The organism is Microbacterium sp. SY138 (genome assembly GCF_039729145.1).
GTDB classification, from domain to species: Bacteria; Actinomycetota; Actinomycetes; order Actinomycetales; family Microbacteriaceae; genus Microbacterium; species Microbacterium maritypicum_A.
The window spans coordinates 1-114272 of sequence record NZ_CP155793.1 but is presented as its reverse complement, the minus strand read 5'-3'; the positions used below and the strand labels follow the sequence as shown (position 1 = coordinate 114272).

At 67.4% G+C, this 114272-nt stretch carries 109 protein-coding genes and 3 tRNA genes (1 of these 112 running past the window's edge); 61 read left to right on the top strand and 51 right to left on the bottom strand.

Features of this window, described 5'->3' with window-relative positions:
* The 3 genes from ABDC25_RS00560 to ABDC25_RS00550 all read right to left on the bottom strand — a co-directional run.
* Positions 1-943 carry the 5' portion of an FG-GAP-like repeat-containing protein gene (locus tag ABDC25_RS00560; RefSeq protein ID WP_347124268.1) on the bottom strand. Its footprint begins 1508 nt before the window's first position, so the window shows 943 of its 2451 coding nt (coding positions 1-943); it begins with the start codon at positions 941-943; the stop codon falls past the left edge of the window.
* Between the two features lie 114 nt (positions 944-1057).
* Complete coding sequence (locus ABDC25_RS00555) at positions 1058-2179, bottom strand: hypothetical protein (RefSeq protein WP_021200109.1); 1122 nt, start codon at positions 2177-2179, stop codon at positions 1058-1060.
* Positions 2180-2218: 39 nt separating this feature from the next.
* Positions 2219-6070, bottom strand: a complete 3852-nt coding sequence (locus ABDC25_RS00550; RefSeq protein WP_152525897.1) for a putative toxin — start codon at positions 6068-6070, stop codon at positions 2219-2221.
* A 470-nt stretch (positions 6071-6540) separates the two neighbouring features.
* On the opposite strand from ABDC25_RS00550, the gene ABDC25_RS00545 reads away from it, so the two are divergent.
* Positions 6541-7491 carry a DMT family transporter gene (locus tag ABDC25_RS00545; protein ID WP_021200107.1) on the top strand — a complete coding sequence of 317 codons (951 nt, stop codon included), beginning with the start codon at positions 6541-6543 and terminating at the stop codon, positions 7489-7491.
* Between the two features lie 6 nt (positions 7492-7497).
* Here the strand turns inward: ABDC25_RS00545 and ABDC25_RS00540 are convergent, their stop codons facing one another.
* Together ABDC25_RS00540 and ABDC25_RS00535 are read right to left on the bottom strand one after the other, a co-directional pair.
* A complete protein-coding gene (locus ABDC25_RS00540) occupies positions 7498-8922 on the bottom strand; it encodes a mechanosensitive ion channel family protein (protein ID WP_167254885.1) in 1425 nt (474 codons plus the stop codon).
* 2 nt (positions 8923-8924) lie between these two features.
* Positions 8925-11099, bottom strand: coding sequence for an adenylate/guanylate cyclase domain-containing protein (locus ABDC25_RS00535; protein WP_347124264.1), 2175 nt, complete (start codon positions 11097-11099; stop codon positions 8925-8927).
* 105 nt (positions 11100-11204) lie between these two features.
* On the opposite strand from ABDC25_RS00535, the gene ABDC25_RS00530 reads away from it, so the two are divergent.
* Positions 11205-11924: a Pr6Pr family membrane protein gene (locus tag ABDC25_RS00530; RefSeq protein WP_021200106.1), complete on the top strand. Its 720-nt coding sequence runs from the start codon at positions 11205-11207 to the stop codon at positions 11922-11924.
* Between the two features lie 195 nt (positions 11925-12119).
* Here the strand turns inward: ABDC25_RS00530 and ABDC25_RS00525 are convergent, their stop codons facing one another.
* The gene (locus ABDC25_RS00525; RefSeq protein WP_136024318.1) at positions 12120-12668 is read right to left on the bottom strand and encodes a YbhB/YbcL family Raf kinase inhibitor-like protein; all 549 of its coding nucleotides are present in this window, start codon (positions 12666-12668) and stop codon (positions 12120-12122) included.
* An 80-nt stretch (positions 12669-12748) separates the two neighbouring features.
* A complete protein-coding gene (locus ABDC25_RS00520; protein ID WP_021200104.1) occupies positions 12749-13111 on the bottom strand; it encodes a helix-turn-helix domain-containing protein in 363 nt (120 codons plus the stop codon).
* Between the two features lie 115 nt (positions 13112-13226).
* Between ABDC25_RS00520 and ABDC25_RS00515 the strand changes: the two genes are divergently transcribed.
* The 10 genes from ABDC25_RS00515 (at position 13227) to ABDC25_RS00470 (ending at position 24300) form a co-directional block, all read left to right on the top strand.
* Positions 13227-13538 (top strand): putative quinol monooxygenase, encoded by a 312-nt coding sequence (locus ABDC25_RS00515; protein WP_021200103.1) that lies wholly within the window; start codon positions 13227-13229, stop codon positions 13536-13538.
* A 126-nt stretch (positions 13539-13664) separates the two neighbouring features.
* Positions 13665-13973: a DUF4190 domain-containing protein gene (locus ABDC25_RS00510; protein ID WP_036272007.1), complete on the top strand. Its 309-nt coding sequence runs from the start codon at positions 13665-13667 to the stop codon at positions 13971-13973.
* 202 nt (positions 13974-14175) lie between these two features.
* The gene (locus ABDC25_RS00505; RefSeq protein ID WP_046398963.1) at positions 14176-15141 is read left to right on the top strand and encodes a MoxR family ATPase; all 966 of its coding nucleotides are present in this window, start codon (positions 14176-14178) and stop codon (positions 15139-15141) included.
* 7 nt (positions 15142-15148) lie between these two features.
* Entirely contained in the window at positions 15149-16036 is an 888-nt protein-coding gene (locus ABDC25_RS00500) for a DUF58 domain-containing protein (RefSeq protein ID WP_021200100.1), read from the top strand.
* Positions 16023-16514, top strand: a complete 492-nt coding sequence (locus ABDC25_RS00495; protein ID WP_347124260.1) for a hypothetical protein — start codon at positions 16023-16025, stop codon at positions 16512-16514. The genes ABDC25_RS00500 and ABDC25_RS00495 overlap by 14 nt, the downstream gene beginning before the upstream one ends.
* The gene (locus tag ABDC25_RS00490; RefSeq protein ID WP_347124258.1) at positions 16505-17491 is read left to right on the top strand and encodes a VWA domain-containing protein; all 987 of its coding nucleotides are present in this window, start codon (positions 16505-16507) and stop codon (positions 17489-17491) included. Before ABDC25_RS00495 ends, ABDC25_RS00490 begins: the two co-directional genes overlap by 10 nt.
* Positions 17488-18537 (top strand): VWA domain-containing protein, encoded by a 1050-nt coding sequence (locus ABDC25_RS00485; RefSeq protein WP_347124256.1) that lies wholly within the window; start codon positions 17488-17490, stop codon positions 18535-18537. Before ABDC25_RS00490 ends, ABDC25_RS00485 begins: the two co-directional genes overlap by 4 nt.
* Positions 18538-18721: 184 nt before the next feature.
* Positions 18722-22237 carry a PKD domain-containing protein gene (locus tag ABDC25_RS00480; RefSeq protein ID WP_347124254.1) on the top strand — a complete coding sequence of 1172 codons (3516 nt, stop codon included), beginning with the start codon at positions 18722-18724 and terminating at the stop codon, positions 22235-22237.
* Between the two features lie 171 nt (positions 22238-22408).
* Complete coding sequence (locus ABDC25_RS00475; protein ID WP_167254903.1) at positions 22409-23200, top strand: hypothetical protein; 792 nt, start codon at positions 22409-22411, stop codon at positions 23198-23200.
* Positions 23197-24300 carry a hypothetical protein gene (locus ABDC25_RS00470; protein WP_240750535.1) on the top strand — a complete coding sequence of 368 codons (1104 nt, stop codon included), beginning with the start codon at positions 23197-23199 and terminating at the stop codon, positions 24298-24300. The genes ABDC25_RS00475 and ABDC25_RS00470 overlap by 4 nt, the downstream gene beginning before the upstream one ends.
* 41 nt (positions 24301-24341) lie before the next feature.
* Here the strand turns inward: ABDC25_RS00470 and ABDC25_RS00465 are convergent, their stop codons facing one another.
* On the bottom strand, positions 24342-25337 hold the full coding sequence (locus ABDC25_RS00465) for a hypothetical protein (RefSeq protein WP_347124252.1): 996 nt from the start codon (positions 25335-25337) through the stop codon (positions 24342-24344).
* A gap of 69 nt (positions 25338-25406) precedes the next feature.
* Positions 25407-26378 (bottom strand): alpha/beta hydrolase, encoded by a 972-nt coding sequence (locus tag ABDC25_RS00460; protein ID WP_021200092.1) that lies wholly within the window; start codon positions 26376-26378, stop codon positions 25407-25409.
* Between the two features lie 204 nt (positions 26379-26582).
* Here ABDC25_RS00460 and ABDC25_RS00455 point away from each other — a divergent pair, with 204 nt between their 5' ends.
* Positions 26583-26990, top strand: coding sequence for a pyridoxamine 5'-phosphate oxidase family protein (locus ABDC25_RS00455; protein WP_021200091.1), 408 nt, complete (start codon positions 26583-26585; stop codon positions 26988-26990).
* A gap of 30 nt (positions 26991-27020) precedes the next feature.
* Here the strand turns inward: ABDC25_RS00455 and ABDC25_RS00450 are convergent, their stop codons facing one another.
* Together ABDC25_RS00450 and ABDC25_RS00445 are read right to left on the bottom strand one after the other, a co-directional pair.
* A complete protein-coding gene (locus tag ABDC25_RS00450; protein WP_021200090.1) occupies positions 27021-27728 on the bottom strand; it encodes a hypothetical protein in 708 nt (235 codons plus the stop codon).
* A 40-nt stretch (positions 27729-27768) separates the two neighbouring features.
* Positions 27769-28452 carry a hypothetical protein gene (locus ABDC25_RS00445; protein ID WP_347124249.1) on the bottom strand — a complete coding sequence of 228 codons (684 nt, stop codon included), beginning with the start codon at positions 28450-28452 and terminating at the stop codon, positions 27769-27771.
* Between the two features lie 84 nt (positions 28453-28536).
* Between ABDC25_RS00445 and ABDC25_RS00440 the strand changes: the two genes are divergently transcribed.
* The 3 genes from ABDC25_RS00440 to argG are packed head-to-tail and all read left to right on the top strand — an operon-like array spanning position 28537 to position 30667.
* Complete coding sequence (locus ABDC25_RS00440) at positions 28537-28767, top strand: AbrB/MazE/SpoVT family DNA-binding domain-containing protein (protein WP_347124247.1); 231 nt, start codon at positions 28537-28539, stop codon at positions 28765-28767.
* Positions 28751-29167, top strand: coding sequence for a PIN domain-containing protein (locus ABDC25_RS00435; protein ID WP_347124245.1), 417 nt, complete (start codon positions 28751-28753; stop codon positions 29165-29167). Before ABDC25_RS00440 ends, ABDC25_RS00435 begins: the two co-directional genes overlap by 17 nt.
* A gap of 54 nt (positions 29168-29221) precedes the next feature.
* Positions 29222-30667, top strand: coding sequence for an argininosuccinate synthase (gene argG / locus ABDC25_RS00430; protein ID WP_021200085.1), 1446 nt, complete (start codon positions 29222-29224; stop codon positions 30665-30667).
* 71 nt (positions 30668-30738) lie between these two features.
* Here the strand turns inward: argG and ABDC25_RS00425 are convergent, their stop codons facing one another.
* Positions 30739-31407 carry a GntR family transcriptional regulator gene (locus ABDC25_RS00425; RefSeq protein ID WP_347124242.1) on the bottom strand — a complete coding sequence of 223 codons (669 nt, stop codon included), beginning with the start codon at positions 31405-31407 and terminating at the stop codon, positions 30739-30741.
* A gap of 231 nt (positions 31408-31638) precedes the next feature.
* On the opposite strand from ABDC25_RS00425, the gene ABDC25_RS00420 reads away from it, so the two are divergent.
* From ABDC25_RS00420 to ABDC25_RS00400, 5 genes are all read left to right on the top strand, one after another.
* Positions 31639-32292 carry a helix-turn-helix domain-containing protein gene (locus tag ABDC25_RS00420; protein WP_347124240.1) on the top strand — a complete coding sequence of 218 codons (654 nt, stop codon included), beginning with the start codon at positions 31639-31641 and terminating at the stop codon, positions 32290-32292.
* The gene (locus ABDC25_RS00415; protein WP_347124238.1) at positions 32289-32993 is read left to right on the top strand and encodes a hypothetical protein; all 705 of its coding nucleotides are present in this window, start codon (positions 32289-32291) and stop codon (positions 32991-32993) included. The genes ABDC25_RS00420 and ABDC25_RS00415 overlap by 4 nt, the downstream gene beginning before the upstream one ends.
* Positions 32990-34825 carry a YhgE/Pip family protein gene (locus tag ABDC25_RS00410; RefSeq protein WP_347124236.1) on the top strand — a complete coding sequence of 612 codons (1836 nt, stop codon included), beginning with the start codon at positions 32990-32992 and terminating at the stop codon, positions 34823-34825. The genes ABDC25_RS00415 and ABDC25_RS00410 overlap by 4 nt, the downstream gene beginning before the upstream one ends.
* Positions 34826-34962: 137 nt before the next feature.
* Complete coding sequence (locus tag ABDC25_RS00405) at positions 34963-37620, top strand: penicillin acylase family protein (protein WP_084487365.1); 2658 nt, start codon at positions 34963-34965, stop codon at positions 37618-37620.
* Positions 37621-37678: 58 nt separating this feature from the next.
* Positions 37679-38440, top strand: a complete 762-nt coding sequence (locus tag ABDC25_RS00400) for an alpha/beta hydrolase (protein ID WP_021200079.1) — start codon at positions 37679-37681, stop codon at positions 38438-38440.
* 88 nt (positions 38441-38528) lie between these two features.
* Here the strand turns inward: ABDC25_RS00400 and mnhG are convergent, their stop codons facing one another.
* From mnhG to ABDC25_RS00370, 6 genes are read right to left on the bottom strand one after another with little or no spacing between them, the layout of a single operon-like run.
* Positions 38529-38918, bottom strand: a complete 390-nt coding sequence (gene mnhG, locus ABDC25_RS00395) for a monovalent cation/H(+) antiporter subunit G (RefSeq protein ID WP_021200078.1) — start codon at positions 38916-38918, stop codon at positions 38529-38531.
* Entirely contained in the window at positions 38915-39184 is a 270-nt protein-coding gene (locus ABDC25_RS00390; RefSeq protein ID WP_021200077.1) for a monovalent cation/H+ antiporter complex subunit F, read from the bottom strand. The genes mnhG and ABDC25_RS00390 overlap by 4 nt, the downstream gene beginning before the upstream one ends.
* Positions 39181-39771 (bottom strand): Na+/H+ antiporter subunit E, encoded by a 591-nt coding sequence (locus tag ABDC25_RS00385; protein ID WP_347124233.1) that lies wholly within the window; start codon positions 39769-39771, stop codon positions 39181-39183. Before ABDC25_RS00385 ends, ABDC25_RS00390 begins: the two co-directional genes overlap by 4 nt.
* Positions 39771-41321 carry a Na+/H+ antiporter subunit D gene (locus ABDC25_RS00380; RefSeq protein WP_021200075.1) on the bottom strand — a complete coding sequence of 517 codons (1551 nt, stop codon included), beginning with the start codon at positions 41319-41321 and terminating at the stop codon, positions 39771-39773. Before ABDC25_RS00380 ends, ABDC25_RS00385 begins: the two co-directional genes overlap by 1 nt.
* Positions 41318-41926 carry a Na(+)/H(+) antiporter subunit C gene (locus ABDC25_RS00375; protein WP_021200074.1) on the bottom strand — a complete coding sequence of 203 codons (609 nt, stop codon included), beginning with the start codon at positions 41924-41926 and terminating at the stop codon, positions 41318-41320. The genes ABDC25_RS00380 and ABDC25_RS00375 overlap by 4 nt, the downstream gene beginning before the upstream one ends.
* The gene (locus ABDC25_RS00370) at positions 41926-44895 is read right to left on the bottom strand and encodes a Na+/H+ antiporter subunit A (protein ID WP_347124231.1); all 2970 of its coding nucleotides are present in this window, start codon (positions 44893-44895) and stop codon (positions 41926-41928) included. The genes ABDC25_RS00375 and ABDC25_RS00370 overlap by 1 nt, the downstream gene beginning before the upstream one ends.
* Before the next feature lie 120 nt (positions 44896-45015).
* Between ABDC25_RS00370 and ABDC25_RS00365 the strand changes: the two genes are divergently transcribed.
* Positions 45016-46515, top strand: a complete 1500-nt coding sequence (locus ABDC25_RS00365; protein WP_347124229.1) for a hypothetical protein — start codon at positions 45016-45018, stop codon at positions 46513-46515.
* An 11-nt stretch (positions 46516-46526) separates the two neighbouring features.
* On the opposite strand, the gene ABDC25_RS00360 is transcribed toward ABDC25_RS00365, so the two are convergent.
* On the bottom strand, positions 46527-47588 hold the full coding sequence (locus ABDC25_RS00360) for a LacI family DNA-binding transcriptional regulator (protein WP_347124227.1): 1062 nt from the start codon (positions 47586-47588) through the stop codon (positions 46527-46529).
* Positions 47589-47648: 60 nt separating this feature from the next.
* Here ABDC25_RS00360 and ABDC25_RS00355 point away from each other — a divergent pair, with 60 nt between their 5' ends.
* Positions 47649-48887 carry an MFS transporter gene (locus ABDC25_RS00355; protein ID WP_347124225.1) on the top strand — a complete coding sequence of 413 codons (1239 nt, stop codon included), beginning with the start codon at positions 47649-47651 and terminating at the stop codon, positions 48885-48887.
* 54 nt (positions 48888-48941) lie between these two features.
* On the opposite strand, the gene ABDC25_RS00350 is transcribed toward ABDC25_RS00355, so the two are convergent.
* Both ABDC25_RS00350 and ABDC25_RS00345 read right to left on the bottom strand, forming a co-directional pair.
* Positions 48942-49589: a response regulator transcription factor gene (locus tag ABDC25_RS00350; protein WP_029260814.1), complete on the bottom strand. Its 648-nt coding sequence runs from the start codon at positions 49587-49589 to the stop codon at positions 48942-48944.
* Positions 49586-50782: a histidine kinase gene (locus ABDC25_RS00345; protein WP_029260813.1), complete on the bottom strand. Its 1197-nt coding sequence runs from the start codon at positions 50780-50782 to the stop codon at positions 49586-49588. The genes ABDC25_RS00350 and ABDC25_RS00345 overlap by 4 nt, the downstream gene beginning before the upstream one ends.
* A 116-nt stretch (positions 50783-50898) precedes the next feature.
* Here ABDC25_RS00345 and ABDC25_RS00340 point away from each other — a divergent pair, with 116 nt between their 5' ends.
* Both ABDC25_RS00340 and nucS read left to right on the top strand, forming a co-directional pair.
* Positions 50899-51780, top strand: coding sequence for a GAP family protein (locus ABDC25_RS00340; RefSeq protein WP_021200067.1), 882 nt, complete (start codon positions 50899-50901; stop codon positions 51778-51780).
* 56 nt (positions 51781-51836) lie between these two features.
* A complete protein-coding gene (gene nucS / locus ABDC25_RS00335) occupies positions 51837-52532 on the top strand; it encodes an endonuclease NucS (RefSeq protein WP_021200066.1) in 696 nt (231 codons plus the stop codon).
* 11 nt (positions 52533-52543) lie between these two features.
* Here the strand turns inward: nucS and ABDC25_RS00330 are convergent, their stop codons facing one another.
* Positions 52544-53068, bottom strand: a complete 525-nt coding sequence (locus tag ABDC25_RS00330) for a response regulator (RefSeq protein ID WP_347124222.1) — start codon at positions 53066-53068, stop codon at positions 52544-52546.
* A 144-nt stretch (positions 53069-53212) separates the two neighbouring features.
* On the opposite strand from ABDC25_RS00330, the gene ABDC25_RS00325 reads away from it, so the two are divergent.
* The gene (locus ABDC25_RS00325) at positions 53213-53878 is read left to right on the top strand and encodes an HAD hydrolase-like protein (RefSeq protein ID WP_029259501.1); all 666 of its coding nucleotides are present in this window, start codon (positions 53213-53215) and stop codon (positions 53876-53878) included.
* Between the two features lie 92 nt (positions 53879-53970).
* Here ABDC25_RS00325 and ABDC25_RS00320 read toward each other — a convergent pair whose 3' ends face one another.
* Positions 53971-54177, bottom strand: a complete 207-nt coding sequence (locus ABDC25_RS00320) for a cold-shock protein (protein WP_017203899.1) — start codon at positions 54175-54177, stop codon at positions 53971-53973.
* Between the two features lie 520 nt (positions 54178-54697).
* Here ABDC25_RS00320 and ABDC25_RS00315 point away from each other — a divergent pair.
* Positions 54698-55522 (top strand): shikimate 5-dehydrogenase, encoded by an 825-nt coding sequence (locus ABDC25_RS00315; RefSeq protein ID WP_021201327.1) that lies wholly within the window; start codon positions 54698-54700, stop codon positions 55520-55522.
* A 235-nt stretch (positions 55523-55757) separates the two neighbouring features.
* On the opposite strand, the gene ABDC25_RS00310 is transcribed toward ABDC25_RS00315, so the two are convergent.
* Complete coding sequence (locus ABDC25_RS00310) at positions 55758-55892, bottom strand: hypothetical protein (RefSeq protein ID WP_017829963.1); 135 nt, start codon at positions 55890-55892, stop codon at positions 55758-55760.
* Positions 55893-56209: 317 nt separating this feature from the next.
* Here ABDC25_RS00310 and ABDC25_RS00305 point away from each other — a divergent pair, with 317 nt between their 5' ends.
* From ABDC25_RS00305 to ABDC25_RS00285, 5 genes are all read left to right on the top strand, one after another.
* The gene (locus ABDC25_RS00305; RefSeq protein ID WP_021201328.1) at positions 56210-56494 is read left to right on the top strand and encodes a hypothetical protein; all 285 of its coding nucleotides are present in this window, start codon (positions 56210-56212) and stop codon (positions 56492-56494) included.
* Between the two features lie 139 nt (positions 56495-56633).
* Positions 56634-57785 carry a calcium:proton antiporter gene (locus ABDC25_RS00300; protein ID WP_347124218.1) on the top strand — a complete coding sequence of 384 codons (1152 nt, stop codon included), beginning with the start codon at positions 56634-56636 and terminating at the stop codon, positions 57783-57785.
* A gap of 114 nt (positions 57786-57899) precedes the next feature.
* Positions 57900-58931 carry a type I glyceraldehyde-3-phosphate dehydrogenase gene (gene gap, locus ABDC25_RS00295; protein ID WP_347124216.1) on the top strand — a complete coding sequence of 344 codons (1032 nt, stop codon included), beginning with the start codon at positions 57900-57902 and terminating at the stop codon, positions 58929-58931.
* A complete protein-coding gene (locus ABDC25_RS00290; protein WP_347124214.1) occupies positions 58924-59478 on the top strand; it encodes a TlpA disulfide reductase family protein in 555 nt (184 codons plus the stop codon). Before gap ends, ABDC25_RS00290 begins: the two co-directional genes overlap by 8 nt.
* Before the next feature lie 178 nt (positions 59479-59656).
* Positions 59657-61084 carry an MFS transporter gene (locus tag ABDC25_RS00285; RefSeq protein WP_347124212.1) on the top strand — a complete coding sequence of 476 codons (1428 nt, stop codon included), beginning with the start codon at positions 59657-59659 and terminating at the stop codon, positions 61082-61084.
* A gap of 84 nt (positions 61085-61168) precedes the next feature.
* Here ABDC25_RS00285 and ABDC25_RS00280 read toward each other — a convergent pair whose 3' ends face one another.
* Complete coding sequence (locus tag ABDC25_RS00280; protein ID WP_167254931.1) at positions 61169-62122, bottom strand: helix-turn-helix domain-containing protein; 954 nt, start codon at positions 62120-62122, stop codon at positions 61169-61171.
* Positions 62123-62236: 114 nt separating this feature from the next.
* On the opposite strand from ABDC25_RS00280, the gene ABDC25_RS00275 reads away from it, so the two are divergent.
* The 5 genes from ABDC25_RS00275 to ABDC25_RS00255 all read left to right on the top strand — a co-directional run bounded on the left by ABDC25_RS00275 (position 62237) and on the right by ABDC25_RS00255 (position 65054).
* The gene (locus ABDC25_RS00275; RefSeq protein ID WP_029259495.1) at positions 62237-62830 is read left to right on the top strand and encodes an isochorismatase family protein; all 594 of its coding nucleotides are present in this window, start codon (positions 62237-62239) and stop codon (positions 62828-62830) included.
* 55 nt (positions 62831-62885) lie between these two features.
* Positions 62886-63386 (top strand): MarR family winged helix-turn-helix transcriptional regulator, encoded by a 501-nt coding sequence (locus ABDC25_RS00270; protein ID WP_021201335.1) that lies wholly within the window; start codon positions 62886-62888, stop codon positions 63384-63386.
* The gene (locus tag ABDC25_RS00265) at positions 63383-64186 is read left to right on the top strand and encodes an SDR family oxidoreductase (protein WP_021201336.1); all 804 of its coding nucleotides are present in this window, start codon (positions 63383-63385) and stop codon (positions 64184-64186) included. Before ABDC25_RS00270 ends, ABDC25_RS00265 begins: the two co-directional genes overlap by 4 nt.
* Before the next feature lie 302 nt (positions 64187-64488).
* Positions 64489-64755, top strand: a complete 267-nt coding sequence (locus ABDC25_RS00260; protein ID WP_347124209.1) for a hypothetical protein — start codon at positions 64489-64491, stop codon at positions 64753-64755.
* Positions 64752-65054, top strand: a complete 303-nt coding sequence (locus ABDC25_RS00255; RefSeq protein ID WP_021201338.1) for a hypothetical protein — start codon at positions 64752-64754, stop codon at positions 65052-65054. Before ABDC25_RS00260 ends, ABDC25_RS00255 begins: the two co-directional genes overlap by 4 nt.
* A gap of 55 nt (positions 65055-65109) precedes the next feature.
* Here the strand turns inward: ABDC25_RS00255 and ABDC25_RS00250 are convergent, their stop codons facing one another.
* Positions 65110-65748, bottom strand: coding sequence for a hypothetical protein (locus tag ABDC25_RS00250; RefSeq protein WP_347124207.1), 639 nt, complete (start codon positions 65746-65748; stop codon positions 65110-65112).
* Positions 65749-65898: 150 nt separating this feature from the next.
* On the opposite strand from ABDC25_RS00250, the gene ABDC25_RS00245 reads away from it, so the two are divergent.
* The gene (locus ABDC25_RS00245) at positions 65899-66867 is read left to right on the top strand and encodes a GNAT family N-acetyltransferase (protein WP_347124205.1); all 969 of its coding nucleotides are present in this window, start codon (positions 65899-65901) and stop codon (positions 66865-66867) included.
* Between the two features lie 257 nt (positions 66868-67124).
* On the opposite strand, the gene ABDC25_RS00240 is transcribed toward ABDC25_RS00245, so the two are convergent.
* From ABDC25_RS00240 to ABDC25_RS00230, 3 genes are all read right to left on the bottom strand, one after another.
* Positions 67125-67856 (bottom strand): GntR family transcriptional regulator, encoded by a 732-nt coding sequence (locus ABDC25_RS00240; RefSeq protein WP_152525978.1) that lies wholly within the window; start codon positions 67854-67856, stop codon positions 67125-67127.
* Positions 67849-68553: a GntR family transcriptional regulator gene (locus tag ABDC25_RS00235; RefSeq protein WP_021201342.1), complete on the bottom strand. Its 705-nt coding sequence runs from the start codon at positions 68551-68553 to the stop codon at positions 67849-67851. The genes ABDC25_RS00240 and ABDC25_RS00235 overlap by 8 nt, the downstream gene beginning before the upstream one ends.
* Before the next feature lie 360 nt (positions 68554-68913).
* Positions 68914-70332 carry an MFS transporter gene (locus ABDC25_RS00230; RefSeq protein ID WP_031208155.1) on the bottom strand — a complete coding sequence of 473 codons (1419 nt, stop codon included), beginning with the start codon at positions 70330-70332 and terminating at the stop codon, positions 68914-68916.
* Positions 70333-70441: 109 nt separating this feature from the next.
* On the opposite strand from ABDC25_RS00230, the gene ABDC25_RS00225 reads away from it, so the two are divergent.
* Positions 70442-71461, top strand: coding sequence for a LacI family DNA-binding transcriptional regulator (locus tag ABDC25_RS00225; RefSeq protein WP_021201344.1), 1020 nt, complete (start codon positions 70442-70444; stop codon positions 71459-71461).
* Positions 71462-71464: 3 nt separating this feature from the next.
* Here ABDC25_RS00225 and ABDC25_RS00220 read toward each other — a convergent pair whose 3' ends face one another.
* Positions 71465-72397, bottom strand: a complete 933-nt coding sequence (locus ABDC25_RS00220) for a nucleoside hydrolase (RefSeq protein ID WP_347124201.1) — start codon at positions 72395-72397, stop codon at positions 71465-71467.
* Between the two features lie 113 nt (positions 72398-72510).
* On the opposite strand from ABDC25_RS00220, the gene ABDC25_RS00215 reads away from it, so the two are divergent.
* Both ABDC25_RS00215 and ABDC25_RS00210 read left to right on the top strand, forming a co-directional pair.
* A complete protein-coding gene (locus ABDC25_RS00215; protein ID WP_021201346.1) occupies positions 72511-73359 on the top strand; it encodes a ribokinase in 849 nt (282 codons plus the stop codon).
* A 602-nt stretch (positions 73360-73961) separates the two neighbouring features.
* Positions 73962-74411, top strand: a complete 450-nt coding sequence (locus ABDC25_RS00210) for a hypothetical protein (protein ID WP_031208159.1) — start codon at positions 73962-73964, stop codon at positions 74409-74411.
* 189 nt (positions 74412-74600) lie between these two features.
* On the opposite strand, the gene ABDC25_RS00205 is transcribed toward ABDC25_RS00210, so the two are convergent.
* Positions 74601-76241 (bottom strand): SIR2 family protein, encoded by a 1641-nt coding sequence (locus ABDC25_RS00205; RefSeq protein ID WP_347124198.1) that lies wholly within the window; start codon positions 76239-76241, stop codon positions 74601-74603.
* 284 nt (positions 76242-76525) lie between these two features.
* On the opposite strand from ABDC25_RS00205, the gene ABDC25_RS00200 reads away from it, so the two are divergent.
* The 5 genes from ABDC25_RS00200 (at position 76526) to ABDC25_RS00180 (ending at position 81307) form a co-directional block, all read left to right on the top strand.
* Positions 76526-77233 (top strand): hypothetical protein, encoded by a 708-nt coding sequence (locus ABDC25_RS00200; RefSeq protein ID WP_292777211.1) that lies wholly within the window; start codon positions 76526-76528, stop codon positions 77231-77233.
* Positions 77234-77713: 480 nt separating this feature from the next.
* Positions 77714-78085 (top strand): hypothetical protein, encoded by a 372-nt coding sequence (locus ABDC25_RS00195; RefSeq protein ID WP_152525979.1) that lies wholly within the window; start codon positions 77714-77716, stop codon positions 78083-78085.
* A 573-nt stretch (positions 78086-78658) separates the two neighbouring features.
* Positions 78659-78895, top strand: a complete 237-nt coding sequence (locus ABDC25_RS00190) for a hypothetical protein (protein ID WP_152525980.1) — start codon at positions 78659-78661, stop codon at positions 78893-78895.
* A 172-nt stretch (positions 78896-79067) separates the two neighbouring features.
* Entirely contained in the window at positions 79068-79634 is a 567-nt protein-coding gene (locus tag ABDC25_RS00185; RefSeq protein WP_347124195.1) for a DUF1772 domain-containing protein, read from the top strand.
* Between the two features lie 248 nt (positions 79635-79882).
* A complete protein-coding gene (locus ABDC25_RS00180) occupies positions 79883-81307 on the top strand; it encodes a hypothetical protein (protein WP_347124193.1) in 1425 nt (474 codons plus the stop codon).
* Positions 81308-81516: 209 nt separating this feature from the next.
* On the opposite strand, the gene ABDC25_RS00175 is transcribed toward ABDC25_RS00180, so the two are convergent.
* A tRNA-Leu gene (locus ABDC25_RS00175) sits at positions 81517-81599 on the bottom strand.
* A 144-nt stretch (positions 81600-81743) separates the two neighbouring features.
* On the opposite strand from ABDC25_RS00175, the gene ABDC25_RS00170 reads away from it, so the two are divergent.
* Genes ABDC25_RS00170 through pknB form a run of 7 tightly spaced genes read left to right on the top strand, consistent with a single transcriptional unit; the run spans position 81744 to position 90601 of the window.
* Positions 81744-82469, top strand: a complete 726-nt coding sequence (locus ABDC25_RS00170; protein WP_347124191.1) for a DUF3662 and FHA domain-containing protein — start codon at positions 81744-81746, stop codon at positions 82467-82469.
* On the top strand, positions 82466-82987 hold the full coding sequence (locus tag ABDC25_RS00165) for an FHA domain-containing protein (protein ID WP_021201356.1): 522 nt from the start codon (positions 82466-82468) through the stop codon (positions 82985-82987). Before ABDC25_RS00170 ends, ABDC25_RS00165 begins: the two co-directional genes overlap by 4 nt.
* A gap of 7 nt (positions 82988-82994) precedes the next feature.
* On the top strand, positions 82995-84296 hold the full coding sequence (locus tag ABDC25_RS00160) for a PP2C family serine/threonine-protein phosphatase (RefSeq protein ID WP_021201357.1): 1302 nt from the start codon (positions 82995-82997) through the stop codon (positions 84294-84296).
* A complete protein-coding gene (locus tag ABDC25_RS00155) occupies positions 84293-85678 on the top strand; it encodes an FtsW/RodA/SpoVE family cell cycle protein (RefSeq protein WP_021201358.1) in 1386 nt (461 codons plus the stop codon). The genes ABDC25_RS00160 and ABDC25_RS00155 overlap by 4 nt, the downstream gene beginning before the upstream one ends.
* Position 85679: 1 nt before the next feature.
* Positions 85680-87134: a penicillin-binding transpeptidase domain-containing protein gene (locus ABDC25_RS00150; RefSeq protein WP_029268158.1), complete on the top strand. Its 1455-nt coding sequence runs from the start codon at positions 85680-85682 to the stop codon at positions 87132-87134.
* Positions 87131-88867: a protein kinase gene (locus tag ABDC25_RS00145; protein ID WP_031208170.1), complete on the top strand. Its 1737-nt coding sequence runs from the start codon at positions 87131-87133 to the stop codon at positions 88865-88867. The genes ABDC25_RS00150 and ABDC25_RS00145 overlap by 4 nt, the downstream gene beginning before the upstream one ends.
* Positions 88868-88912: 45 nt before the next feature.
* Positions 88913-90601, top strand: coding sequence for a Stk1 family PASTA domain-containing Ser/Thr kinase (gene pknB, locus ABDC25_RS00140; RefSeq protein WP_031208171.1), 1689 nt, complete (start codon positions 88913-88915; stop codon positions 90599-90601).
* Between the two features lie 33 nt (positions 90602-90634).
* Here pknB and ABDC25_RS00135 read toward each other — a convergent pair whose 3' ends face one another.
* From ABDC25_RS00135 to ABDC25_RS00125, 3 genes are read right to left on the bottom strand one after another with little or no spacing between them, the layout of a single operon-like run.
* Positions 90635-91267: an aminodeoxychorismate/anthranilate synthase component II gene (locus tag ABDC25_RS00135; RefSeq protein ID WP_347124187.1), complete on the bottom strand. Its 633-nt coding sequence runs from the start codon at positions 91265-91267 to the stop codon at positions 90635-90637.
* Complete coding sequence (locus tag ABDC25_RS00130; protein WP_021201363.1) at positions 91264-91419, bottom strand: hypothetical protein; 156 nt, start codon at positions 91417-91419, stop codon at positions 91264-91266. The genes ABDC25_RS00135 and ABDC25_RS00130 overlap by 4 nt, the downstream gene beginning before the upstream one ends.
* Positions 91420-91447: 28 nt before the next feature.
* Positions 91448-92242: a class E sortase gene (locus ABDC25_RS00125; RefSeq protein ID WP_029259477.1), complete on the bottom strand. Its 795-nt coding sequence runs from the start codon at positions 92240-92242 to the stop codon at positions 91448-91450.
* Positions 92243-92355: 113 nt separating this feature from the next.
* Here ABDC25_RS00125 and ABDC25_RS00120 point away from each other — a divergent pair, with 113 nt between their 5' ends.
* Positions 92356-92595: a cell division protein CrgA gene (locus ABDC25_RS00120; protein ID WP_021201365.1), complete on the top strand. Its 240-nt coding sequence runs from the start codon at positions 92356-92358 to the stop codon at positions 92593-92595.
* Positions 92596-92805: 210 nt separating this feature from the next.
* Here the strand turns inward: ABDC25_RS00120 and ABDC25_RS00115 are convergent, their stop codons facing one another.
* Both ABDC25_RS00115 and ABDC25_RS00110 read right to left on the bottom strand, forming a co-directional pair.
* Positions 92806-93705: a rhomboid family intramembrane serine protease gene (locus tag ABDC25_RS00115; protein ID WP_021201366.1), complete on the bottom strand. Its 900-nt coding sequence runs from the start codon at positions 93703-93705 to the stop codon at positions 92806-92808.
* 21 nt (positions 93706-93726) lie between these two features.
* Positions 93727-94284: a peptidylprolyl isomerase gene (locus ABDC25_RS00110; RefSeq protein ID WP_021201367.1), complete on the bottom strand. Its 558-nt coding sequence runs from the start codon at positions 94282-94284 to the stop codon at positions 93727-93729.
* A gap of 147 nt (positions 94285-94431) precedes the next feature.
* On the opposite strand from ABDC25_RS00110, the gene ABDC25_RS00105 reads away from it, so the two are divergent.
* Entirely contained in the window at positions 94432-94932 is a 501-nt protein-coding gene (locus ABDC25_RS00105) for a hypothetical protein (RefSeq protein WP_029259475.1), read from the top strand.
* 56 nt (positions 94933-94988) lie between these two features.
* Positions 94989-95444, top strand: a complete 456-nt coding sequence (locus ABDC25_RS00100) for a YbaK/EbsC family protein (RefSeq protein WP_315069047.1) — start codon at positions 94989-94991, stop codon at positions 95442-95444.
* 24 nt (positions 95445-95468) lie between these two features.
* Here the strand turns inward: ABDC25_RS00100 and ABDC25_RS00095 are convergent, their stop codons facing one another.
* Positions 95469-95891 (bottom strand): NUDIX hydrolase, encoded by a 423-nt coding sequence (locus tag ABDC25_RS00095; RefSeq protein WP_021201370.1) that lies wholly within the window; start codon positions 95889-95891, stop codon positions 95469-95471.
* 137 nt (positions 95892-96028) lie between these two features.
* Here ABDC25_RS00095 and ABDC25_RS00090 point away from each other — a divergent pair, with 137 nt between their 5' ends.
* The 4 genes from ABDC25_RS00090 (at position 96029) to ABDC25_RS00075 (ending at position 98667) form a co-directional block, all read left to right on the top strand.
* A complete protein-coding gene (locus ABDC25_RS00090; protein ID WP_021201371.1) occupies positions 96029-96475 on the top strand; it encodes a hypothetical protein in 447 nt (148 codons plus the stop codon).
* Positions 96476-96640: 165 nt separating this feature from the next.
* Positions 96641-97765, top strand: a complete 1125-nt coding sequence (locus ABDC25_RS00085; protein WP_347124183.1) for a Xaa-Pro peptidase family protein — start codon at positions 96641-96643, stop codon at positions 97763-97765.
* Between the two features lie 35 nt (positions 97766-97800).
* Positions 97801-98175 (top strand): HNH endonuclease signature motif containing protein, encoded by a 375-nt coding sequence (locus tag ABDC25_RS00080; protein WP_021201373.1) that lies wholly within the window; start codon positions 97801-97803, stop codon positions 98173-98175.
* A gap of 30 nt (positions 98176-98205) precedes the next feature.
* Positions 98206-98667 (top strand): GNAT family N-acetyltransferase, encoded by a 462-nt coding sequence (locus ABDC25_RS00075; protein ID WP_167254961.1) that lies wholly within the window; start codon positions 98206-98208, stop codon positions 98665-98667.
* Between the two features lie 6 nt (positions 98668-98673).
* Here ABDC25_RS00075 and ABDC25_RS00070 read toward each other — a convergent pair whose 3' ends face one another.
* The 6 genes from ABDC25_RS00070 to ABDC25_RS00045 form a co-directional block, all read right to left on the bottom strand.
* Positions 98674-99927: a CDP-alcohol phosphatidyltransferase family protein gene (locus ABDC25_RS00070; RefSeq protein ID WP_347124180.1), complete on the bottom strand. Its 1254-nt coding sequence runs from the start codon at positions 99925-99927 to the stop codon at positions 98674-98676.
* 252 nt (positions 99928-100179) lie between these two features.
* Positions 100180-100252 (bottom strand) — tRNA-Ala (locus ABDC25_RS00065).
* Between the two features lie 26 nt (positions 100253-100278).
* Positions 100279-100352: transfer RNA gene (locus ABDC25_RS00060), tRNA-Ile, on the bottom strand.
* Between the two features lie 85 nt (positions 100353-100437).
* A complete protein-coding gene (locus ABDC25_RS00055) occupies positions 100438-101394 on the bottom strand; it encodes a hypothetical protein (protein ID WP_347124178.1) in 957 nt (318 codons plus the stop codon).
* Complete coding sequence (locus tag ABDC25_RS00050; RefSeq protein ID WP_029259469.1) at positions 101391-102080, bottom strand: response regulator transcription factor; 690 nt, start codon at positions 102078-102080, stop codon at positions 101391-101393. Before ABDC25_RS00050 ends, ABDC25_RS00055 begins: the two co-directional genes overlap by 4 nt.
* The gene (locus tag ABDC25_RS00045) at positions 102068-103336 is read right to left on the bottom strand and encodes a histidine kinase (protein ID WP_347124176.1); all 1269 of its coding nucleotides are present in this window, start codon (positions 103334-103336) and stop codon (positions 102068-102070) included. The genes ABDC25_RS00050 and ABDC25_RS00045 overlap by 13 nt, the downstream gene beginning before the upstream one ends.
* Positions 103337-103461: 125 nt before the next feature.
* Here ABDC25_RS00045 and ABDC25_RS00040 point away from each other — a divergent pair, with 125 nt between their 5' ends.
* A complete protein-coding gene (locus tag ABDC25_RS00040; protein WP_136024359.1) occupies positions 103462-104172 on the top strand; it encodes a VIT family protein in 711 nt (236 codons plus the stop codon).
* 69 nt (positions 104173-104241) lie between these two features.
* Here the strand turns inward: ABDC25_RS00040 and ABDC25_RS00035 are convergent, their stop codons facing one another.
* The 7 genes from ABDC25_RS00035 to dnaA all read right to left on the bottom strand — a co-directional run bounded on the left by ABDC25_RS00035 (position 104242) and on the right by dnaA (position 114272).
* Complete coding sequence (locus ABDC25_RS00035) at positions 104242-104646, bottom strand: DUF3566 domain-containing protein (RefSeq protein ID WP_017829919.1); 405 nt, start codon at positions 104644-104646, stop codon at positions 104242-104244.
* The gene (gyrA, locus tag ABDC25_RS00030; protein WP_347124173.1) at positions 104643-107198 is read right to left on the bottom strand and encodes a DNA gyrase subunit A; all 2556 of its coding nucleotides are present in this window, start codon (positions 107196-107198) and stop codon (positions 104643-104645) included. Before gyrA ends, ABDC25_RS00035 begins: the two co-directional genes overlap by 4 nt.
* A gap of 43 nt (positions 107199-107241) precedes the next feature.
* Positions 107242-109311 carry a DNA topoisomerase (ATP-hydrolyzing) subunit B gene (gene gyrB / locus ABDC25_RS00025; protein WP_021201381.1) on the bottom strand — a complete coding sequence of 690 codons (2070 nt, stop codon included), beginning with the start codon at positions 109309-109311 and terminating at the stop codon, positions 107242-107244.
* A 118-nt stretch (positions 109312-109429) separates the two neighbouring features.
* Complete coding sequence (locus tag ABDC25_RS00020; protein WP_200861077.1) at positions 109430-109978, bottom strand: DciA family protein; 549 nt, start codon at positions 109976-109978, stop codon at positions 109430-109432.
* Positions 109971-111164 (bottom strand): DNA replication/repair protein RecF, encoded by a 1194-nt coding sequence (recF, locus tag ABDC25_RS00015; RefSeq protein WP_031208177.1) that lies wholly within the window; start codon positions 111162-111164, stop codon positions 109971-109973. Before recF ends, ABDC25_RS00020 begins: the two co-directional genes overlap by 8 nt.
* A 76-nt stretch (positions 111165-111240) precedes the next feature.
* Entirely contained in the window at positions 111241-112383 is a 1143-nt protein-coding gene (dnaN, locus tag ABDC25_RS00010; RefSeq protein ID WP_347124170.1) for a DNA polymerase III subunit beta, read from the bottom strand.
* Between the two features lie 497 nt (positions 112384-112880).
* Positions 112881-114272: a chromosomal replication initiator protein DnaA gene (gene dnaA / locus ABDC25_RS00005; RefSeq protein ID WP_017829913.1), complete on the bottom strand. Its 1392-nt coding sequence runs from the start codon at positions 114270-114272 to the stop codon at positions 112881-112883.

Genomic DNA, 114272 nt, shown 5'->3' with positions numbered 1-114272 from the left:
GGTAGGTGTTCGTGCGGCTGGCGAGGGGAACCCAGACGTTGTTCGTGCGGCCGAAGCCTGTGAACGCCACGTCTTGACCCGCAGCAGGTGCCGATGTCGCGATCGGCATCGGCACGATGTCGTCGACGAGGGTCTCGAGCTTCGCCAGGACCGCGTCCTGACCGTTGCCCGCCGGCTCCACGTGCGTGACCTTCACACCCAGATCTCCGGTACCACTCACGACCTTGTCATTCGCGACATCCGGACCGAACAGCACCCGCGCCGGAGCGGCCGGAACACCCGCGACCAACGTCGCCGGATCGGCCGCGAAACAGCTCGCCGCCGTCAGCACCCACGACCGGTCCACCAACGTGCCCGTGCACGAGCCCAGACCCGTGCGGATCTTCGTGACAGCCGTCCGCGGATGCGTGGCCGTCGTCGCCGGCACATCCGTCGACACCGCATCAACCTCGATCGCCACGACCGTCGACTGCCCCGTCTGATTCTGGTCGACCGTGCGACGCCCACCCGCCGGAACCGGGATCGCCGTCTCCGGACCACCCGCGACCGAATACGTGACATCCATCGGCTGCTTACCGGCCTTCACACCGAACGACGCCGCGATCTCCAGATTCAACACCGCCGGACGGAACACCGTCTCGAAACACACCTTCGCCTTCTTGCCCGCGTTCTCGAACTCCACCTCGATCAGCCCGGCCGCGACCGGAACCGGGACCGGACACGTCACCACCCGCAACCCGCCGTTGCCGTCCTTCAGAACGATCCCATTCGCCGCCCCCACCGACGCCCCATCCGGATACGCCCCCGACTCCACCAGGAACCCCGGAGCATCATCCGCCACCGCCGACGACACAGGAACCGACACGAGCAACGCCGACACCAACACGGCGGAAATGCCGACCGCGCCGATGCGCGCGCGACGGCGAGACTTCAACGAGAACATGCAATACCTTTCAAGAGACCTGGGAGCCGGCTCTGCGAGCCGGTACGACGTTCGGGCGAAGATGGTGCGACCTTGTCGCTCGGGAACGAGGCGAGAGCCTCGGTGACTCGCTGGTCATAGCGCATTCAATTGCGTGGGCATGGTGGCGGCAGGGCCGAGCACTTTGCGATGGTTCTGCGGATCAGCGGGAGCAAGCAGGTCGCTAGGCAGCCATGTGTCGCGCCCGACGATGACGTCTAGCTCTTCACCGGAGCTTGGTTCGTCCGTCCATCGATGCGATATTCCGCGCGCATGCCTCGTCGTGACACCCGCCGTGAGGTGTGGGAGAACCATGTCTTCGTATCCGCCGGAGTACCAGGTCAGCCATTGAGGACGTTCGGGGAGACCACTCCATGCGCCTACGTGGTGCGGTGAGCTGGCGGTCTTGAGTGGAGTTGCATTGACCTCTGCAAATGCGAAGTAGCTACCTGTCCTTTCTGCGACCGCGACGAGGAATCGCTCGACGTCATCAGTCCTTCCCATGCGTTGGAGCGCGGCAAGATCGAAAGTGACCCACAGCTGTTGGTACCTCAGGTAGAAACTTTGAGACCACGCCGTGATCCTCCCCCAGCGCAAGCTCTTTCCCTTGAAAAGGAGCTCTTTCGCCAGGCACTTGTCTCTGTACATCTGGCCGAACTCGGCATCGTTCACTCCGTTGTCGGCAAGGCTGCCCTGCAGGGGCTCGTGCGTCCCGAACCGCGTCGGCACGGCGGGAGGAAACTCCTCTCTCGCCGTGGCGAGGTAGTCGGATGCCAACTCCTTTCCACCGTCATTGGGGCGGAACCAACTCAGGTGAAGATGCAGCTTCTGCGTCGACCGTGCGGCGCGTCGCTGGGGCTGGGACTGGGGCTCCTCATTCTGTGGATCGATCGCCTGCCCATCAGATCGTCTTGCGAGTTCCTGAGCGAACGTCACGGCATACGAAACGCTCTCCGGTCGGCTTCCCTCCACGGAGATCCGATAGAGGGTGTCGGGCAGCGGCGCGACGAATCGAACGTCGGGAAGGTCTGACTCGTCAACCCTCAGTGGGCCCTCGAAAGTGAAGCAATACTCACCCGAGCTCTGATACTCGGCCGACAGCAACCCACCGGTTATCGGGTCGAGACGAGGGCTCAGCCCGTCGACGGAAGCAACGATTAGCGCAGCATCTTCGCTCGATACAGCGGTTCGACCGTAAACCTCGAGATCGTAAGACATTCTTTCCCCTTGGGCGCCGAGAGTGGTGATGGACGAGTATCAAGGACAGATGCCAGGCACCTTGTTCTCGCTGAGCTCACCCAGGACCTCGTTCGGCAGATACTTGACAACAAAACTGAACTTGGGGACGTCCTTACAGAGAGCATCGACAAGGGGAGCGGACAGGTGCGTGTTCGGGCGGACAACGAGGACGAACTCTGATCTCCCCGTGTATTGCGCCAGTTCGATCATGTCCTGGATCTGGCTGCTGTAGTACAGCTTGTTCACGTTCTTCACTTCCATGATGTAGGTGGAAGTCGCCTTATCAGCGATGCGAGTCCGTTTGATCTCAAGACCGTACTCGCCGAACATGCTCTCGTACTCCTTCTTGTCGAAGATCTCCTTGGAACTCCCCGGCTTGATCCCGGCTGCATATTCCGCTCGACTGCCCTTCACTTGAACAGTCGCCCCCGGAGGGTTGGTCAGACCTGGCAGTTCGCACACGTTGCTGCCCGCCGGACGAATCCCCGACTGCGCAGAGACAGACGACCTTCCGAAGGTGTTCCCCCCACAGGCCTGAGCGGCGAGGTCGTCGGTCTTGGTCTTGTTCTTCTTGAGAAGGCTGAACGCGTCGCCGACCTTGTTGACGAAGCCCACAACCTTGTCGGCGAGCTTCATGATCAGCGGGATCGACTCGACGAGCTTGGCAAGCTTGCCCCAGGGCGCGAACCCGATAAGCGTCATGAAGCACGCACCGATGTCGCCCTTGGTGACGCAGTCCATGATGTCCGTCACACCGATGAGGTCGAGGAGAACCTTGCCGCCCTCCTGGATGATGAAGTTCAGCAGGGCATCAGGCTGTGTCAACGCGTGGGCGTCCTTCAGCCGCTGTACCTCTGCGTCTCCACCGAGCGCGTACGCGGCATCGATCTGCGCCTGGGTGAGCTCCCCTTCTTTGCCGGCAGGCGGCGGGTAGTTGTCGGCCCCATCTTCCGCGCGTTGCTTCGATGCCGCGATCTCGCGAGCCTCCGTCGCCGCCTTCACCGCGGCTTCCGCGTCCAGTCCGGCGTTCGTCGCCGAGGTGGCCGCACGGCTCGCGGCATCGTTGGCCCGCGACGCCGCCGCGCTGGCAGACTGCGCCGACGACGTCGCCTGCGCCGCGAACCCGTTGGCCTTCTTCGCATCGGCGGTCGCGGCCGTCAGCGCCTGATGCGCTCGCTGCGACGACTGGCGCGCTTCGTTCTCCGAAGCAGTCGCCTGGTTGGCCGACGTGGCCGCCTGCGCAGCCCATCCCTGCGCCTCCTGCGCATACTTCCGGGCCAGGTCGGCGCTGGCCTGGGCCTCGGCCGCCGCCTGCCGCGCGGTCGCCGCCGCCTTCTCCGCGAGCGCAGCCGCCTCCCGCGCGGCCGCGGCCTGCTGGTCGGCCAGGTGCAACATGCTCTGCATCTGCGCCACGTGAGCCGCGGTGTCGTTGTCGCGCTTGGCAGCTTCGTACTGGCCCTGCTCGAGGAACCTCTTCAGCGCCGTCTGGGAACCTTCGAGCGCGATGTTCGCGGCCGCCTGCACCTCGGGGCCGCCCGACGTGCTGAGCGCGAAGGCTGCCGCCCGCTGGTCGACCTCGAGCGCGTCGTACTGTCCTTCCGCGATGAACTTGGCGAGGACCGCGGGGTCGTCGGCATCGAGCGCGAGGTTCGCCGCGCGCTGCATGGCCGGTCCCCCCTCGGTGGCGAGCACGAATGCGATCTGGCGGTTCTCGAGGTCGCGGATCTCAGGAAGCCGCTCGTTGAGGAACGCCGCGACGTACTCCTCGCCGTTCTCGAGGACGTCATAGGCCTCGTCCTGCAGCATCGTGTTGTCACCGTCATACAGCAGGGCCTTCGCCTCGTCCCACTGATCCTGCTCGAGCGCGACGCCGTACCCGTTCTTGAAGAACTCGACGACGGCCTCGTCATTGCCGACGACAGCCTGCTCGGCCGCAGCGGCAATCCACGGGGTTCCCGACGTGATCAGGGCGAGCATGGCCGAGCGCGCTTCTGGCAGCAGCTCCTGCAGGTTCGCATCCGGAGCGGTGATCTTCTTCAGGAACGCGCTGCTCTCCGCAACGGCGGCTGCGCCCTCCTTCTTGGCCTCGTCCTTGAGCTCCTTCTCCTCGGCTTCCTCTGCTGCGGCGATCTCCGCCTGCGCCAGCCCGAATTCCTCTTCTGCGGCCAGACGCTCCGCATCGGCCTTCCGCGCCAGGTCGAAGATGGTCTTCGCCAGCTCGACGTCCTTCGTCGCGGCCTCAGCAGCGGCCGCCGCCTTCGCCGAAGAAGCGGTCGCCCGAGCAGCAGCCCCCTGCGCAACACCGGCCTGGGCCGCGGCCGTGTCTGCCTCGATCGCCGCGGCGTTGGCGTTGTCGGCCGCACGCCCGGCCGCATCACGGGCCTGCTGAGCGACAGCCGAGGTCTCGGCGGCAAGGCGGTCCGTCCGCGCCGTGGCGGATGCCGCGCGGTTCTTGGCCGCGTTCGCCTTGGCCGCAGCAGCCCGCGCCTGCGCGGCAGCGGCCGATGACACTCCCGACGCCTGAGAGGCTTCCATCGCATATCCGGCCGCCTCGCCCGAGTAGCCGGCCGCGGCGCCCGCAGCCTGCGCAGCGCGGTTCGCCGCATTCGTCGCCGTCTCCGCCTCGGCCGCTGCACGCTTGGCCTTCGCCGCCTTGTCTGCGGCGTCGCGCGCCTTCTCCGCCTCTGCCCGTGCCGCAGCCGCCATGCCCTCCTGGCCCGCCGCATTCGCCGCCGCACCATCAGCGTTCGCCGCCGCCCGGTTGGCGCGCGCAGCCGCGGATGCGGCTGTTCCCGCCGCGCTCATCGACGCGTTCATCGCCTGGTGCGCTGCCGCAGCCGCCTGCACGGCGAGATCTGCCGCGTCGGCGGCTTGACGGGCGAGACCGGCTGCCCTGCTCGCGGCGGCGCTGGCCTGTTCGGCGTTGCCCTGCGCGGCGGCGGCCTGCTGGGCGGCGCGCTGCGTGGCCTCCTTCGCGAGCTTGGCCGCGAGGACCGCCTGCGCGGAGGCGTTGTCGGCGTTGCGACGCTCTTCCTGAGCGACCATGTTCGCCGCGATCACCTGGTTCGTCAGCTGGGCGATGGTCGCCGCCTCGGCGTCGCGCGCCCCGGCGACGAACTGCCCGTAACGCAGGAAATCCGCCACGGCCTGTGCGTCTTCGGACCCGTCCGGGAGCGTCGCATCGAGTGCGGCCTCCGCGGCGGCGATCACACTCGGCGATCCCGTGGAGGCGAGCACGTAGGCCGCCGCGCGGTCGTCGATGATCTTCGCGTCGTACTGACCGATCAGCAGGAACTGCGACACGGCGCTCGAGTCATCCGAGTCCAGAGCCTTGTTCGCCTCGCGCTGCACCGTCGGCGTTCCGGTGTCTGCGAGCACGAACGCCGCCGAGCGGTCGTCGACCTCCCAGGCGTCCTTCCACCCTTCTGTGACGAAGGCACGAAGCTGGTCCGGATTGTTCGCCGTCAGTACGGCCTCCGCCTGCTGCCGGACGGCGCGCCCGCCCGCGAGGCTCAGTCGCAGCGCGATGAGGCGGTAGTCCTGTGCGATCGCCTCGTGCTGCCCCGTGGTGATGAAGCTCTCGATGCTCTGCCCGCCCTTGAGCAGCGCCTGCCTCGCCGCCTCCTGGACAGCCGGACCCCCATCGGTGAACTGCGTGACCACACCGGCGGCATCCGTCGACGGGGTGAAGAGACCCGCCGGCGCGGACACCTGCGTCCGCGCGGCCGATGCGGCGGTCGCCGCTGACGCTTCGAGCGGCTGGAAGAGACCGACCGCGACGACGGTCGTCATCAGCATGGCGGCGAACGCGAACGGGAGCCGCCGCGCCGGTGCGAAACGCAGGCGCCGACGGTGAGATCTGGTCTTCATCGCAGGACTCTTCTCCAGGGGGACACGATTGGGATCGGACCGCGTGAAGATCACGACTGCGATGGAGCCCCAGAACGAGTCACGGCGCGTGCGCGCACACGCACGTCGGAATGCACGCAGACCACGACCTCGAAACAGGACCGTCACGCTTCGACCGTGGGCTTGCGGCGGTACTCGCTCGGGACTCTATCCGTCAGCTGTGAGTCTTGTCTGTCCCCCGAATGGCCTACTTGACGCTGGACTTTTCCTGTGAAGTGCGGATTTCCGTGTTCATATGACGCCACAATCTCCACGGATAAGGAACGTAATCGAACGGAACTTTTTCTCCACTCGGGAGAGAAAGGTGAACCTGTCGGGAAGGTCTCGTGAATCACCCCTCATGGGCCACCGTCTCGGATCGTCCGAAATGCAACGGCGGATGTCGCTTCGACGGCTCGCCCGATGTCGGACGCCCCTGCCAGGATCGAAAGATGGCAGAAGCCGCATCCGGGGACCCCGGAATCCACACGCGCACCAGCGCGACCACCAGCACCGATGCGCCGAAGAAACAGGGCGCGCTCGTGCTCGTCGCAGCGCTCGTCACCGTCGTGCTGTGGGCTTCGGCCTTCATCGGCATCCGCGGTGCGGGCCCGCACTACGACCCCGGCGCACTGGCCCTGCTGCGGATGGCCGTCGGCACCGTCGTGCTGACGATCATCGCCGTGCGGCACGGCGTCCGCATCCCGGAACGCCGCCACTGGCTGCTGATCGCGGTGTGGGGCGTCGGCTGGTTCTGCGTCTACAACCTCGCCCTCAACAGTGCCGAGCTCACGCTCGACGCCGGCACCGCGGCGATGGTCGTGAACCTCGCGCCCCTCATGGTCGTCGTCTTCAGCGGACTCTTCCTGCGCGAGGGGTTCCCGAAGCCGCTCGTGATCGGCGCACCCATCGCGTTCCTCGGCGTCGTGCTCATCGGCATGAACTCGTCCACCAGCGCCGGCCCCGACATCACGGGTCTGCTCCTCGCCCTCCTCGCCGCGGTCATGTACGCCGGGTGCACGCTCGTGCAGAAGCGCCTGCTCACCTCGGGCGTCGACCCGACCACCCTCACCTGGCTCGGAGCGGGTGTCGGCACCATCGCGCTGCTGCCCTGGATCGGCAACCTCATCGGCTCGCTCGAAACGGCACCTCTGGATGCGACACTGTGGGTCGTCTACCTCGGCATCTTCCCCACCGCGATCGCCTTCACCACCTGGGCCTACGTGCTGCAGCGCAGCACCGCGGGTCAGACCTCGGCGACCACCTACGTGGTGCCGGCGATCGCGATCCTGATGTCGTGGGCGATCCTCGGCGAGGTGCCGACGCCGCTGATGTTCCTCGGCGGGGCGCTGTGCCTGCTCGGCGTGCTCATCACGCGTCTGCGGTGGCGTCGACGCACCTGACGCCGTTCAGCGCCCGGTGATCACCCCGCGCGCGATCCCCAGCTCAGCGAGCCGGGAGGCGGCGAGCGTGCGCTTGAGTTCGAGCGACTCGCCGATCTCGGCCGCCAGGCGGGGTCGTGTGCGGATGAGGGCGTCGATCGTGTCGAGAGGCAGCACCACCACGGTGAGGATCTCGCCCGCGACGGTCACGGCCTGCGTCCGCTCGCGGGTGAGAGCGGTCTGCCCGATGAGATCGCCCTTCTCGGCGGCGGCGAACTCGACCCGCCCGCCTTCCACCTCGAGGGCGAGCGCCGCACGGCCCGACAAGACGACGCGCACTTCGTCGGGCACGACGCCGCTGGGCAGCACGATCTCGCCGACGCCGTAGCGCTCCAGCCGGGCCTGCGTGAGCACGGCCTCGATGTCATCGTCGCGCAGATGCAAGGTCGGTGCGATCTGGTGCATCGCCTCGACCAGGCGCTGCGGCTCGGCGAGCGGATCGGTGGAGTCGCCGTCGAGCGCGAATCCGCGACGCCGTGCCGCGTACCAGAGCCAGGAGAGGTACATCGAAAGGGCCCGGGACGCATCGGCCGGACCCGCCACCGGGATCGACACGGAGTACGCGCCCGCACCCGAGTAGTCGACGGTCGCTCGCTCGCGCTGCAGTCGCATCGGAAGCGAGTCGGCCACCTCGACGAGGAGCGCGATCACCTCGTGCGGAGGATCGTCGGTCGAGAACTTCACGTCCGTCGCGGCGTAGTACGGCCCCTCGGGCTCGCTCATGTTCGTGAACGAGGCGCCGGAGAGCGACGAGTTCGGCACGATCTGGATGCCGGAGCCGGTGTCGATGTGCACCGCGCGCCAATTCACCTCGACGACCCGGCCCTTCACGCCGGCGGCATCGAGCCAGTCGCCGATCTTGAACGGCTGCTCGAACAGTAGCAGCAGACCGGAGATCACCCCGCCCACCGCGTTCTGCAGGGCGAGACCGATCACGATCGATCCGACACCGAGCGCAGTGAACAGTCCACCGACGTCGGCATCCCACACCCACGAGAACAGCAGCGCGAGCCCGACGCCCACCAGGACCAGCCGCCCGATCTCCACGAAGATCGACGGGATGCGCTCCCGCCACGACCCGGGCTTCGCATTGGCGAACAGCGCGACGTTGAACGCCGACAGCACGAGCAGGATGATGAGGAACCCGAACACGGTCGCCACAACGCGGGTCCACACCTGGTCGGCGGGGGACTGGATCGCGAACACCAGCAGCGCGAACAAGGCTCCGACCGGGATGACCCAGTTCCGCAGCATGCGCAACGGCTTCGCGACGGGGTTGTTCCGCCGGGTCAGCGTGCCGATGAGCTCGGTGAGCACGACGAGGACGACGGGCACGCCGACCGCGAGGCCGATGATCCACCAGCCCCAGCCACCCGTGAACACGTCGCCCATGCTCAGACCACCTTCCACACGGTCTCGGTCCGGCCCTGGGTCTCCACCGTGCCCGCCTCGACGTAGCTCACGATCTCCTGCGTGCGGTCGCGCACGGTCTGGCTCACGTAGATACCGGGCTCACCCGTGACCGAACGCACCCGGTAGGCGAGACTCACGGCATCGCCCCAGAGGTCGTACGCCAGGCTCGTCCGGGCCACCAGACCACTCGTGACGGTGCCGGTGTCGACGCCCGCCCGCAGCGAGATCTGGGTGCCGTTCTGCGCGTTGAACCGTTCCAGCACGCCCAGCAGACTCCGCGCGAATTCGACGGTGCGGCGGATGTTGTCGACCCGCGGGACGATCAGACCCGACGAGGCCAGGTAACCGCCGCGCAGGGTGCGCACCTTCTCGACGCCCGCCTTCTCGGCTGCCTCGTCGAACCCGCGCATCAGCGTGTTCAGCAGGCCGATCTCCTCCTCCGCACTCATGCCGCGGGCGAGGTCGTCGAATCCGACGAGTTCGGCGAACACGACCGAGACGTTCTCATGGGCCTCGGTGATCGCCTCCTCACCCTGCTTGTACTTCGTCGCGACGCTCTCGGGCATGAGGGTGTGCAGCAGCTTCTCGTTCTCCTTCTGCTGCTCCTCGATCAGGTCCTGCTTGATCCGCAGACTCGAGGCCATGTCGTTGAAGGCACTGCCGAGGTCGCCGAACTCGTCGCGTGAGCCCTGCGGCACCTGCACGTCGAGATCGCCCTCCGCCACCCGGTGCACAGCTCCGACGAGACGGTGGATAGGACGGGTGAACACCTGCGCGAGCAGAAGCGAGAGCAACGAGACACCGAGCAGGATGCCGAGCAGCGACAGCAGCACGTTGCGGGTGAAAACGTTGACCGGCTCGAATGCCTCTGCAGTGTCGATGCGGGCGATCACGACCCAGTCGAGGCCTTCGATGTCGAGCGGCGCGTAGGCGGTGACGCTCTCGCCGCCGATGAAGTCGCGTCCGACGACCGTTCCACTCCTGCCGGCCTGCGCTTCCTGCACCGCCTTGGTGTCGACCGGCTGCAGCAGCACGGTGCCCTTGATCGCGGCGATGCGGTCGATGATCGTCGGCGCCATGCCCCCGCTGATGAGGCGCTCCACGTAGTCGTCCGGATCTTCCACGAGTCGGCGCGCGGTGCTGCGCATGAGGTCGTCGCGTCCGACGAGATAGACCTCACCGGTGTCGCCGAGCCCCTGCGCCTTCCACCCCTCGTGCCCCGTCATCACGTCGTTGATCGTGTCGATCGAGATCTGGAACGCCATCGCGCCGGTGACTCCTCGGTCGTTGCCCACGGGTGAGACGACCCACATCGAGGGAACGTTCAACGATGGGATCCATCGGTCGAAGTCGGTGAGCACGACGGTGTTGACGGAGTTGGTCGCGATCGCCTCCGCGTACGCCTTCGACAATGCCGAGTCGCGATAGGGGCCGGTCAGAAGGTTCGTGCCGAGCTCGACCCCCTTGTACGCGGAGTAGGTGACATCACCGTCGAGGTTGAGCAGAAGCGCGTCTTCGTAGCCCGCCTCTTGGACGAGTCGGGTGAAGTAGTCGCCGTAACGTTCGGTCGCAGCCGAATAGCTCGTGCCGTCACCGCTGTCGTTGAGCTCCAGCTGCGCGTCGTAATCGGCGTCGAAGTCCTTGTTGCCGAGGGCGTACTGCAGCTGCACATACTGCCCGGCCGCGGAGTCGGGGATGAAGGCGGTGTCGCCGTACTCCTCACCCGAGCGCGCCTCGAGCTCGGGGATGAAGACATCCTTGTAGTACGCCTCGACCTCGCCGCGCTGGCTCTCGTCGAGCTCCACATCGACGAGGTCGGCGAATCCCGCATTCACCGCCGTCGACATCGACTGCGCACTGAGGTTGCGGCTGTTGAGCGAGGCGTCGCGCCGCACGCTCTCCATGTAGGTCGTGATCTCGGCCGCTCGCATCGACCGGATGGTGATGAGCTGATCGACCGCCGAGTCGTGCAGGGACTGCCGCCCGTTCACGAAGCCGATCGCGCCGACGATCACCGACGAGACCAGGCTCACCCCGAGCAGCATGATGAGGAGTTTGGATTGGATGCTGAGACCCGCACGCGAGAATCGCCGCTTCTTGGTTCCGCCCGTGCCACCCGCTCCGACCGTGTTACCGCCGTCTCCGCTGTCGCTCATCTGCCCCTCCGCCATGCGCGTGCTGCGTGAACGGTCCGACGATATCGATATATCGGTGCCGCGGTCTACGGAAATCTGCCACTACAGTTGCGACCGGAGGCGAACATGACGACCTGGTGGCCCTACGTGCGCATCGCCGCAGCCGTGCTCTCCGCGGCAGCGATCATCGCGCAGCTCATCCGCACCCTCGAGATCGCCGCTGCGGCCACGACCGAGTGGGGCGCACATCTGCCGACCGTTATCTCGAACTTCTTCAGCTTCTTCACGATCGAGTCGAACGTCCTCGCCGTGGTCGCGTTGGCGTGTGGCGGGTTCTGGGCGCTCGCCCACCGCGGCACGACGGCGGAACCTCGGTGGCTCGCGATCCTGCTGATGTGCGCCAGCACCTACATGATCGTCACCGGCGTGGTCTACAACCTGCTGCTTCGCGGCATCGAGCTGCCCCAGGGCTCGACGGTCGGCTGGTCGAACGAGGTGCTCCACGTGGTGGTGCCGATCATCATGCTGGCCGATGTGCTGTTCGCCCCGAGACGGCGGGCTCTCGGCTGGAGCGCCGTGGGCATCGCCGCCATCTTCCCGATCGTCTGGGTGATCTACACGCTGATCCGAGCGAACCTCGTGATCGCGCCGGCATCGGGTGAGCCGTCATGGTATCCGTACCCGTTCCTCAACCCTGCCCAGCCCGGCGGGTATGGAGGCGTCGCCCTCTACGTGCTGCTGATCGCCGCGATCATCATCGGCGCCGCCGCCCTCGTCGTGTGGGTGGGCCGTCGCCGGGCGGTCGTCTCGGATTCGACCGCCGACGCCACCATCGCCGCAGCCTGACGCGCAGCCTGACCCCGCAGCTGCTTCCGCCCACTCCTGCTCACGCATGGACGCCCCGCGACGGGCGGAGTTCTCGCCGTCGGGCGGAGATCTCGAGACGAAAGCTCCGCCCGACAGGGAGAATCCCGCCCGGGACGGGGGTGCTCCGCCCGACAGGGAGAATCCCGCCCGGGACGGGGGTGGTCAGCCCGAGGTCTACTCCCCGGCGTACGCGACGAGCGTGGCTCGCGCGATCGTGTGCGGGCCCGCCGTGAAGCCGAGGAGCGCCGGGGATGCACCGGAGTCCAGATCGAGCCGCGCCACATCCAGCGCGGTCACGGTGATGTGGTACCGGTGCACGCCCGATCCGGCAGGCGGAGCGGCGCCGATGTAGCGCGCGAGCCCGGCGTCGTTCGGGAAAGCCACGGCACCGGCGGGAAGCAGCTCCCGGCTCTCGGAGCCAGCGTCCTCGACGAGGTGGGTCGTGGTCGCGGGGATATTGCCGACGGCCCAATGCCAGAATCCCGATCCGGTGGGAGCGTCCGGATCGAAGACCGTGACGATGAAGCTCCGGGTGTCGTCGGGAAACCCCGACCAGGTGAGTTCGGGAGAGATGTCGCGTCCGCCCGGGACGCCGAAGACTCCGGAGTACTGCGCCTCGGCGAAGGGCGTTCCGTCAGCGACGGTGGAGCTGCGGAGCTCGAAGCTCGGCACCTCGGGAAGCGCGTAGTACGGGTCGTTCGTTGCCTGTGTCTGATCTGTCATGCGAGGACGGTATCGACGAGCACCTGGTTTCCCGCAAGGGGTGCAAGTCACCTCCGGGTAACCACCCCACTCTCGGAATCTCAGAGATCGGGGAAGCGCTGGATGTTCGACTCGACCCAATCACGGAGGCTCTGCAGGGGCTTCGCCGCGTCGGCGCCGAGGGCGGTGAGCGAGTACTCGACGCGAGCCGGCACCTCGGCGAAGATCTCGCGCGCGACGAGGTCGCGGTCTTCGAGTCGCCGAAGGCACGACGTGAGCACCTTCGGGCTGATGCCCTCGAGCTTGCGCTTGAGCTCACCGAACCGCATCGGGCCGCCCTCGAGTGCGCCGAGGATGAGCGCGCTCCATTTGTCGGCGAGCAGATCGAGGATGCCCCGGCACGGGCACTGGGCGTCGTAGACATCATGGGGCCTGCCGGCGGCGCAGGTGCTGAGAGAAGTCACCCGTTCATGGTATCCGAAAGTTACCAGCAGTCCTTGCGGGTAACTGCTTCCCTTCGAGTAGTAATGATCTCGCGGCAGCCTGCCGTGCTCGATCCCACGAGAGAAGGACCACATCATGTCTTCACCCCTGCCCGACCCGCTGTACAGCCTCGCCATCCTGCGCGCCCTCCCCGGTCGCCGCGACGCACTGCTCGCAGCCCTGCAGCGCCTGATCGAGCCGACTCGCGCGGAGCCCGGCAACCAGGATTACGTGCTGTTCGAATCGCGCAGCGAGCCAGGAACTTTCTACATGCGCGAGGCGTTCGACGACCAGGCCGCGCTCGACACCCACTTCGCCACACCTCACTTCCAGGCATTCGCGCAGGGAGTGGATGCGCTGCTGGCCTCACCGCTCGAGTTGCTGTTCCTCGACCGGCGGTCGGCGTAGCGGCCCACGCTGCCGGAACACGCTCCGCCGCCCGTACCTGAGAACCGGCGCAATCATCCGCTGGACGTACGACGTGGGTACTCCAGTCCGATGACCGCCGACAGACCCCGTCATAGCGTGGATGTCATGTCAACAACTGCTTCTGCACCCGCCCCTTCCACCACCGCGCCGTCCGTCGCTGCGACGTCGACCGCCAAAGGCACCGCCAGTCTCGTTCTCGGGATCTGCTCCGTGTTCGCCGGCTGGACGTTCTTCGCGCCCGCCATCGGACTCATCCTCGGGATCGTCTCGCTGCGAGGCGAGCCGCGCGCACGCACGCAGGCGGGATGGGGGATCGCCCTCAACGCGATCGCCATGAGCATCTGGATCATCGTGACGATCCTCGCCCTCACGTTCGGATGGATCGCGGCGACCTCGTCCATGTTCGGCCAGTGACGGCGCTCAGCTCTCCTCCTCGGTGCGGCGGCTACCCTGGCTGAGGGGAGAAGCGCCGCGCTCCCCAGGAGGAGAGAGCATGCACGACCTGAACGCCGCATCCCCGCAGCCGGTGGCACCTCCGCCTCCGCCCGCTCCCGCGCAGGCCCCTGCCCCCACAGCCTCACCCGCCACGGCGAACGGCGCACCCATCGACGCCGAGATGGCCAGAGCGTCCGAGGTGCTGCGGGTCATCTCCGCCTCCTACTCCGCCAAGATGGTCGGTCAGGACCGGCTGCGCACGAGCCTGCTCATCTCGCTCATCGCCGGCGGCCACATTCTGCTCGAGAGCGTGCCGGGACTGGCGAAGACCACTGCGGCCAGCACCCTCGCCGACACCGTGAAGGCGCAGTTCAAGCGCATCCAGTGCACGCCCGACCTGCTGCCGAGCGACATCACGGGCAACCAGATCTACGACGCGGCGACGGGATCGTTCCGGACAGTGCTCGGCCCGGTGCACGCGAACTTCGTGCTGCTCGACGAGATCAACCGCTCCAGCGCCAAGACACAGAGCGCCATGCTCGAGGCCATGCAGGAGCATCAGACCACGATCGGCGGCGAGATCCACCACCTGCCGAAGCCGTTCCTCGTGATCGCGACGCAGAACCCCATCGAGCAGGAGGGCACGTACGAGCTGCCCGAGGCGCAGATGGACCGCTTCCTGCTCAAAGAGATCGTCGAATACCCGAGCCCGGCCGAAGAGCTCGAGGTGCTCAGCCGCATCGATTCGGGTGTGCTCGACCCCGACCGGCACGTCGCCAGCGCCGTCAGCCTCGACGACGTGCATCTGCTGCAGGACGTCGCGAGCCGCATCTACGTCGACCCCGCGATCCGCAACTACATCGTGTCGATCGCCTACGTCACCCGCAACCCGGCGCCGTACATCGGCGAAGAACGCGCCCGCTTCATCAAGTACGGCGCGAGTCCGCGTGCGAGCATCGCGTTCCTCCAGGCTTCTAGAGCGCTGGCTCTGCTCAAGGGACGCACGCATGTGCTGCCCGAAGACATCCGCGAGCTCCGGCACCTCGTGCTGCGCCACCGGGTGCTGCTGACGTTCGAGGCCGACGCCGAAGGAATCCGCAGCGAGGAGATCATCGACCAGATCTTCGCGTCGGTCCCCACACCCTGACATCTCCATGGCCAGCCTGATCACGCAGGTGAAGAGCAAGCTCTTCATCCACTCGACGCGCAAGTCGCTGCACGCGCTCGACGGCGCCTACGCGTCGCTGCTGCGCGGGCGGAGCCTCGACTTCGAAGACCTGCGCAAGTACGAGTACGGCGATCAGGTGCGCGACATCGACTGGCGGGCGACCGCCCGGCTGGGAACGCCCCTGGTGAAGCGCTCGCGCGCGACCCGCATGCACACCGTGCTGTTCGTGGTCGACACCGGGCGCTCGATGTCAGCACTCGCCGCAGACGAGCAGTCGAAGAAGCACCTGGCGATCCTGGCGACCGGAGTGCTCGGTGTGCTGACGCTGCGCCACGGCGACGACTTCACCACGGTGTACGGCGATGCCGCCAAGGTGCGCCGCCTCGCGCCGGGCCGCAGCGAAGGGGCGCTCGAGCACGCGCTGCGCACGATCGATCGGGCCGTCGACCAGAGCGACGCACCGAGCGACCGTGATGGCCTGCTGTCGTTCGTCACCCGCACGATCGCGCGTCGCATGATCGTGGTCGTGATCACCGACGAGGCCCCCGTCACCGGCGAGACCGAACGGATGCTGCGGCGACTGCGCGTGCAGCACGACGTGCTCTGGCTCACGCTGCGCGACGCCGAGCCCGTGCTGGACCACGCCACCGGACACATCCGCAGTGACGTCGACAGTCGCTGGCAGGTGCCGGGATTCGTGCAGGGCGACCGCGAGATCGTGCAGGAGCTGACCGCGCAACGCGAGGCCGACGCCGCACACCTCGCCGAGCTCCTCACCCGGATGGAGATCAGCCACTCCACGCTGGACGGGCAGGACGATGCCGTCGCTCAGCTGCTGACGCTGCTGAATCGGAGGTCGAATGCCCGGCTCTGACGACCTCTATCCGCCGGCGCAGTACGGCTGGGGATGGATGCTGCTCGCAATCGGCATCCTGGCTCTGCTGGTGCTGGGGGCGTGGTTGCTGATCGTCCTCACCCGACCGCGGCGCACCCTGGCGGTCGCCGACCCGAACGCCGGGCAGGCACCGCTGGTCATCGACGTGCTCTCGCAGCTGCGCACCGAGTACCTGGCGCGCATCCAGCAGATCGAGACCGAGTACGTCGAACGCCGCATCTCCGCCCGGCAGGCGAATCTCGAGCTGAGCCGCACCGTGCGCACCTTCGTGAACGAGTACAGCGGCCTGGAGGCGCCGGTGCTCGCACTCGACGATCTCGTGGCCCGCGGTGTGCATCCCGCCCTCATCGATGCGCTCGGCAGGCACTACTACCCGAGCATCTTCCGCCAGGGACCGGTGATCGATCCTGTGGCCGGCGCCGAAGCCGCCAGGACGGTGGTGCGCACGTGGCACTAGCGAACGTCTGGATGCTCGCGGCCGCGGTCGCGGTCGTGGTGCTCGCGATCACGATCGGTCTCGTCGTCGGCCTCCGGCGGGGCGGCCCGAGCCGAGGCATCGACGCCGCGCGCGTCGCCCGTGCCGAGCGCGTGCGCGCGCTGCCCTCCTTCCGCCGCGCACTGACGCGGAGAGCACTCGCGCTGTCCGGCATCCTCGCCCTCGGCGCGACCGCCGCCATCGTCGCGGGCGTGGTGGCTGCGCGGCCGATGTCGGCGCAGACGATCCAGCCCGTCAACACCAGCCGAGACATCATGCTGTGCCTCGACGTCTCCGGTTCCATGACCGAGGTCGACGTGGAGGTGCTGAACGTCTTCGACGAGCTTCTGGACAGCTTCGAGGGCGAACGCATCGGGCTGACGATCTTCAACAGCTCGCCCGTGCAGATCTTCCCCCTGACCGACGACTACGACTTCGTGCGCGAGCACATCGAGAGCATGACGCAGAGCTTCGACTATGTCGATCAGGTCCCGGAGCACTGGGTCGGCACCCTCAATGGAGACGGCGCCTCCCTGATCGGCGACGGTCTCGCCGCCTGCACGATGGGTTTCGACAACCCGGACGCCGAGCGCTCACGCTCTGTGATCTTCGCCACCGACAACGAGGTCAACGGCGCCTCGATCGTCACGCTCGACGAGGCCGCCGCCTACGCCGCCTCGAAGGACGTGCGCGTCTTCGCACTGAACCCGGTCCAGGGCAAGGATGCCGACGTCAGCGCCGAGCTGAGCGCTGCGGCCGAGGCGACGGGCGGCGCCGCATTCGGCCTGCGCGACACGACCACCGTCTCCGACATCGTCACCCAGGTTCAGAAACAGGAGGCGACCGAGTTGCGCGGGGAGGCGCAGGTGGTCTGGACCGACACCCCGAACCTGTGGATCGTGCTGCTCTCGATCTGCCTGCTCGGCTTCGTCGTGGTGCTGTGGAGGGTGCGACTGTGATCCTCCAACCCGTGCTCAACCCGCTGCTCGTCGCTCTGCTGTGCGCCCCCGTCGCCGTCGCCGCCGTCTGGGTGCTGGTGCGTCCGCCGAAGTCCGCCGGGGTGCCGGTCACCGATCGTCGCGTGCTGGCCGGGCATCGCGCCCTGTGGGCCATGCGGCTGCTTCTGGTGCTCGCCTGCTTCGCGATGCTCATGCGTCCGGGCATCCCCGGGGGAGCGAACCAGACCCTCGCGACGGATACCGACATCGTGCTCGTGGTCGACACGACGGCGAGCATCGTGGCTGAGGACTGGGACGACGGCGACCCGCGGCTCGACGGCATCCGTGCAGACGTGCGCGCTCTGGTGGAGGAGTATCCGGGAGCGCGCTTCGCCCTCATCACCTCGGATGCCGCGGCCGAGCTGAGGATGCCGCTGACCACGGACACCACGGCACTCCTGGGTTCACTCGGGGTGCTGCGCCCCGAGGTCACCAGCCAGTCACGCGGCAGCTCGATCGGCATCGCCGCCCCCCTGCTGTCGGAAACCCTCGCCTCGGCAGCCGAATCGTCTCCCGACCGCTCGCGCATGGTGTTCTATTTCGGCGACGGGGAGCAGACGGTCGACACCGCGGCGGAGTCGTTCAGCGCGAGCGAGAAGTACACCGATTCGGGAGCCGTGTTCGGCTACGGCACCGCCGAGGGCGGGCCGATGCGCATCACCACGGGCGGCGTCTCGGATCAGGGCGGCGGCTACATCCAGTACCAGGGCGCCGACGCTCTCTCGGTGATCGACGAGTCGAACCTCGAGACGATCGCCGACCAGCTCGGGGTCACGTACGCGACTCGGACGGCGGATGCCGCCCCCTCCCTTCCCGAGGCCCCGTCGACCACCACCGACTACGCCGATTCGGGCGAGGTCGGCAACGTCATCGAGCTCTACTGGATCGCAGCGCTCGTCGCCCTGGCCATCCTCGGCGTCGAGCTCACACGTGCCGCCCTGCTGATCGCGCGACTTCGGCAGCTGCGCGCGCCACGACAGCGCGTCCGCTCACGCACCCAGATCTAACACTCAGGCTTCGTCGATATCAGCTGCTAATGTTTTACCGGTCGAGGACTGTCTTGGTCCCGGCAGGGGTTCGCAGATGCATGACGATCGCGGAACACATGGCTTGGGGAAGCCTCCGCGGCGCGTGACTGCGATGTCGTATCGGCGCTCGCGTCGGCATCAGATCACTGGGGAAAACAAAATCATGGGGAACAATCACGTTCTTGAACGCGCCCGCTCCGCGGCCGCTGGTGTCGTCGTCGGCATCTTGGTCGTGGCGGGGCTGGTGTCGTTCGGGGGTGGAGCCGCCGTGGCGACCGACGCCGCGCCGACGTTGCCACCACTGCTGCAACGCGACGGTGACGTCGTCACATCCGACCCGATTCCAACGGTGCAGATCGATAACGGCTACGTCTGGGCACAGACCACCATCGGCTCCACCGTCTACGCCGTGGGCAAGTTCGACAACGCCCGCGAGCCCAAAGCCGCTCCGGGCACTGCCCTCACCGCGCGGTCGAACGTTCTCGCCTACGACATCAACACCGGGGCACTGCTGCCGTTCGCACCGAAGGTCAACGGCGTCATCAAGGCCGTCGCCGCATCTCCCGACGGCAGCCGCATCTACATCGGCGGTTCGTTCAACAGTGTCAACGGGAAGGACCGTTGGAACATCGCCGCGATCGACGCGAAGACCGGCGAGCTGGTCGCCGGGTTCGTCCCGTCGATCGGCGGATCGGGCGTCTACGCTCTCACGACATCCGGAACCGCGGTCTACGCTGGCGGCCTGTTCGGCCAGGCCAACGGCACCGCACGGAAGAACCTCGCCGCGTTCAACACCGCGAACGGCGCGCTCCTGCCCTGGGCCCCGCAGACCGACCTGCAGGTGGATGCGATGGTGATGGACCCCGCCGGCAAGGACACCATCATCGGCGGACGGTTCTCGCAGATCAACGGCAACACCGAGATGCGTGGCAGCGGAGCCGTCGACAAGACCACCGGCACGCTGAACACCGCGTGGGAGCTGGCCAAGACGGTGAAGAACGGCGCCGGTAGCGGCATCTACGCCGGTAAAGCCGGAACCTTCAGCCTCACCACCGATGCCACCGGCGTATACGGCACCGGGTGGGGCTATGCCGACGCTGCCACCGGCAACCTCGAAGGCACCTTCGCGGCCGAGGCCGGCACCGGCAAGGTCCGCTGGATCGCGGACTGCATCGGCGACCACTACGGCGTCTACTCGACCGGCAAGGTCGTCTACACCACGAGCCACACCCATACCTGCGAGACGTTGGGTCTCCACCCGGAACAGGCCCCGCGCGTGCACCGTTATTCCGAGGCATACACGGCCGATGCCCGGGGGACCCTCGCACCTCAGCCGGCGGCACCGGGCCGAAAGGACTGGGGCGGAACTCCCGCGCCTTCGCCGTATGCGTGGTCTCCCGACTGGGCGGTCGGTGTCACCACCGGACTCGGTCAGGCCGGGTTGTCGATCACCGGCACGGGCAACATGATCTCCATCGGAGGCGAGTTCCGCTCCGTCAACAACGGCCAGTTCGAGGGACTCGTGCGATTCTCGACCGCTCCTCCCGCCGGCCCCAAAGACGGCCCCCGCCTCTCCGGAGACAAGTGGCAGCCGACCGCGACGTCTCTCACCCCCGGTCGGGTGAAGGTGTCGATCCCGGCCAACTGGGACCGTGACGACCTCACGCTCACCTATGAGCTGCGCCGCGCCGGTTCGACCGCTCCTCTGCTCACCACGAAGGTGGACTCCACCTGGTGGAACCTGCCCGCCGTCAGCTTCGAGGACACGACGGCTCCGGCCGGCTCGCAGCAGCAGTACACCTTCACCGCCACAGACGGCAACGGCAACACCGTCTCGAGCAAGACGGCGACCGTGACGGTGGCCGTGACGGTGGCCGACCCGACGCCACCGTATTCCAACGCGGTGCTCGCCGATGAACCCCAGCTCTACTACCCGCTGGGAACCATCGGCCAGGACGTTGCCGGCGCGAACAGCCCGATCTTCCGCGCAGGGGCGAAGCTCTTGTCGTCGGGAACGTCGAAGGGCACGGGCGCGACGGCCCTCGACGGCACCGAGACCGGACGCGTCGACACCACCACGAAGATGCCCGCACCTTCCGCGTACTCCGCCGAGATGTGGTTCCAGACGTCGACGACAAGCGGCGGAGTGCTGTTCGATTTCGAGAGCTCAGCAGCGGGCTTCTCGAAGAACTACGACCGCAACGTCTATATGTCGAACGACGGACGCCTGAACTTCGGGGTGTACAGCGACGGCACGAGAGTCATCACGACCAAGGCTGCGTACAACGACAACCAGTGGCACCAGGTCGTGGCGTCCGTCAGCCCCGAGGGGATGAAGCTCTTCGTCGACGGCCAACTCAACGATCAGATCACCGGTGTGACCAAGGGTCAGGCCTACGAGGGCTTCTGGAAGATCGGCAGCGGCAAGCTGGTCAACTGGCCGAACATCCCGACGTCGGTGTCCCTCACCGGCAACGTCAACCAGTTCGCCATCTACCCGTACGGGCTGAGCGCCGGGCAGGTGAAGACGCACTTCTGGGTCGCCAAGGGCTCAACGGCGCCCGTCGCGGCGTACACGGCGACCCCGGTCGGGCTCGCTGTGGCATTCGACGCGAGCACGTCGGTCCCGCCGGGATCCGCTACTGTCGCGGCGTACCGCTGGGACTTCGGCGACGGGACGACGGGTACGGGCAAGACGCCCTCGCACACGTATGCGGCGCCCGGCACGTACCAGGTCAAGCTCACGATCACCGACAGCCAAGGGCTCGTGGGGTCGGTCAAGAAGCCGGTGGTCGTGCAGGGAGCCAATGCGCTGCCCACCGCGTCTTTCACCCTCTCCTCATCGGGTCTCACCTCCTCGGCTGACGCAGCGGCATCGACCGACACCGACGGCACCATCAGCAGCTACAGCTGGAACTGGGGCGATGGCACGACCAGTGCGGGTGCGGTCGCCAGCCACGCCTACTCGACGGCGGGGACACGTACGGTCACCCTCACCGTGACCGACGACGTGGGCGGCTCGGCGACCACGACCCGCGAATCCGTCGTGGCGGAACCCGCGCCGCTCGCGGGTGACGACTTCGAGCAGGCATCCAGCCGCGGCTGGGGGAACGCGGTCGCGGGCGGCGCCTGGACGATCGCGGGCGGTTCGCAGGCGGCGGCCACGGTCGCCGACGGCTTCGGACGGTTGAACCTGGCCGCGGGCGACACCCGACACGCCACGCTGAACGCGACGTCGGTCCCGAGCCCGACTCTGGAGACGACCTTCCGCGTCGATCAGGGGGCCACCACCGGTGGTGCGTACATCGGAGTCATCGCACGCGACTCCGCCGCCGGACGCTATCTCGTCCGCGCATGGCTCCGTCCCGACGGAACCATCTGGCTCGTCGCCCACCGTGACGGAACCGTCCTGGCCACCCGAGCCGTCTCGGGTCTCGCCTTCGCGGCGAACACCTCGTACACCCTCAAGGTCACGGTGACGGGCACCGCGCAGGCGTCCATCAACGCGAAGATCTGGGCGACCGGGGCGACGGAACCGGCCGATTGGCAGCTCAAGGCGTCGGATGCGACGCCCCTGCAGCCCGCGGGCGGGGTGGGCCTGAGCGGCAACCGCTCCGGCAGCTCGACCGCGGCACTCGGCGTGGCCTTCGACACGTTCCGCGTCACCGCAGCCGAGTAGCGCCCGGGGACGGGCATCGTCCCTCACCATGATTCAGCCGACCTCGGCACTCGAGGTCGGCTGAATCGTATCCGGAGGATCCCCGGATAGGATGTTCAGCGCTTCGTCCTGCCGCTTCGGGGACCAGAATTCCCCGCGCTGAGCAGTGGTCGATCGGTAAGGGGGTTGGACGTGACACATCCGTCGGCACCCGCGGCGACCGAGCTCGGGTCCTCGACCACCACCGCCAGCACGGCCGACAGCGCCGCCGCCCTCCTCCGGTCCAACCGCCGTCGTCGCAGCGTCCGCCGCTGGGTCGCGATCGGGACGATTCCGCTCACCCTCGCCGCGCTCCTGTTCGTGGGCAAGCTGCTGAGCATGTACGCCTTCGCACATCAGGCCATCACCGCCTACGTGGTGGACGACTTCGCCGGGTCGGAGGCATCCGCACGCGGACAAGACCTCCTGAACTGGTTCGAGCCGTACAAGGCGCCGTTCAACATCGGCACCGCGCTCGGTGCGGCGGAGCAGCTGCCGGAGGCGCGGGCCGAGCTCGAAAGGGCACTCGACCTCGCCACCGGACTGGAGGTGTGCGGGGTACGGATCAATCTCGCCCTGGTGGTCGAGCGCATGGGTGACGCCGCACGCGCGGACGGCGACGGCGCGGGCGCTGCTGCGCTCTACGGCGAGGCGCTCACGATCACGGTCGAGACGCCGGAGGAGTGCCGCAGCGAAGAGGCCCGGCAGCAGTCGTCCGACCCGCAGCGCGACATGGCCGATTCTCTCGACGGCACCGCCGATCGTCTCAAGCAGAAGCAGCAGGAGGAGCAGCAGCCGTCACCCCAGCCGCAACCGGGGGAGAAGGAACAGCCGTCGGAGGACAAGCTGAAGGGCCTGCAGGACAAGCTCGAGCAGGGGACGCAGGAACGCGATCAGCAACAGGGCGACGACCAGGGCGGTTCGGAGACGGACAAGCCGTGGTGAGCGATCACGAGAGGCAGCGCGCGCGCTACATCGCGGGCACCGAGGGCGCTCCACCCGTGCCCCCACCCGGCGGCTACCGAGGAGCGCGGCGCGATGCGTTCGGATCCGCACCGCGCCCGAACGTGGCGACGATCGCCCCGGCGGAAGAGCCGAGGAAGCCGTCGAACGCCCTCGGTTGGATCGCCCTCACCACTTCCATCCTCTTCGCGCTGATCCTGCTCGGGACGCTGATCGCCGGCGGCACCGACCTGCTCTACGGCGTCACGATGCTCGCCCTGCAGCTCGTCGTGGTCGCGGTCATCGCGGCCGCCCTGTTCTCGGCACGCGGACGGAAGCTGGGGGCGATCGCGCTCGTCGTGGCGATCCTGTTCAACGTCGCCACCGTGGGCGGCATGAGTGCCCTGCAGACCTCAGCCTCCGGCAACTACGAGGGTACGAAGACGGCCGCGCAGAAGCACGCGGAGGCCTATCCCGCGATCAAGGGCACCGACCCCCAGCAGACCCTCTCGCAGCAGTCGCTCGAAGAGGTGCGTGCGCAGGCCGAGACCATGTTCGCCGACATCCGCACGCGACTCACCGACGAGTTCGGCTACACCTGGGTGCAGGTGGGCGATGACGACCTGCGTCCGGAGCGCAACGGCTACGGCGGCGAGTCGATGCTCGTCGAATTCACCTCCGCGGCGTGGGCGACGAACGAACCGATCCAGGATGACGAGCGCAAGCTCGACGTGATGCGTGTCATCAACGAGGTCGTCGTCGAGCACGGACTGTGGGACCTCTACTCCTTCAACGATCCCTCGGTCTCGGGAATCGACCCCGCGATGATCGCGAAGCTCTATGGCAGCGACGACCCGCGCACGCAGACGACGTGGGAGTACTACACCGAGAACTTCCCCGATCCGCTGCGCTTCTACGCCACCATCAACGACCTCTCGAACGATCGGGACGGCGGATTCCTGGCCGCCCGCGAGGCGCAGAACGCCCGCACCGGCGAACCCCTCGAAGGCCTGCAGCTGACCGTGATCGCCAGCGGAGTGCTGAGCGAAGCCGATCGCGAGGAGTTCCAGACGAAGCTGCAGGAGTACCCCGGCTTCGAGTGAGACGGTGCCGGAGCCCTGCCGGGGCCGTGGGCCGACGCGCGTCAGGGGCCGAGCGTCAGCAGCATCCGGGCCAGCACGTAGCGGGCGTGGCCGCGGGAGGTGCGCGGGTCGTAGCCCAGAGTCTCCACCAGCACCGTCAGACGCTCCTGCACGCTGGAATGATGGCGGCCGAGACGCGTGGCGGCGGCGCGCACGCTCTGCTCTTCGGCGACCGCGTCGAGAAGCTCCCGACTACGGGCGTCGAGGACCGCGAGCGCGGCGGCATCCGGGTGCAACGGGCTCGACTCGGCGGCGTCGGCGACGAGGAGCAGCGCTCCGAGGTCGGCCGCATCGACCACCGGCTCGCCCGGACTCGTCAGACGCACGGCGACGAGAGCCGATGCCCACGACTGGGGAAGCTGGTCTCCCGGTCCGGCGAGACCGACGCCCAACCGCAGAGCAGCGGTCTCGGGCCAGACTTCCCGCACGTCCGTCTGCGCGTCGATGATCGTCGCGCGCGTGAGTCCGTGCCGGGTGGCGACCACAGCCGAGGGGTGCGTCGGCAACGGTGCGGGCTCCGGGGGTGACGCGACCAGTCGCAGCATGCTCGCGGAGAGCCGGAGCCGCGGCAGCGCAGCCGCCCGCTCCTCGGCACCGGCGTAGGAACTGATGGCGAGTTCGACCGCGCTCTCGGGGCCGACCGCGCGTCGCGCCCGGATGATGCCGAGGCCGAGGCTGAGCCGCTCCAGGATCATCGCGTCGTTCGAATGCGCATCGCCCTCCCGCTCGATCCAGGCGACGGCACCCGGCCCACTCTCCCGGACGGGCCAGGAGGGGGACGGCTCGACGGGATCGACGCGCACCCCATCTGCCCGGACGCGCACGATGTGTCGGCCGTCGCGCTGGCCGACGGTCGCACCGCTCAGCACCGCCGCACCCCGCAGCATGCTCTCCACACCCACGGAGCGGGCGACGAGGGCATCGAAGTAGCTGACGACTTTGAGCGTCTCGCTGGCATCCGGGTCGAGGGCGGTGAGACGCCCCAGCAGATCTTGCATGTCGGCTCCATCGCGCGGGGATTCCACCCTACGGGGTCGGTGCGCGGCCCCGGAGGGTGGAATCCGGACTCAGGAGAGCAGGCGGTTCACCCAGTTGTCCCGCGCGGCGAGCATGGCCTGAGCGACGGCGGCGTGCGGGGCGAACATGTCGAAGCCGTGGAAGCCGCCGGCCCACACGTGCAGCTCGGCCTGGACCCCGGCTTCCCAGAGCTTCGTGGCATAGGCGACATCCTCGTCGCGGAACACCTCTGCGCTGCCGCAATCGATGAACGCCGGGGGCAGTCCGCTCAGATCGGTCGCCCGTGCGGGGGCGGCATAGATCGAGACGTCGTCTGTACCCTTGCGGTCGCCGAGCAGCGCCGTCCATCCGGTCACGTTCGACCCGCGATCCCAGACCCCGATCCCGTCGATCTGCCGGGTGGACACCGACTCGTCTCGGTCGTCGAGCATCGGGTAGATGAGCAGCTGGCCGATCAGCTCGGGGCCCTTCCGGTCACGGGCGAGCAGCGCGGTGCCCGCAGCCAGGCCTCCCCCGGCGCTGCCGCCGCCGATCAGCAGGCGCGACAGGTCGATCCCGAGCTCCTCGGCATGCTCGGCGGTCCACAGCAGACCCGCGTAGCAATCCTCCACCGGATAAGGGTCGGGGAACTCGGGGGCGAGCCGATACTCGACCGTGACGATCACGCCGTCGTAGCGCTCCGCCCAGTCGAGGAAGCCGACCACACCGAGCCAGCGGTTGCCGATGATCATGCCGCCACCGTGGGTGTGGAAGAAGCCCGGACCGGTGCCGGTCCGGCCCTCCTTCTCGATCACGGACAGGACGATCTCGCCTCCGTCGTATCCGGCGATCGTGACGTCACGGCGTGTGAAGCCGCGGTCGTCGAGCACGGTGAAGATCTCCTGGTCGCCGCTCACCGGCGACTGGCGCATCAGCGGGATCATCTCGGGCGTCAGGGTCGACGGCAGCTGGTCGCCGACGAGAGCGAGAGCAGCCTCGAGCTCGGGATCGAACGGCGGTCGCGCCAGGGTCGTGTCAGTCATCGGAACTCCTTTGTCCTCGGCCACCATCGCGGCGGTGTTCCGCCAGCCTCCCGCACGCCGCTCCCGAGAGTAACCCGCCAGCGCGGGCGGATCCGACGCCTCCGATCCGCCGGATGGCGGGCTGTTCCGCTCCGGCGTCGCACGACTCCCTTGATGGCGCGTGTCGCGCTGGATAGCCTGGCGCCAAAAGGAAGGGATGCGCGCATGATTCGAGCACTCGACGAGCAGCAGTCCTACGAACTGCTGTCCACCACCACGATCGGCCGGATCGGCTTCGTCCATGAGGACCGGGTGCAGATCCTTCCCGTGAACTTCGCGGTCTCCGGTCACGACCTGCTTCTTCGCACCGCGCCGGACGGCGTGTTGGCCGCCCTGACCTCTGAGCCGCTCCCGGTCGCGTTCGAGGTGGACTACCACGACCCCCTCGGCAACACGGCATGGAGCGTGCTGCTGCATGGTCCCCTCTCGCGGGTCCCCGACGACGAAGCGGCCGGTGATGCCGCGCGCGTGCATCCGTGGGCGGGGGAGGATCGGAGCCTTCCGCTGTCGTTCCGCATCGAGAGCATCACCGGCCGTACCGTGCGACGGGACCAGTTCCGCGGCGCGGACTGAGCGCCGTCTCCGGGTGATCTCCGTCGTCGCTCAGGATGCGAGGGCCAGGCCGGCGGCGAGCGCGAAGCCCAGCACGGTCGCGAGTCCCGTCGATTCCTTGGCTTTGGACTGCGCCTCGGGGATCATCGAATCGACCAGCATCACGAGCAGGGCGCCGGCGGCGAAACCACTCGCCGCCGAACGGAACTCATCGCCGGTGATGCTCGCGAGACCGAAGCCCGCGACAGTCGCGGCCGCGCAGAGCACCGCGACACCCGCCCAGAGCAGCAGCACCCGCGATTTCGCCATGCCGCCTTCGAGCAGGTCGGCAGCCGAGCCGATCGATTCGGGCAGGTTCGAGACCAGGATGGCGACCACGAGCGCGATGCTGACCGGTTCCCCGGAGGCGAGACCGATGCCGAGCACCAGCTGCTCCGGGATGCCGTCGAGCAGAGCGCCGACGGCGAGCTGCCCCCCGCCCGCCTGCTCCTTGGTCTTCGCGGCCCTGGCGTCGAGGATGCGGTCGGCGATGTAGTAGCTGATCGCTCCCGCCGCGACACCGACCACGAGGGGGACAGGACCGGCGAGATCGAGCCCCTCCTCCCACAGCTCGAAGGCGATCGACGCCATGAGCGCGCCGGCGCCGAAGCCCAGCACGATGCCGAGCCAGCGCGGCGGCCACGTGCGCAGCAGTGCGAGCACCGCACCGATGAACAGCGGCGCCGCCGCGACCACACCCCACAGGACTGCTTCGCCCATGTCCGACCTCCGTGCGCCTACTCTCCCACTTCATCGCGCCTCACCCGGCACGGCCCCGGCCAAAACGGAGACGTGTCGCGCCCCCATCGGCGCGCCGCCTCACGACGCTCCGAGTCGCGGTCGATGCTCCTCCGTTTTCGCACGGCACCCGTACCGCGGACGCATAGGATGACGAGAACGGGAGCGAGGCGGCGATGCACGACAGACCGATGGAGGTGCTGCGCGTCCCGGCATTCGCTCTCTTCTGGTCGTCGTCGACTCTCGGCGCGTTCACGGGCTCCGTGACCGCCGTCGCCTTCCAGGTCCTGATCGTCTCGACGCTGGGGGCCTCTCCGTTCAGCGGATCGTCCTGGCTGAAGCGCGTCAGCCGTTCGCCAGCCTCGATGACGACCCCGCCTGCATCGTCCGTCCGCCAGCTCGCCTTCCCCGTAACCGGGATCACGTCGCCGTCGAGACACACGCGTCCGTCATCGAGCTTCCGCTCCCCGGACCCGAGCATCAACGCCGACACCTCGGCGGTGCCGTCTTCGTTGAGAATGAACGCGGCGGTTTCCGAGGCCTCCTGGAAGCCTTGATACGTCGCGGGGAACGTCAGATGTGCGGCCATGTCCTGCCGCGCGAGTGTCGATCCGCGGAAGGCCTGGAACGCCACGACGAGAAGCACAGCGAGAATCACGCCTCCCGCGATGAACCACCACATTCTGCGCGAGGCTGATCTCTGCATCAGAGCAATGTATCGGCCGGCCCCGCGCACGCACCGCCGATACGACGCGTTCCGTTCGTGCCATTCAAATGGTATCGTCATGGCATGAGAGCGACCATGGACAAGGCAGGGCGGATCGTCATCCCGGCCGCGCTGCGCGAGCGCGTCGGACTGATCCCGGGTCCGGTCGATCTCATCCTCGACGGCAACGGCATCCGGATCGAGATCGATGCCCCGGACAACCTCACCGAGAAGGATGGACGTCTCATCATCACGGGCGGCCCCACCCTCACCGCGGATCACATCCGGGAGCTGCGACTTGCCGATCAGCGCTGACCTCCTCCTCGACACCAGCGCCGCGATCGCACTGGTCCACGACAGGAATCCCGCGCACGAACGCGTCCTCGAACTCACGCACGACCGTGTCATCGGGCTCGCCGGTCACGCGGCGATCGAGACCTACTCGGTACTGACGCGTATGCCGGGTGCGGCGCGCGTCAGCCCCGGCCGTGCGCGCGAGATCATCGAGCGATCCTTTCCCGCCTTCGCACCGCTCTCGCCTGCATCAGCGAAGGCTGCGCTCACGACCTTCGCCAACGCCGGTATAGCCGGAGGATCCGTCTACGACGGGCTCGTCGGCCTGGCCGCACGCGATGCGGCCGTCCCGCTCCTCACGTGCGACCGCCGCGCCCTGGGCACGTATGCCGCGTTGCGGGTCGAAGTGCTCGTCGCCTGAAGCCGCCGTCATGCGACACGGGGCGACACGCCGCCCGCCGATAGACTGGGAAGCATGTCCAAGGTCCTCCAGTCCCTGCCCGTCGGCGAGCGCGTCGGCATCGCCTTCTCCGGAGGACTCGACACCTCCGTCGCCGTCGCGTGGATGCGCGAGAAGGGCGCGGTTCCCTTCACGTATACCGGCGACCTCGGCCAGTACGACGAAGACGACATCGCCTCGATCCCCGGCCGCGCGCTCGAGTACGGCGCCGAGGCCTCGCGCCTGATCGACTGCAAGACCGCCCTGGTCGAAGAGGGCTTCGTCGCCCTCTCCTGCGGCGCCTTCCACATCCGCTCCGGCGGCAAGACCTACTTCAACACGACGCCCCTCGGCCGCGCGGTCACCGGCACCATGCTGGTGCGCGCCATGAAGGAGGACGGCGTCGACATCTGGGGCGACGGCTCTACCTACAAGGGCAACGACATCGAGCGGTTCTACCGCTACGGCCTGCTCGCCAACCCGCGCCTGCGCATCTACAAGCCGTGGCTCGACGCCGACTTCGTCACCGAGCTGGGCGGCCGCAAGGAGATGAGCGACTGGCTCGTCGCCCGCGATTTCCCGTACCGTGACTCCGCCGAGAAGGCCTACTCGACCGACGCCAACATCTGGGGCGCGACGCACGAGGCCAAGACGCTCGAGCACCTCGACGTCTCGCTCGAGACCGTCGACCCGATCATGGGCGTGAAGTTCTGGGACCCGTCCGTCGCGATCGAGACCGAAGACGTCACCGTCACGTTCGAGGCCGGCCGCCCCGTCGCCATCAACGGTGTCGAGTACTCCGACCCGGTCGCCCTCGTCATGGAGGCGAACACGATCGGCGGTCGCCACGGCCTCGGCATGAGCGACCAGATCGAGAACCGCATCATCGAGGCGAAGTCGCGCGGCATCTACGAAGCTCCGGCCATGTCGCTGTTGTTCATCGCCTACGAGCGCCTGGTCAACGGCATCCTGAACGAAGACACCCTCGCGACCTACCACGAACAGGGTCGCCGCCTCGGCCGTCTGATGTACGAGGGCCGCTGGCTCGAGCCGCAGTCGCTCATGCTGCGCGAGTCGATCCAGCGCTGGGTCGGGCTCACCATCTCGGGCACGGTCACGATCCGCCTGCGCCGCGGCGACGACTGGACGATCCTCGACACCGTCTCGCCGAACCTCTCCTACGGCCCCGAGAAGCTGTCGATGGAGCGCGTCGGCGATGCGGCCTTCGGCCCGGTCGACCGCATCGGCCAGCTCACCATGCGCAACCTCGACATCGCCGACTCCCGCGCACGCCTCGAGCAGTACGCGGGTCTCGGTCTCGTGGGCGGTGCGACCGGCGAGCTCGTCGGCCGCGTCACCGCCGGCGAGTCGAGCGAGATCACCGAGTCCGTCCACGGGTCGATCTCCGAAGCCGACGAGACACTGGCCGACGCCGTCGACTCGGCGTCCGAAGGCGCGGCCTTCGACTCCGGCACGGACTGACATATCGACCGACACCGATGCGCCGGCACCCTCGGATGTCGGCGCATCGTGTATTCGGTCCCCGTCCTGCCTCAGCGGTCTCCGACCTCCGTCCGGTCGATGATGCCGGGAAGCACCTCGTCGGACAGGGTCACGAGGGCCGCGCGCACCTGCGTCGCATCTCGGCAGACGATGGCGTCCCTGATCTCGAGGGTGGATCGCTCGCTCGCGGCCCAATCGAACCAGCCGGCGGCATGCTGCGTGAAGCGCCGGATCTGCGGCCCGAGCAGCTCGATCACGGACGCCCGCGTGGCATTGCCCTCGAGACGAGCGAAGCCGATGGCGATGGCACGCAGAGCCACGCCGTAGGCCAGGACGTCGCGCTCGACCGCCGCGTCGGACATGTCCTCCGTCAGGTCGACGAGGTAGCTGACGTCATCCTGTCGGACGAGCGGCATCGCATGCCGCACCGATCCGATCCAGATGTCGCCGAACAGCGCGATCGCGTCGCGGATCCGGTCCAGGTCGAGCGGCGCCACGCGCGTGAAGCGATTTCGCTGCATCTCGACGAGACCCTGCTCGGCCAGTCGCGCCAGCGCATGACGCACGGGCGTCTTGGAGGTGCCCAGATCTTCCGCCAGCTCGGTGTCGCGAAGGCGTTCCCCCGGTCGCAACTCACCGTCCACGATCGCATCTCGCAACCGCCGATAGACGTCCTCGCTCATCGTCCTGCGCTCGAGCGCCACATCGATGCCTGCCAAATCACACCCTCCCTCGACCACAGCGGGTCCCCCACCACTCGAAACGGTCGGCACGCGCGAACCGAACAACCCCCGTGTCCGGAACCGGTGCGATCCCCCGTGCGCGCCAGCGCGCAACGCGTAACATAACACAGCAGTCCTCGATCAGCGCTGTACGCCTGCCTGGGCGCTCTCCACGAATCCGCACGCCATACCTTGCACATTCATGTGCATGATCCCTATCGTGAACTCATGACCACCCGTGCACCTCGTCGCGACGCCGTCGAGAATCGCGCCGGCATCCTCTCCGCCGCCCGCGCGACCCTGGCGCTGCACCCGCACGCCTCCGTCGACGTCATCGCGCGCAGCGCCGGGCTCTCGCGACGCACCCTGTACGGACACTTCGACGATCGCGACGCCCTCATCCGCGAACTCATCTCCAGCGGCGCGCAGCGGTTCAACGCCATCGCCGCCTCGATCGACGACACCGACGCCCGCCTCGCCCTCGCCCGCCTCGCCGCCCACCTCTGGCACGAAGCCGCGCACGTGCAGGTGGCCGCCGCCCTCGCCCTCGATGAGACGCACGTCGAACACACCGCCACCGCGCTCGCTCCCCTGCGCCGCACTGTGGCAGCGCTCGTGCGCCGGGGACAGGACGACGGCAGCTTCCGCACCGACCTCGCCGCCCCCACCCTCGCTCGCCTCATCGAAGAGATGGCGCGCACGGTCATCTCCCGCACGGATGCGGCCAGCTCGGGGGCCGCCGACCTCGCCGTGCGGACGGTGCTGAGCATCGCCGGACTCTCCTGGCGCGAAGCGGACGACCTGCTCGCATCGCACCCCGACCTCGCCACATCCGCGGCAGCCCCGACGGAACCCCCGAACACCCCGGAGGACCGGGCATGAGAATCTCTCTGCACGACGTGAGCAAGGGCCGCAACGGCCAAGCACTCCCGGCGATCTCGCTCGAGTTCCACACCGGCTCGGTGCGCTTCGCCCTGGCCGAGACGGAGCAGCGACCGACGGTGCTCGGACTCATCGCGAGCGGTCGCATGCGCCCCGACACCGGCCACGTGAGCATCGACGCCGCCGACGATCCGAAGGCACTGCGTCGTCGCGTGGCTCTGGTCGACGCCCCCGCCGTCAGCGACCCGCACCCCGACGTCGCCCTCGTCGGTGTCGTGGAGGAAGAGCTCATGTTCGCCGGACTCGGCGCCACTCCGCTGCACGCACGACGCTGGCTCGCGCGGCTCGGCTACACCGAGCTGGCCGGCGTGCCGTTCGGCTCCATCGATCCCGCCGCACGCGTGCGCATCCTGTGTGAACTCGCGGTGCTCCGATCCGGGGTCGAGGGCATCGTGCTCGTGTCGCCCGACCGCCACGGAGGAAGCCCCGACGGCTGGTGGCGCATCGCGGGCGAATTCGCGGACCGCGGCTACGCGATGCTCGTGATCATCGGAGGCTCGGCAGCCATCGCCCTGGAGCGGATGCAGGAGTTCGACGCGATCAACGCCTCCGGGCCTGTCGAACCGCTCGCGATCGACGAGCCCGCGTCTCCCGCCGCCGACGAGACACCCGCCACGAGTGAGAACGGAGATGCGCGATGAAGGTTCCCGCCATGATCGCCGCCGAGCTGCGGCGACTCACCGCGAGCCGTATGGGCATCATCGCCCTGGTCGCGTTGATCTGCGTCCCGATCCTCTACGGCGGTCTCTACCTCTGGGCGAACCAGGATCCGTACGCGAAGTTCCCCGAGGTCCCTGTCGCGCTCGTGGTCGACGACGAAGGCGCCCCCGCGCCCACCACCGGCACCGAACCCGCGACCGGTGAGACCGTGAACTACGGCGAGGACGTGGCCGAGAACCTCATCAAGGGCAACGCCTTCGACTGGCAGCTGATGTCGGCCGACGAAGCCTCCGAAGCCCTGAAACACGGCACTGTGGACTTCACCGTGACGATCCCGGCCGACTTCTCCTCCGCCCTCACCTCAGCCGCGGGAAGCGACCCGCACCAGGCGCGCATCGACCTCGAGACCAACGACGCGAACAACTACCTCGCTTCATCGATGGGCACGCAGGCCGTGGAGAAGATCCGCAGCTCGGTCGCCCAGATGGTCGGCAGCCAGGCCGCAGAGCGCCTGCTCACCGGCCTCAGCGACGTGCGCGACAAGCTGATCACGGCGACGGACGGCGCCACGCAGCTCACCGACGGCGCCGGCACCGCCGCTTCCGGCAGCTCCACGCTCGCCGAAGGCACCGCGAAGCTCGCCGACGGAACGGCGCAACTGGCCACGGGGGCGCAGAGCCTCGCGAACGGCGCGCAACAGGTGAGCGCGGGCAACCGTCAGCTCGCCGATGTCGCCGACCGGGCAGGAGCCGCGGTGCAGCAGGCCGCGAACGCCCTGCCGCAGGTGCGCACCGACATCGCGAACGCCCTGACGCAGCAGGGCCTCACGCCCGACGAGATCGACCAGGTGCTCGCCACGCTCGATCCGCTCGGCGCTCGCCTGCAGGAGGGGAACACTCAGGTGCAGGCCGCGGTCGGCAAGGTCGACCAGCTCGCCGCCGGTGCCGCCTCCCTCGCCTCGGGCGCCTCGGAACTCGCCACCGGTGCCGGCGCGGTCGCCACGGGTGCCTCCGCCGCGAACGACGGTGCCTCTCAGTTGCGCGACGGACTCGCCACGCTCGCCTCCGGCACGGCCGAGCTGCGCGACGGACTGTCCCAGGGCGTCGACGCGATTCCCGCCTCCACCCCCGACCTGCGCTCGCTTCAGGCCGACACGATCGCCGACCCGGTCAAGGTGTCGAGCGACAAGGTCGCCTCCGCCGAGGACTACGGTGCCGGACTCGCCCCCTTCTTCGCCGCGCTCTCCGCCTGGATCGGCATCTACGCCCTCTTCCTGATCGTGAAGCCCATCTCCCGGCGCGCCATCACCGCACTGCACTCCCCCATCCGCATCACGCTGGCCGGCTGGCTGACCCCGGCGATGCTCGGTGCCGTGCAGATGCTCGGGTTGATGGGCATCCTCGCCATCACGCTCGGCTTCACCTTCGACCATCCGCTCGGCACGCTCGGCATCATGGTCTTCGCGTCGGCGACCTTCGCGGCGATCATCCTCGCCCTGAACGTCTGGCTCGGATCGGTCGGGCAGTTCCTCGGCCTGGTTCTTATGGTGCTGCAACTGGTCACCGCGGGCGGCACGTTCCCGTGGCAGACGCTGCCCGCTCCCCTCGCCGCCCTGCATCACGTGCTGCCGCTGGGTTACGTCGTCGATGCGATGCGACAGCTGATGTACGGCGGCGACTTCGCGCGTGCCGGCGGGGATCTGGCCGTGCTCGGCGTGTGGCTCGTCGGCGCGCTGCTGTTCGCGATGATCGGGGTGACGCGGATGACACATCGGCGCACCCTGCGCGATCTGCAGCCGAGCCTGATCGGATGATCGACCCGGTGCTCGTCGTGGAACGCCTCGTGGCGAGCGCCGGTGCGGATATGATGCGAAGGCGCGGCCCTGAAACGCGCGCTGGGGCTCGGTGGAACTGAGTTCCACCTTTCTACCCGAAAGTGTTCTCGACGATGATGACCGATTCGCAGGAGTCCGCTGCCCCTTCCCGCCTCCCGCTGGGCGTTCGCATCGGGCGCATCGCGTTCCTCGTCGTGGCCGCCGTCGTGGTGATCGCCGTGGCTGCGGCGTTCTTCGTGACCTGGACCATCCAGCGTTCCTTCCCGCAGACCGAGGGATCGATCGAGCTCGACGGGCTCGCGGCCGCGGTCACCGTGCAGCGCGACGACCGCGGTATCCCGACGATCACCGCCGACTCGACCGACGACCTGTTCTACGCGCAGGGCTTCGTGCACGCGCAGGACCGGTTCTTCGAGATGGACTTCCGCCGCCATGTGACCGCCGGCCGCGTCGCCGAGATGTTCGGGGAGTCGCAGGCCGGCACCGACGCCTTCCTCCGCACGCTCGGATGGCGCACGGTCGCGGAGGCCGAGGTCGAGGCGATGGACGACACCACGCGCGGCTACTACGAGGCCTATGCGGATGGCGTGAACGCCTACCTGGCTTCGCGCTCCGGCGCCGAACTGTCGCTCGAGTACGCCGTGATCGGACTGCAGAACCCCGACTACGCTCCCGAGCCGTGGGAACCCGCGGATTCCGTCGCCTGGCTCAAGGCCATGGCCTGGGACCTGCGCGGCAACATCGAGGACGAGACCGAACGCTCGCTGCTGGCCGCAGAGCTGAGCACAGGCGCGGACGGGGCAGAGGACGCGGCCACCGGTGACCTGCTGGCGAAGCTCTATCCCGACTACCCGTTCGACGAGAACCCCGTGATCGTGCCCAAGATCTCGACCGTTCCCGCACTCGGCACCGATGCGGAGCCTGCGGCCTACACCACCTCCGAGACCGACGGCGAGGCGCAGCAGGCATCGACGACCGTCGAATGGGAGGAGACCTCGAGCGTGATCGAAGCGGCGAGTGTGCTGGTCGGCGATGTCGGCGAGGGCATCGGCTCGAACTCCTGGGTCGTCTCCGGAGACCTCACCGAAACCGGGATGCCCCTGCTCGCGAACGATCCGCACCTCGGGGCCTCGCTGCCCTCGGTCTGGTACCAGGTGCAGTTGAAGTGCTCGACGGTGAGCGAGGAGTGCCCGTTCGACGTGGGAGGCTTCTCGTTCTCCGGCCTTCCCGGCATCGTCATCGGCCACAACCAGAAGGTCGCCTGGGGGTTCACGAACCTCACCACCGATGTCACCGACCTGTACATCGAGCGCGTCGAGGGCGACCAGTACTGGCGCGACGGAGCACTGGTGCCTCTCGAGGAGAGCACCGAGACGATCAAGGTCGCGGGCGGCGACGACATCGAGCTGACCATCCGCTCGACCGTCCACGGGCCCCTCATCTCCGGACTCACCGACGACTTCACGGCGATCGCGGGGGCCCCGGAACCCGCCCTCGGCGCCGAAGCCATCGCTCCGACGCCCGCACCCCCCGGTTCCGACGATGCCGAGTACGCCGTGAGTCTGCGGTGGACCGCGCTCGATCCCGGTACGGCGGCGACGGCCATCTTCGCGCTCTCCACCGCGCAGGACTTCGACGACTTCCGCTACGCGGCCTCGCTCTTCGACGTGCCGGCACAGAACCTCATCTACGCCGACACCGAGGGCAACATCGGCTACCAGACCCCGGGCCGTCTTCCGATCCGCGGCGCGGGCGACGGATGGATGCCGCAGCCCGGGTGGGACAGCAGCTACGACTGGACGGGGTTCATCCCGTTCGAGGAGCTGCCGGTCTCGTACAACCCGGCCTCGGGATACATCGTGACCGCGAACAACGCGATCGTCACCGACGACTACGCCTACTTCCTCTCCCGCGACTGGGACTACGGCTACCGCGCCGCCCGGATCGCACACCTCATCGAGCGACGCGCGGCCGTCGCACCGCTGACCGCCGACGACATGCGCGAGATCCAGATGGACAACGAGATGTGGATCGGCACCCAGCTGGCGACCGCCATGGCCGACGTCGACGTGTCCGGTGCAGGCCCGACCGGGGCCGTGGAACTGCTGCAGGGGTGGGACGGGCAGAACTCCGCATCGTCGGCGGCTGCGGCCTACGCGAACGTGCTGTGGTCGAACCTGGTGCAGAACATCTTCGCCGAGCGCGCTCAGCCGCTCCCCATCGACGGCCAAGGTCGGCTCTTCACCGTCGTCTCCGACATGCTGGCCGATCCTTCCGACCCGCTCTGGGTCAACGCGCAGATCGACGTCGACGGGATGGAGCAGATGCTGGCACTGTCGGCGGAAGAGGCCTACGACGAGCTCGCGGCTCTGCAGGGCACGACCGTCTCACGCTGGAACTGGGGCGACCTGCACGCGATCACCCTCACCAGCGAGACACTCGGCTCCTCGGGCATCGCGCCGATCGAAGCACTCTTCAACCGTGGACCTTTCCCGGTCAGCGGAGGGGCCTCGGTGGTGAACGCGACCGGATGGGAGCTCGGGGTCTCGTACGCCACCACGACCGTGCCGTCGATGCGCATGGTCGTCGACCTCTCCGACTTCGACGCCTCGACCTGGAATCATCTCACCGGCGCCTCGGGTCACGCGTACAACGAGCACTACACGGATCAGACGGCGGACTGGGCAGCGGGCATCCAGAAGCCGTGGGCGTACTCGACGAAGGCCGTGAAGGCAGCGGCCGTCAACACCCTGGTGCTCACCCCGGCCGGCTGAACGACGGCTCTCGGGGCATCTGAAGCAGCGCCCCAGGATGCTCGGCTAGCGTTGACGGGTGCCATCCGCCTATCTCGCCCCCAAGGGCACCCCCGTCACGCTCCTGGAGTTCGAGCATGCAGGTGCGACCCTCATCGCCGAGACGTTCGGTGAGGGCCCGCACACGTATCTGCTCCTGCACGGCATCGGCATGGGGCGGAGCGTCTATCTCGATATCGTGCAACGTCTCGAGGGAAGGGTCATCGCCCTCGATCTGCCCGGATTCGGCGAGGCGCCCGAGCCCACCCGCACGCTCACCATGGAACGGCATGCCGACCTCGTCGCGGCCTACCTGCAGCACGTCGACTCGGGCCCCGTCGTCGTGATCGGGCACTCGATGGGCAGTCAGATCGCCGCCGAGCTCGCCGCGCGGCATCCGTCCCTCGTCGAGGGAGTGGTGCTCGCCGGCCCCACCGTGAACAAGGCCGCGCGCAACATCGGCGCGCAGGCGCGGTATCTGCTCACCGACCTCATCGGCGAACGCCCCCTGGTCATCTGGCGCGGGGCCCGGGAGTACCTCCGCGGCGGCCCCCACCTGTTCCGGAAGATGCGTGCGACCATCGTGCACGAGCCCGAAGACGCCTTCGTGCGCATCCAGTGCCCCGTGCTCGTGCTGCGCGGGGAGAGCGATCCGCTGGCTCCGATGAGCTGGTGCCGCGAGATCATCGACGCCATCCCCGGCGCCGACCTCGAAGTCATCCCCGACCACGGTCACGGCACGCTGATCAGCGACTCCGAACCCGCGGCGCGCCTGATCCACGAGTTCACCGCTCGCCTCTGACGCCCCGGGCCCTCCTCATGAGCGGCCCACGGGATCAGGCGTGCCGGCATCGAGCGCCCGGCGCAGCCGGCAGGATCAGAGCTCGATGTCAGCCCGCAGCGGGCGGGGTCTGCTTCGACTCGGAGAGCTCGTCGACGACGAGGCCGCGCTGCTCGATGGTGCCGTTGCGATACGCCTGCCGTCCGACCATGTGCGCCGAGAGCGGAGCGGTGGCGAACTGCATGAGCACGACCGGGGCGACCAGCACGAACCCGATCAGGATGCCGCCGACCGACCGCTGCGACAGCGCGATCGCGATGCAGATGAGCAGCAGTCCGAGCACCTGAGGCTTGGTCGCCGCGTGCAGACGCGACGGCACATCGCGGAAGTGCAGCAGTCCGACCGCCGCCGACAGGCACAGCAGCGCTCCGAGCAGGATGAGCACCAGGACCGCCACGTCGATGACGGCATCCGGGATCATGAGACCGAACACGTTCATGGTGTCGTATTGTCCCTTCTCGCGACGAACCGGGCGACGGCGATCGATCCGAACACTCCGATCGCCGCGATGATCAAGAGCACGGGGATGTTTCGAGTGTGACCGTTGATCGCCATCTCGGCGCCGATCACGCACATCACCTCGGTGAGCAGCACGTCGGAGGCGACGGCGCGGTCGAGGATCGACGGTCCGCGCACGATGCGGATCAGCGCGAGCACAGCGGCGATGCCGAACACCACCATGATCAGCAGCAGGAGGATGTTCATCGGGCACCGCCCTTCATCGTTCCGAGTCCCACGCGCTCGTCGGCCTTGAGGGCACGATACTGATCGGGGTCGCCGAGCGCACGCACCACGCGTCGCTCCCACCGGAGCACGCCGGCGCGCTGCTTCTCCACGTCGTCGAGATTTCGGACCCCGATCACGTGCAGGTACAGGATCCGCCGGTCGCGGTCGGTCTCCACGACGAGAGACCCGGGGATCAGCGACGACACGACGGCGACGTGCGTCATCACCAGGTCGTCGGCGTACCGCAGCGGCACCGCGATGATGGCCGTGCCGGGCTGGCGACGGAAGTCGAACACCTGCACCGTGACCGAGAGAGCACCGCTCAGCACCGCGAACAGGAATTGCACCACGAACAGTGCGGCGTACCAGAGGTTGACGCGGCCGGAGAGCGCGACGGTCGGCAGGCGGAACACGCGGGTGACGAAGATCGCGACGACGAGTCCGGTGAGGAACGACAGCACCGTGAACTGCGCCCACAGCAGCATCCAGAGCACCACGAGCCAGGCGAGGAAGGGCAGCTGCACGCGAATGTCGCGCCAGAGGTGACGTCGGGTGTCGCGCGCCATCAGCCCACCTCCTCTTCCAGTTGCACGAGGCTCACCGGCTGCAGCAGTGCGGCGCCGATGCGGTCGCAGAGGGCGTAGAGAGGACCAGCGAAGATCGTCAACGCGAGCGTGACCGCGACCATGCCGCCGGTCGCCACGGTCATGATCTTCGGGATGCGACGGCGCTCCTGCTGCTCATCGGCCGCCGGCGCGTTGCCGAGGTACGAGATGCGTCCCTCGGTCTCGGTGGAGTCCTCCTCTTCGCGCCAGAAGGCGAGGTTCCAGGCGCGCATCAGGGCGTAGAGGGTCAGCAGCGACGTGACGATGCCGCCGAAGATCAGCACGATCATGATCGGTGTACCGACCGAAGCCGCCGCCTCGAAGAGGGCGAACTTGCCGATGAAGCCGGAGAAGGGCGGCAGTCCGCCGAGGTTGATCGCGGGGACGAAGTAGAGGACGGCGATCAGGGGGGCGACCTTCAGCAGCCCCTTGACCCGCAGGATCGAGGTGCTTCCGGCTCGACGTTCCACGAGCCCGACGGCGAGGAACAGGGTGGTCTGCACGACGATGTGGTGCACGATGTAGTACACCGTGGCGCCGATCGCGGCGGGGGTCGCTATCGCGAGGCCGAAGATCATGTAGCCGACGTGGCTGACCAGTGTGAACGACAGGATTCGCTTGAGCTCGGCCTGTGCGACGGCACCGAGCACTCCGACGATCATGGTCGCGAGCGCGATGATCAAGAGCAGCGTGTCGATGCTGTTCGAGGCGAAGAGCTGGGTCTCGGTGCGGATCAGCGCGTACACGCCGACCTTCGTGAGCAGGCCGGCGAACACGGCGGTGACCGGGGCCGGTGCGGTCGGGTACGAGTCCGGCAGCCAGAACGACACCGGGAAGATGGCGGCCTTGATGCCGAAGGCGACCACGAGCATCAGGTGCAGCACCAGCTGCGTCTCCTGCGGGAGCTCCGACATGCGCTCGGCGATCTGGGCCATGTTGACCGTGCCGAGTGCGCCGTAGATCATCGCGATCGACGCGAGGAACAGGATCGACGAGACCAGCGACACCACGATGTAGACCGCGCCGGTACGGATGCGGGACTCGGTGCTGCCGAGAGTGATCAACACGTACGACGCGACGAGCAGGATCTCGAAGCCGACGTAGAGGTTGAACAGGTCGCCCGCGATGAAGGCGTTGAAGATGCCGGCCGCGAGGATCAGGTACGACGGGTTGAAGATCGAGATCGGCGTCTCGTCGGTGCCGTCTGCGGCACCCTGGCCGATGGAGAAGAGCAGGACCGCGAGCAGCACGATGCTGGAGATGAGCACGAGGAGGGCGGCGAGCCTGTCGACGTAGAGCACGATGCCGAACGGCACGGGCCAGCCGCCGACCGACACCGCCAGCGGAGCACCGGAATCGACCACGACCAGGAGCACGGCGGCGATGACCGAGACCGCGGCCAGAGTGGCCACCGTGACGACGACCTGCAGGCGCGCATTGCGACCGAAGACGAGGGTGACCGCGGCGCCCAGCAGAGGCAGTGCGACGAGGAGCGGGACGAGGGCGGTCATGGCTTGCCCTCCTCGTTCTCGTCGCGGTCATGGGGTTGGTCTGGGCGCGGTTCACGGCCCTCGTCGGAGGGTTCTGACGGTTCGGAGGGCTCGCTCCCCCACCCGGTCGGGGCGTCGAACGGAGCATCGTCGTGGATCGAGGGATGATCGCGCATGTGCAGCACCGTGATCGGCGCGGTCTGCACGCCGACGAAGTCGGTGGTCGCCTCGTCGTCGTCGGTCTCGGACTCGTCGTCCATGAGGTCTTCGTCGGCATCTGTGCGCTCGCGGAGCGCGATGTCGGCCTCGTCGTCCTCGACCGTGTCGGCCTGACCCAGTTGCCAGGAGCGGTAGATCAGGGCGAGCAGGAAAGCCGAGACCGCGAACGTGATGACGATGGCGGTGAGGGTGAGCGCCTGCGGGAGCGGGTCGCTCATCTCCCCTTCCGTCCCGAAGAACGGCGCGTTGCCGGGAACGCCCATCACGATCAGGAGCAGCAGGTTCGTGGCGTTGCCGAGCAGCAGGAAGCCGATCAGTACACGGGTCAGGCTGCGCTCCAGCATCGCGTACACGCCGCACGCGAAGAGGATGGCCATGATGACGATCAGGGTGAGGGAGACGTCCATCAGCTGCTCCTCCCGCCCCGGGAGAGGAATCCTTCAGGACCCGGTGTGGTGCGCAGCGCCGCCTGACGGTCGACCTCGGCGCCCACGCTGCGCAGCACGTCGAGGACGAGCCCGATCACGACGAGGTACACGCCGATGTCGAAGATGGTCGAGGTGACGAACTCCATGTGTCCGATGCCGGGGATCTCCCACTCCCAGAAGGTGCTGGTCAGGGGCGCGAGACCGAAGAACAGGGGAACGACCGCCGTGCCGACGGCGAGGATCAGGCCGGTGCCGAGCAGTCGTCCCGCATCCGTGGGGGCCGCGGCGCCCAGCTCCCAGCGTCCGCCGGCGATGTAGCGCATCACGAGTGCCATGCCCGCGACGAGACCGCCGGCGAAGCCGCCGCCCGGCAGATTGTGGCCGGAGAACAGCAGGAAGATCGACACCACGATGATGGTGTGGAACAGGATGCGGACGATCACCTCGAGCAGGATCGACCTGTTCTCGGGCTTCATCTTCTGACCGCCGACGAGCCACGCCCGCGGGCTGCTCTCGTTCTCCGAGGTCTGGAATCGGATGCCCTCGGTCGTCTCGACGAGCGGGCGGCTGCGTGCGGCCTTGCGCGTCGCCCGGGGGAGATTCTTGGTGGCGGCGAGCAGGTCGGCGCGGTGCGTGACGAACACCAGGGAGGCCACACCGGTCGCGGCGAGCACGAGCACCGAGAGCTCGCCCATGGTGTCCCAGCCGCGCAGGTCGACCAGCGCCACATTGACGACGTTCTTGCCGTGTCCGATCTCGTACGCGAGCTTCGGGAACGCCTCCGAGATCGGGTCGGCGATGCGCGACTGGGTGGCGACGACGGCGACGAAGGCCATCGTGACGCCCACGCCGATCGCCAGCAGCGCGCGGGGGATGCGCCCGACCGAGGCGTTGTGCTCGCCCATCCGCGCGGGGAGGCGACGGAGTACCAGCGCGAACGTGACCATCGTGACCGTCTCGACCAGGATCTGCGTCAGCGCGAGGTCGGGTGCACCGCTCGTCGCGAACAGCACGACCATGCCGAGTCCGGTGACCGAGACGAGCACCACGCCGGTGTAGCGCTTCTGCGCACGGACGGCGAAGATGCCGGCGATCGCCATGATCGGCGCGACCACGATCTGCGCCGGGGTGTGCCAGAGGGACAGGTTGTACCGATCGATGTCGCTCGCGATGAGGGCCGTGACCTCGGCGGCGACGAACACCACGAAGATGGTGCCGACGTACACCGGCAGCGAGCCCCGCTGGGTGAGCGTGGTGCTGAGCACCGAGAGCCGGTCGACGCCGCGCATGACGAAGTAGTAGACGTCGGCCGCGGTGAATCGCAGGATACGCGGCTTGCGATCCCATCCGGTCCTGCGGGTGACCAGGAACAGCCCGATGCCGAGCAGGATCGACAGGATCGAGATGCCCAGTGCAGGCTCGAAGCCGTGCCACAGCGCGAGATGGCCGGGGCCCTCGACGGCTTCGCCCGCATGGTCGAGCCCCGGGGTCGCGGTGAGGGCGTACCCCTGCAGAGCCGTGTCGAGAGCGGGGGCGCCGATCCCCGCCGCGAGCGTGACGCCGGCGAGGATGATCGGGGCCGAGAGGAAGCCGACCGGCGGGTCGGGCCAGGCTGTGTCGGGGAGTTGCTGGCCCTGCTCATCGCGCTTCTTCCAGAACGCGCCCCAGAGGAAACGCACCCCATATGCCGCAGTCAGCATGGATCCGAGGACGATACCGATGAGGGCGACGAGTCCCCACGGGGATCCGCCTTGTGCGTCGTCGAGGAGGGCGGTGAGCGTGGATTCCTTGGCGACGAAGCCGATGGTCGGCGCTATGCCCGCCATCGATGCCACGGAGATGAATGCCGCGGTCGCCATGACGGGTGCCTGCCGACCGACGCCGGAGAGCTCGTTGATGTCTCGGGTGGACAGTTGACGGTCGATGACGCCGACGATCAGGAAGAGCGCCGACTTGAACAGCGCGTGGCCGATGACCAGGGCGAGACCGGCGAGCGCCGCCGCCTGCGTGCCGTAGCCGACGACGATCGCGAAGAAGCCGAGCTGGCTGACCGTGCCGAAGGCGAGAATGCGCTTGAGGTCGGTCTCACGCAACGCCTGGATGCCCCCGAGCAGCATCGTGATGATGCCCAGGGTGATGACGATCGGCCGCCAGGTGGTGCTGAACGCGAAGATCGGCGCGAACCGGGCGATCAGATAGATGCCGGCCTTCACCATCGCGGCGGCGTGCAGATACGCGCTCACCGGCGTGGGCGCGGCCATCGCACCGGGGAGCCAGAAGTGGAAGGGGAACAGTGCCGACTTGCTGATCGCCCCGATCAGGAGCATGACGATCGCAGCATCGACGAGAGGTCCGCTGGGCGCGATGACGAGGATCTCGCGGATGCTCGAGGTGCCGGTGTCGACCACGAGCAGCACGACGCCCACGAACATCACGAGGCCACCGAGCGTCGTCACCAGCAGAGCCTGCAGCGCCGCACGACGGCTGGCGGCACGGCGGCGGTAGTGACCGATGAGGAGGTACGAGAGGATGCTCGTGACTTCCCAGAACATGACGAGGATCACGAGGTCATCGGTCAGGACCAGTCCGTACATCGCGCCCGCGAAGCCCAACAGCACGCCGGCGAACTGTCCGACGCCCGCCGAGTCCTCGTAGAAGTACCAACGGCAGTAGAGGAGAACCAGTGCCCCGACGCCCGTGACGATCAGGGTGAGCACCCAGCCGAGCACGTCCATGTTCATGGAGAGGTTCAGACCCAGTTGGGGGATCCACTCGACCGACTCGAACGGTACCGGCCCGTCGAGCACCTGCGGCGTCATGACGAGTGCATGCACGAAGGCGGCGGCCGGGACGAGGGCGGCGATGGCGAAAGCCTGAGCTCCGAGCCAGCGCACCAGAACGGGCATCAACAGCGACCCGAGGAGGAACACAGCGAGGAGCATCAGCATATACGCGGCTCCCTCAGGGCTCGTCGGCCATTTCGGCACAGGCGGGCGGGTGTCAGACCAGTTTACCGGCGCGAGAGGTTCCTGCGGTCCACGTTTGCACGATCGTGCGAGAGTAGCCCCATGCGGCGGGTCTGGGTTCGAGAGCTCGCGGGCTGGGTGGGGGCACTGGCCGTGGCGATGATCACGGTGGCGCAGGTCGCTTCATCCGCTCGCGCCGACCTGCTGTTCCGCGATGGAGATTCCCTGGTCGTGGCGATGTTCGCACGATCCGTCCTGTCCGGCGCTCCGCTGGATTGGGCGATGTCCAGCGTGCTGTTCCTGCCCGAGTCCGCGGTTTTCACCGGCCTCGATGCGGTGCTACCTGTCGACGTGAACGGATTGCTCACGATCAATGCCGTCATCAACATGCTCGCTCTCTACGGGGCCCTCCGGCTGGTCTCGGGCCGTCGACGCGACGACACCGCCCCGGTCAGCTGGGCGCTCCTCGGGCTCGCGGTCTTCGGCATCTTGGCGATGACCGATGTCTCGGGTTCTCGGGACGCGCTCGAACTCGCCTCCCTGCTGCTCACCACCACGTATTACTGCTCGACGGTGATCGCCGTCGTGCTGTCCGTCGGTCTGGTGCGTCGGGTGATCGACCGCGACGAGGGCGGGACCGGGTCGTTGGTCGCTCTGGGCGCGACGGCGGCCGTCTCCACTCTCTCCAACCCGCTGTTCGCCGCCTGGGCGACGGTTCCGATCACCCTTCTCCTCGCCGTGATGCTCATCCGGTCGCCTCGACGCACCCGCACGGCGACGATGCTCGTCGTGCTGGTCCTGGGCACCGCGATGGGCTTCCTCGGTCGCATTCCTCTTCGGGCATGGATCGCCAACACCGGAGCCGGCTACGCCCAGCCCGAACTCTGGCCGGAGTCGGCGGGCTACTACGGAACCCTTCTCCTCGACCGCACGGCGACGCCCGCCGGCATCATCCGCGCCCTGATCGTGCTCGCCCTCATCGCGTCGGCCATCGCGCGCACGGCGCGAGCGGGCGATCCCGGCACGCGGTTCGTCGCGACCGTCGCGTGGGTCACCCCCGTGCTCGTCGCGATCGGCGCGATCGCTCTCGGCACCCACGCCGCCCGGTACCTGCAGCCCCTCGTCTTCGCGCCGGTGCTCGCCGTGGTGGCGGCTCCCCGTGCCTGGCGGGTGCCGCGGCGTGCCGGTGCTCTCCTCGCGGCGGCCGCCACCGTGGTGCTCGTGATCGGCGGCACGTTCAGCGTTCCCCGGCTCGCCGCTGCGAGCGCCGCCCCCGATGCCGATCTCGCCTGTGTGACCGACTGGGTCGATGCATCGGGCCGGGTCGGGGCCGGCCAGTTCTGGACGGTACGCCTGCCGAAGCTGCATCTGGAGGATCCCGCCCGTCTCGTGCAGGTCGATCATGAGCTCAACGGCTACGCGTGGCTCGTGAACCGAGCGGATTTCGATGTCGGTGAGGTGTCATTCCTCGTGGAGGACGCCCAGACGGTTCCCTGGCGCCTCTCGTCACCGGCCATCCCTGACGAGGTGATCGACTGCGGGCGCTACCGCATCCTCGATTTCGGGGAGAACGGCCTGCCGCTCGGTCCGCAGCGCAGCTGAGCGGGCGCCGCTCAGCGTGGGACGGGGCCGGTGGTCGTGCCGGCGCGGAACACACAGGTGAGATGCTGCGTCTCGCCCGGTTCTCCGCGGAGCATGCGGGCGACCTGCTCCCCCGCCGCGCGACCCTTCTCGACCGCCGGTTGCACGCTGGTGGTGAGGGTGAGATCCCCGAAGCCGTCGAGCGGGATCCCGTCGAAACCGGCGACCGAGAGGTCCTCGGGCACGCGGAGCCCCAGGTCCTCGGCCGCTCGGATCACCCCGACCGCGAGCAGGTCGCTCTGGGCGAGCACGGCCGTCGGGCGGGTGGCGGGGTCGGTCAGAAGCATCCGTCCGACCAGCACGCCCTCGTCGATGAGGCTGCCGGACGCCGAGATCGCCGGCGCATCGGGGAACACCTGACGCATCCCCTCGAGGCGATGCACCGAGACGTCGACGGTCGCGTTCGCGATCCGTTCGGGGGTCACCAGTGCCCGTTCCCGTTCGCTGTCGAGCGAGAGCGTGACCAGCGCCACGTCGCGGTGACCGAGGTCGTGGACGTGCCGCGCGACGTCGGCGGACGCTGCGACGTTGTCGAGCGTGATGCGGGGGATATCCTCACCGGCGTCTCCTTCGATCACGACCACCGGCAGACCACGGCCGACGACCACCTCGAGCGAGGCCTTCGTGCGCCCCGAGCATCCGATCAGGACGAAGGCATCGACGGGGGCGTTCGTGATGGCGGCCCCCTCCTCCCCCGGTTCGTCGCGCATCAGGAGGATGCCCGCACTGAGGTCGGCGAGACCGTCGGTGAGGCCGTCCATCATGGCCGTCGTCACCGGATCGAGGAATGCCGCGCGCAGGTGCCCCTCGAGAACGACGGCGACGATGCCGCTGCGTCCGCGACGCAGCGACGCCGCGCGGGGATCCGGACCCGCGTATCCGAGGTCCGACGCCGCGGTGAGCACACGCTCCCGCGTGGCGGCCGCCACATTCGCCTTGCCGCTGAAGACGACCGAGGCGGTGGACGTCGCCACGCCCGCCTCACGTGCGACGTCGGCGATCGTGGGCCGACGCGGCGTCTCCTGACTGCTCATACTTCGAGGATAGCTCCCCACGGTTCTCTTCGGTCGAATCGATTCGATAGGCTGTCCGGCATGGAAACAGCCCTCTCCCGTTCGCAGTTCGTGCGCTGGCGCGCGGCGATCTTCGCCATCTTCCTCGCGAGCGGGCTGTCGATCGCCACCTGGGCGTCGCGCGTACCCGGTATCAAGGAGGCGCTGGGGCTCGACAACGCGCAGGTCGGCCTCATCCTGCTCGGCATGGGCGTGTCATCGATCATCGGCATCTCGACAGGTCCCGCCGTGATGGCGCGCCTCGGTGCCCGGCGGGGCATGCTCCTGACGATGCTGATGTTCGCATCCGGGATCGTCCTCGTGGGCCTCGGGGCCAATGTGTTCGGCTCCGTTCCCGTCGTCATCATCGGCATGGTGCTGTTCGGGTTCGGCAACGGATCGGTCGACGTGATGATGAACGTCGAAGCCACGGCGATCGAGCAGCAGATGGGCCGCACGATCCTGCCGGTCTTCCACGCATTCTTCAGCTTCGGCACGGTCATCGGCGCGGGAATCGGCGCCCTCGCGGCGCAGCTCTCCATCAACGTCGCCACCCACGCCGCGGTCATGGGTGCGCTGATCGCCGTGATCGCGATCGTCTGCTTCTTCCAGGTGCCGGTGCGCGAGGCCGCCCTCGATCCCGCGGCGCACGAGAAGCCGGCCTTCCGTGCACGCATGCACACCGCGCTCGAGGCATGGCGCGAACCGCGCACCTATCTGATCGGCGTGGTCATGCTCGGCATGTCGTTCGCCGAGGGCGGCGCCAACGACTGGATCGCCCTGGGCACCGAGCAGGGGCACGGCTTCGCCGAGGGTACCGGCGCCGTGTCGCTCGCCGTGTTCTCGGTGGGCATGACCGTCGTGCGTCTGTTCGGAGGTCCGCTCGTCGACCGCTTCGGCCGCGTGCTGGTGCTGCGCATCCTCGCGGTCGCGGCGGCATCGGGCATCCTGCTCTTCATCCTCGCGCCCACCTTCCCGCTCGTGCTCGTCGGGGCGGCGCTCTGGGGCGTCGGCGCCTCCCTCGGCTTCCCGCTCGGCATGTCGGCGGCGGCCGACGATCCGGCAAAGGCAGCGGCCCGGGTGAGCGCTGCGGCCACGATCGGCTACATCGCGTTCCTGGGTGGACCTCCCGTGCTCGGCGTCATCAGCGAGCACATCGGTCTGCTCAACACGCTGTTCATCCTGGTCGCACTGGTCGTGATGTCCGGGCTGTTCTCCGGCGCCGCGCGCCCGCTCCGCGACGACGAGAAGACGCTGGCCGCGACGACTCCACAGGGCTGACCACGGCGACGGGGTGATCACGGCGGCGGAGTGATCACGGCGTCGGAGGGAGGTTCAGTCCTCGCCACCGCGGACGAGCGCTGCCGCGTGTGAACGGCTGCGCGCGCCGAGCTTCGTGAGCACATTCGAGACATGAGTCTTGACCGTCGGCACCGAGATGCACAGCCGTGCGGCGAGTTGAGCGTTCGACCACCCCTGCAGGATCCCCTCGAGCACTTCCTGCTCCCGGCCGGTCAGATTCGCGAGCCTCCCCGCATCCGGCACCGGCACGGGAAGCGCGGCGTTCTCGGCGACGGCGGCGAGCGCACGTCTCGTCACCCGCGGATCCAGAGCGCCGTCGCCCGCGGCGACCGCGCGGACAGCCTGCCCGAGGGTAGGGGCGTCGACCGTCTTGAGCAGGAATCCGACGGCCCCGGCGCGGATGGCCCCGAACACGAGGTCGTCTTCGTCGAAGCTCGTCAGGACCAGGACGTCGCCGAGACCGCGCTCGACGATCTCTCTGGTGGCCGAGATCCCGTCGCGCCCCGGCATCCGCACATCCATGAGCACGACGTCGGGGCGCAGTGCCGCGGCGTTGCGGACAGCGACCTCACCATCCGCGGCCTCTCCGACCACCGAGATGCCCTGTGTCTCGAGCATGATGCGCAGGCCCGCCCTGATCGCGCTGTGATCATCGGCCAGCAGCACGGTCGGCGCCGTCATGCCCGCACCTCCATCGGGATGCGCCCCTCGACCGCCCATCCACCCGGGGTCGGCCCCGCGGAGAAGACGCCGTCCAATGCGCCGACGCGTTCCCGGAGCATCTGCAGCCCCCAGCCTTCGTCGCCGTGTGCAGCCGCGCGGCTGGGCGCACCGCCACGCGAGCGCACCTCGACCCGCACCTCGGAGTCCTGCTCCTGAACCGTGATGTCGACGACGGCGCCGCTCGCATGGCGGATGCAGTTGTTCAGCGCCTCGCGCACGATGCGGATGACGGCCTGCTCGCGTGCCGCACCGATGTCCTCGATGTCATCGACGACGAGGTGCACGACGAGCCCTGCCCGCTCCGCCTCCTGCACGATTCCGCCGAGATCCGCCCAGCGCGGTGCGGGCGCCAGAGTCCCGTCGCCGCGACGGAGCACCGAGATCATGGATCGCAGCGCACCATGAGCATCGAGTCCCGCGTCGCGCACAGCCTGCAGGGCTTCTCGATCCCTGGCACGGTCGGGTGCGGACGACAATGCCGCTTCGGCACGGATCGCCATCGCCATCACGTGACCGGCGACGACATCGTGCAGCTCTCTCGCCATCGTCTCGCGCTCACGCTGCACCGCTTCGACGCGGTCCCGCTCGGCGGCGGCGGCGGCCTCTTCCGCTCGCTGACGATGCAGCTCGGCGAGTTCGTGGGCCTGGGAGACCGCCACCGCCCACCAGTAGTCGGTGCCGAAGATCGCGCCGAACTGCACGCCGATGAGGAAGGCCACGGCGAACGGCACGTCGGTGAAGAACCAGGCGGCGAGGAAGAAGATGATCGTCGAAGCGCCCAGCAGGAGGAGCAGCACCCGCCTCCCCTGCGGCCCCGCCAGGAACGCCGCCGTCCACAACACGTCCAGCAGCACCACGAGCGTGCCGATGCCGCCGACGGTGAGCAGATCGACCACGAAGAGGAGCGTGACCAGCGCGAGGACCGTCACGGGCATACGCCGCTTGACGAGGGCGAGCGCGCACGCGGGAAGCGCGAGGGCCAGTGCCCACCACGGCGAGACGGAGGTCTCGAGGATCGAGAACGGACCCCAGATGCCGCGGAACCCGAAGCCCGCCATGACGACCGCGAGGATCGCCATCCCGAGGGGATCCGCCCACCAGCGGTGCCGGCGGTACCAGGCTCCGAACCCGCCTTCGACCTGCTCGTGCATGCCCTCATGCAACCACGGCGCGCGCACTCGCGCATCCGACGAAGGGATGAGGGAGCCGAAGGAGACGATACTTTCGCCCGATCCGCAGCCGTCCCCCGTTCCGTGAACGTGGAGACATGGAACTCTTCGGCGGAATGCCGCTTCCCCTCTCCCTCGCCCTCCTGGCGCTGATCGATGGGCTGAGCGTCGGCACTCTCCTCATCCCCGTCTTCCTGCTCCTGCATCCGGGGCGGGTGCGCGCCGGACGCATCCTGCTGTATCTGGTGACGATCGCCGCGTTCTACCTGCTCGTCGGGCTCCTCTTCCTCTGGGGGCTGGTGAATCTCGTCGACGTGGCGTCCGACTTCCTGGCCTCGCCCGCCGGCCTGGTCATCCGCCTGCTCGTCGGAGGAGCGCTCCTCATCACGGCCTTCGTGATGCCAACCGGTGACAAGCGCGCCAAGCCCACGTCGACGACCCCCACGTCGGGACCCACGACCCCGCAGGTCTCGGCGTGGACGGGGATGCCGACGAGGTCGGCTGCGCACAGCTCGTCGATGACGACGCCACCCCCTCCGACTCCCGCGATGACGACGGACGCCGCGCCGCGCCCCGGTCGCATCACCCGGTGGCGCGAGCGACTGCTCGACCCGCGCACTCGCGGGACCGCCGTGATGGCCGTCGCGATCGCCGCCGGGCTTGTCGAGATCGCCACCATGCTCCCGTATATCGTCGCGATGACGATGCTGGCGGATGCGGGGATCGACACTCCGCTGCGTGTGCTGTCGCTCGTCGGGTACTGCGCGCTGATGATCCTGCCCGCTGTCGTGCTGCTCGTCCTGCGCCTGGTCGCCGCTCCCCTGGTGCAGCGGCCGCTCGAACGCTTCGCGGCTTGGATGGAGCGCACCGGCGCGGAGAACACCGCCTGGATCATCGGCATCATCGGATTCCTCATCGCCCGCTCCGCCGCCACCGAGCTCGGTCTCTTTCAGGCGATCGGGTCGTTCCTCGACCGATGACCGCCGCGCCCACCGCCTGCGACCGCGCAGCACTCCCGACGAAGTAGGCTCGACGGGTGCGTCTCGTCATCGCCCGCTGCTCGGTCGACTACACCGGTCGACTCAACGCCCATCTCCCGCTTGCCACGCGTCTGCTCGTGCACAAGGGAGACGGGAGTCTGCTCGTGCACTCCGACGGCGGCAGCTACAAGCCGCTGAACTGGATGAGCCCGCCGTGCTCGCTCTCGAGCGAGACCCCCGGCGAGGAAGAAGCCAGCGCCGGCGTCGTCGAGGTCTGGCGCGTCACCCACAAGAAGACCGGTGATGCGCTGCGCGTGCAGATCTACGAGATCATCCACGACACCTCCCACGAGCTGGGTATTGACCCCGGGCTGCAGAAGGACGGCGTCGAGGCCGATCTGCAGCGGCTGCTCGCCGAACAGGTGGACCGCATCTCCGAGGGCGCGACGCTCGTACGCCGCGAGTACCCGACGGCCATCGGGCCCGTCGACCTGCTGGTGCGCGATGCCGACGGCGCCGCGATCGCGGTCGAGATCAAACGCCGCGGCGACATCGACGGCGTGGAGCAGCTGACCCGCTATCTCGAACTGCTGGGCCGCGACCCGCACCTCTCCCCCGTGCAGGGCGTCTTCGCCGCGCAGGAGATCAAGCCTCAGGCACGCGTGCTCGCCGAGGATCGCGGTATCCGCTGCCTGGTGCTCGACTACGACGACATGAAGGGCATCGAGTCGGGCATCCCCCGACTGTTCTGAGGCGTCACTTCTCAGCGCGCGGCGATGAGCCGGGGTGCCGGCCCCTCCAGACGCGCGATCGCGATCTTCACCTCGAAGATCTGCTGCTCGACGCGATCGAAACGCGCATCGGACTTCGTCTCCATCGTGTCGAACCGGGCATCGAACTTCGCATCCTGGGCATCGCACCGGGCATCGATTTTCGCGTCCAGGGCATCGCACCGGGCATCGAACTTCGTCTCCATCGCATCGCACCGGACATCGATTTTCGCGTCCAGGGCATCGCACCGGGCATCGAACTTCGTCTCCATCGCATCGCACCGCGCATCGAACTTCGTCTCCATCGCATCGCACCGCGCATCGAACTTCGTCTCCATCGCATCGCACCGCGCATCGAACTTCGTCTCCATCGCATCGCACCGCGCGTCGAACCTTGCATCCTGCGCCGCGAATCGCGCGTCCATCCGGTTGATCATCCAGCCGAAACCGCTGATGATCGCCACCAGGAGCGTCACTGCTGTCGCCAGCATCGTGATGACTTCCACCGACACGTACATGCCCCCATTCTCGCCCGCGTATCCGCCGATGTCACGACCTTATATGGGGACACACGGTGCCCACATGAGGTGTGCACAAGCTTTTGCGTTGCACACCTGTGCAGGAAGAGCGGACACCCTCCGTCCGGCCCATAGGCTGGAGAGATGCCTCACTCCCCCTACTCCTGCGTGCTGTGGGACGTCGACGGCACCATCGTCGACGCGTCCGTCGGCATCCTCCGCCGGCTCAATGTCGCGCTGACCCACTTCGGCCGACCGGCGCCGACCCGCGAAGAGCTGGTGCACTGGATCGGTCCCCCCATGTTCCAGTCCTTCCAGGATCAGGCCGGCATGACGCCGGAGCAGTCCGCCGAGGCGGTCGCCTTCTACCGCACCCTCGGCAAGGCCGACGGCTACACCACAGACGTCGCGACCTACCCGGGAGTGGTCGACCTCATCCACGAGCTGCACGCCGCCGGAGTGCCCCAGGCGACGGCCAGCTCGAAGCCCGAGAACCAGGTCGACGCACTGGTCGACCACTTCGGTCTGCGCCCTGCATTCCTGACGACCGTCGGGGCGACCCCGGACGAGTCGACCCTCGCCTCGAAGACCGACATCGTGGCAGAGGCTCTTCGTCGGCTGCGCGAGCTCGGCGCCGACACCTCGCGTCCCGTCCTGGTCGGAGACCGGCACCACGACGTCGAGGGTGGCAACGCCAACGGCGTTCCCGTGATCTTCGTCGAGTGGGGGTTCAGTGATTCGCACGAGGGCGACGAGGCCGCGTTCCGTGTCTCCTCGGTCGAAGAGCTGCGTGCGCTGCTGATCTCCTGATCGCCCTCATCATCGCTCAGAAAGCACAGAACTCCCCTCCGGATGACGCATCGGGGACGCGATCCGGTGGGGAGTTCGGTGTCTCGCCCGTCTCAGACGGGGCGAATGTTCTCTGCCTGCAGGCCCTTCGGACCCTGCGCCACATCGAACTCGACTCGCTGGTTCTCTTCGAGAGACCGGTAGCCGGATGACTGGATGGCGGAGTAGTGCGCGAAGACGTCAGCGCCTCCGTCGTCGGGGGAGATGAAGCCGAAGCCCTTCTCCGAGTTGAACCACTTAACCGTGCCCTGGGTGCTCATGTACTGCCTGTTCTGCTGGTGAAGAAGCCGACGCAGGGATGCCCCGACATCGCTAACGCTAGTGGAGGAGGCCCTGAGCGGAATAGCCGCCGCAAGAAGGTAATCCAAATGTTGCACGAGCGGCATCCGGCCGTCATCGGCGCGAGCGCGGGAGCGGACGCACGAGAACGCCCAGAAAATGGTGTGGCCCTCACCGCGGGGGGAGCGATGAGGGCCGAAGACGACCGGAGGGTGCGTCAGAGACAGCTTAGCCCCTTTTCGATGTTCTTGTCCCCCTTTTGGGGGACAAATCTGAACTTCTCTGCGAGACGAACGACAGCGGCCCCCTCGAGTAGCCCATTGGGGACTGAACTACTCGAGAGGGCCCAATCGCATGCACGGATCATCTGCCCCTGGGGTGGGCCACCGTCTCCTGGGGAGAGACGTCGACGATCGATCCCCATGTGCACGCACCTTCACCATAGGGGAGGATCCACGTTCTCGCCACGGACCTTCATCGGCGCGCGAGTAGCCTGATCCGGTGACTCTGCTCAACAAAGACATGACGCTCTGCATCTCGCTGTCCGCGCGCCCGAGCAACAACGGAACACGCTTCCACAATCATCTCTACGAGGCGCTCGGCCTGAACTGGATCTACAAGGCGTTCGCGCCGACCGACCTCGCGCAGGCCATCGCAGGTGTCCGGGGTCTCGGCATCCGTGGGTGCGCGATCTCCATGCCGTACAAGGAAGAGGTCATCGCGCTCGTCGACCGGATGGATCCCTCGGCGAGCGCCATCGACTCCGTCAACACGATCGTCAACGACGACGGCGTGCTCACGGCCTACAACACCGACTACTCCGCGATCGCGCAGCTCATCGAACGCGGAGGTCTCGATCGCACGGCCTCGGTGCTGCTGCGCGGATCGGGAGGCATGGCGAAGGCCACGGCCGCCGCGTTCCGCGACGCCGGCTTCACGCGGGTGACGATCATCGCCAGGAATGAGGCGAACGGGCGCCCCCTTGCCGACTTGTACGACTTCGCCTGGACCGCTGGGCTCGACGATGCCAGGGCGGACATCCTGGTCAATGTCACGCCGATCGGCATGGCCGGGGGCGCGGAAGAGCACACGCTGTCGTTTTCGGAAGAGGCGATCGGGGCCGCATCCGTCGTCTTCGACGTGGTGGCCCTCCCCGCGGAGACACCTCTCATCGCTGCGGCTCGCAGGGCTGGCAAGACGGTGATCACGGGGGCGGAGGTGGCGACCCTGCAGGCACTGGAGCAGTTCGTGCTCTACACGGGCATCCGTCCGTCGGCGGAGCAGGTGCGCGCGGCGGAGGAGTTCATGCGAGCCGGAAACGCCTGACGACTGCCCTCCCGCACGCAGCCGGAGCGACGAGCTGTCGGGCACACGCTCCATCTTCGTTCCGGCGCCGATCAGCGATGTGTGGGAGCTTGTCACATCGGCAGGCCGCATTCCCGAGTGGGGGCCGAGCCGTGGGCACGATCGATGCCACGCTCGAACGCTCGGCAGATCGCGTTCGGCCGGTGGGCGGGCATCTCGCGCAGCGCGGATGTGCCCGCCCACGGGTCGAACCGACTCAGCCCTTCGCGCCCTTGCGGGGCTTGATGAACTCGGCCGGTGCGTTCTTCTCCCGCTTGGCAGCTCGCTTCTCCTTGAGCGAGAGCTGCGGCGCCTTCTTGCTGTCGCGACCCTGGATGGACTTTCCGGACATGGTTACTCGCTTCCCCTTCGGTGGCTGGCGTAACCTCCGACCATAGCCCGGAACCAGGGGAAGTCAAATTTCCCGCTGAACGGGAAAAATCTTCGTCGCCAGGCTCATGCCGTTTTCGGAATATTCAGTGAACTATCTCATGCGCGACACATTGCGACGGTGCCCGCGACAAGCCCTGGCACCCCCCGGGAATCCGCCGAGGAGGAACCCGAGCAGGCGGCGAGGCGAACGGGTTTGCTACCCTGGGAGCGGAACAACGACGGAGGACGACCTCCGACGGAGAGACAGACCGGGGACGACCCCGACAGGAGTCTCCCGTGAATCACTCGTCCACCTGGCCCCTCTGGGTCGTATCCCGCGAACCTCGGGCCGCACGCGCCACGCTCGTGCTGTGCTTCGTCTCGTTCTCCATGGTCAGCGCGGCAGCACTGTCCGTCGGCGTGCGCGGGATCTGGCTGGAACTCCTCCTCTCGGCGGGATTCCTCGTCTGGGCTACTGCGCAGTGGGGCTGCGTCGAGCGTCGTCGACATCGAGAATCGGCGTTCCGCCGCGACGTCGAGCGGTACATCCACGCGCTCTCCCGCTCCTCCGCTCCGGAGTGACGCCACCGCCGTCGATCGCCGGCCATCCGCCGCGAACGCCGCGTACCATCAGAAGCAGTGCGCTGAGACAGCGCTGCGGCCGGGACGACCCGGTCGTGGTCACCACTCGGGGACGGCCCCAGCTCGAAGGAGTCCGGCGATGTCACGCACGGAACGGAAACAGTTGATCAGCGTCACGGACATCGTCCGCGTCATCCTGGGATGGGGGGCCTTCGCAGCTCTCCTCCTCCTCCACCCGGTGCTGGAACCCCCCGTGCCCACCCCGGTACTCATCATCGCGCTCGGGGCGATCATCGCGGTGATCCTCGTCTGCGCGTTCGGTGTCGTGAAGCAGGCCGAGGCCCTCGCGCATCGCCTCGGCGACCCCTACGGCTCGCTCGTCCTGACCCTGTCGATCGTCCTGATCGAAGTCATCCTGATCTCGGCGGTCATGCTCGGTCCGGGAGAGCACGCCACCATCGCGCGCGACTCGGTCATGGCCGTCTCGATGATCATCCTGAACCTCGTCATCGGCCTCGCACTCCTCCTCGGCGGACTCCGCCATCGCGGCATGGCCCACAATCGCACCGGCACCTCGGCGTATCTGTCGATGCTGGTCGTGCTCGTCGCGCTCGCATTCGGCCTCCCCGCCCTCATCGGCACGGACGGCTCGTACACGACCGCGCAGGAGATCCCGATCATCGTGCTCACCCTCGTGCTCTACGCCTTCTTCCTCTACCGGCAGATGGGTGCCCAGGCGAGTGACTTCACCGAAGTCGACCCGCGCATGCTGGAGACCACTCCGCACCGGGCGAAGGCGGAGGCGGGTGGCGGGATCCGCGAGGTTCTCGCGGAGCATCGCACCGAGGTGCTCGTGCGTCTCGCGCTCCTGGTGGTGACCGTGATCCCCATCGTGCTCCTGTCGCATGACATGGCGGCGCTCCTGGACGACGGCCTGGGACGTCTCGGTGCCCCTGTCGCCCTCGCCGGCGTGCTCATCGCGGGCATCGTCTTCCTGCCGGAGTCGATCACCGCGGTGCGTGCCGCGCTCGGGGGAGAAGCCCAGCGCGTCAGCAACCTGTGCCACGGCGCCCTCGTGTCGACCGTGGGGCTGACCATTCCTGCGGTGCTGATCATCGGCATGTTCACCGGTCAGACCGTCGTTCTGGCGGAGTCGCCGGCGAACCTGCTGATGCTGGGCGTGACACTGCTGCTGTCGGTGACGACGTTCGCCGCGAAGCGGGTGACCGCCATGCACGGCGCCGCGCACCTGGTGACGTTCGCGGTCTACCTGGTGGTGCTCTTCAGCTGATCCTGGGTCGGTGGGGCGATGGACCTCCACCGACCCCACCCCTCTTCTCGCGTGATATTTTTGGCATAGGCCAAAAGTCAATCACCGCCGGAATCCGGCACAGGAGGGAGCATCATGTCCACGAAGATCGCCATCAACGGCTTCGGCCGCATCGGTCGCAACTACTTCCGGGCCCTGCTCGCGAAGCACTCGGATCTTGAAGTGGTCGCGGTCAACGACCTCACCGACACGCGCACGCTCGCCCATCTGCTCAAGTACGACGCGGCGAACGGCACCCTGCCCGGACCTGTGAAGCACGACGACGCGCACCTGTTCGTCAACGGTCAGGCGATCCGCGTGTTCTCGGAGCGCGATCCACTCCGCCTTCCCTGGACAGACCTCGGCGTCGACATCGTGATCGAGTCGACCGGGCTGTTCACCAAGGCGGAGCTCGCCGCGAAGCACGTCGAGGCCGGGGCGCGGAAGGTGATCATCTCGGCGCCCGCGACCGGAGACGACGGAACGTTCGTGCTCGGCGTGAACGAGCACACCTACGACCCCGATCGACACCACATCATCTCGAACGCCTCCTGCACGACGAACTGCCTCGCCCCGGTGGCCAAGGTGTTCCACGAAGCCTTCGGTATCGAGGCCGGCCTGATGACCACCGTGCACGCGTACACGGCCGACCAGAACCTGCAGGATGGCCCGCATTCGGACCTCCGGCGCGCTCGGGCGGCGGGGGTCAACATCGTCCCGACCAGCACGGGCGCGGCGAAGGCGATCGGGCGCGTCATCCCCGAACTCGACGGGAAGCTCGACGGGTTCGCGCTGCGCGTGCCGGTGCTCACCGGATCCATCACCGACCTCACCGTCACCGCATCGCGCCCCGTGACCGTGGAAGAGGTGAAGGCCGCCTACCGCGCCGCGGCGGAAGGGCCGCTCAAGGGGATCCTCCGCTACACCGAGGACGAGATCGTCTCCGCCGACATCGTCGCCGATCCGCACTCCTCGATCCTCGACGCGGGATTGATCCGTGTGATCGGCGACCAGGTGAAGGTCTCAGCCTGGTACGACAACGAGTGGGGCTACTCGAACCGCCTGGCAGACCTCACCGAATACGTCGCAGCACGGCTGCCCGAGCGTGAGGAGGAAGCCCGTGTCTGAGCCGCTGCTCGGTGCCGACGCCTTCGCGCTCGACGTCTCGGAGTGGGTGAACAGCGCCCCGATCAGCCCGGAATCGCTCCGCGGACGCGTCGTGGTCGTCGAAGCGTTCCAGATGCTGTGCCCCGGATGCGTGAGCCACGGCCTCCCGCTTGCCCAGCGTCTCCACGGCATGTTCGACTCCCGCGAGCTCGTCGTGCTCGGGTTGCACACGGTTTTCGAGCATCACGCCGTGATGGGCCGCGAGGCGCTCGAGGTCTTCCTGTCGGAATACCGGATCGAGTTCCCCGTGGCGATCGATCGGCCGCTCGACGGTCAGGCGATTCCGGCGACCATGCACAGGTACGGACTCCGGGGAACGCCGTCGACGATCATCGTCGACCGGGAAGGGCGCGTGCGTCAGATCGCATTCGGCGCGGTCGATGAACTGGCCCTCGGCACCTACCTCGGGCGTCTTCTCGCCGAGCCGACCACACCGTCGATGCCGTCGGTCTCCGCCTCGATGTCGGCGGCCGGCGAGGCGTGCAGCATCGACGGCGTGTGCACCTGAGCGTCGACGGACGACCGGCACGCAGGACTCTGTGAAGGCCCGGTCTCTGGGAGGTCCGGGCCTTCGTCAGGTCTCGACGCGAACAGACCCCTTCCAGACATTTTGGATACCCCTACCCCCTATGGGTATATGGTGATCTCTGACCGGACCCACCGGCACGCACCCTCAGGAGGAACCCATGTCCCGCCCGCCCATCTCCCGAACCCAGCGCTGGCTCGGGCTCGTCCTCATCGCCACGGCGCAGTTCGTCGTCATCATGGACACCTCGATCATCGGAGTGGCTCTGCCCGATATCCAGCGCGACCTGGGCTTCACTCCGGAATCACTGTCGTGGGTGTTCAACGCCTACGTCGTGGCGTTCGGCGGTCTGCTGCTGCTCGGCGGACGCCTGGCCGACGCGTTCGGCGCGAGGAAGATCTTCGTGAGCGGGTGGATCGTCCTCATCATCGGCTCGCTCCTCGCCGGCGCCGCCACCGACGTCGGGCTTGAGATCGCCGGTCGTGCCATTCAGGGTGCCGGGTCCGCTCTGATCGCTCCCGCCGCGCTCACCCTGCTCATGATGCTGTTCGGCGGCACCTCCGACCTTCCCAAGGCGTTCGCGGTGTACGGCGCCGCCGCCCCCATCGGCGGCACGGCTGGTGTCTTCCTCGGCGGAGTGCTGACCGAGTACGCGAGCTGGCCGTGGGTGTTCTACGTGACGGTGCCGATCGCGCTGTTCGTGCTCGCCTTCACGGCCTCCACCCTCCCTCGCACCGTCCGCACGGTCGCCGGATCGATCGACGTGGCCGGTGCTCTCACCGTCACCCTCGGTCTCGCTGCCGTCGTCTACGGCGTCGTCAATGCCCCCGAGGTCGGATGGCTCACCTGGTCGACCCTGACCTTCGTGGGCGCCGGAATCGTCCTGCTCGCGATCTTCTTCGTGATCCAGGCACGCAGCCGGAACCCCCTGCTGCGCCTCGGGCTGCTGCGTGCACCGCTGTTGGCCGCGGCCAACAGCGCCCAGCTGCTCCTCGGAGCGGCTTGGGTGTCGATGTGGTTCTTCCTGAACCTCTACCTGCAGCAGGTCCTCGGGGCGAGCGCATTCGCCGCGGGTGCCGCTCTGCTGCCGATGACGGGCCTGGTCGTCCTGGTGATGGTCGCCCTCGCCCCTCGCCTCCTTGCGCGGTTCGGAGCCAGGTCGATGATCGTCAGCGGCCTGCTGATCCTCGCCGGCGGCCTCCTCTGGCTCTCGTTCGTCCGCCCGGACGGCGACTACGCCGCGGACGTGCTGCCGGCGTCGCTCCTCGCCGCGCTCGGGATGTCGCTCGCCTTCGTCCCGTCGCTGGGCACCGCGATCAACGCCGCACCTCCGATGGAGACGGGCGTCGCCTCCGGACTCGTGAGCACGAGCTACCAGATCGGATCGGCCCTCGGGCTCGCCGTCCTCACCGCGATCGTCTACGGCATCTCGGGCACCGCTCCGACGGCGGTCGACCTGACGCGCGGGTACTCCGCCGCCTTCCTGGGCGCGGCGATCCTCGCCCTTGTCGGCGCGATCGTCACCGCGATCTGGATGACGAAGCCGCGGGCACGGAGCGAGGCGTCCGAGGAGTCCGTCTCCGTGTGACATCGGCCCCGACACCGACAGCGCCCCGCGGGCGCAGGGGGAGGATGATCCGCCCCCTGCCTCCGCGGGGCGGCGTGCATCCACTCAGGTGGTTCGGAACGCCGACCGATACTGGCTCGGAGTCGCACCGAATGCACGACCGAAGTGCTGGCGGAAGAGCGCGGCCCCGCCGAACCCGGTCGTCGATGCGACCGTGTCGACCGGGAGCGACGTGGCCTCGAGCAGCTCCCGAGCCGCCGCCAGCCGCTGCGCGAGCACCCACTTCGCCACCGTCGACCCCGTCTGCGCCCGAAATGCCCGGGTGAACGAACTCCGGCTGAGATGGGCTCGAGCGGCGAGGACGTCGATGGACAGATCGGCATCGAGGTTCGCGGCACTCCATCGCATCGCCTCGGCGATCGGGGCTCCTCCCGCGTCCGGAACCGGCCGCTCGATGAACTGCGCCTGTCCACCGGAGCGATGGGGCGGTGCGACGATCCTCCGGGCGACCCGGTTCGCGACGAGCTGGCCCTCTCGGCGGGCGAGGAGGTGCAAGCAGGCGTCGATCCCGGCCGTGGCGCCTGCTCCCGTGACGATCTGCCCCTCGTCGATGTACAGCTCGTCCGGTTCGAGCGCGACGCGGGGGAACCTGTGCCGGAACACGTCGGCCCACTTCCAGTGCGTGGTCGCGGTGCGACCCTCCAACACGCCGCTGTCGGCGAGGGGAAAAGCGCCGAGGCAGAGTCCGACCAGTTCGGCTCCCTCGTCGTGCGCGTCCCGCAGCGCGTTCGACAGCTCATCCGACGCCGCCCGGTCGGGCTCGCCCCACCACGGCACCACGACGACGTCGGCACCGCGAACCGCTTCGAGCCCGTGTCGCACGTCGATGTCGAAGTCGGCGGAGGTGCGGAGCGTGCCCGCGCGCAGCGCCGCGACGCGGATGGGCCATGGATCGATCTCGCCGACGGGCGTCTCGCCTCCCCACACGAGGGACGGAACGGACAGGTGGAAGGGGCTGATGCCGTCGACGGCGATCACGGTCACACGCGGTGCGCTCATTGCGCGTCCCTCCATCCTTAGGGCGAGCCGATCACGGCGACGGCTGACCCGAATCCGGCTGTTCAGAGTCGTTCGGGTCAACAAGACTACAGACGACCCGAGAGAGGACACCTCATGACCACGTCATCCACACTCCGCGCCCTGAGCGGCATCGTCGACGCCCCTGCCGCCCTCGCGGCCTCGACCGTCATCCTCGTCGACTTCCAGAACACCTACACCCGCGGAGAGATGGAGCTCGACGGGTGGGACGCCGCCCTCGACGCCGCGGCCGACCTCCTCATGCGGGCCCGCAGCGCCGGTGCGACCGTGATCCACGTGCAGCACGACGGCGGGGTCGGCTCGGCGTACGACATCCGCGAGGACATCGGCGCGATCCACGAACGTGTCGCTCCGACCGACGGGGAGGCGGTCGTCGTGAAGACCGCTCCGAACTCCTTCGTCGGCACCGAGCTCGGAGACCTCATCGACGCCGCGGGCCACGACGATGTCGTGATCGCCGGGTTCATGACGCACATGTGCGTCACCTACACGACCGAGGGCGCCTTCCTCCGCGGAAACCGTCCGACGGTGGTCGCTGCCGCCACCGCGACGCGAAGCCTCCCCTCGGTCGTCGGCGACGTGTCGGCCGCGCAGCTGCACCGCGCAGCCCTCGCCGGCATCGCCGATCTGTACGCCACGGTCGTCGCGACGGCGGCCGACCTCTCTTGACGGACAACCCTCCTTTTACAGTTGCCTCACGCAACTGAGCTGATATGATGAGCTTGTGGCGATCGAGGGCAGGATCGAAGACATCCGTGAGGCGCTGGTCGGCGTCGTCGCGGAGTGGACGCAGAGCGAGCTGCAGGTAGAGGTCGCCGAGAGCGTCGACAGATCCCTCGATGCCGCAGAGGTGCGCAGCCTGTACCTGGTCGGCATGAGCGGCGGCTCCCTGGGGTTCAGTCAGCTGGCCGATCGAGCCGCGTTGTCGCGCCCGACGACGTCGAAGCTGGTCTCGCGGATGTCGGCGCAGGGCTTCTTCGACCGGGTCCGCTCCGGCCGCACGGTCGATGTGCGCCTGACGGACGCGGGCCGCGAAGCCTACGGACGACTCGTCGCCGCCGGGCAGCAGATGGTCGGCGGCGCCCTCGCCGGCTGGTCGACACAGGAGATCGCCCAGTTCCAGGCTCACCTCAGCCGTTTCGTCGCCGCCCTACCAGGGGCGACGCAGGCGACCGTATCGCGGTCGCCGTCCGATGCCGTCTCATCACCCCAGGAGGAATCATGACCCGCACCTATGTCGTCACCGGCGCCGCATCCGGCATCGGCGCCGCGACCGCCGAGCTGCTTCGCGCGCACGGACACACCGTGATCGGTGTCGACCTCGCCGGCGTGGAGGTCACAGGCGACCTCTCGACTCCCGAAGGCCGCGCGGCCGCCGCTGACGCCGTGCTCGCCACCGCCGACGGAGGCATCGACGCGATCATCGCGTGCGCGGGGATCGCGGCGCCGATCGCCAAGACCATGGCGATCAACTACTTCGGTGTGACCGAGTTCCTCACCGCGCTGCTGCCGAACCTGAGCCTGGCGGACCAGCCGCGCGCCGCCGTGGTGTCGTCGATGGCATCGCTGCAGCCCGTCTCGGCCGAGCTCGTCGACGCGGCACTGAGCGGCGACGAGCCCCTCGCCCTCGAGATCGGCGATCAGCTCGCCGCCACGGCTGAGGGAGGGTTCCTCAACTACTCCTCGAGCAAGCGCGCCCTCTCGCGCTGGGTGCGACGCGCGTCGGTCTCCGACGCCTGGGCCGGTGCGGGGATCCCCCTCAACGCCGTCGCGCCCGGCACGGTCACCACGGCCATGACCGCCGGATTGCTGGCGAGCCCTGAGGGCCTGGCACAGGTCGACGCCGCCGTGCCGATGCCCCTCAACTACCACCAGCCCGCATCGTCGATCGCCGAGCTGCTGGTGTGGCTGACCAGCCCGGCCAACACCCATATGGCAGGTCAGACCATCTATTGCGACGGCGGTGCCGACGCCGTGCTGCGCGGCGACGACATCTGGTCCTGGAACGACGCTCCGCGCGCCTGACACCCACCCCGCGAGAAGGCCCGGTCCCCCGTGGATCGGGCCTTCTCGGCGCTTCCGACCCACTCGGACCACCTCCTTATTTTGAATGACTAAAAATAAGTGTTACTGTCGTAGGGAACCGGACGGCCAGATCGTCCTTCCCTCCGTCGGCATCCGACAGCTCTGCGGGAAGGCTCCTGGCCGCAGGACAGCGCGCCGTCCGTCGGGGGTCTCTGGCCCCAGGGGGTGTTCGGCGCGCCCACGCGCAAGAACGGATGCACCCGCGTTCGACGGCGCCAGGAGACAGAGGAGAGGAATCACTGATGGAGGAGACCCGAACCGGTTGGAAACCGAACCCGGTGTTCAGTTCGATGCCGCATTCGATGGGCCGCGGCTCCCGCGAGGACATCGTCTGGGAGGCGCTCGACCGCGTGAACGGCAAGCCGGCACCCACGATGGGGACGATGCAGGCCGCCATGGGGAACGAGGCGCAGATCCGCATCGTCCACGACACCATCCGCGCCTACCTCGACGCGCACGGTCTCCGCGACACCAGCGAGCTGGGCGTCCGAGCCGGTGACCTCGCATGAGACGGCGAGCCGCGCAGGCCGCGCAGACGATGCACATCCGCTCGACCGAGCTCTGCCGTACACCGCCCGCCTCCCTCGACGACGATCAGTTCGTCGCCCAGCTCGGATCCGTCGGCCTCGGTAGCACGTCATACGTGGTCGGACGGCGCGATCCGCACGCTCCCGAATGGATCGTGCTCGACTACGCCACCGGTGGACACGAGCGAGTGTGGCGGCGGACACGACCGCAGACGGACGGCCTGCTCGCGTACGTCCTCGTCGAGGACGACTCCTCGAACGGATACGTGTCGGCCGCCTGACGGGAGCGTCGGTCGCCCGGCGGGAGCGGGGCGACCGACATGCGCAGAACGAGGGTCAATCCCCGAACACGACCACCGATCGCCTCCGCGAGCGCGCGGCCTGGATGGCCACGGCTCCCATCGCTCCGGTGGCGAGGATTCGTGTCAGCGTCAGCACGTGGGAGACGAGGATCATCGCATTCTGATCGGTCACGCTGCCGGACATCACGGCGACCTCGATCAACGACCCCAGGATCACCGTGGCGAGCGCGCCCGCGGGGACCACGTTCCAGGGCTTCGCGAGTGGACTGCGGAGGACACCTGCCACGATCGTTCCGCTGAGCCCCAACTCCACGAGGGCGTCCACGTAGATCGGTGCAGCCGACGTGATGTCGAACGACGCCGCCAGCGACGGGGGACCGACCGGCAGCCAGACCGCCAGGAGAAAGAGGGAGATGACCGCGGACCTCGGCGGCCGCAGGGTGCCGTCACGACGTGTAGCTCCGACCCCGGCCGCGGCGAGCGCGAGGCTGAAGGCCACGGTCGCCGCCGTCGAGATGCCGACGAGAGCATTCCCCTCGAGCGACCCGGGAAGACTGCGGAACGCGGCCAGCAGCGCCGAGACGATGAAGAGCACTCCGGAGGCCAGCCACCATGGCGACCACCGCGTCGATGCGCCCTCGACCGCGACCATCGGGGATTCAGGTCCACTCATCGCTCACCGCTCGTCATCGTTCAGGGCAGGTCCTGCCTCCACCCTCTCAGAGGCTCCGCGACAGCGCGAAAAGGGATGAACGCCTCCCTGGCATGGCACCCTGGTCATGCACCCGCCCGTCGTCGAACCCCCGAAAGCGTCGTGACCGCGATGAGCATCCGCGTCGAACCCGTCGATCCGCAGAACGTCACCCTCTTGCTGCGGTGGAACGGCATCCTCCGCGACGGGTGCGCCTTCGGCCGTCAGAAGGCGTGGTCCCGCAGCAACGAGGCCACGCGCCTGCAGTTCCAGAACCCCCATCCCACCCGCAGCTCGGTGCTGCTGCTCGCGGAGATCGACGGAGTGCCGGTCGGCGCGGCCGAGGCGCACGTGCACCCTGGCGAACCGGCAGACGTCGAGATCGCCGTTCTCGATGCGTTCCGTCGACGCGGAGTCGCCCGTGCGCTGCTCCACGCCGTGCGGAACACCCTGCGCGGCACCGCCACGGTGATGCGCACCGAGACGTACTCCGATGCCGGCGTCTCGTTCGCACGTTCCGAGGGCATGCGGATCGGCGTCCGCGAGAGCCGGCAGGTGGTCGATCTCCCGCTGCCGCAGGGCATCCTCGACAGCTTCCCCGGCCCGCCGTCGAACGTCGAGGTCATCTCGTGGGTGGACGCCTGTCCGGAGGAGCTTCTCGACGACTGGGCTCGGCTGCGCGCGCACATGTCGGACGACGTACCGATGGGCGACCTGACACGCACTGCCGCGCCCGTCGATGTCGCGGCCGTCCGCCGGAACGAGGAGCGCATGTCGGAACAGGGGTATGCCCTGGTGCGGAGCGTCGCTCGCATCGACGGGCACTCCGTCGGCTACACCGAGATCCTGCTCTCTCGGCCCGATCCGACGATCGCCCTTCAGGACGACACCTTCGTCGAGGAGCGGGTTCGAGCTCGCGGCATCGGGCGTGCGCTGAAGGTCGCCAACCTCCGCCGACTCCTGAGCGTTCCGGAGAGTGCCGGCTCGCGTTTCCTGCAGACGTACACGGCGCTGACGAACGAGCCGATGCTCGCCCTCAACAGGTCGGTCGGGTTCGAGGAGGTCGACGTGCTCACCGTTCTCGAGGGGCCGCTGGGCTGACGGCCGTCCCGATCGCCGGCCGCGCTCTCCTCACGATCCGGCAGCGGTCGGCTCACACTCTTCATCACCGGATGGACGTCCGCCGGCCGCCGTGGGGAACGGCGGCCAACGAACGAGGCGCAGCACCCCTCGATGGTGATCTTGGGGACGATCACCGTGACGGCGGGGAAGCCAGGGATGCTGGGCGGTCGCCCTCAGAAGGCGACTACTGAACGGTATCCACTCTCCGACCGGCCCAGTGAAATATCGGTGCGCGGTCAGTTCAGGATGAGGTCATCGAGCACGTAGACGTAGAGGTCGCCGACGATCTCCGCCCCTTCGTGCGCGGCCCCGTCGTCGACCGCTTCGAGAAGCTCCGCGACCGCGCCCGTCACCATCGCGGCGTTGCGCTCGCGCCCGAGGTGCGTGAACCCGAGCACGAGGGCGGGACGCTTGGCGGCGTGCATCGCTTCGAGGTACTGGCTTCGCGAGTAGGACGCCAGTATCTGGAAGAGGTTCCAGGTCAAGCCGGACGCGACCCGGTGATCGACGGATTGCGCCCGCCATGCCGTGATCGCCTGCTCGGCGGCCACCCGGAACGCCCGGCGCTCGCTCGGGGTCGCCCGCGCGATGCCCAGGGTCGCGGCCAGAGTCGACAGCCCGGAGCATTCCGCGACGACGGCCGCGAGCCACGCGCGTGTGGGGGTCGCCACCACCGACGACTTGTGCGCACGAGCCTCGACCAGATGCTGCACCGTCAGGATCGATATCGCCTCGCGCACGGTGTTCGTGGCGACGTCGAGCTCCTTCGCGAGCGTCGAGACCGTCAACGCGGCTCCCGGGGGCAGCTCGCCGGTCTCCATCTTGCGGGTCAGTGCCTCGACGACCGACTCCAGCCGTGTGGCCACAGGTCTCGGCGCGTCCAGATCCTTCCGATCGACGAGGTCGAGGATCTCGACCGACAGGAACGAGGGAGCACCCGCGCGCCTTTCCGACTCCGGGCTACTCACCGGGATGCCGCCATTCGCCGGTCAGCGCCGCCCGCAGTGGCTCGACCGTGGTGACGCGGAAGAGCTCGAAGACGGCATCCCGTGCGGCCGCGCCGTCTCGCGCTCGAAACGCCACCCGCAGCGGCTCCACGAGTACGCGCTGCTGCTGTCCGAGCCATTCGGGGAGAGGGCGATCCTGTACCGAGCGGCTCAGGTGCAGCACGAGGTTGCGATCGAGGATCTCGGTCACGATCGCGTTGTCGGCGAGTTCGATCACCTCGACCCACAGGGCGAACCAGAGCCGCAGCCCGTCCGGCATCCCTCCGCGAGTGAGGTCGGAGTCCAGGATCGCCTGCACGCGGGCATCGAGGGAGTCGAGCTGGGCGTCGGTGAGGGCGGGCACCACCTTCGCGGCTGCGTAGGCGATCAGCGCGCCAGCGGCCTCGGCGCGATCCGCCTGTGCCCGCAGATCGATGGGGGCCACCCGCGTGAAGCGGTTCGAGCTCATCTCGACCAGGCCCACGTCGGCGAGCCGGATGAGGGCCTCCCTGATCGGTGTGCGGGAGACGCCGTATTCGGCCTGCAGGTCCTGATCGCGGATCTCCTCGAGCGGAGCCAGGCGTCCGGTCACGATCTCCTGAGCCAACCGCGCGTACACCTGATCTCGGATCAGAGTACGAGGACGGGCCTTCGTCGAGGGCTTCGGCTCGTCCGTCATACCGGCCAGACTAACCAGCAGCCTTCGATTTGTCTCCGCCGTGGTGGGCTGGCGCATCTTCTCCCGTGGCGGGGGCGGTGGAGGGGGACGCGGAGGAGGCAGCCGAAGCGCACGCGGCGAGCGCGAGCGCCGAGGTGCTGAGCCCGACGGCGGCCAAAGCGAGAGCGAAACGGGGGTCTGGGGTGCGTGCGGTCACAGAACGTCTTCTCTGGGGAGGGTGGACTTCCATCGTCGCCGGGACGGCACGGGGAAGCATCGGCCGAAGGTAGCGGCGGCGTCGTACTACGGACGGATGTTTCCCGAGTGTTCGATGACGAGGACCCCCGCCCGGGGCGGGCGAGGGGCCCTCTGTGACGCGGACTAGCGCGACAGCTCGGCGGTCACGGGTTTGGGGATGAACATCGAGAAGACGAGGGCGCCGACCAGCACCACCGCCCCGGTGATCAGTGCCGCGACGTATCCCGCCGTCGCATCGCCTGCTCCGGAGGCGAACGAGGTCTGCGCCGCGTAGATGACGACGAAGCTCAGTCCCGCCCCGAGGTTGATGGCGCCCGTGTTCAGGCCGGGAAGCGAGCCAGGGCGGTCCTTCGGCGACAGCACGACACCCAGGCCGTTGAGCATGATGTTGCCGATCCCGGCATAGGTGACGCCGACCGCGATGGAGAGGAGGAGCAGGACGAACCGGGATGAGGTCTCGACATTGGCGACCATGATCGCGAGCACCGCGACGGTGCCGCCCAGCCCGATGCGCAGCATCGTGCGGTACCCGACGGTGGCGGCGAGCCTGCCGCTGAGCGGTCCCATCAGGAGGCCGGCGAGCGCGTAGGGCATCAGGATCCACAATGAGACCTCCTCGGCAGTCATCGCGAGGTTCATCGCCGTGTCCTGCGCGAGGGCGGGGACCACTCCGTTCATGATCGCGAAGATCCCCGACAGGGTGAGCAGCGAGGTGGCGCTGAGCGCCCAGGTGGCTCGTTGCTTGAGTTGGGCCGTCGAGACGAGCGGATCGTCGATCCTGCCCTCGAGCTTCCAGAAAGAGGTGAACGCCACGACGGCGACGACCGCGAGAACGATCACGAGCACCAGGTTCGCCTCGGCGAGCGCGCCCAGTTCGTTGAGAGCGACGAGCATCGACCCCACCGAGATGACCAGCAGCAGTGATCCCCACCAGTCCATACGCGGGCGGTCGTCGGCCATCGTCTCCGGGGCGAGGTATCGCACGGTGAGCGCAGCGATGATCGCCACACCCGCCATCGTCCAGAAGATGGAGGCGAAGCCGTGGTTCGTCGCCAGGTATCCGCCGAGCAGAGCATCTCCACCGGCGATCCCTCCGTTGACCGCCGTGACGACACCGAGGAGGGTCCCGTACGCCTTCGGATCCTTGACGGCCGCCCGCAGCATGATGAGGCAGAGAGGCACGACCGGCCCCGAGACGCCTTGGATGAGGCGACCGATGAAGAGCATCGGGACGTTGGTGGCCAGCGCCGCGACGACGCAGCCGATCGCCATCACCACGAGCATTCCGACCAGGACGCGTCGGCGCCCGATCAGGTCACCCAGGCGGGGGAGGAACAGGGTGAACAGCGCGGCGGCCGTGAAGAAGACGGTCTGCGTCGCGGCGATCTCGGTCGACGTCGCATCGAGCTCGCGCTCCATCGTCACCAGCGCGGGGCTCAGCATGCTGGCGTTGAGCTGGAAGGCCAGGCACGCGGCGAGGAGGGCGATCATCAGCGACACCACGCTGGTCCGGGTGCGAACCGCATCTACTTGATTGGTCATTGCTCACTTCTTCGTGTCGAATCGTTGGCTGTTCGCGTGCGTAATCCTTTACGCACGCCCTATCTTGGACTGATGGTGTCGACGGCGGCACCGGTCAGGGTGGGAAGTCGTGGTGAAGAAGGCGTCCGTCACGCTGCACGAGGTGGCAGCCGCCGCCGGTGTGTCCATCGCGACCGTCTCGCGAGCCCTCAACGGCAAGGACCGGGTGTCCGGTCGCACCGCGGAGCATGTGGCCGAGGTGGCCGAGCGACTCGGCTATCGGGTGAATCTCATCGGCCGCGGCCTGCGCGCCGGCACCGGCGCCACCATCGGCGTCGTGGTCCCGGTCATCAGCAACCCCTTCTACGGTGAGCTCATCCACCGCCTCGAGGACCATCTGCAGCGCCGCGGCTTCGATCTCGTCATCGCGGACTCCCACGGCGAGGTCGACCGCGAACGCGACCGCCTCCGCATGCTGGTCGAACGTCGCGTCGAGGGCATCTTCGTGGTCCCCTCCGACGCCGAGCTCTCGTTCGACGCCGTCGCAGACACCGCGCGAAGGGTTCCGCTCGTGCAGCTCGACCGTCGCGTGCTCGATCTTCCTGCCGACTTCGTGGGTGTCGACAACGACGCCGGCATCGATCTCGCCGTCGAGCACGTCACCGCCCGGGGCGCACACCGTGTGGTGCTCGTCTCGGGCAACGACGTCACCTCCGTGGGCCGTGAACGACGAGCGGCGTTCGAGGCCACGGTGCGCACCCGATCGATGCCCCGCGAACAGAACATCTTCGGCGAGTACCTGCTTGCCTTCGGCGAGAGGGCTGCGGAGGAGCTGCTGGCGCGCGGCCCTCTTCCCGATGCGATCATCGCCGGCGACGACCTCGTCGCTGCCGGGGCCATCGCGGCGCTGAAACGTGCCGGCAAGAGCGTGCCCTCCGATGTGCAGGTCACCGGCTTCGACGGCACGATGCTCGCCGACGTATGCGAACCGCGGTTGACGACCGTGGTGCAGCCGTTCGACGAGCTCGCCCGGGAGGCGACCGAGGCGCTGGTGCGTCGAATGGACGATCCCGAGGCCCCGTACGTGCTCAGCCGCCTCGCGCCGAGTCTGCGTGTGGCCGAGTCGACGACGCTCGTCGCGCCGCGCTGAACGTCAGGCCAGTGCCGCGACAGCATCCGTCACCAGGTTCCAGAACTTCGGCACGTCGAGGGTGATCGCGACGTCGGTGTTCGGCTCCTTGCCCAGCATGTCGTGAAGATCGACGCAGGTCGCGCCCGCCGTGAACTCACCCGCGGTCTCGATGTCGACGTGGCAGCGCTGGATCGATGCGACGGCGCGGTCGATCGCGATCGCCACGGTGATGGGATCGTGCAGAGGGCCTTCGGGCATTCCCTCCGCCTTCTCGTAGGTGCTGCAGAAGAAGCGCAGCAGCTCCACGCCGAAGGCCGCTGTCTCGTTGCCGACCGCACCGATCCGCCGGATCACCTCTTCGGTGATCAGCGCCTGATGGGAGATGTTGAGCCCGACCATCGTCAGCGGCAGCCCGAAGGCGAACACGACCGCTGCGGCTTCCGGGTCGGCCCAGGCGTTGAACTCCGGGTACGCGCCGACGTTGCCGCGGCCGGTCGAGCCGCCCATCCAGATGATCTCCTTGATCTGGGGCGCGACCTCCGGGTGCTGCTGCAGCAGGAGCGCGATGTTGGTGAGGGGGCCGGTCGGGATCAGCGTGATCGGCTCCGGTGAGGCGGCGAGAGTGTCGGCGAGGAACTCGACCGCGTGACGGGGGTCCAGCGGCACCGTGGGCTCCGGGAGGGCGGGCCCACCCAGGGCGTTCTCCCCATGGATCCATGCCCCGGGCGTCAGCTCACGGGTGAGCGGCTTGTCGGCACCTGCCGCGACCGGCACGTTCTCGACACCGGCGACGGTGAGGGCGATCCGCGCGTTCCGGGTCGTGTGCTCGAGGTAGCCGTTGCCGCCGACAGTGGTCACCCCGCGTAGGTCGATGGCGTCGTTTCCGGCTGCGAGCCAGATCGCGAAGACGTCATCGTGGCCCGGATCGCAGTCGAGAAGGACGGGAGTGGTCATGGTGCTCCTTTGCAGATGTTCGTGCGTAAACGTTTACACTTTCTCACGGGAACGTCAAGTCGACTGCGACGCCGTCGTTCCGATCCCGCCTCCTCGATCCGAAAGCTGCCGCCATGGTCACTCCCGCTCTTCCGTCTCTCGTCGTCGTCGGCAGTGCGAACGTCGACGTCACCGCGTTCGTCGATCGCCTCCCCACCGCAGGTGAGACCGTGGCGGGAGGACGACTCTCCCGCGATCTGGGCGGGAAGGGTGCGAATCAGGCCGTCGCCGCCGCGAAGCTCGGGGGACGGGTGCGCATGGTCGGCGCCGTCGGCGATGACGCCGACGGGACCTGGACGCGAGAGGAGATGATCCGGGCCGGAGTGGACGTCGCCGATCTGCGGACCGTGGACGCACCTACCGGAACGGCCCTGATCGTGGTGGATTCCGACGCCGAGAATCAGATCGCGGTCTGCCCGGGAGCGAACGACCACGTGGCCCTCGACGGGGTGACCTTCCGAGAAGACGAGGCGGTGCTCATGCAGTTGGAGATCGCACTCGCCGTCGTCGAAGCGGTGGCCGCCATCGCCACCGGTTTCGTCGCGGTCAACGCCGCCCCCGCCCAGCCCTTGCCCGAGGCCCTGCTGCGCCGCGTGGACCTGTTCATCGTGAACGAGACCGAACGCGAGCTCATGCCCGAGCTCGCCGAAGCCGAGCTCGTCGCCGTCACCTACGGGGCGGCCGGGGCGGCGTTGTACCGCCGGGGCGAGGAGATCGCACGGGCCGACGGCGTCCGTGCGGAGGCCGTGAACACCGTCGGCGCGGGCGATGCGTTCTGTGCGGCTCTCGTGCTCGCGCTTCGCGCCGGAAATTCGCCGGCCGACGCGCTTGCAGCCGCCTGTGCGGTCGGATCCGCGGCCGTGTCGCACCTCTCGTCGCAGCCGCCGCTCGCGCACCTGAACCGGTATCTGCCCGTGCGGTGAGGAGGCTGACCGCACCTCCGGCGCCGGCTCCGTGGGCGCGGCGTCCACGGACCTGATCCAAAAGAGAAGGCCCGGCTTCCTCAACGGAACCGGGCCATTCTCACACTCGGATCGGATCAACTTCCGATACGCACCTACTGTGGGTGGTTCATGATTTCCGCGATCCCAGTCGAGAGTAAGGCTCGTGGAAGGGGGATTTCAGCGCTTTCCACGCTAAGCACTCCGATTTTCCACACCCTCGGAAAGCCTTTGTGTCTCCGGGATGTGCATCTGCCCGCACACGCCCGAGACGGACACGCTTTCGCCTGCGAGGATCGCCCTCAGATCGGTGGATTCCTGTTTCATCCCGGGCTGCGCGAGCAAGCTGGAGTCTCACTTCAAGCCCAATGGCATAGACCGCAGTCCGTCAGCTTAAAAGCGCCGCAGCGGCAGCCTGGTTCGCGGTCTAGCGTTCTGCGCACACAGGGCGGCAGTTGGGGTACGCACGGGCGATGCCGTGTTCGTGGCGCGGTTGACCGTGAACACTGCGGCGCCTCAGATCGAACGTGACGGACCGCGGCCCGCCCGGCCATTGGCCCGTCACGCCGCGGTACGCTCCGAGCATGCTCTGGACTCTCATCGGCCGCGGCATCGAGATCGTTGGTCTTGCCGTCGCCGCCTACGGACTCTTCCTCAGCTGGCGCGGGGTCGCGGACGGTCACCCCCTGATCCCGCTCCGACGAAGACATCGCCGTACCGGTGTCGCTGCCAGTGGGACGGTCGCAATCTCGGCCAGCGCGTACGGGTATGTGACGCACCCAGACGAGACCGTCGACGAGAAGCTTGCGAGAGTGCACTCAGTTCTTGCCACGCTCGACAGAAGGATCACGACTGAAACTCATGACCGCGAACAGTCCATCGCGCGGCTGGCGAGCGCCGTGCGAGTCGACTGGGACCGCGAGAACGCTGAACGAAAGGCTGAGGCGCGGTCGGACACCCGCGTGGCTGTCGCCGGCCTCTGCTTCGCTGCGATTGGAGCGGTGCTGCAGTTGATTGGTTCGGCCACTCTCTAAGCACAGGCCGACTCCCGTGGACTGCAGTCCGACCGCCAGGAAGCCCACAGACATCATGCTCTTCGCGTCTGCGCGCCAGAACCTCCAGGGCGGTCTTGCCACCGGGACCGGTCTTGAAAGCCGCGACCCACGCGATAGGGACAGTGACAAGAACAACAATCACCAGCGATGCGCCTCAACCCTTGCACTTTAGTACCGGCGGTAACGCTCGAGCGTAGCCCGGTGTGCGATGAGCGCGTCATCGAGCGTGCCCTCATCGCTGACGAGAACACGAATCCACTCGTCGCTGCCGTTGCGCTCCACATCGCGACGGAACCGAGCTTCGGCTTTCGGAACCTCGTCCAGCCATGCCCAGTCCCCGACATACTCGCCGGAGATGGCACGGTAGCCGCCGCGGTGCGATTGGAGGAGGCCCATGCGGTACTCGAACCCGTGAAATGCAGCTTGAAAGCTGTCGTCACCGCCGATGAGGTCACCGAAGTATCTGCGGGTGTCTTCAAGGAAGACGTGACTGACCGGGTAGTAGAAGTGTGTTTGCTCACTTCGCGGCATGACGTTGACCCACTCGTCGTTCGCGATGCGTAGGTAATGGAGAAACTGGACACAGTTCTGCGGGTCAGTGCCTCGGTAGCGGTCGACTACCTCTACACGGGACGTGAGTTGGGGGAGCAATTCTTCCCGCCCGCGCTTGGTCGCGGTTATGGAGATCACCTCGAGAGCGACGAGCGCCGGTATCCGCCGCGCCCCCCGATAGCCCTCGTTGTAACTCGGCTCGAAGGCCGCCGCCACGTCCACGAGACGTTGCACGACGTCTTGCCACAGCTGGTCGTGGTGCCCTTCGATGTCGTGCCAGACACCTTCAATGAGGAGTGGCGCAAGACGCTCCATGGATCGGAATCGCTCCTCCCAAACTGCTTGGAGATCCTCGCCGGTGACGTCAGCCCCGCCCCCTGTGATGGGCTGGGTGGCGATCCCCTCGACCACCTCGTCGACCACTCCCATCACCAGATCGTGAAGATCCAACCGACGGACAGGATCAGGGAGGTACTTCTTCAGACGCGCAACCGCCAAGGCGGTGGTGAGTGGCGCCGCCGACATACGGTCCAGGGCGTCAAGGTTTTCCGCAAGTTCGGTGAACAGCGCATCCGCATTCGTAGCGGGGACGCACACCCCTCGTCGAGCCGCGATGAGACGCTTCGCATTTGCCTTCCGAGCGCTGCGTTCATCCCAGAAGAGCGGATACCGGTGACGCGCTACCTCAAGCGCGTGGACAAGTGCGTTGTCCCATTCGGCGGACCATCCGGAGATGACCAGTCCATACTCCTCGAACACTTGTGACAGCACATTTATCCACTCGGCAGGGTACTCGGACAGTTCCGACGGCGTGTTGCGCGAACCGAGATCCTTGTAGTCTCCGTGAAGCTTGATGACAGTGGCGGGAGCGTGAGCGAGCGGCATCATCCCGTTTACCGCTTCCGCGCGGGAGATCACCTGTGGGGAGATCCCAACGGCCTCCAACGCTTGTTCCATGAGTCGGTCGAAGTTTGTGGTGACGATGACCCGGACGGCCCCACGCTTGACGAGCTGGGCGATGACATGGTGCGCTCGACTGGGGACGAGTGGCTCGCCGTCCGCCGTCGTGCCCTCGAAGAACTCAGCTAGGAGTCCCTGTCGCGCCGCTGGCGTGTGAGCGAGCTGTTCGAGGAGCGTGGAGTACCCGAGTTCTCCTTTCCCGTGGGCCCGCCACCACGCATCCGCATCGATCCGTGCTGCATCGGCACCCTCGCCATCCCCCTCCAGCATGGCGACGCGGGCGACGAGTTCACTCACGACTCCCCACCCCGTCGGAACACCGGCGCCGGTTGAGACGCCAGAGCCCAGGAGCAGCGCATACACCCCTGGTTGGGCATGCATGGTGGTCGCCAGCGAAACGAGGGGGGAGATTGCAGGAGGCACAGACGGTCCTTCCGACACGCGATGAGCGCTTGGGGTGAATCCGGAGTAGTTCAGCGGGCGCATTTCATGCGCTCTGCCACCCTTGCACATCGCCGGCGCGGTCCACATGCCTCAGCAGTCGCCGTCCACTTCAGGGTCGCGCCCTTACGCTGTGAGTCGTGACCGAAAGTGCACCCGCAAGCTGGTGGGACCAATTCTTGGCAGCCCTCATCAGTCCAACTGCCGCTGCAGACGTCGTGCTCACACTGCTCAGCGTCGGCCTCGCGTTCCTCGGTGCTTTCTGGCTGTTCCGCGGACAGCTTTCCCATGACAGGCAGCTGACCCAAGTCCAGTTGGCCGCGGAGCGCACCGAGCGCGTCAACGATGCCCGACGTCAGGCGGCACGAAAGCTCGGGAACGCACTCATCACGGCTCAGGATGAGTTCAACTCGATGGATGGTCCCACGTTGTTCGAGGCGGCGAGCCGTCCAGGGTTCAACGGCGACCAAGGCGCTCCGGGCGCAGAGACCATCTACAGGGCCTTCCGGGTGGCCGAACATGAGCTTGACCTCGACGACATCATCCTCCGTCTGCGCCGAGTGCGTCTGGCGTGGTGGCATGGCGTCCGTTCCGTGCATGACAGTGGTCGTTTGAAGCGGCTCCCGAGGGAGCAGCAGGCACACGTCTTGTTCGCGCTCGCTGACGAGTACTTCACACCAAATGGAGAGCAGCTTCTTGAGCTCGGGCGGGCCCTCATGCGGTGGGACGGTGCGGGCGAGGTGCCAACCCTGGACCAGGTTTTCATGAAAGGATGCGAGACCCCCGCCGCGCTGGCGCAGTCCGTTGAGCGCCTACTCACCCGGGAACTCCCTAAGCTGCCCTGGTAGCAGCCGACCGCAAGGCTTCCATACAGAACGCAGCGGCTGCGAACACTGTAGATGCAGCAACTCTTATCCGAACTCCTGTGCGAGGGGGATCCGCGGCCGGGCTCGTCGGGTCGATGTCACTCGCCGCCACCCCGCGGCGGGCAAACAACCTCGAACAGCACTGCATCGCGTACGACCGTGAGTTTTCCAACCTGCGCACTCAGCGTTGCCTGAAGCGATCTGCTAACGATGCTGCGGACCCTACCCTCGATGGCCCCAAGCCAAAAAGGGCATCGCGGCCTGCCAAAATGCCTGCCACATGACTCCCCCCTGTCGCCGCCCAGGATCGAACTCCTCCCTCATGGCGCAGCTCGCGACGCCAGGTGGTTGGTCTCGTGACCGTGTCAGAGGGCCGTCGATGCGCGCACACCTCAGGCGCCAGATAACGGACCTGTCGACAGCGCGCGACCATCCATCGGACGTACACGTTACGCTCACAAGATGATGTCGCCAGCGAGGTCGAAGTCGGGTGTCCGTACAGGGCAAGGTCCGTTGGAGCGCTTTAGCAGGCCAATCTGCCTCATCACCGGAGTTCTTATTGTGCCGTTTGCCCTCGCGATTCTTGTCGGTGGTGCCGGCGAACTGACGGCCTCGAGTGCGGTTCGGATGGCGTTCGCTGGGGTGGCTGGGCAAACAGTTGCTGTGCTGACCGCACTGGTCCTTGTTGTCGATACACTGCGGCGACGAGAGCAGATCTACTGGATTCTGCTCTACGGTTTCATAGCGGCAGCGGTTGGCTTGTTTGCGTACTATCAGGTCACGAGCGCAGCCGAGTTGTTGCTGACTCGCCTTGATGGAGTGGAGAAAGTCTGAGCACTATTACCACGAGCCGGGAGGCGACATCACGCGGATGTAGGAATGCCTACTCCGGTGCCGTCGTACAAGTCTCCGAGATCACATGCTTGCTGCCCCGGCATACTCGCCTCCGGATCGGCGGACGCAGTCTCCTCTTCCTCGGGGGGTGCCGCCTCGGTCGATAGGGCATGGCGGCGTGAAGGAATCAACTCGTGGCCCGACGAGGCCATCACCGACGAACTTGTTGCCGCGGCCATCGCCAGCGGTCCCGCAGACGTCATGCTCACCCACGAGCCTCCGGCCCGCACGCCCGTGCGCGGCGTGCGGGAGGCACTTCGCAAGAATCCGATGGGCTTCCCCGATGACGCTCTAGCGGAATCTGCGGCCTCTCGCGCACACGTCGCCGAGGTTTGGTATTCCGCGCGCCTTGAGCTGCTGTTGCACGGCCACATGCACATCGCGAGAGGCCGGGTTACGGCGAGTAGCGAGCCTAAGATGCGATGTCCAAGAAGGTAGTCCTGTGTTTCTCGACGTGCGCACCTTGACGTTGAAGACCCCGAGCCTGCGGCAGATCCGAGATGCGGCAGAAGGATGATGTTGGCCAAGGCGAGGAACCCGTCGGCCGACATCATCGGCCCCTGCTACAGCGGCGAAGTTCTGCAGACACTGGCCACCGGGACCAACTCCAAATGGACGTGGTCCCAGTGGCTGATCGCCCGACCGGAGGGCGACGGCGTGGAGCCCAGCGCCATCGAGCAGTTGCGCGCAGGTCACCTGGATGATGTGCTTCGTGACGCCCGGCACGACGCCTGGGTGTGGAGCCAGTGAGCACCTGAAGACGTTGAACCATGGCCGCGGCACGCCGGCTGTTCGAGCATCCACCGTGGCTCATTCTTATACTTCCGCGAAGTATAAGAATGAGCCGCGGCAACCTCGACGCGATGAAGCAACTCCTGGGCGTACTCAGTCACGGAGACAGCGGCCACAAAGGAGGCGCCCGATGCGCAGCCGGTTCCCGGTGGAGCCCCGGGCCCGAATTTTCGACATGCGGACTCTGCGGCTGGAGGCGCCCGGGTTTCGCGAGATTCGAGAATGGCGACAAGAAGTTCCGCATCCGAACCCGCGGTCGGATGCGTGCCGTAGATTGCCCTACGTGGAGCTCACCGACATCCTTGCCACCATCGGCCTCGTTCTCCTCGCGCTCGGCGGAGGAACCTTCTGGGCGTTCTCGACCGGAGTCATGCCTGGCCTGGGCCGCGCGGACGACGCGACATTCGTGACGGCGATGACATTGATCAACCGTGCCGTCATCAACCCGATGTTCCTTCTGCCGATCTTCGTACCGCCCTTCTTGCTCTTCTGGGCAGGGCTGCTCGACCTCGAGGATGTGCGCGGATGGATGCTCATCGCCTCAGGGGTTCTCTTTTTCTTTGGGGCCATCGTCGTGACTGTCGGCGGAAACGTCCCGCTGAACAACACGCTCGACCGCTCGACATCGACCCCGACTGTCGCCCGCACCGCATTCGAGCGCCGCTGGAACCTGCTGAACGGCGTGCGATCAGCGTAGTCCGTTGGCGCACTCGGGCTTGCCGTTCTCGCCGGCACGCTCTAAGCCGGGGTTCCGTGCCCCGCGCTGATCGATCCTCGATCTCGGTAGAGCCAAGGCCCGCAGCACCCACGACAACCCCCACGGACTCGTCCGGGTGACTGGCCTAGACGAGCCAGCTGCGTCCAGTGATCTTCAGTGGCGCCCATACGACGACCTCATCTGCCTCGCCCAGGTCGCGCGAGATTCTAGTTCGCGAGGACGTCAACATGATCAATATGCGGCTCGCCGAGACCCGGTCCCGCGCCCATACCGGCTCCCGTCTGATCGGCAACGCTGCGGCGGTGACCCAGAAGCGACGTCGCCTCACGCTCGCGGAACAGGTGCGCGCGGAAGCTGCGCGTGACCAGGTCCGTACCGACCGCAGCCGCTGGGTGCGACAGGCACTCGTTGACGCGTCCGTCGCGCTCCTCCCACAGCGCTACCGCGACCGCTACAACGGCGATGTCTCCCTGGACTCGACAAACGTTCCCATCCTCGGCAAGGTGCACTCTCGTGCGACGACCCTCGTGCGTAACGGCAAGCCACTCGATGACCCGGAGGTCCTCGAGTACAGCAAGACCCTCAGCCCCGGCGGCCTGGCAACCAACGTCGACTTCTCCGCCGGCACCTACAACCACGAGCACCGCGACGACAAACCGAAGGCACCACCCATCCCCGCCTTCGAAATGGACATCGTCACCATGATGGACACCGAAGGGTATGACGAGAAACGCCACCCCGCCTTCTGCCGACTCATCACCGGCATCGGCTTCCACCGCCCCGGCAACATCAAGCACGCGCCCCGGGAAGCCATGCACCAGCACTCACGCAGCTTCGAGCAGCGCGGCATCGCGGCCGCTGACCGCGCGTTCAACGGCCAGAAGCCAGAGAACTTCCAGCAGCCCCTGCGCATCGACGGGTGGGAGTTCGCGTTCGACTACAAGAAGGACCAGTTTGGGGTCCAGGCGACCGTCCCTGGATACCGCGTCATCGTGGTCGATGGCGCGCTTTACGTGGACTACATGCCCAAGCGCCTGCGATACATCACCTACTGGTTCCACAATGACCAAGCCGACCCCGACACCGGCGAGCTCTTCACACGGCAAGACGTCGAAGACGCCATCGAAGCCCGCAAGGCCTACGCGCTGAAGCGGCACGGGAACATCCGCTCGGAAGAAGCGCACCGAGGCAAGCAGCGCTTCACCTACCCCGAGCCCCGCACGTACATCGCATTCGACCCCGCGACCGGCAAGAGAATCTCCGCGACAAAGAACAACCTGCGCGGCAGCTTACAGCTGGACCCGCACGCTGACGTCGTCCGGCATCTCCAGCGCTACCCCTGGGGTACGAGCGAGTGGAAGCAGGCCTACGGCCAGCGCAACCAGGTCGAGTCCGTCAACAAGTCCATCAAGCACACTCGCTTCACCGACCTCGAGTCCGCTGCGAAGCGACCGGGCCGTGGCGAGACCTACCACAGCCTCGCCACGGCCCTGATGGCAGTCGCGTACAACGTGCGCGTCCTCGTGCGCGCGCTCATCCAGGAGTGCACGCCGGCAGGCAAGCGACGACGAAAGTCGAAGAAGAGGTACTCGGCGGCGAACGAGCTGAACGTCAGGCCGGCGACAAGAGAACCGCTCGCCCCTCCCGCGTAACCCGCTCGACGCCCCGAACAGAACAAGCAGACGGATAGCCCCTCGAGGGGCTATCCGTCGTGGACTGAGACTGCGGCGAGCGCCAATTCACTGATAAGAACGCCGTCTAGGCCCGAAAATGAAGCGGCGGCTGCCCCGATTTTCATCGAAGCAACCGCCGAACTCGCATTTCATGAACTGATTCAGAGTCTTTTCATGAACCAGCCCTGTGCGCGAGGGGGGACTTGAACCCCCACGTCCTTACGGACACTGGCACCTGAAGCCAGCGCGTCTACCATTCCGCCACTCGCGCGTGTGTCTCGTTCCGAAGAACTCAACTTCCCAAAGATATCATGCGTTTTCGGCCTCGTTGCACATGCCTGGAGGGTCATCGGCGGCGTTCCCCCAGGACACCTGGCTACGATGTGTCTACCAGTCGGCATGCCAGAGGAGCCCAGTGGGACTACTTGACAGCTTTGAGAAGGGTCTCGAACGCGCAGTTAACAGCGCGTTCGCCAAGACCTTCCGCAGCGGCATCCAGCCAGTGGAGATCGCTTCGGCGCTGCGGCGCGAAGCCGACACGAAGGCTGCGGTCGTCAGCCGCGACCGCATCATCGCCCCCAACAGCTTCGTCGTGCGCCTCAGCGCCGACGACGCCGAACGGATGCGCGGGCTCGGTGGTGCCCTCACGGACGAGCTGCACGCTCTTCTCACCGCGCACGCCAAGTCCCAGGGATACAGCTTCTCCGGACCGCTCGCCATCACTCTCGAGGCCGATGAGAAGGTCGCCACCGGCACGGTGCGTGTGAGCTCGGGAACGGTCGAAGGTCGTGTGACCTGGCAGGCCGTGGTCGACGTCGACGGCCGTCGTCATTCGATCTCCCGTGCCCGCACCGTGATCGGCCGCGGCTCGGATGCCGACATCACGATCGCCGACGCCGGTTCGAGTCGGAAGCACGCCGAGATCCTGTGGGATGGCGAACGCGCCATGATGCGCGACCTCGGCTCCACCAACGGCACGAAGGTCAACGGCCAGAAGCTGCGCGAAGCCGCGCTCCCGAGCGACACCACCATCACGATCGGACGCACCGATCTGGTGTTCCGCGTCGTCCCGGTCGCGTCACCCTCGCGTCCTGCACCCCGCGGCGACGACGCCACCCGAGCGTTCGGAGCCCTCGGGTGAGTGAACTGATCCTCCTTCTGCTCCGCATCGGGTTCCTCATCCTGATGTGGTTCTTCGTGTTCGGGGTCGTGTATTCGTTGCGTGCCGACCTGTTCGGCGTGCGAGTGCGCAAGCTCCCCGCAGAGGCGGCGGCAGGGTCGGCCGCCGCGCCGGTCGCAGCCCCTGCGGCACCGGTGGCGAAACCGGCATCCGCTCGCCCTTCCACCGGTCCGGCCACGGTCGCGACCGCCAAGCGGCTCGTGATCACCTCCGGCCCCAAAGCGGGCCTCGAGCTGCCGCTCAGCGCCGACTCCCTCACGATCGGCCGCTCCAGCGAGTCCGCTCTCGTGATCCGCGACGACTACACGTCCAGTCACCACGCGCGCCTGATGCTGCGCGGCGACAGCTGGGCGATCCAGGACCTGGACTCCACCAACGGCACCTTCGTCGCGGGCCAGCGCGTCTCCGGCTCGCCCGTCGCCCTCTCGCTCGGCACCCCGATCAAGGTGGGCGCCACGACCTTCGAGCTGCGAGCCTGACGCCGGCATGGTCTTCGAGGGCTCGAGCGTCGCGATCTCCCACACCGGGAAGGTCCGCTCCAACAACCAGGATTCCGGATACTCCGGGGCGAATCTCTTCGTCGTCGCCGACGGCATGGGCGGGCACGCCGGCGGAGACGTCGCCTCCAGCATCGCGATCCAGCGCCTGGAGCCCCTCGACCAGCCCTATGCGTCGACCGAAGACGCGCAGGCCTCGCTGCAGGCCGCCGCGACCACCGCAGCGGGCGACCTGATCCGCGCCGCGAAGGACCGCCCCGAACTCGCCGGCCTCGGCACCACGGTCAGCGCGATCATCATGGTCGATGAATACGCGGTCATCGGCCACATCGGCGACTCGCGCATCTACCTGTACCGCGACGACGCACTGACGCAGATCACCGCCGACCACACCTTCGTGCAGCGTCTGGTCGATTCGGGCCGCATCACGCCGGAGGAGGCGCGCTACCACCCCCGCCGTTCCGTGCTCATGCGCGTGCTCAGCGACATGGACTCCGATCCCGAGCTCGACATGTTCGTGATGCACACGCAACCAGGCGACCGGTGGCTGCTCTGCTCCGACGGCCTCTCGGGCGTGGTCGACGAACCGCACATCCTCAAGGCCATGCAGCTCGGCCTCGCGCCCGGCCGCACTGCCGACAACCTCCTCAAGCAGGCTCTCGACGGCGGCGCGCCCGACAACGTCACGATCGTCCTCGTCGACGTGGGCGGGCAGCATCCGATCCACTCGGGCACGCCCACGATCGTCGGCTCGGCATCGAACCCCGACGGCGTCTACGTGCCTCCGGTCCGACCTCCGCGCGGCAACTGGCTGCACCCGGTGCGCCAGGCCGCGAACGAGCCGAGCCACTTCGAGCCGGCTCCCGAGTACCTCGAGGAGCTGATCGAGGAGGATCGCCGTCGCGCCAAGCGCCGTCGTCTCGGCTGGATCGCCGGTGCCCTCGTGGTGATCGTGATGCTCGGCGTCGCCGCCTTCGCCGCCTACAGCTGGACCCAGACGCGCTACTTCATCGGCGCCGACGAGGACAGCGTCGTGATCTTCCAAGGCGTGCAGCAGAACATCGGGCCGATCACGTTGTCGACTCCGGTCGAAGACACCGATATCCTCCTCGCGAATCTGCCTCCGTATCAGCGGGCATCGGTCGAGCGCACGATCACCGCACGATCTCTGTCCGATGCGATGGCGATCGTCGACCGACTCCGCGCCGGGGCCGACGCGAATACGATCGAGACCCCGCTGCCCACCCCCATGCCGACTCCTGTCGACACGCCGGCCGGGGGTGAGGGATGAGCACCGACGTCGCCGCCGACACCAGCGTCATCAAGGCGCTCAAGCGCATCCGGATGCCGCAGAACCAGCGCAATCGCGAATTCTGGCTGCTGCTGTTCGCCTGCGCGATCAGCGGAGCCGCCCTCACGCTCGTGCAGCTGGGCGCACTCGGCGTGATCGACCCGATGATCCTGGCTATCGGCGGCGGTCTCGCCGCCCTCGCATTCGCCCTGCATATCGTGCTCCGCTTCGTCGCGTCCGACGCCGACCCGTTCGTCGTGCCCATCGCGACCCTCCTCACCGGCCTCGGCATCGCGATGATCTATCGGATCGACATCGCCTTCGAGAACACCGGCTGGAACGCCTACTCGACCAAGCAGCTCGCGTGGACCGCGATCTCGCTCGCAGGTGCGATCGCGGTCGTCATCCTGTTGCGCAACTACCGCGTGCTGTTCCGCTACACCTACATCTTCGGCCTGGCCGGAATCCTGCTCCTGTTGCTGCCGTTCGTCCCCGGGCTGCGCATCCCCGATGCGAATGCGGCGGTCTGGGTGTCGCTCGGCGGTGCCTTCGCCTTCCAGCCGGGCGAGCTCGCCAAGATCTGCCTGGCGATCTTCTTCGCCGGCTATCTGGTGCGCACCCGCGAGAGTCTGACGTCGGTCGGCAAGCGGGTGCTGGGCATCACCTGGCCCCGTATGCGCGAGCTCGGACCTGTGCTCGTCGTCTGGCTCATCTCGCTGGGGATCATCGTGTTCCAGCGCGACCTCGGAACCGGAACCCTGATCTTCGGGATGTTCGTCGCGATGCTCTACGTCGCGACGGGGAAGACCAGCTGGGTGCTCATCGGCCTGGCCCTCGTGGTCGCCGGCGTGGCACTCGCGACGCAGATCCTCAGCTACGTGCAGGGACGCTTCATCAACTGGCTCTTCCTCTTCGACGCCGACCAGGTCGATCCCGACGGCGCCGGCTACCAGCCCATGCAGGGACTCTTCGGCCTCGCACGCGGCGGACTCATGGGCACCGGCTGGGGCCAGGGCCGTCCCGAGGTCACCCCGCTGGCCCACAGCGACTACATCATCACCAGCCTCGGCGAAGAGCTCGGCCTGATCGGGCTGTTCGCGATCCTCTGCCTCTACATGGTGTTCGTCAGCCGCGGCATGCGCATCGGCCTCGCGGGTCAGGACGATTTCGGAAAGCTGCTCGCCACCGGACTCTCGTTCACGATCGCTCTGCAGGTGTTCATCATGGTCGGCGGCGTGACCCGCCTCATCCCGCTGACGGGTCTGACCACTCCTTTCCTCGCCGCGGGTGGCTCCTCCCTCGTGGCCAACTGGCTCATCGTGGCGCTGTTGCTGCGCATCTCCGACGGTGTGCGCCGTCAGCCCCGGGTGGTGATCGGCTGACATGACCAAGGAACTCCGTCGCCTCAGCATCATCATGCTGTTCATGTTCATCGCACTGTTCGCCGCGACCAGCTGGATCCAGGTCGTCGAGGCGGATGCGCTGGCCCAGAACAGCAACAACAAGCGCACGCGCCTCGACAGCTACGAGATCCAACGCGGATCGATCATCGTCGACGGGGTCGCGATCGCCAACTCGGTGCCGAGCGACGACCGGTACCAGTTCCAGCGCGTCTACACGGATGCGGCGCTGTGGGAACCGGTCACCGGTTACTTCAACCCCGCCTTGGGCTCGAGCACCGGCATCGAGAAGGCCATGAACGCCGAGCTCTCCGGCACGGGGTCGAACGCGTTCCTCGGCGAGGTCGAGCGCATCCTCTCCGGCCAGCCGCAGCGCGGATACAGCGTCGAGCTCTCTCTGAACACCGCGGCGCAGCGGGCTGCCTACGAAGCCCTCGGCGACCTCAAGGGCGCGGTCGTGGCCATGGACCCGAAAACCGGACGCATCCTCGCGATGGTCTCGACTCCCGGCTTCGACACCAACCTGATGGCGACGCATGATGCGAACGCTGCGAACGCGACCTACGATCAGCTGGTCGCCGACGCGAACAAGCCGTTGTCCAACCGGGCGATCGCCGGTGACCTCAACCCTCCCGGCTCGACGTTCAAGGTCGTGGTCGCGGCTGCCGCCTATGCAACCGGCAAATGGACTCCGGATTCCACGCTGCCCAACCCGATCGCGTATACCCTTCCCGGTTCGAGCAACCGCGTCTCCAACGCCTGGGGGGGCACGTGCGGTCCGGGTGAGACCGTCACGATCGCCGAGGCGATCCGTCTGAGCTGCAACATCCCGATGGCCGAGCTGGCCGTCGAGCTCGGTGACGACACCATCCGCGAGATGGCGGACAAGCTGGGCTTCAACCAGTCGTTCGACACGCCGCTCACGTCGACGCCGTCGAGCTACCCGCGCGGCCTCGACGACGCCCAGACCGCGCTGACCGGATTCGGTCAGGGAAAGGTCACGGCGACCCCGCTGCAGATGGCCATGGTCTCGTCCGGATTGGCGAACGACGGCATCGTGATGAACCCGCGGATGGTCGACGCCGTCATCGGCAACGACCTCTCGGTCATCAAGGCTTTCCAGGACAGTGAGTTCGGACGTGCGATGGAGGCCGATGTGGCGAACAACGTCACCGCGGCGATGGTCGCGAGCGTCGCAACGGGCGCGGCCCAGGGTGCAAGAATAGACGGGATCGACGTGGCCGGTAAGACGGGCACCGCAGAGAACGGAAACAGGCCGCACACGTTGTGGTTCACCGGCTTCGCGCCGGCGAACGACCCCGCGGTCGCAGTAGCGGTCGTCGTCGAAGACGGCGGCGGACAGGGACAATCAGGGAGCGGCGACACCATCGCGGCTCCGATTGCGAAGAAGGTCATAGAGGCGGTGCTGGGCAGATGAGGCCGACGCAGGGTGTGTCGTTCGGTGGTCGTTACGAGCTGCAGTCGCGTATCGCGATCGGTGGCATGGGCGAGGTATGGGAGGCGACGGATCACGTCATCGGACGTACCGTCGCCATCAAGATCCTCAAGGACGAGTACATGGGGGACCCCGGGTTCCTCGAGCGTTTCCGTGCCGAGGCGCGGCACGCTGCTCTCGTCAACCATGAGGGCATCGCCAGCGTGTTCGACTACGGCGAGGAGAACGGCAGCGCCTACCTCGTCATGGAACTGGTGCCGGGCGAGGCACTCTCGACCGTGCTCGAGCGCGATGGTGCGCTGAGCGCCGACAAGACTCTCGACATCGTCGCCCAGACGGCTTCCGCGCTGCAGGCAGCCCACGCGGCCGGTCTCGTGCACCGCGACATCAAGCCGGGAAACCTGCTGATCACGCCCGACGGCCGCGTCAAGATCACCGACTTCGGCATCGCCCGCATCGCCGACCAGGTGCCTCTCACCGCGACCGGCCAGGTCATGGGCACGGTGCAGTACCTCTCGCCCGAGCAGGCGTCAGGTCACCCGGCATCGCCAGCGACCGACACCTACTCGCTCGGCATCGTCGCGTACGAGTGCCTGGCGGGCAAGCGTCCTTTCACGGGCGAGTCGCAGGTGGCCATCGCGATGGCGCAGATCAACGAGCAGCCGCCGCCCCTGCCTCCGACCGTCCCGATCCCGGTGCAGAACCTGGTCATGGCGATGATCGCCAAGAAGCCCAGCGATCGTCCCTCGTCGTCCGCGACGGTGGCACGAGCGGCCCAGGCCCTTCGCCGGGGCGATCTGAACTCCGCGGCCATCGCTGTGCCGGCGATCGCGACCGGTGGTATCGCCGGCGGCGACGACGCGACCCGACTCCTGAATGCCTCCGGCGACGACGGCACCACGCGCATCCTTCCCACCACCGCTCAGCTTCCCACGGAGGAAGCCGTGGAAGAGGAGAAGAAGAAGAAGCGCAGCCCCTGGACCTGGCCGCTGATCGCTCTGATCGCGCTGCTGGTGATCGTGCTCGGCGGCACGGTGTGGGCGATGCTCGCGAACCAGGGCGGCGACGCCGACCCCACGGGGTCGCCGAGCAGCAAGCCGACCCAGACGCAGACGACTCCACCGCCGAACACCCCGACGCCGGAGGTGACGCGAGTGGATGTGACCGCCCTGAACCTGAACGGCATGGACTGCGGCGCGGCCACCTCCACGCTCAAGGGCGCCGGCTTCAACAGCGAGATCACCTGTGTCGACGGAGACCCGGCACCCAGCGATGAAGAGGTCGGAAAGGTCTACCGCGTGGCTCCCACCGGCAACGTGGAGACCACCCAGGCGATGACCCTCACGGTCTACGCCGCTCGTGCCGGTCTGCCGACCCCGACCGACGCCCCGACCATCACGGGCAACCCTGTCGCCGGCTCGACGGTGACCATCTCCTGGGGCACCGGATTCACCTGCCCCAGCGGAACCACTCTCTCCGGCTACGTCGTGTCGGTCCAGAACGGCACCTTCGTCTCGGGCGGCCCGAACTTCCAGCCGACGCAGCGCAACACGCAGGTGAAGATCGCCGACGCCGCGGGACAGCAGCTCATCGTCAGCTACCAGGGCATGTGCTCCGGCGGCGACCAGCGCACCTCCGCCGCGTCTCCGCCGCTCTCGGTGACGATCACGGCGGCCACCGACCCGGGCGATGGGAACAGCGGCACCGACGGGTAATCTGTAGTTCCAGTTCAGCAAGCGTAGTTTCCAGGGGGGTCTTCCGTGTCCACAGAGCCACAAGTCATCGCGGGTCGGTACCGCGTCGACGAGCTCATCGGGCATGGCGGAATGGCGAAGGTGTACCGCGGGTACGACCTGACGCTCGGGCGCGAGGTCGCGATCAAGATCCTCGATGCCGACCTTGCGCGCGACACCACCTTCCGTAACCGGTTCCGCCTCGAGGCCCAGGCGGCGTCGCGCATGTCGCATCCGTCGATCGTCCGCGTGTTCGACGCCGGCGACCCTTCGACGAGCGAGATCGGCTCCACGGAACCGCCGTACATCGTGATGGAGCTCGTCAAGGGCACCCTCCTCAAGGACATCATCGCCGCCGGCCCGGTGCCGGCCACCGATGCGGTCCGCTACGTCGACGGAATCCTCGAGGCGCTCGACTACTCGCACCGCGCCGGTGTCGTGCATCGCGACATCAAGCCCGGCAACGTGATGGTCACCGACAAGGGTCAGGTCAAGGTGATGGACTTCGGCATCGCCCGAGCCGTCTCCGACTCGTCGTCGACCGTCGCCGAGACCACCCAGATCATCGGGACCGCCGCCTACTTCTCACCGGAGCAGGCGAAGGGCGAACCCGTCGATGCTCGTGCCGACCTCTACTCCACCGGTGTCGTGCTGTACGAGCTGCTCACGGGGCGGCAGCCGTTCCGTGGCGAGTCGCCGGTAGCGGTCGCCTATCAGCACGTCAGCGAGACTCCCGTTCCTCCCACCGAGGTCAACGAGGACGCCCCGCGGAATCTCGACCCGATCGTGCTCCGCGCGCTCGCCAAGGACCCGTACCAGCGCTATCCGGATGCCGCGCACTTCCGCGCGGCGCTCGATTCCGCGATGACGGGAAACGCTCCGACCCGCAAGGAGCTCGGTGCGCTGACCAGCGAGCTGTACGGGGCGAGCCCGCGGCAGGCGCAGGAGACCGCGCGATCGCTTCGCCAGTTGAGCACGGACACGACCATGACCAGAACCCAGTCCGGTCCTCCGGTCGCCTGGATCTGGGCGGGCGTGGCGCTGCTCGCCGTGTTGTTGGCCTCCGTGCTGTTCTGGGTCGTCACGATCAGCATGCGGCCCACTGAGGTGTCGAGCACGTCGCGCACCATCCCCAACCTCGTCAACGTGTCTTCGGAACGGGCACAGGACGACCTCGCCGCACTCGACCTCTCATCGAAGATCGTGATCGAGACGAGCTCCGAGGTGACGGAGGGGAACGTGATCCGCACCGACCCCGAAGCGGGAGTGTCGGTGGAAGAGGGTTCCACGATCACCCTGTACGTCTCCAAGGGAGAGGAGACCGTGGTGATGCCGAAGATCGAGGGGATGGCCCTCGACGATGCCACGAAGGCCCTCACGGCGGCCGGCCTCGAACTCGGGACCGTCATCCAGCGCAACGACAAGGCCCTGGCGACGAACACGGTCATCTCCGCCAGCGAGAAGGCCGATGCGGAGTTGGATCCGGGAACCGTCGTCAATCTCGTCGTGGCCAGCGGCAAGGTCACGCTGACCGACCTCGTCGGCTGGACCGTCGATGCCGCCACGACAAACCTCGCGGACCTCGGTCTGGTCGCTGTGCCGACGGAGACCGCGGAGTGCCCCGCGACGGAGCCGACCACGGTCCACTCGATGTCGGTGGCGCCGGGTGACGTTCCGGTGGGCTCCTCGGTCCAGATCTTCTTCTGCACCGGATAGCACCGTCGGGCGTATGCCCCCGCCCGACGCTGTTCAGCGAGCCAGCGGGTGAAGTTCCTCAGCGCGCCCGACGGCGTTCGCGTCGCCGCACAGCTCCAGCCAGTTCGCCAGGAGCCGGTAGCCTCCCTCGGTCAGCACGCTCTCCGGATGGAACTGCACGCCCCAGAGGGGCTGATCGCGGTGAGCCAGAGCCATCACGGTTCCGTTCTCGGTCCAGGCGGTCACGACGACTTCGGAGGGCAGATCGGAGGCCGCCAGCGCGAGGGAGTGGTAGCGCCCGGCGTCGAACGGCGAAGGGATCCCGGCGAACAACGCGGAGCCGTCGTGCGTCACCGCCGAGACCATGCCGTGCATGAGCTCGGGCGCTGCGGCGACCGGAGCCCCGAACGCCTCGCCGATCGTCTGATGCCCGAGGCACACCCCGAGCGTCGGCACCCGCAGGCGAGCGGCGATGCGCACCGCGTCGAGCGACGCACCCGCGTCGACGGGTGCACCGGGGCCCGGAGAGAGCATCAACGCGTCGTACTCGGGAAGGATCCGCTCCAGCTGAGCCGCATCCGTGGCATCGGATTCGATCATCACCGTGTGCGCGCCGAGCTCGCTCAGGTATCCGACCAGTGTGTGCACGAAGCTGTCGTGGTTGTCGACCACGAGAACTCGCGTCATTCGACGTCGACCTCACCGGGGGCGATGATCGGGCTCACCCAGGGGAACACGTACCAGAAAAGGCCATAGAGCACGGCGGCGATGACGACCACGAGGATGAGCACACGCAGCCACCACGGTCCGGGCAGCAGGCGCCAGAGTGCGGCGTACATCAGTCTTCTCCCTTATGACTGTCCACGATCACACGGATGGTGCGGCCGGCGGGGGCGGCGGGTCGGTCAGCGCGGTCGGCGGTCCCTCGGCCCGCGGCTGGAAGCTCTCGAACACCCCGTAGGCGACGATGCGCTCCGCCAGCGAGTACAGAGGCGAGCAGGCGGTGAGGGTGATGTACTGCTCGCCGGTCTGCTGCTCCGGCATCTGCGGCACATCGGCGAGCACATCGGTCTGCGAGGGCTTCACGTACTCGAGCGTACGGAAGCGGTAGGTGTACCAGCCGTCGGGCGTCTCGACGACGATCGCGTCGTTCAGCTGCAGCTTGTCGAGTTGGTTGAACGGCTTGCCCCACGTCGTGCGGTGCCCGGCCAGGGAGAAGTTTCCGACCTCGCCGGGCATCTTGGAGTTCGTGTAGATTCCGATGCCCTGCTGATCGAGCGTGCGCGCACGGCTCGTACCCCCGAAGATCCCGAAGTTGTACTCGGCTCCGAAACGGGGGATGTGCATCTGGCCGAACCACTGCGCGTCGGCCGGGGCTGCGGGCACGGGTGGGATGTAGGTGGAGGTGCCGTCTTCGCCCTCGACGACCGGGGGGAGCGCGGGTGCCTCCGCCTGCGCGAGGGCTTGGGAGACGGCGGCACCCTCGTCGTTCTTCTGTGCACTGATGATGATGTCGCCGATCCACATCTGCCAGGCCACGAAGAGGAGAACGACCACGCCTGCCGTCAGAAGGAGCTCGCCGAGTACGCTCGCGAACGTCGCACGGGAGCGTGGTCGCTGCCGGCGCGGACGTCGCCCCCCAGGCGCGACGGATGCAGTCATGCGGTGATCATATCCGGGAACGCTGGGCGGATGCCGTGGCGTCACCGTCTCGCCCTCTGTCCCAGGGCCTGCTCGACCTCGTCCGAGACAGGTCTCATGGGTACAATGACGGAATGGCACGTGACCGCAAGACTGAAGAACCCGCCGTCGAGCGCGCTGAAGGCGACGCCGCTCCCAACGCCGTGTGGTTCAAGCCGGTGATGATCGGGTTCATGCTCCTGGGTCTCGCCTGGATCCTGGTGTTCTACATCTCCGGCATGCAGTACCCGATCCCGGGTCTCTCCAATTGGAACCTGGCGATCGGACTCGGTATCGCGCTGATCGGATTCCTGATGACCACCCGCTGGCGCTGACGCCTCACTCCTTCTTCCAGAAAGGCCCTCTCGCGATGCGAGAGGGCCTTTCTCATGTCAGCAGCGAAGTACGACTCACGTAAGGGAACGGCCCCGTTCCCGCCCCACAAGCCACCCAGAGCGAAAGTTATCCACAGCCCTCTCCACAGCCTGGGGAGAATTACACCGTTGTTATTAACAGGGGTTAACAACCCTGTTAACAACTCTGGATCAGGACAAAAGGATGAGCGGCGGCACGAACGCCACCACAACGATCAACAGGACGACCAGAGCGGAGAGCAGCACGATCTGCAGGGTGCGCTGGTCTCGTCGCTTCGTCTTGACGTAGATGAACGCCACCAGGGCTCCGATGAGCAGGCCGCCGAGATGTGCCTGCCAGGAGATCCGTCCGCCGCCGAATACCAGGCCGTAGACGAAGTTGATGCCGAGGATCACGAGAAGACCCGTGACGTTGGCACCGAGGTGTCGACCGACGATGAGTAGAGCGGCCATCATGCCGAAGATCGCGCCGGAGGCACCGACGGTCGAGGTCAGCGGCGCGAGCACCGCCACCATGACCGAGCCGCCGAGACCACTGATGAGGTAGAGAGCGAGGAAGCGAACGCGACCGAGCATGGGCTCGAGGCTCTGTCCGAGCATCCACAGGGCCAGCATGTTGAGCGCGAGGTGGATGAAGCCGCCATGGGCGAAGATCGCGGTCAGCAATCGCCAGGGCTCGAAGGGCAGCGGCGACAGGTTCGGATACAGATACGGCGCCGCGAAGAGCAGTTGGCCGGTGATCTGCTCGCCGATACCAGGGATCAGCTGCAGCAGTCCGATGAACGACGTGACCGCGAGCAGCGCGTAGGTCACCACCGGCTTGCCGCTGCGAGCCATCGCCATGCTCGCTCCACCGCTGCCGCCCCAACGACGGGCCGCCTTCTTCTGGGCCGGGGTGCGGTTCTTGCGGTCGGCGTTCATGCACTCCGGGCAGATGACGCCGACGGGCGCCTGCGTCTGGCACTCGGGGCAGATGGTGCGCATGCACCGTTGGCAGAGCACGAAGCTCTGCCGATCCGGATGCCGGTAGCAGAAGTTGTCGCGATTGCTCGTGAACTCAGGCGTGGTCATCCGGATCGGCCGCAGCTGTCGTCAGGCCGCGACGATGTCGATCGACTGCAGCACGACCGGCTCGACGGGACGGTCGCCCGCACCGGTCTGCACGGCGCCGATCGCGTCGACGACGGCCTTGGAAGCGTCATCGGCGACCTCGCCGAAGATCGTGTGCTTGCCCTGCAGCCACGGCGTCGGGTCGGTGGTGATGAAGAACTGCGAACCGTTGGTGCCCTCGGGCTTGCCGGTGATGGCGTTGCGGCGGAGACCGGCGTTGGCCATGGCGAGGATGTAGGGCTCGTTGAAGTTGAGCTCCATGTTGATCTCGTCGTCGAAGTTGTAGCCGGGGCCGCCGACGCCCTGTCCGAGCGGGTCGCCGCCCTGGATCATGAAGTTCGGGATGATGCGGTGGAAGATGACGTCCTTGTAGAGGGGTCCCTCGCCGGGCTTGCCGGTGGCGGGATCGGTCCACTCCTGGGTGCCGTCGGCGAGGCCGACGAAGTTCTTTACCGTCTTCGGGGCGTGGTCACCGAAGAGGTTGATGACGATGTCACCGTGGTTGGTGTGCAGGGTTGCGACATGAGAAGCGTGAGCCATGTCCTCATTCTCGCAGAGCTTCCGGTGAGTTGGCCGTGGTATCTACCCCTGATGAGGCGAAGAAGCAAGGGCCGGGCGATTCCCGCCCGGCTTCCAGCCTCTCGTGGCAAGATGGGGAACCCGTACTCCAATGGACAGGAGAGCATCGTGAGCCTCAGCCGCAAGCGGAAGAAGGAACTGCGTCGTCTTCAGAACGACGCGAACCAGCTCTGGGAGAACCAGCAGGTGCTCGTCGGTCACGCCGCCGATGTCGCCCGTGAGGCCGGCCGTCAGCTCGGCAACCTCAATCGTGAGCAGGTCGTGCCGGTCATCCAGGACACGTACAACCGCCGTGTCGCCCCGGTCGTCGACCGTGGCGTGAAGATCGGCAAGCACGTCGTCGACGACAAGTTCGTCCCGATCGTGGGCGGAGTTGTCGGTTCGGCACTCAGCGCGTGGGACGTCGCCAACGCCAAGCGCCACGGCGTCGCCGTGCAGGTGCGCAAGGCGACCAAGCCGCAGAAGTCGGGACCGGGCCTCGGCTCCGTCATCGCGATCATCCTCGGCGCTGCTGCGGCCGTCGGTGTGCTCTACGCCGCGTGGCAGACTCTGCGCGCCGACGATGAGCTCTGGGTCGCGGACGACCCGCTCGCCGCACCCGACGCGTGACCCCGTCTGATCCCGCCTCCGTCGCCTCCGGTGACGGAGGCGATCAGCATGCACGGGTGCGGGACGCGGCGGCCGCTCGAGGGCTCGACATCGAGATCCGTGAACGTCCCGCCGCCGGCAGCCTGTTCGAGGCGGCCGAGCTCCTCGGCATCCCTCCGTCGGGCATCGTGAAGACCCTCGTGGTGAAGCGGTCCGATGACACGTTCCTGTTCGCGCTCGTGCCCGGTGGCCGCTCGATCTCGTGGCCGAAGCTGCGGGCGCTGGTCGGCGTCAACAAGCTGCGGCTGCCGGAGCCCGAGCTTGCGCTCGCGGCCACCGGTTACGAACGCGGAACCATCGTGCCGATCGGCAGCACGACCGATTGGCCGATCTACGCCGACGAGTCGATCGTCGGTCAGCGCATCGCCATGGGTGCGGGGGCTCACGGATACAGCTTGTTCGTCGACGCCGACGACCTGATCGCGGCCTACGGCGCGACCGTCGCCGACATCTCCGTCCCCGAAGAGCGCTGATCCCGGGCGGCGGCGCAGCTCCTGTCAGAGGATGCCGGCCATCCGCAAGGCGATGTCGACCAGCTTGACGCGCTGCAGCTCGGCAACCGCCTTCAGGGGGAACCACTCCGCCATGTCGGTCGAGCCGCCGGTCTCGAAGCGCAGTTTGCCGCCCGTGACCTCGGCCCGATACAGGATCCGCAGGGTATGCAGCGGATCTGCAGCCTTCTGCACGCGTCGACCGGCGGGGATCACCCGCGAGTGGATGCCGAGGAGTTCACCGACCTTGACCGTGTAACCGGTCTCCTCGCGCAGCTCACGACGCACGGCATCCTCCGGAGACTCTCCCGCTTCGAGTCCGCCGCCCGGCATCGTCCATGCCACCCGGCGACCCTCGGTCCAGCGCGCCAGCAGCAACCGCCCGTCGTCATCGGTGACGACCGCGTACGCCGCCACACGCAGGTCCATGGATCACACACTATCCGTCGGCGACGACAGTCGATGACCGTACGTCCTGCCGAGATCGATCACGAATCGAGAAGCGCATCGCCACCCGGCGTCCGTAGTGTGATCTGCACACCGGACGCACGTCGAGAGGACCGATCATGGCCGAGAAAGAGAAGAACTTCAGCGCTGAGGAACGCGAGGCCATGCAGGCCGCCGCGAAGGAGGCCCGCACCCGGCGCTCCCGCGCGAAGAAGTCCCCGGAAGAGCTTCGAGCGGCGGGAGAGGCCGACATCAAGGAGGCGATCGAGAAGCTCACTCCCGAAGACCAGGCGCTGTCGAAGAAGCTGCACGCCCTGGTCTCGGAGGTCGCCCCGGAGCTCGTACCGCGCACCTACTACGGAATGCCGGCATGGGGCCGCGACGGCAAGGTGCTCTGCTTCTTCCAGCCGGCCAGCAAATTCAAGGTGCGCTACGGCACGTTCGGGTTCGAGCCCATCTCGAACCTCGACGACGGCACCGTCTGGCCTACTGCCTACGCGGTGACCGACCTCACGAAGGCCGATCTGGAGTTCCTCGCCGAGCGCATCCGCGTCGCCATCAGCTGACCACCGCGGAGGGGGAGCGGCTGAACGACCGCGCCCCTCCGTTCAGCCGTCGATGATCTGCGGCATTGCGACCGGGGCGAGTCGCTCAGCCCCGACCGTGCGCGCGAAATGGATCGAACCATGAATCGGATGCCCTGCGAGCACCCGCGCAGTAGCGTGGAGCCCGTGAGCACATTGCCCTTCCCCGCTTCCGTGTACGCCGCCCGCCTCAGCCGTGCCGCATCCCTCGCCGCCGAGGCCGGGCTCGACGCCATCATCGTGGGCCCGGGTCCCGATCTGCAGTATCTGGTGGGCGTCGAAGGCGACACCATCGAACGACTCACTGCGCTGGTCATCGGCCCCGACGTCGCGCCGACGATCGTCGTCCCGCGGATGGAGCTCGCGAAGGTGCGCACCACGGCGGTCGGAGAGCTCGCACTCGCCGTCGCGGACTGGGTCGACGGCGAAGACCCGTACGCACTGGTCACCGCATCCGTCGGCACCGTATCGCGCGTCGGCGTCTCCGATGCCCTCCCCGCCCTGCACGTGATCCCGATCGGTGAGCGACTGGGTGTGCGTCTCGAACTCGCGACGCCCGTGCTCCGCGAGGGCCGCATGGTCAAGGACGCCGAGGAGATCACCGAGCTTCGCCGCGCCGGAGAGGCGATCGATGCGGTGCACCGCCGCGTGCACGAGTGGCTTCGGGCCGGACGCACCGAGCGCGCGGTCGCCGCCGACATCGCCGATGCCATCGTCGCCGAAGGACACCGCACGGTGGAGTTCGTCATCGTAGGATCCGGCCCGAACGGCGCCGATCCGCACCACGAGGTCTCGGACCGCGTGATCGAGGACGGCGACATCGTGGTGGTCGACATCGGAGGGGCAGTGCCGAGCGGCTACAACTCCGACAGCACCAGGACCTACGTCGTCGGCACTCCCGACCCCGCTGCCGCCGAGCGCATCGCGGTGCTCGTACGCGCTCAGCAGGCAGCAGTGGACGCCGTGCGTCCTGGCGCCACGGCGGCGGAGGTGGATGCTGCGGCGCGAAACATTCTCGCCGACGCCGGGCTGGGTGAGGCGTTCCTGCACCGCACCGGCCATGGCATCGGCGTCTCGGTGCACGAGGAGCCGTACATCGCTCCGGGCAACGACCTGGTGCTTCGCGAGGGCATGGCATTCAGCATCGAGCCGGGTATCTATTTCGCCGGCTCCTGGGGTGCCCGCATCGAGGACATCGTGGTCGTGACCGCGGTCGGCGGCGAGCGGTTGAATCTCGCGCCACATGAGGTGACCTCGGTGGGCCAGGGCTGAGGCGCGTCGAGCGCTCACCGCGATAGCATCGGCCCATGCGCCGCCGCCGCAAGGTCTCTTCCGCCACCGCGTCGCCGGCGACCCGTGCCCGCTATGCCAAGCGCCGACAGAACCGGCTCGCCCGCGTCGACAACGACCTCACCGACGAGCAGTGGTACGACTTGATGGATGCCTGGGGCGGGTGCGCGTACTGCGGTGGGGACGGTGCCGCCCTGCAACGCGACTGCATCCAACCCGTGTCGCGCGGCGGCCGCTACACGCTCGAGAACGTCGTCCCGGCGTGCGCCTCGTGCAACGCGAGCAAGCACAACGACGAGGTCACCGGCTGGCTGCGGCGCAAGAAGCTCGACGAACGCACCTTCCTGGTTCGTCACGCCACGATCCTGCGGAGCCTTCGACCCGTCGAGTGAACCTCCGCACCACTTCGTTACTCTCGAGTCATGACGACGATCGCACCGATCACGACCCAGGACCGTGCCGAGTGGGACGACCTGTGGAGCGGCTATCTGTCCTTTTATGAGGAAGCCCTCGACCCCTCGACCACCGATGCCACCTTCGAACGCCTCATCGACGCCGATTCCGGCGTCCATGGCGCGCTCGCCCGCGACGAGAGCGGCACCGCAGTGGGGATCGTCCACTGGTTGACGCACCCCTCGACGTGGGCGACGACGGACTACTGCTACCTCGAAGACCTGTTCGTCGCACCCGGCGTGCGCGGTGGCGGGGTCGGCCGGGCTCTGATCGCGCACGTCCGCGCATGGGCTGAGCAGCAGGGCGCGGCGAAGGTCTACTGGCTCACGGCCGAGACGAACACCACCGCGCGCGGACTGTACGACCGCCTCGCCACCCGCTCGGGGATGATCCACTACGAGATCGACCTCGAGACGCGCACCGAGGTCTGAGGAGCCTCAGCCTTCGCGCACACTCAGTTTCTGCGTGATCATGGCACGGGCGTACTGGGACGCCGCGATGTAGTGACCGACGATCCCGATCAGGAACAGCAGGAATGACATCCCGACGATCCAGCTCAGCGACACCAGACCCGACTCACTCAGCGCACTGCCGAGGAGGACGCCGAGGAGTCCGACGAAGATCAGAGCCGTCCGGACCTTCCCGACCATCGTGACCGGGACTGCCGGGTTTCCTCGGAAGAAGAGCAGGGCGGCCGATCCGAGCAGGACGTCGGGGATGAGCAGCAGCACGAGCGTCTCCCACGGGATGAGATGCCCGAGCGTGAAGGCGACGGCCGTGACGACCACCGTGATCCGGTCGGCGACCGGATCGAGCCAGGTGCCGAGGGCGGAGACGCTGTTCGTCCGCCGCGCGAGCCAACCGTCGAGCCAATCCGTCAGGAAGACCAGGCCGATGACGACCAGCGCGGCCCACAGCATCCTGGCGGTGATCAGCCAGAGGAACACCGGCAGCAGGAGCAGGCGGATCCCGGTGATGAGGTTGGGCCACGTGCGCCATTCGTCTTCACGGAAGAGACGGTCGACGACGGTGGGCTGGATGGGCGCAGCATCATCGGTCGCATCGACGGCGCGTGCGAGCGACCGGGTGCGGATGAATCGCACCGCGAAGAAGACGACGCCACCGGCGACCACGACGAGGAGCAGCACGTTGCTGATCGGTCCCAACGCCTTGGTGACGGCGTCGAGGGATGCCCTCAACAGGAACCCCACGCTGACGTAGATCGCAGCCCAGGTCGCTGCTCCGGCGAGCGAGGCGAGCAGGAACGACGGGTACCTCACCTTCGCAACGCCCGCAGCAGCCGGGGTCAACGTGCGAACGACAGGGACGAGTCGTGTGAGGAAGACGGCGATCGCACCGCGCAGGTGGAGGATCTCGACGGCCCGATCCCATCGATCGATCCCGAGTCGCTTGACCAGTCTGAGATCACGCATGCCGACGCCGAAGTGTCGCCCGAGGAGATAGCCGACGTGGTCTCCCGCGCTTCCCGCGACGACGACCACGAGGAACATCACCACCACCGCCCAGACGTCGGAGAGCGAAGCGGAAAGGAAGACGACGATCGTCTCACCGGGCAGGAAGAAGCCGAGGCCCAAGCCGTTCTCGAGGAAGGCGAACAATCCGCCGAGGGCCCAGACCAGAGGGTCGGGAAGGGCTGATGCGGTCGTCCTCACCCATTCGAGGATGTCCATGTGTCTCCTGAGTCTTGCGAGCTGGAGCCGGCCCTGCCATGTGCGGGGGCGACATTGATCTGAAGCAGCTCAGCACGAGGCAAGCTCTACATGGGTAACACGCTACGTGAAGTATTCACTCCCTCGCGTCGTCCACCGGGACGATTCGCGTCCCCCCGTGGGCGGAGATGCACAACCAGGCAGACGCGATGGGTCGACACCCGCCTCAACAGAAGAAGCCCCCGGCCGGGGGCCGGGGGCTTCTCGATCCTGTGGAGCCTAGGAGATTCGAACTCCTGACATCCTGCTTGCAAAGCAGGCGCTCTACCAACTGAGCTAAGGCCCCGTGAGGGATTTTCTTGAGTTAAGGAGTGGGGCTACCAGGACTTGAACCTGGGACCTCTTCATTATCAGTGAAGCGCTCTAACCGCCTGAGCTATAGCCCCGTCAACCTCCAAGACTTTACCGGAGAAATACGGAAAATCCGAATCGAGGGGGAGCACCCGGGAGTGTCCTCCCCCTCGAGCGTGTTCAGCGGCCCGGTCGGATGGTCGCGGTGCCGGCCGACAGCGAGACCTCGATCGTCCTCCGCGCGCTCGAAGCCTCGTCGACCTCGGCATTCAGCGTGCCCGCGCTGATCTCCTGAGAGATCGCGTACTCCACGTCGGGAACGGTCAGATCGAGGGTGCCGGCGCTCACGTCGATCGCCGTCCGGGTCGGGGGAGCACCCGTGAGCTCGACCGTGAGATCGCCGGCGGAGACGCCGAGGTCCGCCTGGGAGACGCCGTCGAGGAGGATGTCGGCGCGGCCGGCGCTCATCTGCACATCGAGTTCCTTCGCGGCCCCTTCGACGTCGAGCGCTCCGGCGTTGACGCTGACGTCGAGCACACCGAAGTCGCCGTTCACGTCGAGGCTGCCCGCATCGAGGTTCAGGTCGGCGTCGAGTCCTGCGTCGCGAAGACTTTCCGGGAGCGTGAGCACGGCGATCTCCTCATCACCGAACCAGCCGCCGAGCCACCACCCGAAGACTCCTTGTGGACTCCGGACGACCAGCTCGTCGCCATCGCGCTCGAACGTCCACGGTGTACCGCGCCCGTTCGTGATGGCGAGTGTGGCCTCGTCGACGTCGCCGAACTCGACCCGCATGCTGCTGGCATCGGCGGCGAGGTCGATGCTGTCCAGCCCCTCGACGTCCACGCTCTGCACGGAGTCCGGACGACTCGACGACACGATGGTCCCGGCCGCCGCGGCAGCAGCCGTGCCGCCGGCCCCGAGAAGCGCGATCCCCCCGACCACCGCGGTCACCACCATGACCGCGGTCGCCCCTGGGGTGCGCCCGTTGGTCGGCGCGGAAGGAGTGGACGCGCCTGTAGAAGGCGCGGCAGGAGAGGACGGACCCGCCTGCGGGGCCGTTCCTTGGGGCGGGGAGGGCGGCGGCGGGGTGAGTGGGGCGTGCTCGCCCGGGGTGCCGTTGTTGTCGGTGGTCATCGTGCCACTCCTGTCTGGCCGGTCGGCGGCGTCGGGCCGCCGGTGTTCTCGATGTGCGCGAGGGCGGCGAGCACACGACGGTTTCCCGCCTCGTCCTGCTCGAAGCCCAGCTTCTGGAAGATGGAGGTGATGTGTTTCTCGACACTCGCCTCGGAGAGGAACAGCAGCCCCGCGATCGCCTGGTTCGACTTGCCCTCGGCGATCAGTGCGAGCACGGTGCGCTCGCGTTCCGTGAGCCGCAGCATTCGATCGTCGCGGTTGCGGCGGGTCAGCAGCTGGGCGACGACCTCGGGGTCGAGCACGGTGGCGCCCTCGGAGATCCGCTGCACCGAGGCGAGGAACTCGGAGACGTCGGCGACCCGATCCTTGAGCAGGTAGCCGAGGGGCCCACCCTGCGCCGCGATCAGATCCGACGCATACCGCTCTTCGACGTACTGCGAGAGCACCAGGATCGCGAGAGACGGATGCGTCGAGCGCAGACCGAGAGCGGCCCGGATGCCTTCATCGGTGAACGTCGGGGGGAGACGCACGTCCAGGATGCACAGGTCGGGGGTCGTGGTGGCGACGGCCTGGTCGAGACCCTCGATGTCGGGGAGGGCGGCGACCACCTCATGGCCGGCGTCTTCGAGCAGACGGACCAGGCCCTCGCGCAGGAGGACCGAGTCCTCGCAGATCAGGATGCGCACGGTACGTTCACCTCCAGGCTCGTCGGCCCGCCCTGGGGACTGTCGAGGCGGAAGGCTCCCCCTGCGGCCAGGATGCGATTCGCGATGCCGTCGAGCCCGCCGCCGGGCTGCACCTGAGCGCCGCCGATGCCGTTGTCCTCGACGCGTGCCCAGAGCGTGTTGCCCTCTCGAAGCCGCACGATCACGCGGGCTTCGCTGGCTCTCGAGTGCTTCGCCGCGTTGGTCAGCGACTCGGCGATCGAGAAGTACACGGCAGCCTCGGCCTCGCGACTGCACCGCCCGTCCATGCGCACATCCAGGTGCACGGGGATGTGCGAGCGTCCAGCGAGTGCCGACAGTGCAGCGTCGAGGCCTCTGTCATCGAGCACCGAGGCGTGGATGCCCCGAGCCAGCTGACGCAGCTCGGTGATGGCCGCCTTGGTCGAGGTGTGCGCCTCGTTGATGAGCTCCTTCGCGGCCTCGGGATCGTTGTCGATCTTCTGCTGCGCGAGGCCGAGCGTCATGCCGACCGACACGAGTCGGGGCTGGACACCGTCGTGCAGGTCGCGCTCGATGCGGGTGCGCTCCACGTCGGCGGCGCGCACGGCGCCCTCCCGCTGCGCGGTCGAGGTGCGCACGCGCTCGGTGAGCTCGGTCTCCTTGCTGCGGATCACGATCGCGAGCGAGAGCGTGCGGTGCAGCAGCGCCAAGCCGATCGTCCCGACGACACAGGCCGCAATTCCCAAGATGCCGATCAGCGGCGCCCATGCGACGGGGATGCCTCCCCCACCGAACGGTCCCATGACCGAATCCGCCGCGGTGAGGGGAGCGAACGAGATGATGATCGACCACACCAGACCCCAGAACAGGCGAAGCACCACCCAGCCGAGAAGCGCCGAGATGGCGAAGTTCGCGACCGCGCGCCACATGCGCCCGTCGATGGCCTGGTGGCCGAGAGCTCGCAACCAACCGACGAAGCCGGGACGGTCGCGCGGCTGCAGACGCAGCGGTGCGATCGGCGTGCGGTACAGCGCACCGACACGAGCGACTTCGAACCAGCCCACACCGTAGAGCGCGTAGACCAGTCCCACCAGCATGATGAGCCCGATACCGGCGGCGAAGAGAAGTCCGAGGCCCGTGCCGAGGAGCCCGCCGAGCATGCCGAAGATGGCACCACCGAGGATGCCGACACCTGCCAGATGCAGGATCGTGAGGAAGATGCGCAACGGCGGCTTCACCGCCGTTGCGGGAGTCGGAGTCGCAGTCTGAGTGGTCATGGTTCCAAGGTACGGCGGGCCGGATGGGCTCGATACCGAGCCAACCGGACACTCGACTTCGGGTTTTCCGTAATGCCCGTCGCGGACTCCCTCCTTCTCCGGCCACCGTCTGCTTCACTGGGGGCATGACAGCGCATGAAGGTGAACCGCACGGTGCCGGTCTCGGTCAGCGACTGAACTGGCTGCGTGCGGGAGTTCTCGGAGCGAACGACGGCATCGTCTCGGTCGCCTCCCTCGTGGTCGGGGTCGCCGGCGCCACAACCGACAACGCGGCGCTCCTCACGGCGGGTATCGCCGGCCTGGTCGGCGGAGCGATCTCCATGGCCCTCGGGGAGTACGTCTCGGTGAGCAGTCAGCGAGACAGCGAACGCGCCCTCATCGCGAAAGAGAGCGAGGAGCTGCGCACGATGCCCGCTGTGGAGCTCGATGAACTCACGCAGCTCTATCGCGAGAGGGGGCTCTCGGACGAGACGGCGCGACAGGTGGCCGAAGAGCTCACCGCGCACGATGCCCTCGCCGCGCACCTGGAGGTCGAACTCGGCATCGACCAGGACGACCTCGTCAATCCCTGGCATGCGGCCATGTCGTCGGCGATCGCTTTCACCCTCGGCGCGCTATTGCCCTTGCTCGCCATCCTCCTTCCGCCGCCGGAGTGGCGGGTTCCGGTGACCTTCGTCGCCGTCCTCCTCGCCCTGGCCGTCACGGGAACACTGTCCGCGAAGATCGGAGGTTCGGCGCCCGTGCGAGCATCGGTCCGACTGGTGATCGGTGGTGGGCTCGCCCTGGCGGCGACCTGGCTCATCGGCACGCTTCTCGGCACGACGGGCGTCGTCTAGAGAAAGCGCGAAGAGAAACAGCGAAGGGCGGATGCCGAAGCACCCGCCCTTCGTGAAACGTTCCGAGGATCAGTTCGACATGAAGCCGACGAGCAGTCCGCCCGTGACCTTCACTGCGAGGTTGTAGATTCCCGCGACGACGGCGCCGAGCACCGTGAAGACGATGAGGTTCAGGATCGCGACAACCGCCGCGAACGCCATCACCTGCGGAAGTCCGACGACCTCGGAGAGCACGAACGTGTTGTCGGTGATGCCGAGCAGGAAGCTCTCCGCCGTGGTCATGATCCCCGTCGCCTGGAAGACCAGGAAGATGAGGAAGAACGAGACCATCGTGACGACCGCGAGGGCCACCGCTCCGAGGAACGAGAGCTTCACGGCCGACCAGAAGTCCACGTAGACCAGTCGGAGGCGTACCTGCTTGCCGCTCGTCTTGCGGGTCGACTTCTTCGCCAGCTTGTCGGCCACTGTGCTCATGCGTCTGTATCCTCGGGGGTCGGTGTCGTCTCGGGGGCCTGGGTCTCGGCATCCTCCGCATCCGCCTCGTCTTCGGCGAGGCCACGCTCACCGTTACGGGCGATGGCGAGGATGCGATCGGCCTCCGTCGTCCGGGCGAACACCACTCCCATGGTGTCTCGACCCTTGGCGGGGACCTCGGCCACGGCAGAGCGTACCACCTTGCCGCTGGAGAGAACCACCAAGACCTCGTCGTCCTCGGAGACGATCAGACCACCCGCGAGAGTGCCCCGATCGTCGTTGAGCTTGGCGACCTTGATGCCTGTTCCGCCGCGTCCCTGCACCCGATATTCCTCCACCGCGGTGCGCTTCGCGTAGCCTCCGTCGGTCACGACGAAGACGAACTTGCCCGGCGCTGCGACGGATGCCGAGAGCAGGCAGTCCTCGTCGATCTTGAACTTCATGCCGCGGACACCGGCTGTCGCCCGACCCATCGGCCGCAGGGCCTCATCGGTCGCCTCGAAGCGCACCGACATGCCGCGGCGGCTGATGAGGAGGATGTCGTCCTCGGCGTTCACGAGCAATGCGCTGACGAGCTCGTCCTCGTCGTTCAGACGGATCGCGATGACGCCGCCCTGGCGGTTGGTGTCGTACGCCTCGAGTCGCGTCTTCTTGACGAGGCCCTCACGGGTCGCCAGCACCAGGTAGTCGGCCACCTGGTAGTCGCGGATGTCGAGCACCTGGGCGATGTTCTCGTCCGGCTGCAGGGCGAGCAGGTTCGCGACGTGCATGCCCTTCGCGTCGCGTCCGGCCTCGGGCACCTCGTAGGTCTTCGCGCGGTAGACGCGCCCCTTGTCGGTGAAGAACAGCAGCCAGTGGTGCGTGGTCGTCACGAAGAAGTGCTCGACGATGTCGTTCGCGCGCAGCTGCGCACCCTTGACGCCCTTGCCGCCACGGTGCTGAGAACGGTAGTTGTCGCTGCGCGTGCGCTTGATGTACCCCTCGCGCGTGACGGTGACGACCATCTCCTCTTCGGCGATGAGGTCTTCCATCGAGACATCACCGTCGAAGCCGTGCAGGATGTGCGTGCGACGCTCGTCGCCGAAGCGGTCGACGATGCCCGTCAGTTCTTCGCGGATGATCGTGCGCTGACGACCCTCGTCGGCCAGGATCGCCTTGTAATCGGTGATCTGCGCTTCGAGCTCGTTCGCCTGATCGATGATCTTCTGACGCTCGAGAGCCGCAAGACGGCGCAGCTGCATCTGCAGGATCGCGTCGGCCTGGATCTCGTCGATGTCGAGGAGCTTCTGGAGTCCCTCGTTCGCATCCGCCGTGGTCTGCGAGCGGCGGATGAGCGCGATGACCTCGTCGAGGGCGTCGAGCGCCTTCAGATATCCGCGCAGGATGTGCATGCGCTTCTCGGCCTCGCGCAGACGGAACTCGGTGCGGCGGACGATCACGTCGATCTGGTGGGAGATCCAGTGCGTGATGAAACCGTCGATCGCGAGGGTGCGCGGCACGCCGTCGACGATCGCGAGCATGTTCGCGCCGAAGTTCTCCTGCAGCTGCGTGTGCTTGTAGAGGTTGTTCAGCACGACCCGCGCGACCGCGTCGCGCTTGAGCACGACGACCAGACGCTGACCCGTGCGGTCCGAGGACTCATCGCGGATGTCGGCGATACCGGTGATCTTGCCGTCACGGGCGAGGTCGCCGATCTTCACCGCCACGTTGTCGGGGTTCACCTGGTACGGCAGCTCGGTGATGACGAGGCAGGTGCGGCCCTGGATCTCCTCGACGTTGACGACCGCGCGCATCGTGATCGAGCCGCGACCCGTGCGGTACGCCTCGTGGATGCCCTTGGTGCCGAGGATCTGCGCACCGGTCGGGAAGTCGGGACCGGGAACGCGCTGGATAAGACCTTCGAGCAGCTCCTCACGGGAGATGCCGGGGTTGTCGAGTGCCCAGAGCGCCGCATCGGACACCTCGCGCAGGTTGTGCGGGGGGATGTTCGTGGCCATGCCGACCGCGATACCGACCGAGCCGTTGACGAGCAGGTTCGGGAAGCGGGCCGGGAGGACCGTCGGCTCCTGCGTCTGGCCGTCGTAGTTGTCGGTGAAGTCGACGGTGTCTTCTTCGATGTCGCGCACCATCTCGAGCGCGAGCGGGGCCATCTTGGTCTCGGTGTATCGCGGGGCTGCCGCGCCCATGTTGCCCGGGGACCCGAAGTTGCCCTGGCCGAGAGCCAGCGGATACCGCAGCGACCACGGCTGCACCAGTCGCACGAGGGCGTCGTAGATCGCCGAGTCGCCGTGCGGGTGGTACTGGCCCATGACCTCGCCCACCACACGGGCGCACTTCGAGAACGACTTGTCGGGGCGGAAGCCGCCGTCGTACATGCCGTAGATCACGCGGCGGTGCACGGGCTTGAGCCCGTCGCGCACGTCGGGGAGCGCGCGCCCCACGATGACGGCCATCGCGTAGTCGAGGTAGCTGCGCTGCATCTCCGACTGCAGGTCGACCTGATCGATCTTGCCGTGATCGTGTTCCGGCTCGGTGCGTTCTTCGTCAGTCATGAATCAATCTCTCTGTCACACATCTGGTCTGAGCCCGCGAGCATCAGATGTCGAGGAAGCGGACGTCCTTGGCGTTGCGCTGGATGAAGCTGCGTCGGGACTCGACGTCCTCGCCCATCAGCACGCTGAAGATCTCGTCGGCCGCGGCCGCGTCCTCGATGGTGATCTGCTGCAGGGTGCGCGTGGTGTGATCCATCGTCGTCTCCCACAGCTCCTTCGGGTTCATCTCACCGAGACCCTTGTACCGCTGGATGCCGGCGTCCTTCGGGATCCGCTTGCCGTTGTCGATGCCGTGCTTGAGCAGGGCATCGCGCTCGGCGTCGCTGAACACGTACTCGTGCGCGGAGTTGGACCACTTCAGGCGGTACAGCGGCGGCATCGCGAGGTACACGAAGCCGGCCTCGATCAGACCGCGCATGTAGCGGAAGAGCAGCGTCAGCAGCAGCGTCGTGATGTGCTGGCCATCGACGTCGGCATCGGCCATCAGCACGATCTTGTGATAGCGCGCCTTCTCGATGTCGAACTCTTCGCCGATGCCCGTGCCGAAGGCCTGGATCATCGCCTGGACTTCCTTGTTGCCCAGGGCCTTGTCGAGACGCGCACGCTCGACGTTGAGGATCTTCCCTCGTAGCGCCAGGATCGCCTGCGTGTGCGGGTCGCGACCCTGCACCGCGGAGCCACCGGCCGAGTCACCCTCCACCAGGAAGATCTCGCTGATGGACGGGTCCTTGCTCGTGCAGTCCTTGAGCTTGTCCGGCATGGCGGCCGACTCGAAGACGCTCTTGCGGCGGGCGGTCTCGCGCGCCTTGCGGGCGGCGAGGCGAGCGGTCGCGGCGTCGATCGCCTTGCGGATGACGTTCTTCGCCTGGTTCGGGTTGCGCTCGAACCAGTCCCCGAGCTGATCGCCGACGACCTTCTGAACGAAAGCCTTCGCCTCGGTGTTGCCGAGCTTGGTCTTCGTCTGGCCCTCGAACTGCGGTTCGCCGAGCTTGATCGAGATGACCGCCGTCAGGCCCTCGCGCACGTCGTCGCCGGAGAGGTTGTCGTCCTTCTCCTTGAGCAGGTTGTTCGCGCGGGCGTACTTGTTGACCAGGGTGGTCAGCGCCGCGCGGAAGCCCTCCTCATGCGTTCCACCCTCGTGGGTGTTGATCGTGTTCGCATAGGTGAAGACGTTCTCGGTGTACGACGTGGTCCACTGCATCGCGACCTCGAGCGAGATCTTGCGCTCGGTGTCCTCCGATTCGAACGCGATGATCTCGTCGTTGACGACTTCGGCGTGACGCACCTTGTTGAGGTACTCGACGTAGTCGACGAGACCCCGTTCGTAGAAGAACACGTCGCCGGGCTGCTTGGTGACGGTGGCCCCGTCTTCCTCCACCTCGTAGGCGGAGGACTCCCGCTCGTCGCGCAGCTCGATGCGAAGGCCCTTGTTGAGGAATGCCATCTGCTGGAACCGCGTGCGGAGGGTGTCGTACTCGAACTCGATCGTCTCGGTGAAGATCGAGGCGTCCGGCCAGAACGTGATGCTCGTTCCGGTCTCTTCGGTCGCTTCGCCCTTCTCGAGCTTCTGCTGGGGGATACCGCCGTCGGCGAAGCTGTGCCGCCAGACGAAGCCCTTCTGCTTGACCTCGACGTCGAAGCGCGTCGACAGCGCGTTCACGACGGAGGAGCCGACACCGTGCAGACCACCGGAGACGGCGTAGGCACCACCGCCGAACTTTCCACCGGCGTGCAGGATGGTGAGCACGACCTCGACCGTCGACTTGTTGGGGTCCGACGAGTGCGGGTCGACCGGGATGCCGCGACCGTTGTCGACGACGCGCACACCGCCATCCGCGAGCATCGTCACGAAGATCGTGTCGGCGTAACCGGCCAGTGCCTCATCGACGGAGTTGTCGACGATCTCGTAGACCAGGTGGTGGAGTCCTCGAGGCCCGGTGGACCCGATGTACATGCCGGGGCGCTTGCGCACGGCTTCGAGGCCTTCGAGGATCTGGATCGAATCCGCACCGTACTCACCCGGCTGCTTCGCCTTGGGTGCGATGGTGCCCTCGGTTGCGGGGGTTCCCCCGGTGTTCGATTCCGTCTCGTCAGCAGGGGATTCAGGCGTCATCAGAGGGCATTCTCCACATCGATATCACGAACTCCCATTCTAGCGGAGTTTCATCGGGAAATGCCGCTCAACGGCCGTGTGTGGGCCTCTGAGCCTTTCGACCCCCTCGCGTGGTGCCCTACCCGTAGGTATCGCGCGGGCCCCGTCCTGGAACGGCTCTGGGACCCCATTTCCACGAGGGAACGTCCGGTCCGATGAAGCGGAGGTTCTCGACGCCCGCATCGGGATACCGTCGGCCGATCTCGGTGAGAATCGTCGCCCGCATGAACTGCAGGTTCTTCGCCCACGCGGTCGAGTCGCACTTCACGGTGAGCAGGCCGCGCTCCAGGGAGACGGGTTCGGAGTGCTTCGCGGTGTCTGCGCCTGCGAGATCAGCCCATTGGCGCACGAGATCTTCTCGGGCGAGGGTGATCTGCCAGCCGGAGTCACGACTCAGCTTGTCGAGCACCGCACCGAGCGCGCCGGGGTCTCGCCCGGGCGTGAAGGGTGCGTTGTCGTCGTCGGTCGCGATGCGTCGCTTGCGTTTCCAGCTCTTGGAACTCGGCTGCAGCCCGCGCAGCCGCAGATAGGTGCCGATCGTCTCGGGAACATCGGCCACCGGAGGGGGAGTGTCCGGAGTCGGTGCCGAGGGGCTCGAAGCGGACGGATGGCGTGCCGCGTCAGTCATCCGTCGCCTCCCGCTCGTCGCTGATGGTTCCGGCGCTGATCCGTACCACGTGGGCATGCAGCACCTCGGGGATATCCTCCTCCACCGCTGCCGTGACCACCACTTGCTCATAACCGGCGGTCAAGGCCGCCAACCGCTGACGCCGATCGGCGTCGAGTTCTGCGAAGACGTCGTCGAGGATGAGCACCGGATCGCCGGCGGGAGATTCGCTGCGGAGCAGCTCGGCCGACGCGAGCCGCAGGGCGAGAGCCACCGACCACGATTCCCCGTGGGAGGCGTATCCCTTGACCGGGAGGTCGCGGACCCGCAGCACCAGGTCGTCTCGGTGCGGCCCGGTGAGGGTCAGTCCGCGATCGAGTTCTTTCGATCGCTTCGCCGCAAGGGATGCGCGGAACACCTCGGCGATACGAATCGGATCGGTGAGTCTGTCTGCGGACGGCCCCGTCTCGGCACCTTCCGCTCCCTCTTCCCCCTCTTCGGGGTCTCCGCCGCCCACCGAGAGCGCCCATTCCAGCTGGGGACGATGATCTGCACCGGCGATCGCCTCGTAGGCATCGGCCACGGGCTGCTGCAGATCCGCCGCCAGGCGCTGACGGGCGGTGATGATCTCCGATCCGAGGGAGACCAGCTTGTCGTCCCAGACGTCCAGAGTGCTCAGACCTTCGCCGCGAACGCCGCGAGCACGCGCCGACTTCAGCAGCGCATTGCGCTGCTTCAGGACGCGGTCGTAGTCGGCGAGCACAGCTGCGAGCCTCGGCGTGCGCTGGATGAGGAGCTGATCCGTGAAGCGGCGCCGAGCTGAGGGGTCCCCCCTCACGATCTGCAGGTCTTCCGGAGCGAACAGCACGACGTGCGCGTAGCGGGGGAGTTCGTTCGGCTTCGACGGCGATCCGTTGATGCGAGCCTTGTTCGATCCCTGCCTGTTCACCTGGATCTCGGCGAGCACGCGACGCTCTCCGTGCGACAGTCGGGCACGGATCACCGCGAACTCCTGGCCATCGCGGACCATCGGCGCATCAGATGACACCCGGTGCGAACCGAGCGTGGCGAGGAACACCACGGCTTCGGCCAGATTCGTCTTTCCCTGACCGTTGCGCCCGACAAGCACGTTGGGTCCGCGGTGGAGGGTGAGTTCAGCGGTCGCGTAATTGCGGAAATCGACCAGACTCAGGTGCTCCACAATCACGGAGTCAGCCTACCTTCGGGGTCTGACAGTCCGGATTCCCCGAGGAACGTTCCGGGTATGGATGAAGCGGAGAAGATCAGCGCAGGAGGAGGTTCGGCTGGAGCAGGTACTTGAACGAGTCGAGACCCGCCTGGTCGACCGAGGTCTGGCTCGTGATGAGCACGGGGCTCAGCTTGTTGGCGTTGTCGCTCGACGTGAACGTGACGCGCACGAACTCGCTCTTGACGGCGCCGAGAGCCTCGATCAGGTACTGCGGGTTCAGGCCCAGCGTGACCTCATCGCCACCGGAGAGGATCGCGTCGACCGACTCGGATGCCCGTGCGTGGTCTCCGCCGGAGGCGTCCATCGTCACACTGTCGTTCGAGAACGTGAAACGCAGGGGAGCAGCACGATCGAGCACGAGTGAGACTCGGCGAACGGCCTCGACGAGGTCTGCGGTGTTCACGACCGCGTAGTGGTCGGTCTGCTCGGGGAACAGTCGGCGTACAGGCGGGAAGTTGCCCTTGATCAGGAGAGAAGTGACGGTCTTGTTGCCCGCGGTGAAGGCGATGATCTCTCGGTCGCCCGCTCCGGAGAACGCCACCTGGATCGTGCCGGCGTGTCCGAAGGTCTTGCCGACCTCGAGCAGAGTGCGGGCAGGGACCAGGGCGGTGGCTTCGACGGCCTCGCCGTCCCACGGCACATCCCGCAGCGAGACGCGGTAACGGTCGGTCGCGACGAGGCTCAGCGTGTGTCCCGAGACCTCGAGCTGCACACCCGTGAGCACAGGAGTCACGTCGTCACGCGACGCGGCGAATCCGACCTGGGCGATCGCCGTGCCGAAGTCGTCGGCCGGGACCACACCGGACGAACCGGTCACCTCGGGGATCGAGGGGTATTCCTCGACGGGCATGGCTGCGAGGGTGAATCGTGCGGAGCCGCAGGTGACCGCGATGCCCCCGTCTTCCTCGATGGCGATCTCGATCGGAGCGTTCGGAAGTCGGCTGGCGATGTCCGAGAGGAGCCGGCCATGCACCAGGAGCGTTCCCGGGGTCTCGACCGTCGCCTCGATGGTGGTGCGGGCGGAAGCCTCGTAGTCGAATGCCGAGAGCGTCAGACCGGAACCATCGGCTTCGATCAGGACGCCGGCGAGGATCGGCTGAGGATTGCGCTGCGGCAGAAGCTTGACGACGAACGAGACAGCCTCGCTGAAGACATCGCGGTTGACCTGAAACCTCACGGGTGCTCCCTTGTCGTCGAACTGTGACGCGTTGTCGTCGGCCCTGCCGGTGCAGGGCTTCCCATGCTAGCCCCACAGTCCGGCGTATCCCTACGCCGAGGTTCCTGTCATTCGGTCGACCGGTTGTCCCCACCGTCTGGTGATCGGATCGCGCCTTGAATGACTTAACTCCTTAACGGTGTTAACAGCTGTGGATACTGTGGATAACTCGGTGGATAGCAGTGGCGAGTAGGGAACTACACAGTTGTCAGTTGTGGAAACCCTGAGGAATCCGCGGGTTCCGGGCTTTCCGGTCGGTGATGGCCCTCCCCGAGTTATCCACAGGTTTGGGTGATCAGCCCACATTCGTCCCGATCGAATCCACGGTCATCCACAAGTTATCCACATGTGCATAGAGGCATCTATCCGACGATCAGAATCCCTGTCGGGCTCACAAAAAAGGGGAGGACGGCACCGGTTCAGGTGCTGTCCTCCCCTTTTCTCGGAGACGCGGCGTGTCAGCGTCGTCCGAGCTGCGTGGTGATCTCGGTGACCTGGTTGTAGATGGAGCGGCGCTCCTTCATGAGCTCGCTGATCTTCTTGTACGCGTACATGACCGTGGTGTGGTCGCGGTTGCCGAACAGCTGTCCGATCTTCGGCAGGGAGAGACTGGTCCGCTCGCGACACAGGTACATCGCGATCTGGCGGGCGGTCGCGATCTGCTGCGACCGGCTGGAGCCGTAGAGGTCGTCGACCGTGAGCTTGAAGTACTGTGCAGTCGCCGTGATGATGTCGGTCGGCGAGATGATGTTGTCCTCGGCCGTGTCGATGATGTCGCGGAGCACGGTCTGCGCCAGGGAGATGTCGAGAGCGGAGCGGTTCAGGCTCGCGAAGGCCGACACCCGGATGAGTGCGCCCTCCAGTTCCCGGATGTTCGATGACACCACGGTCGCGATGTACTCGAGTACCTCGTCGGGAATATGGAGGGCCTCGCTCTGCGCCTTCTTCCGGAGGATCGCGATACGCGTCTCGAGGTCGGGCGCCTGCACATCGGTGATCAGACCCCACTCGAAGCGGCTGCGCATACGGTCCTCGAACCCGGTCAGGTGCTTCGGGGCCACGTCGCTGGTGATCACGACCTGCTTGTTGTGATCGTGCAGCGTGTTGAAGGTGTGGAAGAAGGCTTCCTGCGTCTCGGCGCGTCCCTGCAGGAACTGGATGTCGTCGATCAGGAGGATGTCGACGTCGCGGTAGCGCGCCTGGAACGCGGCGCCGCGGTTGTTCGCGATCGAGTTGATGAAGTCGTTCGTGAACTCCTCGCTCGAGACGTAGCGGACCTTGACCCCTGCGTAGAGGGATTGCGCGTAGTCGCCGATGGCGTGAAGGAGGTGGGTCTTCCCGAGACCGGAGTCTCCATAGATGAAGAGGGGGTTGTAGGCCTTGGCCGGCGCTTCGGCGACCGCGACGGCCGCGGCGTGCGCGAAGCGGTTGGACTGTCCGATCACGAAGTTGTCGAAGGTGTACTTCGGATTCAGCCGCGATTCGTGGCGCAGCTGGGTCGGCTGTTCCATGGGGGATTCGACACGCACCTGCTCGTGGCGCCCGAAGTCGCCGACCGCGATCGGCGCCGTCTGCTGCTCTGCCAGCTCGTGGTTGACGACGACGCGGTAGGACGTGACCTCTTCGCCGATGTGCGAGAGGGCCTCCATGATCGGCAGGCGCAGGCGCTTGTTGATCTGCGCCGCGGTGAGATCGTTCGGCACTTCCAGATACAGCGTCGCTGACATCACCCCTGCCGGGACGGCGAGACTGAGGAAGCCCTGCAGCTGAGGTGTGACCCGATCGTCGTCGACCAGAAGCTCCTGCACCGTGGTCCAGATGGGGACGTCGGGCTGGGCAGGTGATGACAT

Coding starts and splice junctions, on each gene's coding strand:
- ABDC25_RS00535 (WP_347124264.1), bottom strand. CDS start 11,099: ATGAGCGACAGCGGAGACGGCGGTAACACGGTCGGAGCGGGTGGCACG.
- ABDC25_RS00055 (WP_347124178.1), bottom strand. CDS start 101,394: ATGACCACCGACAACAACGGCACCCCGGGCGAGCACGCCCCACTCACC.
- ABDC25_RS00450 (WP_021200090.1), bottom strand. CDS start 27,728: ATGGGCGAAGCAGTCCTGTGGGGTGTGGTCGCGGCGGCGCCGCTGTTC.
- ABDC25_RS00345 (WP_029260813.1), bottom strand. CDS start 50,782: ATGCACGAGCAGGTCGAAGGCGGGTTCGGAGCCTGGTACCGCCGGCAC.
- ABDC25_RS00480 (WP_347124254.1), top strand. CDS start 18,722: ATGGGGAACAATCACGTTCTTGAACGCGCCCGCTCCGCGGCCGCTGGT.
- ABDC25_RS00405 (WP_084487365.1), top strand. CDS start 34,963: ATGACCGATTCGCAGGAGTCCGCTGCCCCTTCCCGCCTCCCGCTGGGC.
- ABDC25_RS00340 (WP_021200067.1), top strand. CDS start 50,899: ATGGAACTCTTCGGCGGAATGCCGCTTCCCCTCTCCCTCGCCCTCCTG.
- ABDC25_RS00020 (WP_200861077.1), bottom strand. CDS start 109,978: ATGACTGACGCGGCACGCCATCCGTCCGCTTCGAGCCCCTCGGCACCG.
- ABDC25_RS00120 (WP_021201365.1), top strand. CDS start 92,356: ATGGCACGTGACCGCAAGACTGAAGAACCCGCCGTCGAGCGCGCTGAA.
- ABDC25_RS00390 (WP_021200077.1), bottom strand. CDS start 39,184: ATGAACATCCTCCTGCTGCTGATCATGGTGGTGTTCGGCATCGCCGCT.
- ABDC25_RS00040 (WP_136024359.1), top strand. CDS start 103,462: ATGACAGCGCATGAAGGTGAACCGCACGGTGCCGGTCTCGGTCAGCGA.
- ABDC25_RS00230 (WP_031208155.1), bottom strand. CDS start 70,332: ATGACCAATCAAGTAGATGCGGTTCGCACCCGGACCAGCGTGGTGTCG.
- gyrA (WP_347124173.1), bottom strand. CDS start 107,198: ATGACTGACGAAGAACGCACCGAGCCGGAACACGATCACGGCAAGATC.
- gap (WP_347124216.1), top strand. CDS start 57,900: ATGTCCACGAAGATCGCCATCAACGGCTTCGGCCGCATCGGTCGCAAC.
- ABDC25_RS00300 (WP_347124218.1), top strand. CDS start 56,634: ATGTCACGCACGGAACGGAAACAGTTGATCAGCGTCACGGACATCGTC.
- ABDC25_RS00260 (WP_347124209.1), top strand. CDS start 64,489: ATGGAGGAGACCCGAACCGGTTGGAAACCGAACCCGGTGTTCAGTTCG.
- ABDC25_RS00110 (WP_021201367.1), bottom strand. CDS start 94,284: ATGGCTCACGCTTCTCATGTCGCAACCCTGCACACCAACCACGGTGAC.
- ABDC25_RS00070 (WP_347124180.1), bottom strand. CDS start 99,927: ATGGACATCCTCGAATGGGTGAGGACGACCGCATCAGCCCTTCCCGAC.
- ABDC25_RS00375 (WP_021200074.1), bottom strand. CDS start 41,926: ATGGACGTCTCCCTCACCCTGATCGTCATCATGGCCATCCTCTTCGCG.
- dnaA (WP_017829913.1), bottom strand. CDS start 114,272: ATGTCATCACCTGCCCAGCCCGACGTCCCCATCTGGACCACGGTGCAG.
- ABDC25_RS00195 (WP_152525979.1), top strand. CDS start 77,714: ATGATGTCGCCAGCGAGGTCGAAGTCGGGTGTCCGTACAGGGCAAGGT.
- ABDC25_RS00495 (WP_347124260.1), top strand. CDS start 16,023: ATGCCCGGCTCTGACGACCTCTATCCGCCGGCGCAGTACGGCTGGGGA.
- ABDC25_RS00135 (WP_347124187.1), bottom strand. CDS start 91,267: ATGACGCGAGTTCTCGTGGTCGACAACCACGACAGCTTCGTGCACACA.
- ABDC25_RS00410 (WP_347124236.1), top strand. CDS start 32,990: ATGAAGGTTCCCGCCATGATCGCCGCCGAGCTGCGGCGACTCACCGCG.
- ABDC25_RS00440 (WP_347124247.1), top strand. CDS start 28,537: ATGAGAGCGACCATGGACAAGGCAGGGCGGATCGTCATCCCGGCCGCG.
- ABDC25_RS00210 (WP_031208159.1), top strand. CDS start 73,962: ATGCTCTGGACTCTCATCGGCCGCGGCATCGAGATCGTTGGTCTTGCC.
- ABDC25_RS00445 (WP_347124249.1), bottom strand. CDS start 28,452: ATGCAGAGATCAGCCTCGCGCAGAATGTGGTGGTTCATCGCGGGAGGC.
- ABDC25_RS00455 (WP_021200091.1), top strand. CDS start 26,583: ATGATTCGAGCACTCGACGAGCAGCAGTCCTACGAACTGCTGTCCACC.
- mnhG (WP_021200078.1), bottom strand. CDS start 38,918: ATGAACGTGTTCGGTCTCATGATCCCGGATGCCGTCATCGACGTGGCG.
- ABDC25_RS00510 (WP_036272007.1), top strand. CDS start 13,665: ATGTCAACAACTGCTTCTGCACCCGCCCCTTCCACCACCGCGCCGTCC.
- ABDC25_RS00155 (WP_021201358.1), top strand. CDS start 84,293: ATGAGCACCGACGTCGCCGCCGACACCAGCGTCATCAAGGCGCTCAAG.
- argG (WP_021200085.1), top strand. CDS start 29,222: ATGTCCAAGGTCCTCCAGTCCCTGCCCGTCGGCGAGCGCGTCGGCATC.
- ABDC25_RS00145 (WP_031208170.1), top strand. CDS start 87,131: ATGAGGCCGACGCAGGGTGTGTCGTTCGGTGGTCGTTACGAGCTGCAG.
- ABDC25_RS00325 (WP_029259501.1), top strand. CDS start 53,213: ATGCCTCACTCCCCCTACTCCTGCGTGCTGTGGGACGTCGACGGCACC.
- ABDC25_RS00285 (WP_347124212.1), top strand. CDS start 59,657: ATGTCCCGCCCGCCCATCTCCCGAACCCAGCGCTGGCTCGGGCTCGTC.
- ABDC25_RS00255 (WP_021201338.1), top strand. CDS start 64,752: ATGAGACGGCGAGCCGCGCAGGCCGCGCAGACGATGCACATCCGCTCG.
- ABDC25_RS00115 (WP_021201366.1), bottom strand. CDS start 93,705: ATGACCACGCCTGAGTTCACGAGCAATCGCGACAACTTCTGCTACCGG.
- ABDC25_RS00220 (WP_347124201.1), bottom strand. CDS start 72,397: ATGACCACTCCCGTCCTTCTCGACTGCGATCCGGGCCACGATGACGTC.
- ABDC25_RS00130 (WP_021201363.1), bottom strand. CDS start 91,419: ATGTACGCCGCACTCTGGCGCCTGCTGCCCGGACCGTGGTGGCTGCGT.
- ABDC25_RS00080 (WP_021201373.1), top strand. CDS start 97,801: ATGCGCCGCCGCCGCAAGGTCTCTTCCGCCACCGCGTCGCCGGCGACC.
- ABDC25_RS00075 (WP_167254961.1), top strand. CDS start 98,206: ATGACGACGATCGCACCGATCACGACCCAGGACCGTGCCGAGTGGGAC.
- ABDC25_RS00420 (WP_347124240.1), top strand. CDS start 31,639: ATGACCACCCGTGCACCTCGTCGCGACGCCGTCGAGAATCGCGCCGGC.
- ABDC25_RS00380 (WP_021200075.1), bottom strand. CDS start 41,321: ATGACCGCCCTCGTCCCGCTCCTCGTCGCACTGCCTCTGCTGGGCGCC.
- ABDC25_RS00385 (WP_347124233.1), bottom strand. CDS start 39,771: ATGGCGCGCGACACCCGACGTCACCTCTGGCGCGACATTCGCGTGCAG.
- ABDC25_RS00235 (WP_021201342.1), bottom strand. CDS start 68,553: ATGACGGACGAGCCGAAGCCCTCGACGAAGGCCCGTCCTCGTACTCTG.
- ABDC25_RS00460 (WP_021200092.1), bottom strand. CDS start 26,378: ATGACTGACACGACCCTGGCGCGACCGCCGTTCGATCCCGAGCTCGAG.
- ABDC25_RS00365 (WP_347124229.1), top strand. CDS start 45,016: ATGCGGCGGGTCTGGGTTCGAGAGCTCGCGGGCTGGGTGGGGGCACTG.
- ABDC25_RS00310 (WP_017829963.1), bottom strand. CDS start 55,892: ATGTCCGGAAAGTCCATCCAGGGTCGCGACAGCAAGAAGGCGCCGCAG.
- ABDC25_RS00150 (WP_029268158.1), top strand. CDS start 85,680: ATGACCAAGGAACTCCGTCGCCTCAGCATCATCATGCTGTTCATGTTC.
- ABDC25_RS00555 (WP_021200109.1), bottom strand. CDS start 2,179: ATGTCTTACGATCTCGAGGTTTACGGTCGAACCGCTGTATCGAGCGAA.
- ABDC25_RS00090 (WP_021201371.1), top strand. CDS start 96,029: ATGGCCGAGAAAGAGAAGAACTTCAGCGCTGAGGAACGCGAGGCCATG.
- ABDC25_RS00185 (WP_347124195.1), top strand. CDS start 79,068: ATGCGCAGCCGGTTCCCGGTGGAGCCCCGGGCCCGAATTTTCGACATG.
- ABDC25_RS00350 (WP_029260814.1), bottom strand. CDS start 49,589: ATGACGGCGCCGACCGTGCTGCTGGCCGATGATCACAGCGCGATCAGG.
- ABDC25_RS00280 (WP_167254931.1), bottom strand. CDS start 62,122: ATGAGCGCACCGCGTGTGACCGTGATCGCCGTCGACGGCATCAGCCCC.
- ABDC25_RS00275 (WP_029259495.1), top strand. CDS start 62,237: ATGACCACGTCATCCACACTCCGCGCCCTGAGCGGCATCGTCGACGCC.
- ABDC25_RS00550 (WP_152525897.1), bottom strand. CDS start 6,070: ATGAAGACCAGATCTCACCGTCGGCGCCTGCGTTTCGCACCGGCGCGG.
- ABDC25_RS00530 (WP_021200106.1), top strand. CDS start 11,205: ATGACGACCTGGTGGCCCTACGTGCGCATCGCCGCAGCCGTGCTCTCC.
- ABDC25_RS00215 (WP_021201346.1), top strand. CDS start 72,511: ATGGTCACTCCCGCTCTTCCGTCTCTCGTCGTCGTCGGCAGTGCGAAC.
- ABDC25_RS00180 (WP_347124193.1), top strand. CDS start 79,883: ATGATCAATATGCGGCTCGCCGAGACCCGGTCCCGCGCCCATACCGGC.
- ABDC25_RS00525 (WP_136024318.1), bottom strand. CDS start 12,668: ATGACAGATCAGACACAGGCAACGAACGACCCGTACTACGCGCTTCCC.
- ABDC25_RS00545 (WP_021200107.1), top strand. CDS start 6,541: ATGGCAGAAGCCGCATCCGGGGACCCCGGAATCCACACGCGCACCAGC.
- ABDC25_RS00035 (WP_017829919.1), bottom strand. CDS start 104,646: ATGAGCACAGTGGCCGACAAGCTGGCGAAGAAGTCGACCCGCAAGACG.
- ABDC25_RS00515 (WP_021200103.1), top strand. CDS start 13,227: ATGTCTTCACCCCTGCCCGACCCGCTGTACAGCCTCGCCATCCTGCGC.
- ABDC25_RS00320 (WP_017203899.1), bottom strand. CDS start 54,177: ATGAGCACCCAGGGCACGGTTAAGTGGTTCAACTCGGAGAAGGGCTTC.
- ABDC25_RS00245 (WP_347124205.1), top strand. CDS start 65,899: ATGAGCATCCGCGTCGAACCCGTCGATCCGCAGAACGTCACCCTCTTG.
- ABDC25_RS00415 (WP_347124238.1), top strand. CDS start 32,289: ATGAGAATCTCTCTGCACGACGTGAGCAAGGGCCGCAACGGCCAAGCA.
- ABDC25_RS00540 (WP_167254885.1), bottom strand. CDS start 8,922: ATGGGCGACGTGTTCACGGGTGGCTGGGGCTGGTGGATCATCGGCCTC.
- ABDC25_RS00370 (WP_347124231.1), bottom strand. CDS start 44,895: ATGCTGATGCTCCTCGCTGTGTTCCTCCTCGGGTCGCTGTTGATGCCC.
- gyrB (WP_021201381.1), bottom strand. CDS start 109,311: ATGACGCCTGAATCCCCTGCTGACGAGACGGAATCGAACACCGGGGGA.
- ABDC25_RS00355 (WP_347124225.1), top strand. CDS start 47,649: ATGGAAACAGCCCTCTCCCGTTCGCAGTTCGTGCGCTGGCGCGCGGCG.
- ABDC25_RS00125 (WP_029259477.1), bottom strand. CDS start 92,242: ATGACTGCATCCGTCGCGCCTGGGGGGCGACGTCCGCGCCGGCAGCGA.
- ABDC25_RS00160 (WP_021201357.1), top strand. CDS start 82,995: ATGGTCTTCGAGGGCTCGAGCGTCGCGATCTCCCACACCGGGAAGGTC.
- ABDC25_RS00190 (WP_152525980.1), top strand. CDS start 78,659: ATGATGTTGGCCAAGGCGAGGAACCCGTCGGCCGACATCATCGGCCCC.
- ABDC25_RS00095 (WP_021201370.1), bottom strand. CDS start 95,891: ATGGACCTGCGTGTGGCGGCGTACGCGGTCGTCACCGATGACGACGGG.
- ABDC25_RS00330 (WP_347124222.1), bottom strand. CDS start 53,068: ATGTACGTGTCGGTGGAAGTCATCACGATGCTGGCGACAGCAGTGACG.
- ABDC25_RS00465 (WP_347124252.1), bottom strand. CDS start 25,337: ATGCAAGATCTGCTGGGGCGTCTCACCGCCCTCGACCCGGATGCCAGC.
- ABDC25_RS00505 (WP_046398963.1), top strand. CDS start 14,176: ATGGCCAGAGCGTCCGAGGTGCTGCGGGTCATCTCCGCCTCCTACTCC.
- ABDC25_RS00500 (WP_021200100.1), top strand. CDS start 15,149: ATGGCCAGCCTGATCACGCAGGTGAAGAGCAAGCTCTTCATCCACTCG.
- ABDC25_RS00360 (WP_347124227.1), bottom strand. CDS start 47,588: ATGAGCAGTCAGGAGACGCCGCGTCGGCCCACGATCGCCGACGTCGCA.
- ABDC25_RS00265 (WP_021201336.1), top strand. CDS start 63,383: ATGACCCGCACCTATGTCGTCACCGGCGCCGCATCCGGCATCGGCGCC.
- ABDC25_RS00250 (WP_347124207.1), bottom strand. CDS start 65,748: ATGAGTGGACCTGAATCCCCGATGGTCGCGGTCGAGGGCGCATCGACG.
- ABDC25_RS00045 (WP_347124176.1), bottom strand. CDS start 103,336: ATGACCACTCAGACTGCGACTCCGACTCCCGCAACGGCGGTGAAGCCG.